The sequence below is a fragment of the Sphingobacterium sp. Ag1 genome, from assembly GCF_000988325.1.
GTDB lineage: Bacteria > Bacteroidota > Bacteroidia > Sphingobacteriales > Sphingobacteriaceae > Sphingobacterium.
The window spans coordinates 1-115,343 of record NZ_LBGU01000040.1 but is presented as its reverse complement, the minus strand read 5'-3'; the positions used below and the strand labels follow the sequence as shown (position 1 = coordinate 115,343).

Sequence of the window (115,343 nt, the reverse complement as noted above, 5' to 3'; positions counted from 1 at the left end):
ATTGTCGATGGAATAGAAAGCTCGATGAATAACATCAACCCCAACGATATTGAAAGTGTTTCAGTACTGAAGGATGGACCTAGTGCAGCGATCTATGGATCTAAGGCTGCAAACGGGGTTATCTTGATTACGACCAAAAAAGGGGGAAGTGGCAAACCGCAATTGAATTATACGGGCTATGCTGGTATTCAGGATCCAACACGTCTACCGGAATATATGAACTCTTATGACCACGCCGTCATCTTAAACGAGGCCCTTAAAAATGAAGGGAAGACACAGCGTTTCTCCCAACAGGATTTAGAACTTTTTAAAAATGGATCTGATCCGGATGGTCATCCCAATACGGATTGGTTAGGGTTGTTGTATAATGGGTCGGGTTTCCAACAATCGCATAATTTGCAGGTTACAGGTGGAACAGAAGATGTACAATATATGGCTTCCGGAGGCTATCTAGGGCAGAAAGGAGTTATTAAAGTAGCGAGTTCGGACCGGTATAATTTACGGACAAATGTCGGTGCAAAAGTGTCTTCAAGGCTTCGATTTGATTTAGGACTGGCGTATAACTATCAACGTATTACCGAACCCGTAAACCCTTATACAGGTGACATGGCACAGATCTTTAGACAGGTAAACCGTATTCCTAGTTTTATTCCTTATAAATACAGTAATGGTGTATATGGTCGTGGTAGCGATGGTAACCCAATTGCTTGGATGGATCTGGAGGCAAAGGACAATATGATCTATAAACATACACAGGTCAATTTCTCCGGTGAATTTAAGATTATGGATGGATTGAAGATCAAACAGGTTGTTGGTTTTCAACCGATCGACAATATGTCTTCCAAATTTGTCAAGGACATCCAATACTATGCACCGAACGGTGATTTGGGACCTAAGCAAGGGGTGAATAATCTGACTGTTTATAACTTCCAATCCGAACGATTGACTTTTCAAACCTTGTTGACCTATGATAAAAAGATTGGTAATCATCAGATCAATGTTTTAGGCGGTTTTATGGATGAAACATTCCGTGCAGATTACTCCAGTGCTTATGCGCAAGGGTTCTTGAATAATGATTTTTCTGAACTAAATTTGGGCAGCAAGGACGGAATGAAAGTCGATGGAGGAGCCAAAAAGCTAATTTTACGCTCTTTCTTTGGCCGTATCAATTATGCATTTGCAGATAAGTACCTATTGGAAGCTAATGTGAGACGTGACGGGACTTCGCGATTCTTGGGAAGCAATCGTTGGAGTACATTCCCATCGTTCTCAGCAGGATGGCGTATTTCTCAGGAAGATTTCTTTAAAGAATCTTCTTTGTCTGATGTAATCTCGGAATTGAAATTAAGAGGCGGTTGGGGTAAACTCGGAAACCAACAATTAGCTGCAACATCAGACAATTCATATCCTTCTTCAGACGCTTATTATCCAGGCTTATTTACCATCTCTCCTGGTTATAATTACTCCTTTGGCGGTGAGATTAGTTCCGGCGGAGCTATCGTTGAATCGGCAAACCCAATACTGAAATGGGAGTCAACGACAAGTACTAACATTGGTTTGGACCTGAACTTCAAAAATAATCTGGGCTTTGTATTTGAATACTTTGACCGTAAAACTGATGGGGTGTTGTTAAAACTGCCTGTATCGAATTTATATGGTCTTCCAGCACCTTACCAAAATGCAGGAAAAGTGCAAAATAATGGGGTAGAGCTCCAAGTCAACTATCAAAATAGTATCGGAGATTTCAAATATAGCATTGCCGCAAATGGTTCTTATATTAACAACCAGATCAAAAAATGGGCTAGTGACGAACCTCAGGTCAATGGAACGTTCTATATCTATGAGCAGGGCCGACCAATCCGTTCGTTTTATGGCTACGAAACTGCTGGAATCTATCGCTCGGACGAAGAATATAAAAACAGTGGTATTCAAGGCGTGAACGGAACTGTAGGTGCTGGCGATATTATCTATAAAGATCAAAACGGCGATAAAAAAATCGATGGAAATGACCGTGTATATCTAGGTTCGCCTGATCCAAAATTTATCTTTGGTCTGACCTCCAATATGAGTTATAAAAACTTTGATCTGAGCCTATTCTTCCAAGGGGCTGCTAAAGTACAAGGGTATCTTTGGGGTGAAGCCATTGGCGGGATCTCGGGATCGGATAAACCGACAACCATTTTTGCAGATCGTTTCAATGCAGAGACCAATCCAAATGGATCTATGCCGAGGGCATTGACCAGTTGGTCACAAAATAGTCCTTCAGGCACTCCTTCCGATTTTTGGATACAGAACGCAAGTTATGTCCGCTTGAAGAACATTACCTTCGGTTATACCTTACCAAAAACGTTTACGGATAGAATCGGTATTAAAGGGGCCAAGGTATACTATAGTGGGCAAAACCTCTTGACTTTTACTGGTTTTGCTAAAGGATTTGATCCGGAGGCTCCAGCGGATTCTCGAGGTAATTACTACCCACAGGTGAAAACAAATGTGTTTGGTCTTAACGTAAACTTTTAATTGAAAATCATGAAACTTAGAAATATAACGATCGCATTGAGCGTAGCCACCTTACTGTTCTCTTGTCAAAAACTCGATCAGGAACCGTTGGATGCATATAATGCTGATAATTTTTGGAAAACGGAAGCAGAAACCGATTTTGCTGTAACAGGTTTGTACAGCGGTACAAGGGGAAGCGACGGTAAGCTGGCCGAAGGATCTGCTTGGGAAGACGGTACACAGATCTTTTACATGGACTGTACTTCGGATAACTCCAATAGTGATTTCCCTTGGGAAGGATTCCAGGCTTTGGGAAATGGCACGGCAACACCGACAAACTCTGGAAATGCAGAGGCGCGCTATACGTATGAGCATATCCGTCGTGCTAATTATATCCTTGAAAATATTGAAAAATCGCCGGTTAATGCTGAAAAAAAGAAACGGCTGACCGCTGAGGTACGCGTCATACGCGCATATAAGTATTTTGATATGGCGACCTTATTTGGGGGAGTACCTATCATTACGAAAACTTTGACCACAGAAAATTCGTTCGTGCCTGCAAATACGCAAAAAGAAGTATTGGAATTTGTGGAAAAAGAATTGAAAGAAGCTGCAGCAGATTTGTCGTTCGCTAAAGGGGGCGGGCGGATGTCAAAAGGTGCTGCCCTTGGTCTATTGGCGCGCTGTTATGCTTTTGAAAAGAAACACCAGGATGTCATCAATACGACACAGGAGATCATTTCTTCGGCTAATTATAAATTATTCGATGATTATGGGACCCTATTTGAAGAGGCAAATGAAAACAACAGTGAAGTTATGATGAATATCGAATATTTGGTAAATATTCAAGGATATACTTCACTTGGTATTATGTTGCCCAATTCCATGGGAGGCTGGGGGTCTATTGTACCAACACAGAGTCTGGTAGATGCTTACGAAACTGCCGATGGACAAACGATTGACGAGTCAAAATCGTACGATCCTGCCAATCCATATGAAAAAAGAGATCCACGCCTGGGCGCAACAATTGTTTACCCGGGAGCGCTGTATAATGGTAAATATTTCGATCCGCTGGATCCGAAATCGGAAGATTATCCATCTGGTCCAGATAATGCTTCTAGCACAGCTTACAACTATAAAAAATATATCCAAAATCCGAGCAGTTATGCGAACATTTGGAACGTGGGCACTAACATTATTGTGATGCGTTATGCTGAAATGCTTTTGTTAAATGCAGAAGCAAAGATCGAATTGGGTATCATTGACAATAGCGTGTATGACAATATCGATCTGGTTCGTCTACGTGCAAAGATGCCAAAAGTAGATAAAGCCGTTTACAGTGGTCAGAGCAAACTGCGTGAGTTGGTTCGTCGTGAGCTGCGTGTAGAATTCGCAGGAGAAGGACGTCGTCGCTTTGATATTATTCGTTGGGGAATAGCCAAAGATGTGATGAACGGTCCTGTCAATGGCGCGCTGTCAAAAGGTACGGTCGATCCTAAAACAGGCAAGGTTACTTACACGTCGTTAACGGACCGTTTTTTCTCTGAAAATAGAACGTTCAAAGCTGGAAAAAATGAATTGTGGCCAATTCCGCAAGCTGTAATCGATAACAGTAAAGGAACGTTGAAACAAAATGTAGGGTATTAATTTTCTCCTGCTATATTTTTTACGAAGCAAGCAAGCAAGCAAGCAAGCAAGCAAGCAAGCAAGCAAGCAAGCAAGGCGGTTATGTGATACACTCACTTAACCGCCTTTTTGTAGTTATAGGGTATTTCTAATTTTTTTTGTATAATTTTTTTGTGGAAAAAGAAAAAATGATCATCTTATGTTAAAATGTATTCTACTTTAGCGTGATACGCAGTAGATAGATCAATTATGAATCATATAAGCTGAAATGCATGAGAGGTGTTTTATGTGCACTTGCGATAACTACAGTTCTAATTTTATCGTTTAATAAGCTTGTCTATAATGATACGCCCATGGCTAATCATGCAACATTATTAACCGAAGTGAATCGCCATAAAAAAGAAATCAAAAGTATCTTGATGACCGATAGTAATTTTTCGGATCTACGCTTTTTTGATGCTACGCTAAAAAATAATAGAATTTTGATGTTGGGTGAAATGTTGCACAATGATGGCGAGACTTTCAAAGCGAAAGCCAGGCTCATCCGTTATCTGCATGAGCATCTCGATTATGACGTAGTTTTATATGAGGCGGGGCAATATGATATGTGGATGATGAATGCACAGATGGATACCCTCACGAGTCGGTCTCAAGTAAAATCGGTGGGCGGAATCGGTCTATTTGACTTTTGGTGGCAAAATGAGGAAAATCAACTGCTCTTAACTTATTATAAAAATACGAAGACATCCCAGCATCCTATTTCTCTCGGTGGGTTTGATATTCAGTTTTCGGGTAGGGAATTGTCTGATAAGCGGGCGAAATTATTAGAAGATTTCTTAGTCAAAAATGGGATTGATTCAACCAAGTATCCGTTATTGAAAAAAAATAGAAACAAACTGGAATACCTGACATATGAACGTCTTGCCAGCAAGCAGCTCGATGCGGACCAAAAGAAAAAGTTTTTAGCAGAATTGGATGCATTGAGCCGTGTGATCAGCAGGGGTGTAAAAGACAATGAGCACCTAATCTATAGCCGATACCTGTCCGATATGAGAAATAACTTTGACAAATCTTGGCGCTATAAATCGGGATCAATGCAGAGCATGCATTTTAGGGATTCCCTGATGGCAGAAAATCTATGCTATCAGATCGATTCCCTGTATGCTGGCAAAAAAGTAATCGTCTGGTGTGCCAATATCCATAGCTTTGCTGCTCCGTATAATTTTGCTGCTCCGTATAATAAGGAATATCTTCCACTCAGTGCTTATATAAAAAGGAGGTACGGTAATCAGGTTTATAGCTTGGATTTTACTTCCTATGGAAGATATAATCAAACTGGACGCATTGTTGATCGCGTAGGCAAACTTGCGGTAGAAAATGTATTTCATGCTACCAAATCGCCCTATTTCTTTTTGGATCTTCGGGAGTTGTCCAACAATAGTATTTTAAAACAGAATTTCAGTTCAGTCATCAATCAAGGGATGGATGAAGATAGAAGGTGGCACGAATTCATCGACGGCATTTTCTATATCGATATCAATAAAGATCCAATTTACCGCTAACATCAATGGAAAGTATCCTCACAAAACAACTTAGCTTTAAAATAGGCACGAAAACAATCTTGGATAACATCAGTCTGCAGGTGCCAGAAAAGGGTATTTATGGCTATCTCGGGCGAAATGGGGCTGGAAAGTCGACAACAATCAAGCTACTTTTAGGACTTTTGGAGGACCGGGCAGATGCGATTTTTATTCAGGGAAATAGTCTTAGGACAAATCGAACACGTATCTATACGAATGTTGGAAACCTGATCGAATCGCCTTGTTATTATACTAAGCTAACCGTTTTTGAAAATTTAAAGTATTTGGATATCATTCATAAAAAAGGGAATAAACGCATTGATGAAGTATTGGAAATGGTTGATCTTCATCGGGAGAAAAAGAAAAAAACGAGTGCTTTGTCTATGGGTATGAAACAGCGGTTAGGGATTGCAATGGCGATATTTCATGATCCCCAATTACTCATTCTGGATGAACCATTAAATGGTCTCGACCCACAGGGTATTGTGGAAATGCGCAACTTGTTTTGTCACCTCAATGAACAAGGTAAAACGATCTTTCTTTCAAGCCATATTTTGAGTGAGCTTGAAAAAATAGCAACGCACATTGGTATCATAGAAGGTGGGAAAATGATTTTCCAAGGAACTAAGCATGAGCTGCTGGGACAGGTTGACCGGGAAGTGTTCTTACGGACATCCAATCCTGCTGTAACAGTTTCTATTTTGCAGAATGGAGGTTTTTCTACCGTTAAGATCGATGGTCAAAATGTTATCGTCAATATAGGGGGTGATCAGCAATTTGATTTTGTGATCAAATCATTGGTTGAACAGCAGATTGCTATTTATGGGCTGGAATCCCGTGGTGCTGATCTTGAACAAATTTTTATAAACCTAATCGCTCGTGCAAATGACTAATACATTTTATACTGCTTTTTTGTCTGAAAAGTACAAACTTCTTCGTAACAGGGAAATTTTTGGGGTCTTGATCGCACCTATGCTGCTCATTTTTGCGATTAGCGCTTATATTATCTATGATATTGTCAATTCGGGTGGTGCCAGCGCCATTCCCAATCCCTGGAAAGTCTTATTGGGTCGATATGTATTTCAATTTTTTTATTTACTCTACCCCATTCTTGTCGCTTTGTTTGTATATGCTTGCTGTGATGTGGAGTATAAGAATAACAATTATAAAATACTCTTTACTGTGCCCATCAGTAAATCGAATATTTTCTTTTCCAAAGCGACCTTTATTCTACTAACATTACTTTTTTCAATTCTTTTTGCGTACGCTGCATTTTTGATCAGCGGCTATCTGCTCAGTCTGATTTACCCCGTCCTTGGTTTCCAGAATTACGACTATAGGCAGGTGATTTTTTATACATTTCTGAAGCTTTTCATTACCTTATCAGCTATTGGGATGATCCAGCTGGCTTTAAGTCTATTGTTCCGAAGCTTTATTTACCCGATTGGGGTAGGGATGTTTATGTTGGTGTTTTCAGTGCTGGTGGCGCAAAAAAGATTTTCGGATTTTATACCTTATACGGGTGCTTATAATGCGGTCATGAACATCCTATCCGAAAATGACTCATTTGCACGGCTCGATTACTGCAACATGGTGATGGTTGTTGTATTTCTATTGATCAGCTTTTATCTATTTAAACGAAAGGGGCAGTTTTAACGTTTCGTTTGTACATGCCCCACTGATCGGCTATTTTTTGTCAAGTTCTTTTTTATAGGCGCTTGGTGACTGTCCATATTTCCTTTTAAAGGCCGACGCGAAGTAAGATGCTGATGAAAAGCCGACACTACTAAATATTTCGTTGATGGTTAGACCCTCAGCCATCAGGCTTTTGGCTTTCTTTAATCTTCGTTCCACAATATACTCATTGACACTGCAGTCGAGCAGCTGTTTCACCTTACGATAGAGCTGAACGCGTGAGAGATGGAGGTCGTTGGCAATCCCGTCGACGCTTAACCGCTGATCCGATAACTTGGATTCGACAATGGCGGAGAGATTGTTTAGGAATCTTCTGTCGCTATCGTTGACCTGCTCGGCTTGAGTACGCTCAAACTGTTCGACGTTGCTGCTGTATTTTTCTTTAAGCTGATGACGCGATTGAAGGATATTTGAAATACGTATCCGCAGCAGTTCGGCATTGAATGGCTTAGTAATATAGTCATCGGCCATTAATTTGCTCCCCTCAAGCATGGTTTCTTCATTGGCGAGTGCACTCAGTAAGATGACGGGAATATGTGCAGTCTGATAAAAGGCTTTGATATCTTTCAAAATATCTAGTCCGCTTCCATCAGGAAGCATAATATCGGTGATCACCAGGTCTGGAAAATGTGTCTTCATCATACTAGTGGCTTGCTGGGCATCCTTCGCCAGAAACAGGTTGTAATCCTGTTCCAATAACGAGCGGAGATAGTCTCTGATTTCATCATTATCTTCGACGATCATAATGCTCTTCGATTTGTTGGATCGAAAAGACAGATTGTTGTCTACCACCTTTGCTGTCGTGTCCAGTAGATCTTGTTGCTGAAACGATTGTTTTTCTCCACTGTCGAAACCGGTCAGTTCAGCAGGTTCATAGTGACCATTCCCAATTGGCATGCGGAGGGTGAAGATCGATCCATGGCCGGGCTTGCTGCTCACGGTGATCTGGCCATGATGCAGTTCGACGATCTGTTTGCTGTATGCGAGTCCGATTCCGGATCCGTTACGGCTGCCGGCTCCTTGGTAAAAAGGATCAAAAATATGCTCAATATCAACCGGCGCAATTCCCAGACCATTATCCAATACGCGTAGATAAAAATAGTCCTTGAAATTGTTTTCTTCTAGTATAATTTCAATTCTGCCGCTTGCTGAAGTATGTTTGATCGCATTGGATAATAAGTTGGATAGGACCTGTTCCATGAGGTATTCGTCCATCCAAACCTCTTTCAAACTTGTTTTGTTGACATAACTGACGGAGATTCTGTTTTTCTTAAATAGCGGTTTGAAACTACCTATTACCTGCTGGATGAATGGATCGATATAAACGATAGACGCATGTAGCCTAATTTTTGATTTACTGATTCGGTGGATATCAATGAGGTCGGTAACCAAACGCTGTAGTTTTTTTGCATTCCGCTTGACGCGCGACAACTGTTCTTTGACTTCTTCTGGCAGGTCTTTTCGTAATTCAAGGTCCTCGATAGGCGCTATAATAAGGGTCAGTGGTGTTTTAAATTCATGTGAGATGTTGGTGAAGAAATTATTCTTGATTTCTGCCGCTTGCTGGATCTGACTGTTCATCTCAACGATCTGTTTTTGTTGCGCAAGGATCTCACTATTTTGGATTTCCAGATGTTTGTTCTTTTCCCAGTTGCTCCTGATCACGATAATAGAAATGCCACCAAAGACAACAGCTAGCACCAAGCTAACGACCAATACATTAAGAACCGACTTTTGGCTTTGGTAAATCTTATTCTGTTCCGTAATGAATTCCTGTCTTTTGTCTATATCGAGCTGCTGTTGCTTTATTTTATCCGACTGCAGGGCAAGCAACTCCGCGTTGGTTTTATCGATGACAGAGGTTGCGAGTATATTCTCGCGGCGGTAGTTTTGGTGGTTGATGATAGCCAAGGCCGTTCGAATGGCTTCGGCTCCGCCAGTGGGGTAGAGTATGGAAGCGAACATTTTGCCCTGTATGATCTGTTCAAGGCCATTTCCGGGACCAGGAAGAGCATCAACACCGATTATCTTAATGTCCTTTTTGATCTGGGCTTCGTCCAATGCTTTTTTTACCCCCATGGCCATCTGATCATTGAAGGTGAAGATGATATCACTCTGGATCATTTGGTCTATATGCCTACGCGTTTCCAAATAAGCTTTGTTTTTTTCCCATCCGCCGTGAATGATTGCGCTCGTTCGAATTCCTTTAGCATCTCCAATTTGCTGCATAAAGCCTTTTTCACGTTCTATGGAGGCGGATGTACCCGATAATCCAGTAACCAGGCCGATCGAACCATTGTTTTGTAAAATGGTGCGGCTATACTGGCCCGCCAGTTTTCCGATAGCAAGATTGTCTGCCCCCACATAGGCATTATATTGGCCTGAGGATGTCTTACGATCAGTTACGATGACGGGTATATTGCGTTGAAATACCGAATCTACTATAGGGGTAAGGGGCTCGGCCTCATTTGGCGATACAATCAGAAGATCGATATCCTGTTTGACTAATTCCCGAATTTGATTAATCTGGACATTATTGTCGCCATGGGCATCTCGATAAAGAAAGTCAATATCAGGATTGAAGGAAAGTTCCCTTTTCATTTCTTCGAGCATGGTTTGTCGCCAGGCATCATTTCCGATACACTGTGAAAAAGCAATAATCCGCTTTTTCTTCTGGACCATTGGTTGACATCCACAAAAAAGAAGCAGGATCAATATGCCACCATAAATGAAATATTTTCCCATGATTTTTTTCCCTTCAATATCCGAATATACATTATTTAGTTTTTTTAGGGTAACCTCGTCTTTGTTAGTGTATTCTTTACACTGATATGGAAACTTTCAAAAATGTATCATTTTCTAAATTTTCTGTTTAAAAAGTGAAAGTTTTAAAAAGTAATGCTAGCGTAAGTTTCAGATTTTTAGTGTTTTAACGTTTTTTAAAAAATGTTACATAAATAAATGTTTTTGCGAAGCTCAAATTTAAGTTAAGATGAAACTAGGGTTAAATTTGGATTAATCAATTATAGATCATAACATGAACAAAAACACGGTACTAGCTTGGTCCTTTGTAGTGGCTTTAGGCGGATTTTTATTTGGATTTGATACAGCGGTTATTTCAGGAGCAGAAAAGGCCGTGCAGGAACACTGGCATTTAAGTGAGTTTCAGCATGGATTGACCATGGCCATTGCATTGATCGGAACAGTTGTTGGAGCAGCGCTGGGTGCACTGCCTTCAGATAAGTTGGGGCGTAAGAATACCTTATTTGCAGTTGCAGCTCTTTACTTTATCTCAGCAATAGGCAGCGCATTGGCGAATGACTGGACGATATTTATTTTATTCCGCTTTTTGGGTGGTATAGGCGTTGGGGTCTCTTCGGTAACTGCACCGATCTATATATCGGAAATATCTCCGGCGGCATCGCGTGGAAAATTGGTCGGACTTTTCCAGTTCAACGTCGTATTGGGGATTCTGATTGCCTATCTGTCCAATTACTTTATCGGTCAGGTAGGGGAGGAGTCCTGGCGTTGGATGTTAGGCGTACAGTGTTTTCCGTCGTTATTATTCTTCGGTCTGATCTTCCTTATTCCGGAAAGTCCAAGATGGTTACTGCTGCACAGGGGTAATTTAGCTGAAGCAAAACGAATTATGAAAAAAATCAACTCTGATGGTTACGAGCTGGAGATTTCAAAAATTCAGGAGTCCAAAAACAATACAGCAGGAGAAGGCAAACTCTTCGTTCGCGAAAATGTCAAACCTATTTTATTGGCCTTTTGTTTTGCGCTGTTCAATCAGGTTTCAGGCATTAACGCAATTATCTACTATGCCCCCCGTGTATTTGAAATGGCCGGCTTGGGCTCACAGAGTTCATTGCTTTCAACAGTTGGGATCGGGGTTGTCAATTTTATTTTTACGTTGCTAGCGATCAATTTCATCGATAAGGTCGGTCGAAAAAAATTAATGTTGGTGGGCTCCATTGGACTGATTGTATCTTTGGCACTCGTTTCCCATGCTTTTTATACCAATCAAACGACGGGTTTCGCGATCACCATCTATCTGATGAGTTTTATTGCCTTTTTCGCATTCTCGCAAGGCGCTGTGATTTGGGTGTTTATTTCGGAAATTTTTCCGAATGATGTCCGTGCTAAAGGACAGACATTCGGCAGCTTGACACATTGGGTGATGGCGGCAATTATTACCTTTTGTTTTCCTGCATTGACGGAAATGCTCGGCGGGGGCGGTACCTTCTTGATTTTTGCCCTATTTATGGTTTTACAGCTTATCTATGTGCTTAAGTTTATGCCGGAGACAAAGGGGAAGTCGCTGGAAGACCTTGGGCATACCATCAATCTACATTAGTCTTTAGCTGGACTATACGAATAGGCGTCGGAGTAGCAATGAAAGCGACTGGCGCCTATCGAAAGCTATTTAATCAATGACATTATGATAGCAAGTCGTGTATATCCATTGTCAACATTGAACTTAAAGGGAAATATAATAATCAATTCGTTACATGGCTTTTGGCGCTCGGCCGAAGCTTTGTGAAAAAAGAACAAATATGAAAAACGGAGAAAAATCAATACAGGGTATTTGTTTTGGAGAGGTACTTTGGGACAATCTTCCTACCGGTAAAAAATTGGGCGGTGCACCGTTGAATGTGGCTTATCACCTCAATAAATTGGGCGTTACGACGCGTATGCTAACACGCATAGGGCGTGATGAAAATGGTTATGAACTACGTAAGGTATGTGAGGATCTAGGCATTCCGACCGATTTCTTCCAGTATGATGCGTTGTTGCCGACCTCAACCGTAGAGGTTTCGATCGATGCCAAACGCGATGTGCATTACGATATCGTTTATCCCGTCGCCTGGGATAGAATAGCAGTGGATAGTGTGGTTCTGGATGCAGTTGCAACAGTGGATTTTTTGGTATATGGAAGTCTGGCCTGTCGGGATGAAGTAAGCTTTCAAAGTTTGCTGTTATTGCTTGAAAAGGCCCGCTTTCGGGTGATGGATGTCAACCTGCGTACACCTTATTTTGGTCCTGAAAAAATACATAAGTTGTTGGCATACGCTGATTTTGTGAAAATGAATGCCGAGGAACTGCATGTTATTTCCGACTGGAATGGCGCCACGGAAGCCTATACCGATCAACAACGCGTAGACTTGATCATGGCCCGTTTTGCAATTCAGGAGGCAATTGTAACCTATGGTGCAGATGGAGCGGTGTATCATTATAAAAAAGATAATATCAGTTATCATTTCCCGGCCTTGAAAGTTCAGGTAGAAGACACAATCGGAAGTGGTGATTCGTTTTTGGCGGCTTTCCTCACCAAAAGGTTTCAGATGCAGGAGGGTGTTCAGCTGGAGGAAGTACTGGAATTTGCGGCGACCTTAAGTGGGTTTGTGACACAGAGCCGGGGGGCTTGTCCTGAATATAACGATGAGGTCATCAATCGATTCCAATGGTTGCATCCGATCTTCAATGGAGGCCAGAAGCAACAGTAAGTATACTGCTTCTTAAAGAAGCAGTATACACGCTATCATCATAAAATAATCAATCTAAATAATTAACCATTTACGCATAACCAATTATGTTTACAAGACAGAAAGCAATGCTGCTCCCGTCTTTGGCACTTTTTTCTGTTGTCGCATTTGCGCAGCAGACTGAAATCCGGGGAAGAATTACGGATAGTGGAACAGCAGCACCTATAGTGGGGGCATCTTTAGTGGTGAAGGGAACCACAATAGCTACCAAGACAAATGAAAAGGGAGAATTTGTCCTCCAGACATCGGGCAATCAGGGCACATTAGAAATAAGTTATGTCGGCTATGCCACGCAGACAATTGCTGTTGCCGGAAGAAAGTTCCTCGATATTCAGCTTACGAGCACCGAAAAAGGGCTGGATGAAGTGGTCGTTACGGGATATCAAACCGAACGGAAGAAGGATTTGACTGGTGCAGTGAGTGTTGTTAATGTTGCTGAGATGATGAAGGCTCCAGAAAATAACCCGATGAAAGCCCTGCAAGGAAGGGTAGCCGGTATGACTGTAACTTCGGATGGTAGTCCAAGTGGAGCGGCAACAGTGCGTATGCGCGGAATCAGTTCGATCAACAGTAGTCAGGATCCCTTATATGTCATTGATGGAACCCCCACACAGGGAGGAATGCACGAACTCAATTCGAATGATATCGAAAGCATTCAGGTTTTAAAGGACGCTTCTTCGGCGAGTATCTATGGCTCGCGTGCAGCCAATGGTGTTATTGTCATCACAACGAAAAAAGGAAAGCTAGGTGCCCCTAAACTTACAGTAGACGCCTACGCCACCAGTACGCATTTTAATAATCGCATGAAAGTGCTCGACGCACAACAATATGGTCGTGCCCTATGGCAGGCAACGATCAACAACGGTGGCAATCCAAATGGAAACAATATTGGTTATCAGTTTGAATGGAATAACGATGCGAATGGCGTGCCTCAGCTCAATACTGTTTTTGTTTCCAAGTATATTGATCGTGAACACACCATGTATGCTTCAGATACCGATTGGTTTAAGGAAGTTTCGAAACCAGGACTGCAGCAGTCATACAATGCGACATTGAGCTCCGGAACAGAAAAATCCAGCTCCTTTTTCTCCTTAGGTTATTTGCACAACAATGGCACACTCCGTTACACGGATTTCCAGCGAATATCCGCCCGGATGAATGCTGACTATAAACTGTTTGATGGAAAACTGGTTGTTGGAGAGAATTTTACGGTAAACAACACGGGTGAAGTGCAGGTCCCCGGCGATGTACTTGACCTTTCGTTGAAAGCTTTACCGATTATCCCCGTGCATACGGTAGATGGAATGGGCTGGGGGGGACCAGCATTGGGAATGAACGACCGTCATAATCCCATGCGTGTACTTTACGACAATAGAAATAATAAATACAATTATTGGCGTTTGTTTGGGAATGCCTATGCCGATCTACAGCTGATAAAAGATCTGCATGTTCGAACCAGTTATGGCCTGGATTACAGTAATTTTTACAAACGTAACCTGGAAGTATCCTATCGTTCGGGATTTATGAACAGCAGCCGCAGTGGCGTTAATATGGAGCAGTCTCATGGGATGAAGTGGACTTGGTCCAATACAGCGACTTATCGGAAGGCAATCGACAAACATACAATAGATGTGCTGGCTGGTATCGAAATGAACCGTCAGAATGATATTAATTTTAATGCCTATACCGCTGGTGATGGTGCATTTGCCATAGAAACACCAGAGTATATGTGGCCAGGTGTAAGTACGGGTACAGCGGCAGTAGGAGGTGGCTCTACAGGCTTCTCGCTGCTATCCTATTTTGGAAAGGCCAATTATTCCTATGATGACCGTTATCTGGCTTCTTTCACCGTACGCCACGATGGCTCTTCCCGCTTCGGTAAAAATAACCGCTTTGCCACTTTTCCAGCGGTAACGGCAGGCTGGCGGATCTCTTCTGAACGCTTTATGGCAAGTACAAAAAATTATATTTCTGACCTCAAGTTACGTGTGGGATGGGGGCAGACAGGCAACCAGGGTATTGGTAATCTGGCTACCTATGCCCTGTTTGTCCCTGAATATGGTGTTGCTGATCCAACATGGAATATCGTGGACGGTACAGCATACGATCTATCGGGTGCAGGAACGGGAAAGTTACCATCGGGATACCGCAAAATCCAAACGGAAAATAATGATCTGAAATGGGAAACTACCACGCAGACGAATATAGGCTTGGACTTTTCATTGTTTAATCAAAGTCTCTATGGTTCGATTGACTGGTATGTTAAAGCAACCAAAGATATGTTGATCAATCCAGCCTATATCGGTGTGGTCGGAGAGGGCGGTTACCGTTGGGCGAATGGTGCCTCCATGGAAAATAAAGGTTTGGACGTATCGGCGGGATATCGTAATAAAACAACCTTTGGATTGGACTATGATGTGATGGCTGTGTTCTCGACCTATAAAAACAAGGTGACACATTTACCTGAAGCAGTAGAAAACTCTTATGGTGGTCGTCAAGGGGACAATATTATCGGCCGGCCGCTAGGGTCATTTTATGGCTATGTCACCGACGGCATTTTTCAGAATCAGGACGAGGTGGATGCGCACGTCAATCAGACCGGTAAGGGGATTGGACGTTTACGTTATGTGAATGTGTACGATGCGGACAATCAGATCACCGATATGGACCGTACTTGGATTGGTAGTCCTCATCCTGATTTTTCTTATAGTTTGAACATTGTGCTAAAATATAAAAGCTTTGACCTATCTGCGTACTTTCAGGGGGTACAGGGAATAGATGTTGAAAACTGGCTGAAAAAGCAAACGGACTTCTGGAGTGTGGACGACGTCAATTCCAATAAAGGTGTACGTCTGCTCAATGCCTGGACACCACAAAATCCAACGTCAACGATCCCGGCCTTACAAACAACAAATAACAACGACGAGGGCCGTCTGTCAAATTACTTTATCGAGAATGGATCTTACATGAAGCTCCGGAATTTGTCCCTGGGCTACACTTTGCCAACAGCAACCGCCGCACACCTGCGTATGAGCCGATTAAGGGTTTATGTAACTGGTCAGAATCTATTTACCGTTAAATCAAAAAATTTCACCGGTGTGGATCCTGAAAATGTAGGTTGGGGTTATCCAATTCCAACCACGTGGACAGCTGGGGTAAATATTGGATTTTAAAATGGGAGCGAAATAAGGCGATACACTTCTAAATAATTTATACGGATGAAAAAAATAACCACTAAAATAGCGATATTCATGGTTCTTGCTGGACTACTTCCAGGATGCACCAAATTTTTAGATCAAACACCCAATGGTGTACTGAGCTCCGATCAGGTTAAGGAGCCTGAACGATTATTGACAGCTACCTATGCGGCATTGGGTAACGATCATTATGACGTCCCTTTTAGCTTATGGCCCTATGGTACGGTTCGCTCGGACGATGCTTATAAAGGCGGATCGGGACCACAGGATATCCAGACCTTTCATTTCCTGGAGGTCTCCAATAACATTACAACCAATTTTGCAGAGTTGGATAAATTGTGGTTTCAGTTGTACGTTGCGATTTCACGTGCCAATACCACGATCAAGACCATACAGGAGATGGATAATTTCGATGGGAAGGAAGAAAAACTGGGTGAAGCACGCTTTCTACGCGGTCATTTTTACTTTATGCTCAAGATCCTTTTCAAATATGTGCCTTATATTGATGAAAATGTCGCGGTAGACAGCTATGAAACCGTATCGAATAGGGCCTTGAGCAACGATGCGCTCTGGCAAAAGATTGTGGATGATTTTCAGTATGCTGTAGATCATCTCCCGGCTGTACAAACGGAGGTCGGGCGTGCCAACCGTGTTGCTGCTGCGGCATATCTTGCCAAAACCTATCTCTATAAGGGATACCGTCAGGACAATGCCGAACGTAATGTGGTGACGGGCATCGATGCCGGAGATTTGGAAAAAGTTGTACAAAATACGGATGTTGTACTTTCATCCAATCATACGCTGGAAACCGACTTTGCTTTTAACTTCTTGCCGGGCAAATATGAAAATGGGACTGAAGCCCTGTTTTCAGTTCAGTTTTCAAAAGATGACGGGACAAAATTTGGGCGTGTTAATTTTTCTGATGTGCTATCAGTACCTATGGGCGTAGGTTGTTGTGATTTCAATAAACCGAGTCAAAGCCTTGTCAACGCGTTTCGCACAACGGGTAAAGGTCTACCACTGGATAACTACAATGCGTTGAATAGCTTTAATACCTCAGAAAAGTACGATCCACGGTTATTCCATACAGTTGCAATTCCGGGCTTACCTTACAAGTATAGTAGCAAAAGAACGTATGAAGAAAGCTGGAACCGTAACCCGGCAGAATATTCGGTTTACGCCTCATTGAAAGAGAATGTAGATCCCGATTGCGATTGTTTTGTCCCGATGGTACCGTTCTATGCCAATACAAAAAATCGAATTGTATTGCGCTTTGCCGATGTGCTGTTGATGCGGGCAGAGGCGCTTATCGAGCTGCATCGTTCGGCTGAAGCACTGCCATTGATAAACCAAGTACGTACGCGGGCAAAAAATAGCACCGCACTTACGGGCTATGCAAATGATAAAACCCTGATCGAAACGTACAAAAATGGAGATAATATTGTATGGAACGAAGAAAATGCCCGGAAGGCGTTACGTTGGGAAAGACGATTGGAGCTTGCGATGGAAAACGGAAGATTCTTTGATCTGGTACGCTGGGGAATTGCAGACCAGGTCATGAATGCCTATTATGATGCGGAAAAGTCACGTCGATCTTATTATTCTTCGGCACATTTTACTGCAGATAGGAACGAATATCTGCCGATTCCCGAAGCACAGATCAGATTAAGTAAATATCTGTACAAACAAAATCCAGGCTATTAAACAGCCATTTATTGTTGAACGATTAGCATAACCAATTATTCCAATGAACACATTAAACAATTATATAAAAGTGGGGATTACTATCCTGCTTATCTGGCTTATTGCTGCCTGCAAACGTGATGCCGGTAGCACACTCAATTTGAACGCAGATGTAGATGTACTTTCATTCAAGGTCGGTAATACCGTTGGAAAAATAGATCCGGCAAAAGGTACCATTCTTGTCATGGTTCCTGAAGGCACAGATCTTTCAGCGGTGGCTCCGACGATTGAATTGCCTAATAATGCCAAGGTTTCTCCAGCTTCAGGTATCGCCCAGAACTTTTCATTTTCTGGTACAACACCAATTACTTATCGCGTGTTTAATGGCAATCTATTTAACACCTATCAAGTAACCGTCAAAGAAATCAAAGCGGAAATAACGGCATTCCATATCGGAGAAAAAGCTGGAATCATCGATCAGAAAAATAAAAGCATTAAAATTTACCTACCCCTGGGGACAGATCTGAAGAACTTATCACCTGCGATAGAATTTACAGCTGGCGCGAGCATAACGCCCAATCAGAGTGGCCCCGTGGATTTAAGTTCTCCGATAAAATACAGCCTTGCGTATATGGGGCAGACGTTCCAGTACACGGTAACAGCGATTTTGGGCACGGAACCCAAACAGATCCTGATGATTTATAATGGCGAAACAAGCGTTCCACATTTCGACGGGTTAGGGGTGAGCGCCGTAGATTCACCTTATCCCAACCCGAAAACTACGGGAATTAATGCAACACCGTTCTGTGCGTCTTTTGTCCGGGATAATAAAACGGGCGAAGGCTGGCATGGTGGTGCATTGTGGAATGCAAATAAAGTGACGATCAATCCGGCAGAATATGGCCGTTTTTCCATTATGATATTGAAGGATGTAGCGGGAGATGTACAATTGGAGATTCAATCGGATGGTGAACAGCAAAAAGATTGGTTGCGGGCTAATTATGCAAAGGAGCACGTTGGGGAGTGGCAAGAGTTGGTTTTTCAGATTCCTGCTGGAAGAAAGGCTATCATCAACAATATACTTGTGATGCCGCATGAGCATCCTAATGGACAGCCCGTGGCATTTCCTACCCAACGGATGTACTGGGACGAATTGAAAGCATTACCTAAAGAATGATCGAATACAAATAAAACAAGCGATGATAGATAATAAGGGATTAATAGAAAGATTTAAATCATGAGACCAAAATTGTATTTGCTTCCGACAGTATTCTTGTTCAGCTTGTTGACAAGTTGCAAGAATAGCGACGAGCGTTCGACGGTGGTAGATAAGCCCATAGCAATACAACCTGTGGACAGTTCTACGGCCTGTATTTCGGGGCAGGAGGCTGGCCCATATCAACGATTCTACAGGCCCCAGCAGGGGTTTGTGGGCGATCCCATGCCTTACTACAATGCCAGCGATAAAAAGTTCTACTTGTTTTATCTCTATGAGAATGCCAACAGGCACCCGATTTATAGCACGCGAACAAGTGACTTTGGAACATTTGAGGGCTATACCGAAGTGTTGTCGTCGGGCGCTGTGGGGAGTCAGGATGAATGGATCGGAACAGGAAGTTTTATCAAAAAAGGAACAGTGTATTACTGTTTCTATACAGGTCATAACAGTGTTTTTACTCCAGCAGAAAAGATCATGTTGGCTACGTCCACTGATTTAATGAATTGGACCAAGCAACCAGCTATGGCACTGCAGGCTGCGGTGGGCTATGATCGAAATAATTTTCGGGATCCGCACGTTTATTGGGATGAAGGCCGTAATGCCTACGTGATGCTAGTCACGACGCGAAAAGATGGAAAAGGAATCCTTGCACGTTATCAGTCAACCGATTTAAGCAGTTGGTCGATGATTGAACCGCTCGTTGCGACGACAGGGACAGTGGAAAAATATGGCATCGAAACAGATGCTGAACTATTGGAATGCCCGGATCTATTTAAAATGGGCAATAAGTGGTATCTGTTGTTTTCGCGGATCAACCGGGATGAACACCGCAAGACATTTTATCGTATTGCGGATTCTCCGGACGGTCCCTGGATGATCTGTCGGGATGCCGAAGGACATCATGAAACCTTTGATGGACTTTATCTCTATGCTGGCAAGACCGCTAGCGATGGTACAACACGTTATCTTTCGGGTTGGTGTTCAACGGGACAAACCGTCAATAATAACAACGAACTGCCCTGGGCTGGAAATCTAATTTCCCATCAGTTGGTTCAGGGAACGTCAGGACAGTTGTATCCTAAAATTCCGGAGGCCCTAAACAGCAAATTCAATAAAGAAGTCGCCTTTGAAAAACTGAGCAGTGTTGGTCAAGTTTCTGAGTCGAATAAAACCTATCGTTTTTCGGCCCAATCGGGGGGAAGAAGCTATGCGCTGTTTAACCGAAATACGTCGACCGTAAAAATGACAATGACTATTGATGCTTCGCAATCCAATCAATTTGGTTTTTCATTTGGAGCATGTGATGATCCGACCGAAGTGTATAGCATTGCTTTTGACCTGACTTCATCCAATCGTTGGAATATGCCGGCCCTGTTTATGAATAAGGAGGCTCGAAATGGTGGCGGAAGTAAAACAGCACTCAATTTTACACCACTCACCGTACCGACCAATCGGATTTTTAATCTGAAAATTAGTATTGAAAAGTCTATTTGTGTCGTGTATGTGAATGATCGCGTTGCTTTTACCAACCGGATCTATAAAATGGATCAAAATCCATGGACTATTTTTGTGGATCAGGGAACTGTTACAGTGAATGGGTTGAAAGTTGAAAAATCTTCCTGATAATTTATAAGATATTTGCTTATTGAAGCGAACAATAATCGGATTATAAACGTAAACAAAAGAAAAATGATAAGATTAAAAAAATACGGACTTACGATGTTCTTGCTAAGTATTGTCGGTACAAGTCTGGCCCAGATGGGGCAGCAAAAACAACGGGATCCCCGAGAGAAGTATCGCCCACTTTACCATTTTACCCCACAGCAGGGCTGGATGAACGACCCCAATGGGCTGGTCTATTTGAACGGTAATTATCATCTTTTTTTTCAGCATAATCCCGAAAAACCCGTTTGGGGACCAATGCATTGGGGCCATGCGATCAGTAAAGATTTGATTCATTGGGACGAGCAGAAGATCGCATTGTACCCCGACAGTTTGGGAACTATTTTCTCAGGTAGCGCTGTGATCGATAAAGACAACACCGCAGGTTTTGGAAAAGATGCTATGGTCGCCATTTTTACCCATCACAATCATCAGGAAGAGGATCGGAAAACGGGATTGCATCAAAATCAAAGTTTAGCTTATAGTTTAGATAAGGGTCTTTCCTGGACAAAATATAAAGGCAATCCAGTATTACCAAACCCTGGCATATGGGATTTCAGGGATCCAAAGGTGATGTGGCATGCGCATAGCCAACGTTGGATTATGACCTTAGCTACAAAAGATTGTATTACTTTCTATTCTTCCAAAGATTTGAAAACATGGCAGAAGGAAAGTGAGTTTGGTAAAGAGGTGGGAGCCCATGGAGGTGTCTGGGAATGTCCCGATCTTATTCCCATGGACTACAAAGGAGTTACAAAGTGGGTCTTGTTGGTCAGTATCAATCCAGGTGGACCCAACGGTGGTTCCGTAACACAATATTTTGTGGGTGACTTTGATGGACATCAGTTCCGCACAGAAGATAACCAAATAAAGTGGCTGGATTGGGGACCCGATAATTATGCCGGTGTAACTTGGAGTAACCTGGGGGATAGGCACCTGATGATTGGCTGGATGAGCAACTGGCAATATGCCAATGTGGTTCCTACCACAAAATGGCGCTCCTCCTCAACCATACCACGTATTTTATCGTTGGATAAAATTGGACAGTCTTTCTACGTTGCAAGTACTGCGCCCAAAGAAATTGAAACTGCATTTCGACCACTTAAAAAGTACCATGGCGGCGGAACGAAGGAAGTTTCGTTCGAGCAACATCTCCCGCAAGCGTACCGTTTGGACCTCAAAGATTTGAAGCAACAGTCTTTCAAAGTGATCTTATCAAATGACTCTGGTGACGAATTGGTTATTGGTTATCGTGAAGATCAAAATGCATATTACATCGACCGCTCTAAGTCCGGGGAAGTTTCGTTTAACGAGGAATTCCCAAAGATAGCTTCAGCACAACGCCTGCTGAATAACGGAACACTCTCTTTCAGCTTGTATGTTGATGTGAGCTCTGTGGAGCTTTTTGCAGATGGGGGACTAACGGTAATGACCAGTTTATTTTTTCCGAACAGACCGATAACCAAGGCGCGTATCGTCGGGAATAAAAAGCTGGAGTTTCAAGAGCTCGGTATTGCTGGATTTAAGAGATAGAACCCCAATTTACACGATTAAAGCGATCCTCGTTTTCACGAAGGATCGCTTTATGGTTTATCCTAATCTATATTATTGGCCTGATTCAAGTATACTGGCATTAGTGTCGGGAAAGTCCAGGCAAAATGATTTTTTTTGTAGATAATTGGACGGTAAATCGAGAGATACGAATCATATTCAGCCGTCTGATAAATATCCTTCATGGCTTCAAATAGGTTGGACGGCCAGACACCTACTGCCATGTCGGGAATGTCTACGTCAGGACTTTTAAACCAGGGCCATGCTGTAGGATGTTGGTTGTAATAATATAAGTAATCTAGAGCCTTTTTGATCGATTTCCCATCCTTCGTGGCTGCAAACAGGTTCTCGCCCGTCACCTGACGTATACACCACATAGAGGCTGTTAATGGGGCCAACGAGAAATAGGTGTACCATAAACCTTTTTCTCCTCGTTTTACTTCCTCAATGAGGTGACCATCCGCTGCGATTTTTTCAAAAAGATCGCCTTTAATCAATGATATGGTGAAGGCGAGCTCTTTTGGGGCATCAAGAAAATTGGCCGAAAGCAAATTTGCAAACCTTGCCCAATCAGCAATATTATTTGGCCTTTCACGTAAGAAATGTGTCGCTTTTTGATAGACGCTGATCGTCCAGTTTTTAAAGTGATTAAGATCGTTCTCTGCCCAGAGCGGATCGTTTTTGAGCAGCTCTGCTGCAATCATTAATCCGGCACCAGCATAAGAAAGTACAACTGGTCCGTCAAACTGGGAATATTTTTTATTGATGGTGGCCCAAGCATTCATGAAGTAAAGAGCTTTTTGGGCATATTTCTTCTCCCCATTCAACGTGTAGGCGAGGGCCGTACAATAGGCGGCAAAAGCGTCTGTGTGGAGTTTTTTTGCCATGGCACGTTGGCCTTCTTTATCGCTATAAAAGCCGGGGACGCTAAAATCTTCGACAGCATGATGATTGGTCAATAAAAGAGAATCGGCCAGCGTGATCAATTGCTTGTACGCCGTATATACCGGTTCGGATTTTTTGCTGATCTGCGATTTTACAAACTTAATCTGTGCAGTCGGGTGCATAAGTGATTGGGCATGGCAGGGAGAAGAAGCCGTAAAAAAATAGATCAGAATCAAGGTTGACCCTATTTTAATACATTGAGCTGTCGAACGGCTGAGCGTCCGAAAATAATATCTAAAATTTTGCATGTTTTAAATGGATACGTTTATCAATTGATTGCGCAGCTATGGGGGGATTAGCTCCTGCAAATTAAGAAAAAAATATAATAAGTTTACTGGGCTTCAGAAATTTGATTTGAATTATTGCAGCGAAGTAATTAACTTCATGCCTAGAATAATCAATTATGGACATCGATCAAAATCTGCCTGAGAAGGAACTCTTGTGCCAACTTCACTATGGAGATATCCAGGCTTTCGATATTTTGTACCATCGTTATAGCCAGATTATTTACGCCAATATTCTTAGGTTTTTGAAAGATGAAACTATCGCTGAAGATTTACTTCAGGATGTTTTTCTACGTATTTGGGAAAATAGAACAAAAATAAATCCTGAACAATCTTTCGCCGCATTTCTGTTTACCTGTTCACGTAATATCACCTTTAATTTCAAACGAAGGTTGAAATTGGAAATGGAATCCGAGATCCAGCTCGCTTATGGGGTAGTGGAATCCGAGAATACCATTGACAAAGTGCTGGATTCAAAGGAAGCCTTGGTCCTGGTCGAGGAATTACTGAGCAAATTGCCCAAACAACGCCAAAAAATATTCAGGCTGTCCAAACTGGAGGGTAAAAGTTATCAAGAGATCGCCGAAGAAATGGGGATTTCCATTGCGACAGTTCGCGACCATATTGTCAAAGCAAATAAGTTTATCCGAAGTGGCGCATTGCAGGATAGTGGATTTTCATCATTGTTATTGGCATTGCTTCTCTATTCGGCTAAATAAAAAAAAATTCTAGAGCAGACCTTTATTTCATGCTGTGTGTATTTACTTTAAAATACAGCTCAGTGGAGACCAATAAATCTAAAATAGACCAATTACTTCAAAAATATCAAGAAGGGAACTGTTCGCTTGAGGAGATCGAATGGCTACAGCATGCGCTTTCTACTACTGACACCAGTGAGCAGGATGCGATCGATCAGGCTTTAGTCACTAGTTTACTACGGCCTTCGTCTGTTGGTAAAATGGAGGAATCGAGATTGAAAATAATACTCGAAACCATCAAAAAACAAATCCAGCAAGGAAAAGAAGATAACGATAACTTATTGGAAAAAGGAGGGGAAGATCGTATGCCGATCCAGAAGAAAACCATTATCTCCATACGATGGCCCTATTGGGCTGCAGCGGCCTGTCTATTGCTCTTTGTTTTTTCAGTAATATTTTGGCAACAGCAGACGAGTCATACCATGGCGGACAGGAATCTCGCTGGACTGGAAGATACAAAGGATGATGCTGTACAGCCTGGCGGAAACAGTGCCACTCTTCGCTTGGCAGATGGTACACTTTTGGAACTCGATAAGCAGGCTTCGGGGATTGTCATGGGGGAAAATATCACCTACGAAAATGGGCAATCTATCGCTGATGCCTTAAGTAAACAAGGCCAGCAAATGGATCCAAGCAAGGCGATGTTGGAGTTGACCACACCGCTGGGGGGGATGTATCAAATTACTTTACCTGATGGAACAAAAGTATGGCTTAATGCGGCCTCTTCGCTAAAATATCCGATGGCCTTTGCCAAAAATGAACGAAAAGTTATCCTGTTGGGAGAGGCCTTTTTCGAGGTGACCAAAGATAGCTCGAGACCTTTCAAAATACACAGTAAAGGGCAGGAAATTGAGGTGCTTGGGACAACATTCAATGTGAATGCTTATCCGGAAAATACGGCTATTAAGACAACCTTAATCACAGGGAAGGTCAAATTATCAAACGATAATCCCGCTTCACAGGCAATATACCTTCAACCCGGTCAGCAATCGACTAATACTGATAATGGAAATATACAAGTTGCAAATGTAGATACGGCGCCGTTCACTGCCTGGAAAGATGGCTTGTTTTATTTTGACGAAACACCGGTGTCGGATGCATTGCAGCAGATTGGTCGCTGGTATAATGTAGAAGTGAGGTACAAGGGCGAAGCGCCACAAACGCATTTCTATGGTCGTATCAAACGAAACAAGTCACTCCGTGACGTACTCGATGTACTGGAAGAAGGTGGGTTGCATTTTGAGTTGAGTAAAGGTCAGGAAAAAAATATCTTATTGGTGACACCATTGCAATAAAACCTTAAATATTGATGAAAAAAGAAATGACTATAGACTCTTCTTGAGCTGGAGAAAGGTATAAGCAACACAAAAAGGGCAGTGCTGGGGGGCACTGCCTTAAATTGGATGCATATACTTACAAGTGTTGCCCAAAGGCAAATTTTTGATAACCATTTATAAATAACATACAAACCGTACAAACATATGATTTTTTATCCATTTGTTAGGCTACACCCGTGGAGTTTAACTTTACGAAGTATACTGATTATGAAATTAATCGTACTCATTTCTTTACTGACTGCAATGCAGCTGTTTGCAGAAGGAAATGCGCAGACCATAAACTTAACCGCTAAGCATGTCACCTTAAATCAGGTGATGCGCGATCTCCAAAAGCAGAGTGGCGTCAATTTTTTCTTAAATGGCAAGTTGCTGGCACAGACTCGCTTGTCAGTCAATATACAGCATGCCAAATTGGAAGATGCATTAAATGCTATCGTAGCACCTCTGGATCTGGAGTGGATCAAAAAAGATGAGGTGATCGTGATAAAACCCAAAAGAAATCCATTAATTCCCGAACACAAAGAAGTCCTGCAGCGGGGCATTGCCGGTAAAGTCGTTAATGGCAAAGGACAGGCCCTGGTAGGAACGACCGTTACCGTGAAAGGAACCAATATCTCCACGGTGACAGATCAAGATGGGAAATTTACCATCCAGTTACCAACTACCAATGCAACCTTGGTATTTTCAAACGTCGGTTACCAAGGTCTAGAAAAGAGTGTCACCGGCAATGAAGAACTGAGTATTGTGCTTCAAGAGCTTGTCAGTGGTCTAGACGAGGTGGTTGTTGTCGGGTACGGAAGTCAGAAACGCGCAAATGTGATTGGTGCTGTATCGACCGTGAACGGAAGTTCGGTGGAAAACAGATCAACGGCTACACTTAGCTCTTCTCTGGCCGGACTCGCGGCGGGGGTTAACGTACAGACCACAACCGGAAAACCGGGGGCAGATGGCGCTAATATCCTGATCCGAGGAAAGGGAACTTTAAACAATACCTCACCCTTGGTGGTGATCGATGGTATTGTCGGATCCATAGATGCTGTCAATCCCAATGATGTAGAATCGATTTCCATTTTGAAAGATGCGGCAACAGCGGCAATTTATGGATCATTGGGTTCAAATGGTGTTATTTTAATTACGACAAAAAAAGGATCAAAGGGAAAAAATAATGTATCCTATTCGGGAATGGTTTCGATGCTACGGCCCAATAATGTCCCCGAATTTATTACCGACTACGCGCAGCATATGCGCCTTGTGAATGAAGGGTTCAAGAATCTGGGGCAGGCGGCTGTATATACGGATGCAACAATCAATCTCTGGGAAGAAGCGAAGAAAAATCCGAATGGATTGACCGAATTTGGGATTCCCAATGAAGTTGCGTATCCCAATACCAATTGGGGAGATGTGCTTTTCGGACAACGCAAACTCTTACAAAATCACAATCTATCCTTAAATGGTGGGAGTGAGAACACGCAATACCTCTTTTCAGTAGGTTATTTCAACAACCCGGGGACCATGCCCGAAACTGGAGCCGACAAAATACGCATGCGTATTAATCTACAGTCGAAAGTTGGCAAGTTTTTAACGGTGGGTACCCAGACCTTTGGCGATATGCAGAATTTGAGTGTGGCCGATGTAGTAACTGCATATTCTTACCTGACACAGACTGTGCCCGGAGTTTATCCTTATTACAATGGCGTTTATGGTTTTCCGGCTGCCGCCGAAGAATCGGCAACCGCAAACAATGCCCTAGCTTTTCTAAATGGAATGGGAGGGAAGAACCAGGTCAACCGATTCAACACCACAATATTTGCAAAGTTAAATTTAATGAAGGGGTTGGAGTTTGAATCTAAGGTAAATTACAATTATGCGTATACCGAAACCAACTCCCATCAGGTGCCTTATGAAAAATGGAATTTTGCAACCAACAAAATGAGTACAGCTGCGCTTTCGTCGGGACAAATTACAACCCAATATGGCCTTACCAAGAGCTACAATGTGATTATTGATAATGTATTACGTTATTCAGGATCTTTTGGTAAACATGACGTTGGCGGTATCTTGGGCTATAACGAACAGTATTTTAACCAATATAATATAGGGGCGGCTAAACTGGGACTTGTACACCCCGACTTGACGACATTTAATTCGGCAACAACAATGAGTTCTATCACAGGTGATGAGCTCGACTACGGTTTACGTTCCTTTTTTGGTCGCGCCAATTATGCTTACGATAATAAATACCTGGCCGAAGCGGTGTTACGGTACGATGGATCATCACGCTTTGGAACCGCCAAGCGCTGGGGCTTCTTTCCGGCCTTCTCCGCAGGATGGCGTATTTCGGAGGAATCGTTTATGCGTCCACTTAAGTCTTTTCTGAATGATTTGCGGATAAGGGCCTCCTGGGGGAAAACCGGAAATAATGCATCCCCGGGTAATTATGATCATCTGCCCTCGTACGGTACTGTAAACTATTCATTCAATAACCAGGCTGTTCGTGGTTTGGCGCAGACTAAGCTAGGAAATGACCTGTTGCATTGGGAAACCACCACCACGACAAATGTAGGCTTTACAGCGACAGCATGGAGAAATAAATTGACCGTCGAATTTGATGCCTATCGCGCTTACACCGATGGAATACTATACGTCCCGACCATTCCGGCGACCACAGGTACCGCTACAGCAGCGACGATGAACATTGCCGAAGTGAGCAAACGAGGGATTGAATTGACGCTGGGATACCAAGATAAAATCAACGATTTTAAATATGGCGTATCAGCCAACTTCGCCTATAATACCAATCGTGTCGAAAAATATAAAGGCGCATTGTCGGAGGGTTATGTCACTGATGCCGCCGGTAATCGGGTTTACCAGTCCAATATCGGTATGGTTTCTAATGGGGTAAACCAACGAATTCTGGAAGGCCACGAAATCAATGAATTCTATTTATACAACGTATATCGTGGTTCAGGAAGCCACTTCTTAGCGGATGGTTCCGTTGATAAAAATGGTGGACCTCGCGACGGAATGATCCGGACAGAACAGGATATGGAATGGTTGAAGGCTATGGTCGCTGCAGGCTATTCATTTCAGCCCGCCGACGGGATAGATCCTACCAAGATCTGGTATGGCGACTTGATTTATTCGGATATGAACGGTGACGGTGTTTATGGAAATGTCTATGACCAAAAGTTTATGCGCAAAAGGGCAACACCAGCATTCAATTATGGTCTTAGTATCAACATGGCCTATAAAGGATTTGATGCGTCCATGATCTGGTCCGCTTCTTCAGGTATGTCGTATTATTGGAATGAACTTTATCTCAATTCCTCTATCGTCGCACAGGGGAAATCAGTCCCGGCATTGGTCGCTAACAACCATTATTATTATAATGCCGCGAATTCTTCGGATCCCAACAATCGGATAGATGGCTATTATCCACGCTTAAAAGGGGTGACCGATGCACAGAATGGACGTACCAGCGATTATTACTTGTATAATGCGTCTTTTGTGAAGCTGAGAAATCTTCAGTTAGGCTACACCCTTCCTGAAAGCATAGCAAAACGTTTCTCAATCGCTAAACTTCGGATTTATTTAGCCGGTGAAAACCTGTTGACATGGACCAAGTTCCCTGGACTGGATCCGGAAATTGGACCTGCGAGCAATGATCCTTCGCTGATCAACTCGTCTGTCGTCAATTACCCAACGATGCGTCAATATTCATTGGGTTTGAATCTAACCTTTTAATCTAAATGAACACCATGAAAAAGATGAAAAAATTTCTAGCGATTGTATTGCTAACAGGTATAGTAGGGTGCAAAAAAGAACTTTTGGATACCTCTCCATATTCATCGGTTTCCACGGCAACGATGTGGACAACCGACAATTTAACAGATTTGGGCGTTGCGGGAATCTATAGTTCGTTTAGGCTCCTGATGGGGCATAGTGGACTGATCTCACCCTATGAACTGTATCAGTTTGATCGTTTTTCCTATACGGGGCAGGCACGTTTTGATGAACCCTTATTGACGGGAACCATTACCGCGGGTGACCCCTTATTTTTGAACGTTTGGAAAATTCAATATGAAGGTATTCAGCGTGCAAATGACGCCTTAAAGAATATTCCCATAAAATCACCTTCTACAGCAGAAAAGAAAGCAAAATATATTGCGGAAGCTAAATTTCTGCGCGCTTATTTTTACTTTCGACTTAACCAACTCTACAAAGGAGTACCCATTTATCTCGAGCCCTTTACAGCGGCGGAGGCCATTAAAGGACGTAGTTCGGAAGAGGAGGTTTGGAATCAAATATTGGCTGACCTGAACGATTGTATTGCTGAAAGCAATTTCCCCGATCGTTATCCCGCGGGTAATGCAAATTATGGACATGCAACTAAAGCCGCAGCTTATGCCTTACGGGGTAAAGTTTATCTTTATCGAAAGGATTGGGCAAAAGCAGCGGCTGATTTTCAAAAAGTAAAAGATGCTGGCCACACCCTGTTCGGCGATTATAAAGCTTTGTTTAAGGAGGCCAATGAGCAGTGTCCTGAGATGATTTTTTCCATTCAGCATCGCAGTGAACAGGGATATGGGAATAATATGCAGCTATTTTGCGGTTGGCCCTCGGTCTATTCGCGAGGCTGGAATTACTATATGCCTTCACCACACTTGGTTGATCTATACGAAAATAACGATGGCTCTAAGTTTGAATGGGATAAAATTATTCCAGGATACAGCAGTTTAACCGAAAATGAAAGGGAGGTCTTTTTTCTACGTAACAACTTGACAGATGCGGAGAAGGCAGCGGCGGTATTAAGAGGTGCAAAAATGAGCCTTTATCTGCCCCAAGGCAATGAGGAGCGCATCAAAAAGGCCTATGAAAATCGCGATCCCCGTTTGCAGGCCAATGTCGTGACGCCTTATTCGACTTTTAGGGGTGCCTATAATTTTACGAATGTTGAAAGTCTTCAATTTATGCGCTGGCCATTTCGTGGGCAGGCACAGGTAGGCGGCGATATTCAGAGTGATACGCAGATCAATTTCTTCTATTTCTATCGAAAATTTGTTGCTGAAGGAGTCAATGAGCTTGTGGATCGTAATTATGGACCTATCGATTTTCCGATTTTTCGCTATGCTGATGTTTTATTGATGTGGGCCGAGGCCTTGAATGAAGATGGTAAACTGAATGAAGCTATAGCAAAAGTTAACGAAGTTCGCCAGCGTGCGGGGCTGGCACTTTTAAATTCCAATGCTGTAACAGCTGTTGGCGGAAAAGATGATTTACGTACACGTATTCGCAACGAACGCCGTGTGGAGTTTCCGAATGAGGGGATCAATTACTTTGACGAATTGCGTTGGGGGACCTGGAAAGAGACGGTGTTTCAAGCAGGCAATGGACGTAAGCAGGTCTGGGGGACAAATGTTGGGAATTATAGCTACAAAGGCGATTTCTTGACCGTATGGCCTATTCCGACCTCAGAAATACAGATGAACGTGAACCTGGTGCAAAACCCGGGTTGGATCGATTAGTTTTTTATGAGTATAAAATGAACCTAAACATGATTTTTTTTAGATATAGCTTATACTTTATTTATTTTTTGACCTTTTTTTATCCTTTTCTCCTACGTGCGGATACAAGCGATATCGTAAAAAAGGGATTTGATTTGGCCGAACGACAGTATGCATTGCTGTATCAAGATCATAAAGACCTGAGTAAGTATCCACGATCGGCAGATCATAATGGAAAAACAACGTTTACTGATATCCGGGATTGGACTGGTGGCTTTTGGCCGGGCTGTCTTTGGTATGTTTTTGAGTATACAGGCGATGATCAATGGCGGGACGCTGCATTAAAATGGACGAATTCATTACGTCAAAATCAATTTAATACGCATCACCACGATATTGGTTTCGTAATGAACTGCAGTTATGGCAATGCCTATCGGTTGACGGGTGACACCACCTTCAAATCGATCTTGATCCAGAGTGCCAAATCTTTATTGACACGTTTCAATCCAAAGGTTGGAGCGATCAAGTCTTGGAATACATTTTCTTCTTGGGACAGTAAGCATAAATATGAATTTCCAGTCATTATCGACAATATGATGAATTTGGAACTTCTTTTTTTGGCTTCCAAATTATCTGGGGATTCTGTTTATCGGCATGCCGCTATTCGACATGCAGAAACGACGTTGAAAAATCAATACCGACCGGATTACAGTTCTTACCATGTGGTTACCTATGATCCCAATACGGGTGCTGTATTGAGCAGGGAGACTGCTCAGGGCTTTTCGGACAATTCCGCCTGGGCTAGAGGGCAAGCTTGGGGATTGTATGGATTTGTTGTGATGTATCGTGAAACGAAGGATCCTAAGTTTTTACAGGCTGCTCTAAAAATGGCAGACTTTTATGCACAGCACCCGCGCTTGCCTGATGATGGAGTTCCCTTTTGGGACTTTGATGTCGATCAAGCGGGGTTTATTCCAAACTGGGACTATCGAAAAGAAGATTTTGGCACTACCCCGCGGGATGCATCCGCTGCTGCTGTCACTGCATCGGCACTTTTGGAATTGGTTGAATATATGGAGCCGGGACAACAGCAGGATTATTTGGATCTGGCTGAAAAGATTTTGCGATCATTGGGCTCGCCAAAGTACGCTAGTGAAGTTGGAGGGAATGGTCTGTTTATCTTAAAACATAGTGTGGGCAGTATTCCACATAAAGGAGAAATTGATGTGCCTTTGGTGTATGCAGACTATTATTATTTAGAAGCCTTGACGCGATGGAACAAGCGAAGACATCGACTTGCACAGCTAATGAAGGAATGGCAGGAGATGAATAAACAGAAAGCACGGGCACTCCAAGATTTTCAGCAACAAAAGTTTGGTCTATTTATCCATTGGGGACTGTATGCGATCCCAGCAGGTATATGGAATGGTCAGAGAATAGAAGATTTAGGGAGTCCTAGTGTCGCCGAATGGATTCAATTGGTCGCAAAAATTCCACGGTCAACCTATGCCAAATTAGCAAACCAATTTTCGCCACAATCTTTTGATGCCGATAACATTGTTAAAATGGCCAAGGATGCCGGGATGAAATATCTTGTTGTGACAAGTAAACATCAAGATGGATTTGCGCTATATGGTTCAAAGGTCAGTTCATTCAATAGCATACAGGCTACGCCCTTTAAACGCGATATCATTCAGGAACTGTATGATGCCTGTCTTCGGCATAAACTCGATTTTGGTGTCTATTATTCACAGAATATCGATTGGAGGGATGGTAGCGACGCGCAATATAAGGTAACGAAGGCACAGCATGATCTTGCCCATACCAAAACCGATGCTTTTGGTGCCAATCTTTGGGATCCCAGTAAAAATTCCTTTGCTTCGTATCTCAACGAAAAAGCAATTCCTCAGGTAAAGGAAATTTTGACGCGGTTCAAACAGCTGAAATATATCTGGTTTGATATGCCGGGACTGATGACTGCAGAACAAAGCTTTCGGTTCTATAAAACCGTTTATGATTGCAATCCACATGTTATTGTCTCCGAACGGATTGGCAATGGCATGGGCGATTATGCCATTCCAGGAGATAATCGGATTCCAGATCCTTCGGAACATTTTAACCAACCTTGGGAAGCTATCGGGACATTCAATCATTCCTGGGGCTATAAATCCTACGATCATGATTGGAAAAATGTAGACGAATTGCGCTATTGGCTTTTGGAAATTGTCAGTAAAGGTGGTAACTATATGCTCAATATTGGGCCCGATGCGCAGGGGAATGTCCCTGCGCCGGTAAAGAAAAATCTTGCTATATTAGGGAAATGGTTGCGACTCAATGGTGAAGCGATTTATGGAACATCCCCATGGACCACTGCACATGAGGGGCCTACAGCAATTCGGATAACGGATACCGAACAACGGGAGAGAGAAGGATTTAAGGCATCTTTTACCGCTTCGGATTTTTGGTTTACCCAAAAGAATGATTTTGTATATGCGATGGCTCTTGTAGTACCCAAGGGTGGAATCGTCAATGTAAAGTCCCTGAACCAAAATAAGGCTAAAGTGAAATCAGTGGAAATCTTAGGGTTTGGTCAGATCGATTTCCAGCAGGATAACCATGGATTGCAATTGAAATTACCCAAGAAGATAGAAAACAACAGCTTGGGCTATGCGCTAAAAATAAAACTAGGCTAATTCGAATATTGACTGTATCAATTATAACGATGTTGAATCAATTATTAACTATAAAAAAAATACGTGTTTTGTCGCTGCTCTTCTGCTTAAGTTTATGGTATGTACAAGCTGTTGGGCAAAAACAGGTTAATCAGTTTGCCTGGAACGAAGCACAGAAAATTCTTTTTCTGGGAAATAGCATTACCTATGCCGGTCAATATGTCGCCATGACCGAAAGTTTGTTCCTGAGCAGTCATCCGAAAAAGAAACCCCAGTTTATTAACTCGGGGCTACCCAGTGAGACCGTATCTGGACTTAGTGAGCCGAATCATGCCGATGGAAAGTTTCCGCGACCTTGTCTATTTGACCGTTTGGATAATGTACTCGATAAAATCAATCCTGAGGTTGTCTTCGTCTGTTATGGCATGAATGACGGTATTTACCTACCATTTGATTCGGCTCGGTTTGAAGCCTATAAAAACGGAATTATACACCTGCAAAAACGACTTGCAGATCAAGGTGTCAAACGTATCATATGGATGACTCCACCGGTGCATGATGATCCGCAGCTTCGGCTCAATGGGTACAATAAAGTATTGGATCGTTATGCCGAATGGTTGATCGATTATGGCCGAAAACAATCATGGGAAATCATTGACCTCCATTTTCCTATGCGGCGATATTTGGAGACTGGCATCAAGAAAGATCCTCAGTTTAGGCTAGCGGCAGATGGTGTTCATCCTGGCGAGTTGGGCCATTGGCTCATGGCAAGGGAAATTGTTAAACACCTGATGCCTAATTTCCCGATCGAAAGCACATGGGATGATAATTTGCGCGATAAACCAAAACTTCGCCAGTTATATACCCTTGTTTTGAAAAGACAGACGATCATGAAAGACACATGGTTGACTTTTACAGGCCATAAACGACCCGGACTATCAAAAGGAATTCCTTTGGAGGATGGGCGAAAGACTTATGATACCATGCAGGAGGAAATAAACCACTTGGGTTTCTGATGACCCCTGTTTAATGATTATAATCCATGAACTTTTATGTATAAAACTATATTACGATGAAAATCAATTTTTTAAAGTGGAAGTGTGCAGCAGCAGTGGGAATGTTGCTATGCATGACCGATGTTGCTAATTCACAGACCAAATCATTACCCTATGAAGGCGTAGCTGGCTGGCAAGAGACGCAAGATAAACGCATGGAATGGTTTAAAGAAGCTCGTTTTGGGTTATTTATCCATTGGGGATTGTATAGTGCATCGGGAGGTTCTTTTGAAGGAAAAAAATACCCACAGCATTATGCTGAATGGATACAAACTTGGGGGAAAATTCCCAGTAAGCAGTATGCTGAAGTGCTGAAACCAAAATTTACGTTGCGTTCCTTCGATCCAAAATCCTGGGCTCAGCTTGCAAAAAAAACGGGAATGAAGTATATGGTGCTGACCTCCCGACACCACGAAGGCTTTAGCCTATTCAATAGCCAACAGCCTTACACGGTTAAAAACGATGTCACAGGTACGGCAAATTTATCGCCAAAAGGGAGAGATCTTTACCGCGAAATTATGGAAGCTTTCCGCCAGGAGGGAATGAAAGTAGGCGCCTATTATTCGCTGCTGGATTGGCAGCATCCCGATTCCTATGAGGCTTTTCAGTTAAACCCGAATGTAGGTAATCATCAACCTGATCATGAACGGTATAAAGCCTATCTCTATGGCCAAATTAAGGAACTTGCCCAAAATTACGGGCGATTGGATATGCTGTGGCCCGATTTCAGTAGCAAACAGCACGAAGGTGACGCCTGGGGAACCAAACATATTTTGACAGACCTGATCAAATGGCAACCCAACATTATTATCAATAATCGATTTTGGAATGGACTCGAAAATAAAAACGGTGATATTGGAACGCCTGAAAAATATATTCCACCAACAGGCTTGCCTGGTATGTATTGGGAGGTAAGTCATACCATGAATGAAAGTTACGGTTATAGCGCCCATGATCAAAATTGGAAAAGCTTCCCCAAGATCATGCAATTATTTGTGGAAACAGTAAGTAAGGGCGGCAATTTCCTGTTAAATGTTGGACCCGATGGTGATGGCGGCATTCCTGAACCTGCGGTGCGTATTATGGAGCAGATCGGGGACTGGATGAAGATCAATAGCGAATCTATTTACGGGACTACGGCGAGCCCTTTCCAAGCGTTGGATTGGGGTTATTGTACGCAAAAAAATGGGAAGCTCTATCTGCATGTTTTTGACCGTCCAGCCGATGGGAAAATAAATCTACCAATCAAAAATAAAGTGACGGCTGTCTATGCCCTGGCTTCACCGAAAATGAAGTTAAAATCTACGCTGGAAAATGGTAGACCAGCAATTCCTGTTGATGTCTTTGACAACAACAAAGGACCTAAGGTTATCGTGGTGGAGATCCAAGGAAAACCAATTGTTGAGGAAAGCCTGACACAAACACAGGCGGATGGTCGCATCGTGATGAACGCAAATAATGCGAAACTGCAGGAAGGAAAGGGACTGAAAATTATTGGCGCACATACCCATGATCCAAATCGCCCGAATGCCATAGGTCAATGGAAGGATGTTGCCGATCAAGTAATTTGGGATATTAAAATTCAAAAACCGGGTAAATACCGAGTACTCATCAATTATCTACCTAATCCTAAACATCAGGGCAAAATTTTGCTAACCGCTCTTGGACAAAAGATTCCTTTCGCCTTTATAAATGAAAATGGAACTGCATTTAAGGAAGCGGTCATGGGAACAATAGAAGTACCACAGCAAGTGATCGGAGAGCCAAGTACAAAAGTGCTGCTGCAGGCTACGGCAATTGATGGCGATGCATTACCTGAGATTGCGTCAATTACACTGGTTCCGGTTCAAGAATAAACTATTTTTGAGAAAGCCTAGACAAATCATCCATACATAAACCATTTTGCCGCCAAGGACCGAATAAGTGTCTATAAAGACGAGCAGAAAAATAAACTATCAGTAAAAATGAAAAGAAGAGAATTTATAGCCAAGGGGATTGTATCCTCTTTGGCTTTCACAATTGTCCCGCGCGTTGTGTTAGGCGGAAATGGATTTCTTGCACCAAGTGATCGTATCAATCTTGGATTTATCGGTGTCGGAAAACAATCCTATACTTTGATGAACGGTCTCAATCACTGCAAGGAAATCGCAAGTCTGGCGGCCTGCGATGTGGACCGTAACAAGTTGGCCGCATTTATTGCTGCGACAGCGAAAAAGCAAACGGAATTGTCAAAAGCACAGACTGAGATTAAGGCCTACCACCATTATCGCGAACTATTGGATCGGAAAGATATTGATGCTGTTGTTATTGCAACACCAGATCACTGGCATGCGCAGGTTGCTGTTGATGCAGCTAAAGCCGGCAAAGATATTTATTGTGAGAAACCCCTGGCGCTTACCATTGCCGAGGGGAGAGCAATGGTTGATGCAACCCGCAAATATAAACGTGTCTTTCAGACAGGTAGCATGCAGCGTTCTTCCTATAATTTTAGACAGGCAGCAGAACTGGTTCTCAATGGCTATATCGGCAAAATAAAAGAAATTAATGTGTCTGTGGGCGAACCGGTCAAACAATGCGACCTACCAGCTATGCCAGCACCGGATTATTTGGATTGGGATATGTGGGTAGGACCTTCACCTTACCGCGGTTATAACCCGATTTTAAGCCCACCGCTTGAGGATGATAAATGGGCTTGGTGGCGTGGTTACCGTGATTTCGGCGGTGGTTATATTACCGATTGGGGAGCACATATGTTTGATATTGTGCAATGGGCATTGGGCATGGACGAATCTGGCCCGGTGCAATTCAATCCACCTAAAGCAGCAAATAGCAATAGCGGGCTTTCCTTTAACTATGCCAATGGAGTTCGGGTAAACCATGTGCAATGGGGCGTACATAACGCGATTCAATTTATTGGTGAAAAAGGTAAGATTGAAGTAAGCCGCGAATTTATCCGTTCGAATCCCGAGAATTTGGCCAATCTTAAATTGAGCTCTACAGATCGTCGCCTGTATTACAGTGATAACCACTATCAGGATTGGGTAGACGCGATCAAAAAAAGAAGTAAGCCGATCTGTGATGTTGAAATAGGCCATCGGACGAGCTCTGTTTGCAATGCCATCAACATAGCGTATGAACTTCAAAAGGATTTAAAATGGAATCCACAAAAGGAACAGTTCGACAATGATTATGCTAACCTCATGCGTAGCCGCCCTTATCGCGGGGAATGGGATTTTAGAAAGTTCTAATCAAGAAAATGGTCGACTAATGATAAAAACAGGCTTAGCATATTTGCTAAGCCTGTTTTGTTTATAGATCAATATTTCTACAACAATGTAGGCTTGTATTACCCTGTCTTTGGCGGTAACATCTGCTAAGCACCTTTTCACAATTTTTTAATAAATAGGGAGGAAAGATTCGTACCTGCTTCGTACCTTATTCGGATGGGATACAGATATTGTACAGGTGCTGAACAGATATTGACCAGACCCTGAACAGGAATTACTTGGTCAACTTTCGATCAATAGCCGTAGCAAGATTCTCCACAGCCGAAGGTGATACGAACACAATACGAAGACAACCCGAATACAGTATTTAATGCTATAGACACAAAACGCCATGTAAAACACGTTTTTCTGCTAACGGAAAGCTGACGGAAGCGAGCATATTGGAGAGGTCGTTTACACGATTTGATCACTAGATCGCTTTTCTTATCTGGAGATAAAAAAACATGGCCCGCTGATTTAAAACAAAGGGAACAAAAAGAAAATTTGCTATTCTGGATAGATAATTGCTTTATTTGTATCCAACAATTATTACATTCGAACAGCAAAGGGAATCTTGATATGTCGCAATTAACAATAGTAGATCTGGCCAAAAAACTCGGCTTGTCAAAATCGACCGTTTCCCGTGCATTTCGGGATAACGAGGATATTAATCCGGCGACAAAAGCCCGTATTTTGGCCATGGCCGAAGAAATCGGTTTTTCGCCGAATGTCTATGCGAGTAGTCTGAAAGCGAATAAAAGTCTGACCATTGCGATTATTATTCCCGAATTTGGTAATAAATTTTTCTCGCAGGCCATCAAAGGAATCGAGGCAGTGGCACGCTCTAAGGGCTATCATACCTTGATTTACGTGACGGATCATCAGGTACAAAATGAAGCTTCCATCGTGCGCTCGCTGGCTAATGGACGAGTGGATGGCGTGATCATTTCGGCTTCGGGTGAGGGAAAAGACCATTCGCATTTGCAACTGTTGGCGGAAAGGGGAATACCGGTCATGTTCTTTGACCGTGCATATGACGATTGGAAGGGGGGATATATTACGGGGAATGACTTTGATTCGTCTTATCTGGCAACGAAGCACTTGATTGATAATGCCTGTCAACGGATTGCTTACCTCGCCATCAATCCTCATGTTTCGATTGGTAAGGTGCGTAAAGACGGGTATGAAAAAGCTTTGCAGGAGGCGGGAATACCGATTAGGCCCGAGCTTATTTTGGATACCGTCAATGATGCCGATCAGAATATGAAAGATATCACCAGCTTGATCGAAAAGGAAAAACCCGATGCCATTTTTGCCTCAGTAGAACGTCTCGCCATTTCGAGTATACGGGTCGCCAAGCAGCTCGCAATTCGTATTCCTGAAGACCTCAAGATCATTTGTTTTTCTTGTTTGGATATCGCCGATCTGATCGACCCAGCACTGAGCGTAGTGAAACAACCTGCCTACGAAATGGGCCAATTGGTAACAAAATACCTGTTAGATAAGATGGATGATCCAACAAATGATAAGTTTGCTAATTCGGTTTATCTTGATTCCCAGCTTATTTTTCAAAAATCTAGCCTCAAATAAGAAAAAAAATATTTGTTTTTTGTAATCCCATTATTTAGCTTTGATTACTTTCGGGAACATTCCCGAAAGTGTTTAAATAATCAATTTGTATAAAATATTGGATAGGGAAATCCAGCAAATCGCAACAGGCGATTTCTTTTTACCTTGATTTCGGGAACGTTCCCAATATCAGATTCCAAGTAAAGCTAATTATCGATGGGGAAGCATATCTCTCGTTTAATAGGGTATCTCTGGGTGATTGTCCTATTATCATCATGTGCAAATAAGAAAGATATCGTGGATGTCGAGCAACCACCTGTTATTGAACAGCAGGGGACTGGTTTGGTGAATCTTTCTGCTCCATTTATCTTTTGGGATAAGGAAATCACGTTGCAATTTGATCTTTCGAAAGGAAATGCAGCGTTAAAAGGTAGCACCACCGACCTGTATCTACACGCGGGGTTGATTCCTGTCCATGGGGGGAGCTGGCAGCATGTAGCGACAGACTGGTCAAAGAATGACAACGCTTATAAACTTAAATTTGTTTCTGCTGGTTTATATACATTTACGTTTACGCCTTCCACATTCTTTAATCTGTCAAATGCTTTGGAATTTGGTCAGTTGGCACTTTTAGTGCGCAATGGTGATGGATCGCTGGTCCAACGAAATAAAAATAATTCAGATTTATTTCTGCCCTTCGTGGCGAGTAACATGCAAGCGATTCGTTTTGTGTCGCCTATGCTGCAACCTACAGATCCAATGACCACTGAGCAAATGTACACCGTTGGCGATAACCTGAAGCTACAATTACAGGCAACGCAGTCCGGAAAAATCAGTGTCTGGGACAATGGTATATTGCTGGCTGAATCTTCTGTTGCACTGTCTTTGGAAAAATCTGTTAGTCTACAAAGCAACGGCCTGCATGAGCTCGAAGCCCGCTTGGAAGCTGATGGCAAGGTATATTCCAGTAAAGTGGAGCTATTTGTAGAATCAAAACCTACCATTGCTGCCCTCCCGATAGGTATCAATCCAAACGGAACAACCATAAACAGGGAAAAAGGGGAGGTCAGTTTTGCGCTCACAGCACCACTGAAAAAAAGTGTATATCTGTTAGGTGGTTTTAACAACTATAAAGCATTACCAGCCTATGCGATGAGCCAGACTCCAGATGGCAAAACCTGGTGGGTAACGGTATCGAATCTGGATTTCTCCAAAAAACAGACTTATCAGTTTTTGGTGGATGGCCAATTGGCTATCGCTGACCCCTATGCTGAACTGATTCTTGATCCGCAGAATGATGCTGCACTTGGGCTTACAGCAACGGCTGTACCCGCTTATCCCGCAGCTGCGCATGGTATTGTCGGCGTATTGGATCTTCCCGCAAAGGCTTATACCTGGAAAACAACTGCTTTTAATAGACCTGCTCAAGGTGATTTGGTGATCTATGAACTGTTGGTCCGCGATTTTGTCAGACAGCATCAATATACTACACTCAAGGATTCTTTGTCTTATTTAAAAAGGCTAGGTGTAAATGCCGTTGAGCTAATGCCTGTACAGGAATCGGAAGGGAATTCGACTTGGGGATATAATCCTTCATTCCACCGGGCATTGGATAAATATTACGGCTTGAAAAATGACCTGAAAGCCTATGTCGATGCCTGTCACGAAAATGGTATTGCCGTGATTTTGGACGTTGTTTTTAATCACGCATTTGGTCAGTCGCCGCTTGTACAGCTTTATATGGAGCAGGGCAACGTCGCTGTCAATAGTCCTTGGTTCAATACGGTTGCCAAGCATCCGTTTAATGTTGGATTTGACTTTAACCACGAAAGTAGTTATACACAGGCTTTTGTTAAAGATGTCTTGACCTATTGGATGCAGGAATACAAGATCGATGGCTTCCGCTTTGACTTGTCTAAAGGCTTTACGCAGAAAAATTCAGGCACTTCAGAAAGTGATTTAAACGCATGGAATGCTTATGATGCTTCCCGTGTGGCGATCTTAAAGCAATATCAGCAGCATATTCGGAGTATAGATCCTTCTTGTTATATCATTCTCGAGCATCTTGGCGGTGATCAGGAAGAAATGGAGCTGGCGCAATCGGGTATGTTGCTCTGGAATAATATGAATCATGTCTTCAACGAAGCAGCGATGGGATGGAATGCCAATAATGGCTCGGATCTAGGAAGATTATTTGCGTCGAGTCACGGCATGGCACAACCTTCTTTTGTGTCCTATATGGAAAGCCACGACGAACAGAGACTCTTGTTCAAGTGCCTCAATTATGGAAATTCATCCGGTAATTATAACATCAAGAATCTTGGCATTGCATTAAAACGTATGGAACAGGCTGCAGTATTCTTATTGGCTTCACCTGGACCTAAGATGATCTGGCAGTTTGGTGAATATGGCTATGATGTGTCTATCGATGAAAATGGACGGACAGGTGAAAAACCATTATTGTGGAGTTATCTGCAGCAAGATGATCGCAAAAAACTCTTTGAGACCTATGCGAAACTCACCCGTTTCAAAACCAAAAATAGCATTTTCCAAAACGGGACGATTGTTACATCGGCTATGAAAGATGCTGTTAAATATTTCGTGCTGGAAAAGGATGGACAACAAGTAGGGGTACTTGGCAATTTTGGGGTAGAAAGTGTGGAATTTACATTGCCACAAGCACTGCAGGGACAGTGGGTGGACAATTTTACAGGAAAAGAGCTCAACTGGGCCAGTCAGTCAAAATTGAGCCTTTTGCCTGGACAATACCAATTGATAAGCAAAACAAAACTAAATAAATAAACAGTTATTTTATGAACAAACAGCTATCACGTCCATTTTGGGCTCTGAGCATGCTACTCGGCGTAAGTGCTTCGGCATTTGCCCAACAGGCAACGCTAAAGGGGCGAGTAATGGACCAGAAGGGGAGTTCCTTGGTCGGTGCTACACTGCGCTTCGAGGATATTCAAAAATCACTGTCTACCAATGCGAATGGGGATTTTAGCTTGGATAGACTACAAACGGGGAAATTACGCCTGCGAGTCAGCATGGTCGGATACGCGAGCCTGGACACCTTAATCCAAATCAGCGATGGGCAGAATCCGTTAAACCTCTACCTTAAATCCAATACCAGCGCACTGGAAGAAGTTGTTGTGATCGGTTATGGTACACAAAAGAAAAGTGACCTGACGGGGTCAATCAGCACGGTGAGTTCTAAGGATTTTCAAAAAGGACAGATCTCTTCTCCCGAGCAACTCATTATGGGGAAAGTTCCGGGCGTACAGATTACAACAAGTGGGGGGCAGCCAGGCGCAGGAAGTACAATCCGGATCCGTTCCGGCGCTTCACTGAATGCCAGTAACGATCCATTGATCGTCGTGGATGGGATTCCTTTGGCTGGTGGCTCGGTATCTGGGGTAGCGAATCCATTAAGTTTGATTAACCCAAATGATATCGAGACATTTACCATCTTGAAAGATGCCAATGCAACGGCAATTTATGGATCGCGTGCATCGAATGGTGTCATCTTAATCACCACCAAAAAAGGCAGCCGCTCAGGAACACAAATCAACTTCTCTACACAGAACTCCTTGGCGACTGTGGCCAATAAAGTAAAACTGCTTAACGCGGATCAAATCCGCGATTATGTCAATACCAATGGCAGTGATGCCATGAAAAAATTGTTGGGAACAGCAAATACCGATTGGCAGGATGTGATTTATGGCAATGCCTTTACTACAGACAATAATGTTAACATTGCTTCCAGAGCTGGCAATATGCCTTACCGTATTTCTGCTGGTTATATGAATCAGGACGGTGTGCTGAAAAATGATAACTTAAAACGGACCACTGCGGCATTGGCCTTGACACCGAAATTTCTGGACAATCACCTTTCGCTGGATGTGAATGTACGTGGTACCTGGTCGAAATCGAAATTTGCTACGCAAGATGCGATCGGGTCAGCGATTCAGTTCGATCCCACCCAACCTGTTTATGTCGATGATAAGGATAGTTTTGGCGGATATTATGAGTGGGTTCAGGGCGGGAAACCCAATCCAAATGCACCTCGAAATCCTTTGGCCTTATTGGATCTGCGCAAAGATAATGGCGATGTTTTCAGAAGCATTGGAAATGCAAAAGTGGATTATAGTTTTCATTTCCTTCCCGAGTTACATGCCAACTTAAACGTCGGCTACGATCTGGCGCGTTCAAAAGGGAATACATTTACGCCGGCTATTGCTGCACGTAATTTCAATGAAGGTGGTGAAAGAACGCAATATAAAACCGATATCAACAATAAAACACTCGAGTTTTATCTAAAGTATGATAAAGAATTACCTACGATCAAAAGTACGATAGACGCGACACTAGGCTATGGTTACTATAAAAATAGTAGTAAAGTATACAATTTTAACCGTACAAATGCCGAAGGTGATAAGATCTTAAATGAACCAACGCGACCTTTTGATAAACCCGAAAACCTGTTGATTTCCTATTACGGACGTTTGATCTATACCTACGACAACCGTTATGTCCTTTCTGGAACCTTGCGGACAGATGGTTCTTCCCGTTTTAGCCCGGACAACCGCTGGGGATATTTCCCTTCTGTCGGTTTTACCTGGCGCGCGAAAAATGAAGGCTTTTTAAAAGAAATAGCTGCGGTTTCGGAGTTGAAACTTCGTTTAAGTTATGGAAAGACAGGTCAGCAAGACGGTATTGCCAACTATTCTTATTTGCCTAATTACACCATCAGTGGTAATGAATCCATGTATCGATTTGGTAATGAGTATTATTACCTGAATTCGCCGGTCGCCTACGATCAAGATATCCGCTGGGAGAGTACAACGACCTACAATGCTGGAGTTGATTTTGGTTTCGCTAACAATCTATTTTATGGTAGCATAGACTACTATTCGAAGAAGACCAAGGACTTGCTCAGTACCATTCCAGTTCCTGTAGGATCAAACTTTAGCAACTTTTTGTTGACGAATGTCGGTAATATGGAGAATCAGGGTCTGGAGTTTAACCTGCATTACGTTCCGGTAAAAACAGAAAATTCGTCGTTGGATCTTGGTTTCAATGTGACTTATAATAGAAGCAAAGTGACCAACCTGACGCAGAGCGATGATCCAAACTTTATCGTGGAGACCGGTAGTATTCGTGGTGGAACAGGGGGGAATATCCAGGCACATAAGGTGAATTTCATGCCCAATAGTTTCAATGTGTTCCAGCAGGTATATGATGAACAGGGGCATCCTGTAGAAGGGGTCTATGTTGACCGCAATGGCGACGGCGTGATCAGCGATAACGACCGTTACCTATACAAATCACCTTTACCGAAATACCTTTTGGGTTTTACGGCGGCATACAGTTACAAAAAATGGTCGGCAAGCACCGTATTGCGCGCAAGTTTGGATAATTATGTGTACGACAATGTTTCATCCAACCTAGGCAGTGGCGCGAATATCAACGATCAGGCGGTTTTGGTGATCAACAATGCCCCGGTGGATTTTTTGAATACCAATTTTCTACTCAAGCAGTTACGAAGCGACTATTACATCAAAAATGCATCATTCGTGAAAATGGATAATGTCAATCTGAGTTATAACCTCGGAAAATTTATTCGGAACAGCAAAGCTTCGATGTCTATTTCTGCCACTGTACAAAATGTATTTACCATCACCAAGTACAAAGGAGTTGATCCAGAAATATCCAATGGTATAGACGACCGTTTCTATCCAAGACCAAGAACTTATGTATTGGGTGTAAATGTGAGTTTTTAAATGATATAACAATGAAAAAATTAAATAAATATATAGGCGCTTGCCTGCTCGCCATCGCATTGAGCAGCTGCCACAAGGATTTGGATTTAAAGCCGACTAATGATGTCACCGCAGATATTGCTTATAAAGATTTTAAAGGTTATACCTCATCATTTGCAAGGTTGTATGGATCATTGACTTTAACGAGCACATCGGGGCCGAATAATACAGACTTAGGTGGTTTAGATGCCGGAACATCGGATTTTTTACGTCTTTTTTGGAATGCGCAAGAACTTACTACCGATGAAGCTGCTTGCGCCTGGCTTAATGACCCGGGAATTAGTGGTTTGGATTACCTCAATTTTGACGATAGCAATCCCATGCTCCGCGGTCTTTACACGCGTTGTGTCTACAGTGCTACCCTTGTCAATGAATTTTTAAGAGAGAGCACGGATGCTAAATTGGCCGAACGCGGTATTTCAGATGCCGACAAAAAAGAGATCGCTTATTATCGTGCCGAAGCAAGATTCTTACGTGCTTACAACTATTGGGTTCTACTTGATCTATTCGGAAATCCACCTTTTGTAACCGAAGAAACTTCAGTAGGCAAAGTATCACCGCCACAGATCAAACGACCTGAGCTTTTCGCGTATGTGGAGAAAGAACTGCTGGAGGTTGCTGGTCAGCTCAAAGGTGCCAAACAGAATGTTTATGGTCGTGTGGACCAAGTAGCGGCATGGGGGCTATTGGCTCGTTTATACCTCAACGCTGAAGTCTACCTGGGGGCCGGTAATAAGAAATATACCGAAGCCATCACGTATTCAGAAAAGGTATTGAACTCGGGCTATAGCTTGGGGACAAATTACCGGGAGCTCTTCTATGCAGATAATGATGTGAACAACCCAGAATTTATTTTTTATCTGCCTTACGATGGAACCAAAACACAGAGCAAGGGGGGAACGACTTATCTGATCAATGCAGCTATAGACGCGACCATGAATCCCACTTCTTTTGGTGTGCCTGGCGGCGGTTGGGCGGGAAATCGGACGCGTGACAATATCGCAACCATTTTCGGTGACTACTCCGGAGCAACGGACAAAAGGGCAATGTTTCACTTAAATACAAGCGTAAAAATAGAAGATATCGCTGTCTATAAGCAGGGGTTGGCCGTTACTAAATTCCGGAATGTGAACAAAGACGGAAAAACTGCTCCTCCAGCAGCTGAAGGTTTTGTAGCATCGGTGGACTTTCCATTAATTCGATTGGCAGAGATGAACCTGATTTACGCCGAAGCAACTTTACGGGGTGGCTCCGGTGGTAACGTGGCTAAAGCATTGGATTACGTCAACAAGTTGCGTGTGCGTGCCTATGGCAACAACAGTGGGAATTTGGCAAACCTCTCGCTAGACGATGTACTCAACGAGCGTGTGAAAGAGCTGTATTGGGAAGGGTTTAGACGTTCGGATTTAATTCGTTACGGCAAATTTACGGGCGATAATTACCTCTGGCCTTTTAAAGGAGGTGTGTTAGCCGGTCAAGCTGTGCCAGCTTATAGAACACTGTTCCCGCTTCCGGCTTCAGATATAATCGCGAACTCCAATCTTGTACAGAATCCCGGCTATAATTAATTTCTGGTCGATGTGGCCATACCTGTACTAAGAAAATTGTTGACAGATGAAACCGAGCAATGCATATTGATCGGCGCACAGGACGGTAAATATTTGCCCTGAGCTTTCATCAGCTATTGAAAACAAAATAAAACAGATGAAAACTAGACACTATATCGGAATCATGCTGCTGTTTATAGCGCTATTCCAAAGTTGTAAAAAAGACGAAACGCGGGCCATATTGGCTAGTGATGAAGGTATAAAGCCAGCGACTTTAAGCCTTGATAAAAATAATGTAACCCTGTCTAAAGATAATGCAAAGGACACGGTACTGCACTTAACTATGATTCAGCCTGACTTTGGTTTTCAGGCGGCAGTAACCAACGTACTCCAGTTTGGGCTCAAAGGAGACAATTTTAAAACAGTAAAAGAAGTTGTTATTCCGAGTGGTCGGACAACAGTTGGTTTTACAGGTTATGAATTGAATAGCTACTTACTTTCTCTTGGTGTTCCGACAGGAACGGCTTCTGACTTTGATGTACGTCTGAAGTCAAGTATCAATGCTAAAATTACGGTCGTGTTTTCGGCTTTGGCAAGCCTGAAAGCAGTTCCCTTTGCTTCAACCAGCTATCTGTATGTTCCAGGCGCTTATCAGGGATGGGATCCAGCTACAGCTGAGTCGTTAGTTTCCCCAACAAGTAACGGTATCTATACAGGCATTATCTTATTTCCGGAAGTGAATTCAGAATTTAAGATTACAACTGAACGCAATTGGGCGAATTCTTATGGACAAACTGCAGATGGTAAAATCGCATTTAATGGCGGTGGAAATATAAAAGCGCCGCGTGCAGGTAATCTGGAAATCGAGGTCAACACAACTGCCAATACCATTTCATTTAAAGATCACAACTGGGGCATTATTGGCAGCGCGACACCGAAAGGTTGGGATGCCGATACAGATATGAAGTTTGACAATGCCAACCAGGTATGGAAGCTCACAGTGAGCTTGACGGCAGGAGAGATCAAATTCCGTAAAAATCACGATTGGGGAACCAATTTTGGCGGGGCAAATGGAACTTTAGCGGCTGGTGGTGCCAATATCGCGGTCGCCAGTGCCGGTACCTACGCTATTGTCGTGGATTTCAATGCAAATACCTATACGCTGACAAAGAAATAGCAAATGATGTTTAAAATAAATAAAAATATTACCACAGTAATCGTGGCGCTAACAGTGCTTGGATGGAGCCCCTTATTGGGGCAATCCATTCAACGTGTAGAACCTTTAAACTGGTGGGTAGGAATGGAAAATCCAACCCTGCAGCTTGTTGTCTATGGACCCCAGATCGGGAAAAGTGAGGTGCAAGTGGAGGATAAAGGAATAGAATTGGTAAAAATCAATCGGGTGGAAAATCCCAATTACCTGTTTTTGGATGTCAAGGTGGCTGCTTCGGCCCAACCGGGATGGTCAACTTTTACCTTTCGTCAAGGAAAGAAAAAACTGACTTATCGTTATGAGTTGAAGCAAAGAGATCAAAAAGTAAAAGCGCAAGGAGTAAACAGTGCCGATTTGATCTATCTGATTATGCCTGATCGTTTTGCCAATGGAAATAAGGCAAATGATCAAGTGAAAGGTATGTTGGATATGAGCTTGAACCGGGATTCAATGTACTTGCGTCATGGTGGCGATTTGGAAGGTATTATCGGGAAACTGGATTACCTGCAAGATCTTGGTGTTACATCCTTGTGGCTGACTCCCGTGTTGACCAATGACATGCCACAGGCCTCGTACCATGGTTATGCCAATACCGAAACATATCATATAGACCCTCGCTTTGGCAGCAATGACACTTATGTGCAATTAGGCGAACAGCTCCACCGGCGTCAGATGAAATTGATTTTTGATGTGGTGCCCAATCATATTGGAAGTTATCATTGGACGGTGAAAGACAAACCGATGGCAGACTGGCTCAATGAATGGCCTTCCTATACGCAGACATCCTACAAAGATCAGGCTGTTTTTGATCCTTATGCCTCGGCAGATGACAAAAAGAAAATGGTCAAAGGTTGGTTTGTTCCCACCATGCCTGATATGAACGAACAGAATCCATACGTTCAAAATTACCTGACCCAAAGCCATATCTGGTGGATAGAGACCGCAGCAATAGACGGATTCCGAATAGATACCTATCCGTACAATGATCTGGATTTTATGGCTAAATGGACCGATCGCATTCTGCAGGAGTATCCAAAGTTTACCTTTTTTGGGGAGACATGGGTACACGGGGTTGCCAATCAGGCTTATTTTCTGGGCGGAAAACGAGTTGGTCAGGACGTGGATTCCAAGTTGATGGGCGTAACCGATTTTCAGCTTAATTATGCCATAGGTGATGCGCTCAACCAAAAGACAGAATGGACTGCCGGAGCCAATAAATTATATTCGACCCTGGCCTCAGATTTTCTATATCCACATCCAGCGCAAAATGTGCTTTTTTTGGATAACCACGATAAGGATCGTTTTTTCTCCGTTGTAGGCGAAAACGTGCAGAAATATAAATCAGCAATGGCTTGGCTTATGACAACAAGGGGTATCCCACAGTTGTACTATGGAGCTGAAATTCTGATGAAGAATTTCTCTAATCCCGACGGCTTGCTAAGGGAAGACTTTCAGGGTGGTTTTATAGGTGACAAATCGAATAAATTTACAGCTGACGGAAGAACGAAAGCCGAACAGGATATGTGGAGTTATGTGCAGACCTTAGCCAATTACCGAAAACAACATACCGTTCTGCAAACCGGTAAAACGATGCAATATGTGCCCGAAGATGGCGTATATGTTTATTTCCGTTACAACGAAAAGCAAACTGTTATGGTCGTGATGAATTGCAATGATGTCGCGAAGGAACTTAAACTCGATCGCTTTAGGGAACGAAATAACCAGGTGAAGTCCTATTTCGATATTATTCAAAAGCAAGAGACCAATCCAGTTGACCATAGCTTGAAGTTGGACGCTTACGAGACTAAAGTGTTTGAGCTTAAGTTTTAACACAATTTAAAATTCTATAGAATTCATTTTTCGATGATTAATTATAATACTGTAAAAGCCGTAATATTTGATTTGGACGGTGTGTTGGTGGATACGGCGGTCTACCATTTTCAAGCCTGGCACAGATTGGCAGAAGGCTTGGGTTATTCGTTTTCTCTTGTTGACAATGAACAGTTGAAAGGGGTCAGTCGCATTGAATCCCTCGAGCTTATTTTAAAATGGGCGGGGGCGAAAATATCCGATGCTGAAAAAGCGGATTTGCTGTCACTTAAAAACAAATGGTACTTGGAGCTGATTGAACAACTCAGCCCTGACCACTTGCTTTCAGGTAGTTTGGATCTATTAGAAAAACTCCGGAAAAAGGGGATTAAGATTGCATTGGGGTCAGCCAGCAAGAACGCGATGGGCATCCTTGAAAAAACGGGGATTATCAGCTATTTCGACGCATTGCTTGATGGAAATGTGGTGCAACTGTCTAAACCTAATCCAGCAGTTTTCCTGAAGGGAGCTGAGGCTTTGGGAATTGAGCCGGCATGCTGTCTCGTGCTGGAAGATGCCCAGGCGGGGATCGATGCGGCAAGGGCAGCCGGCATGCAGGTCATAGGGATTGGGCAGGCTGAACATCTTAACGGAGCAGATTTAGTGGTAGCCGATTTAGGAGCCTTAGTCGATAAATTTTAAATTTTAGGAGCAATTCAAGTGATGGAAGCAAGGCGTAGATCATATTGGCAAAGAAGACCAGAATGATTGAGGCAGAGTATCCGTCGCGCATTGAAAAAAATATAAAGATGAAAACATATATCAAACATAACCCTTGGCAAATTATCGAAGACACCTTTCGTCCCGAACATAATGAATTTTCGGAAAGTATCTTCGCTATTGGTAATGGTCGGATGGGGCAGAGGGCTAACTTTGAAGAAGAATTCAGCGGGAAATCGTTACAGGGATCGTACCTAGCGGGTATTTATTATCCTGACAAAACACGCGTGGGCTGGTGGAAAAATGGGTATCCCGAATATTTTGCAAAGGTCATCAATTCCATCGATTGGATAGGCCTACATATTCTAGTGAATGGGCAGGTTCTCGACCTAAACAAAGTTGCGGTCAAATCTTTTGAACGTCGCCTGGATATGCAAAATGGGGTTTTATACCGCAGTTTTATCGTGGAAATGTCCGATGGGGCACAGTTGAAGGTTGAAGCAAGCCGGATGTATCATCTGTTTGCTTCGGAAACAGCTTCATTACAGTACAACATACAGGCACTTTCCGGTCCGATTGCTTTGGAGGTCCGCTCGCATTTAAATGCTGAAGTTGTCAATCGAGACAGTAACTACGACGAGCAATTTTGGGAAAGCACAGCGCAGGGAAGAGATGGTGAAAATACCTTTGTGGCGGCGCGTACCAAGAAAACTGGCTTTGAGGTATACGCCCTGCTTACAACTACCGTGACAGGATCTACAGCCGTTGTCGAAGTGCAAGATACGGTGACAAGTCGAGGCTGTATAGCAGAAATTTATAAGACCGAGCTAACCGAATCTCAAATTTGTTGTGTTGAAAAGCGAGTTTCCATTGTTACATCACAGAACCATGTGTCGGCAGAGCTAGAAGTGGCTGCTTCGGTCAATTTACATAGGCTAGATGCACTGAGCTATGAGCAACTAAAGGAGAAACAAGCAGCAGCTTGGCAAGCGATCTGGGCAGAAAGTGACATTGAAATCAGTGGTGATGTTGCTGCGCAGCAGGCTATACGCTATAATATATTTCAGCTCAACCAAACCTATACCGGCGAAGATGAGCGACTCAATATTGGTCCGAAAGGTTTTACCGGAGAAAAATATGGCGGTGTCACCTATTGGGATACTGAAGCTTATTGTATTCCTTTTTACCTCGCAACACAATCTCCAAATATTGCGCGTAACTTGTTGATTTATCGTCATCAGCAATTGGATAAAGCCATTGAAAATGCCGCTAAACTTGGCTTTACCAATGGAGCTGCACTTTATCCCATGGTGACGATTAATGGTGAGGAATGCCATAATGAATGGGAAATTACGTTTGAGGAAATTCATCGCAATGGAGCCATTGCATTTGCGATCTATAACTATGTCCGTTACACCGGTGATCAGGATTACATCTGGTCGCACGGCTTGGAAGTCTTGGTTGCAATAAGCCGATTCTGGGCACAGCGCGTTAATTGGAGCGCTGAGCGCCAGCAATATGTCATGTTGGGGGTGACGGGACCAAACGAGTATGAAAACAACGTGAACAACAACTGGTATACCAATCGGATTGCTTCCTGGTGCCTGGAATATACACTGGACTGTTTAAACAAGCTGGCGCAGCTGAGCTCCGACAATGCTGAGGCATTGAAAACGAAGCTAGCCATAGGAACGGAGGAACAGGAAAAATGGCAGCATATTATCGATAACATGTATTATCCTTTTGATGCGCAGCGCGGGGTATTTCTCCAACAGGATGGTTTCCTCGACAAAGAGTTAATTCCTGTGGCCGAACTTGATCCGGCTCAACGACCGATCAACCAGCGTTGGAGCTGGGACAGGATTCTACGTTCCTGTTACATCAAGCAGGCCGATGTGCTGCAGGGCTTTTACTTTCTTGAAGACCAGTTTGATCTTGAGGCCTTAAGGCGACATTATGAATTTTATGAACCGTTTACGGTGCATGAAAGCTCGCTTTCTCCTTGCGTCCATGCGATATTGGCTGCTAAATTGAATAAACCAGAAAAAGCCTATGAATTCTATCTGCGGACCTCGCGTTTGGATCTGGATGATTATAATAACGATACCGAAGACGGTTTACATATCACTTCCATGGCGGGTACCTGGATGACAATCGTAGAGGGCTTTGCAGGAATGCGGATTAAGGGAGGAAAACTGTATTTAAATCCGATGTTACCAAAAGAGTGGGAAGGGTATAAATTCCGTATCTTATTTCGCGGTGCGACCTTGTTGATTGCGGTACGGTCGGATGGATTTACGATCGAAAATGACAGTGACACTGCGGCCCATATCCAGACGGAGGCAGAAGCTTTCGTTCTGGCTGCACAAAGCAAAAAGCAGGTGTTTCAGGTTCGGTAAGCCCCTGTTTTCAGCAGCGAAAGGACCGATCTTATGCTGCTGAAAATAGGGATTAAGTGATAATTAAATTGTATTTTGTCTTAAATTTTGATAGCCTATTATGGGAAATAAACCTGAATTAAGTATTAGCCAGGTCATCAATATGAGTTTTGGGTTTTTGGGCATACAAATGGGGTTTGCCTTACAAAACGGCAATGCTTCCCGTATTCTACAGACATTTGGTGCTGATGTAGAACACCTGTCGCTGTTTTGGCTTGCTGCTCCGATTACGGGGATGATTGTGCAGCCAATTATCGGGCATTATAGCGATCGAACCTGGAATAAATTGGGGCGTCGTCGGCCTTATATTTTGGTGGGTGCACTGCTGACCACCATAACCCTGTTTTTGATGCCGAATGCAGCGGTATTTACCACATTGCTAGCACCACTTTGGATAGGAGCAGGACTATTAATGTTTATGGATGCTTCCATCAATGTGACAATGGAGCCCTTTAGAGCCTTAATTGGCGATAATCTACCGAGCAACCAACGTAGTCTTGGATTCTCCGTACAAACCTTTCTGATCGGTATTGGAGCCGTATTGGGATCGTTACTTCCCTTTATACTGACAAAATATTTTCATGTACAGGGAACTTCCGAAGCCGGTCAGGTGCCAAACAATGTGATATATTCTTTTTACTTTGGTGGTTTTGTACTGCTTCTAACGGTGTTGTGGTCGGTGTTTAAAACGAAGGAATATACGCCACAGGAATTACGGTCATTTTCCGATACCCTGGTGGTTGAACAGGAGACAGCGCCAAAATTTGGTTTGCGCACTATTGCCAGCGATATTGGTAAGATGCCATTGATCATGCGCAAACTCGGTTGGGTTCAATTCTTTTCCTGGTTTGCCCTTTTTATGATGTGGGTATATACAACTCCTGCGATTGCAGATTCGGTTTTTTACCTGCGGGAAGGAAATCGGCAGGATCTTTATATGGAGGCGGCCAATTGGGTGGGCGTGCTTTTTGGTATTTACAATGGGGTATCGGCTCTATATGCTTTGTTTATTCCGCGGATAGCCAAACAGCTCGGGCGTGGAAAAACGCATGCGCTTGGCTTGTCTATTGGCGGACTTTCGTTGATTTCATTGTTTCTGATCAAAGATGCTAATCTGCTGATTCTTCCCATGATCGGTATTGGTATCGCTTGGGGAAGTATTTTAGCGATGCCTTATGCCATTTTGAGCGATCACCTGCCTGCAGGGAAAATGGGGGTTTATATGGGGCTTTTCAATTTCTTCATTACCTTACCACAGATTGTATGTGGATTTTTTGGAGGAATGATCATCAAATATTTTTTTCATAGCCAATCCATTTATGGCTTGTTGTTGGCCGGTGTATTTATGCTGCTGGCTGCATTCTTTGTTCCCAAGAGTAAACGCTAAGATCATTATCGTAGACGTAGTAAATAGAGCTTACGTCTACGATTTTCTGCTCACTTCGCCCAGCTCCTGCAATTGGATTTTCATCACCCCCTTAAGTATACTAATTTTCTTTAGTTAGCACGGCTCGCTTTTACACAGCGGGATAATTTCGTTCGATTTACTAAAACTTGTGCGTATCATTTGCTGAAAAATGCACCATCATTTGCTGAACACGTAAGCATTATTTACTGTTTTCAAGAATATAGTTGCTCGGCGACATACCATAATGCTTATGGAAGTCCCTGGAAAAATTGGATTGAACGGTGTAACCGACCATCGTTGATACTTGGGTAATGTTGTATTCTTTCTGGGTAAGCAGTTCTGCCGCTTTTTTTAATCGTGAAATATTGATCAATTCATTGGGTGTTAGGTCGGAGAGTCCTTTGATTTTACGGTAAAGGGTCGGACGACTCATATGCATCAGTTTGGCCAGTTCATCCACATTAAGGTCTATCGCTGAAATATTCTCATAAATAACCGTATTGAGCTGACTGATGAAATCTTTGTCAGGACCCGAAACGTTGATATCTATTAAGTTGGAGCTGGGTGCGTTAGTAAAGTAATTCTTGATAATTTTTCGGTTCTTGAGAATATTGCGTATTTGTACCATGAGGAATTCAAGCGAAAAAGGTTTTTCGATATAAGCATCGGCACCATTTTTTAATCCCTGAATTTTGGAATCCAATGCATTTTTTGCGGTCAGAAAGATCACTGGAATATGACTATAGAGAATATCTGTTTTGATACGTCTGCATAAAGCCAGGCCATCCATAATAGGCATCATGATGTCTGTCAGTACCAGTTGTACATTTTCTTGGTCTAATATTTCGAGCGCTTCGGCACCATTGCCGGCTCGTAGGATTATATAGCTGGTTTTTAATTCTTTATTGAGGTAGGCAAGGATTTCTTTATTGTCTTCGACGAGTAGAATCACCGGTTTTTCTTCCTCCTGCTCGTCTGGTTTATCATTTAATACATGATCGTCATTATCTTCCTGAAAAGATTTGATGTCCAGTGATTGTTCTTGAAAAATCGGTACGGACAGCAGGAATATATTGCGGTTTTCTTCCAGATAGACAAGTGACAAGGTTCCTTGGTGCAATTCGACCAAGGAGCGGGATAGGGGAAGCCCAATGCCTGTCCCCGTATCTTTATCGGATTCGTTCAATCGATAAAATGGTTCAAATATTTTTTCTCTTTTTTCATAAGGAATAAGCTCACCATCATTCTTAAATTCGATATTGAACATAATATCATCGCTATTAAAAGGGAGGAGCCTGACATAGACTTCTTCATCTGCATATTTGATGGCGTTGTGAATAAGATTAGTAAAGATTTTTCGGAGGGCTTCCTCATCCACATAAGCAGCGAGACTGATACGTGGCAGGCTAAGCTCATAATGCAACTGTTTATCTTTTGCAAGATAATTTAGGTCGTGGAATACTTCGGATAGGAGTGTGTTGATGTCCGTTTTAGTAAAAATAAGGCTCATATTGTTGGTTTCTGCTTTTCTAAAATCCAGTAGTTGGTTGGTCAGGCGAATTAAACGCGCTGTATTCTTTTCAATTAGTGCGAGATCCTTGGCTGTGTCGCTATCGGTAAATTTCTGTTGGTTTATTATTTTCTCAAGGGGCATTTTGATCAGGGTGAGTGGCGTACGAATTTCGTGGGCCAGATTGGTAAAAAACTCCAGTTTGAGATTATAAATTTCCTGTTCTTTTTTTCGTTCATAGCTATCCATCTTTTGAGCATTATTGGCCTTTATAAGTAGAAAATAATACCGTAATACGAGCAGTATAATCGTACCAAAGCTCACAAAATAAAGTAAGTACGCCCAGCTTGATTGCCACCATGGGGGCGAAACAATGATGAGCAGTTTTTTTTCTGTTGGATTCCAGACGCTGTTGTTATTTGCACCCCTGAACTTAAACGTATACGTACCTGGTGGAAGTTTATTGTAATAGATTTTTTGATTTCCCGTAATATCGGTCCAGCCTTTATCATAACCTTCCATGATATAACGATAGGGATTGCTCTTTGGGGAAACAAAGCTCAAGGCTGCTATATGGAAGCTGATATTGGAATTGTCGTAGGTTAAGTGTATCTCTTTTGATAGGGAGATGGATTCTTTGAGTATGCCATTTTCACGAACCGGCACACTGACATTGTTGATCTGAATGCCGCTGATGAATATGGGTGGAATAAAACTGTTCTTAATGGATTTTGTGGGGTTGAAGCTTACCATTCCTTTGATAGTCCCGAAATATAAAGTTCCGTCGCTATCTTTAAAAGCCGAATTATAATTAAACTGATCTGCGGGAAGCCCATCTCTGGAGGTATAGATGACCCTTCGAGGGACACCCTCGTCCAGCCGGACCAGTCCACCGCCGGTCGATATCCAGATGCTGTTGTTGTCGTCTTCCAAGACCTTGAATACTTGATTAGAAGGTAAACCAGATTCGGTCAGGTAGTTGGTGAAACGTCCATCACGGCGGTATTTCGAAAGGCCGCTTTCGGTGCAAAACCATAAATTTTTTTTGCTGTCTTCAAATAGGCCGTTGACGTAGTTATTGACGAGTGTATTTTGTTTACCTTGTTCGCACAGCAAATGCTGTATTTCTCCCGAGCTGCGGTTATACTGGAAGATCCCACTGCCATAGGTGTTGATCCAGAGTATACCATATTCATCTTCATAAATGCCTTGTATCCATGCTTGAATAGGAAGGAGATCAAAACTGTCCTTATTTTTGTTGTAGGCGTATAAAGCGCGGTCTGTGCCAACAAACATCGTATTGTCTTTGGACTTATAAATGCATACGGCGAAGCTACTTTGTAAGGGACCTTGACCGATGCGGTCATAGTGCTTTTTTAATTTTCCGGTCTTTACGTCGAGAATGTCCAGTCCATGTGTGGTGGAGCCTACCCAAAGATCGTCGCCGATTGTTGCCAAGCCATGGACATTGTTATGCGCAATACTGCCTTTTTTTCCGTTGGCAAGGAAATGCTGGATTTGTTGTGTTTGGGCATCTATTTTGTTCAATCCGCCATCTTCTGTTCCGATCCAGAAATTTCCATAGCGATCTTTTTTGATATCGTGTACAATATTGCCTGATAGGGCTGATTTTCCAAATCCGGACAAATACTTCTTGAAATTGTCGAATTGGTTGCTGTATTGGTTAAAGCCACCGAAAAATGTTCCAAACCAGATATTGTCTTCACGGTCCCGATAGAAATTCAGGACAGCATTGTCAGAAATGGCAAATGGATTGAGCAGGTCTTTTTTGATGTGTTGGCTCTGGCCTGTGTGAATATCATAGGTGTATATTCCGGTTTCAGTTCCAATCCAGTATGTCGACTCTGTTTGTTGAATAATACAGTTTGCCTGAATGACTTTGTTGGGGTAATGACTTGCAAATAGATTTTTTAATGTGCCATTTTTGAAATCAAACAAATAAGCCGAATTGATTGTCCCGACCATTAGCAATGAATCGTTGATCGCATACACGGTTTTGGTATTCGCTAGTGTTTGTCGATCGATTTTTTTAAGATCAACAGGGAAAAATTTACCCGTATTAACCTGATACCGTAGTATTGTACTGTTATTGTCTGTTACCCACAACCCACCTTTCTTACTGCTGGTGATCGCTACTAGGGTATTTTTGTTGAGATCAAATGGGAATATTTCTCCTGTATAAGAATTGTAACGGTACAGTTTTCCATTGGAAAGCAACCATATAAAGCCTGCGTATTCGTGTATGGCATTTACTTCACCGATGGGTATGAGCTTGAATGGTTTGAAATCTTCTTTTATAGGATCGTAACGATAGGCACCCCGTGTGGTACCCACCCATAGGACACCTTTGCTATCTGTGAGGAGGCTTAAAATAGATGAACTTCCGATACTTGTCGAATCTGAAGCATTGTGTCGAAATATTTTAAATTGATTACCGTCAAAACGATTAAGGCCATTCCTCGTTCCTAGCCACAGAAAACCCTGAATATCTTGTGTAATACATTTGACCGTACTATTGGAAAGGCCATCGTGGGTCTGATAGTTTTTAAAATAGATCGATTGTGCCTGCAGGTTGATAACTGCCAGCAAGATATACAAAAGGAGTATGGTGGTTATTCTTTTCAAAACTGATTACGTTGAACTAAAAATAGTCAATTAAAAGATAAAAAAGAGTTTTACTGATACGCTTTGATATAAAATTGAGACGCTCTGATTGGGCGAGATACAAGGATTTGCGCATTTTTATAAAACAATAATAACCAAATATAAACGTATGTTTCGCCCTAGAATTATGACAGGTATATCCTGTATCCTTGTTTTTCAGTTTGTTAGGTTTTTGTTTTTACAGGTGCGGCAATATCTTCACGATGATTTGGTATTCCATTTGGGCGTTAACGATTTTGATACTGATCGTTACGTATTTGCAATAATTGGGAAAGACCATACTCATTTCAAATGAGTTTTAGGACTAAAAATAAACCATTAAAAATCACTTATTATCAGCTGTGTATCTATTGCACACGATAAAAAATCAATTAAACCACCAATCAAAAAGCGTATGAAAAATAAACTACTTGCACAATGCGTAATGACGCTCACATTTCTGCTTGTATCTTTTATTGTAGTTGCCCAGACGAAAGTCTTGAAGGGGAAGGTTGTAGATGAGACTCAAAGTCCATTGGCAGGAGCTACGATCAAAGTAAAAGGGGGTACCGCGGCTACCACAACAGACACGGAAGGTTCCTTTACATTGACTATTCCCAGTGAAGCTAAAACGCTGGAAGTATCCTTTATCGGATATACTTTAAAAGAAGTACCCATTGTGGGGAGCGATATCACGGTAGCGCTTGAACCTAGTGCCGGTCAGGGCTTAGATGAAGTCGTTGTGATCGGTTATGGTACGGCCCGTAAAAAAGATCTAACGGGGTCTATGGTTACTATTGGAGCAAAAAACTTCAATAAGGGGATCATGACCAGTCCCGACCAACTCATACAAGGAAAGACACCAGGGGTGATGGTGATTAACAATACGGGGCAACCTGGGGGATCAACCACAGTACGTATTCGTGGGAATTCATCGATCCGCGCCAGTAACAACCCGTTATTTGTGCTCGATGGTGTGCCGATGTCGGGCAACTCCCCTCTGCCCGAAGGAAGAGGAGGTTTTTCTTCCGACAGAGGAAATCCTTTAACTTACTTAAATCCGGGTGACATTGCTAGTATGGACATCCTTAAAGATGCTTCGGCTACGGCAATTTATGGATCACGTGGGGCAAATGGTGTAGTCATTATTTCCACGAAAAGAGGTAAAGTAGGACAGCCCGAGGTTTCTGTAGGAGCCTCTGCAGGTGTTTCGACCATGCGGGAATATCCTGATGTATTGGATGCAGCGCGATTCAGAGAGGCGTTGAAATATTATACACCATCTGAAGTGGCAAATGCTGATTTTGGTGGTAATGAGGATGCTTTTAAAGCAATCACAAGAAAAGCCATCACGCAAAATTACTATGCTGACGTGGCGGGTGGAACCGAACATGGTAAATACCGTCTTTCGGGTGGGTATTTAAACCAAAATGGTATTATTCGTGGCTCACAACTGAAGAAATATACAGCCAATTTTAACGGGAATTTCCGTTTTTTGGAAAACAAACGATTGGGATTGGATTTTGCAGTCTTTTTGACGCAAATGGATAATAAATATGCGCCGATCAATGCGATGGTAGGTTCTGAAGGAAATGTGATTTCCCAAGCACTGCAGTGGAATCCAACGCGACCATTACGCGATGAGCAAGGTAATTTGACCTTTGTGAGTTCAACCACACGAAATCCATTGACAAGCATTGAAGCCTTTAAGGACTTGGCGACAACCAATACAATGGTGGTCAATTTGGCGCCATATTATAAAATTACAGATGATTTAGAGTATCGCTTTATTTATAGTGCGATGCGACAAACAGGAAACCGCGAGGGTATGTACCGCGCCGGGCTTATTGATCCTTCTGCTGTGAACAATGAGCAGGCTTTTATCTCCAATAACGGGGAAACCAACTTGCAAATGACGCATATGCTCTCCTACAATAAACAAATCAATTCAGATTGGAGTGTCAATGCAGTAGCAGGCTATGAATATTTGGATTATAATTATAATAATAACATTTCCTTTGGCGGTGGATTTCGCTATCTGGGGTTAGATTATTTTGACTATCTACAATATACGCCTGTTTCCACGCGTGAAATATCGTCGTATAGAAGTCCAACCAACCAATTGCAATCGCTTTTTTTACGGGGCGGCTTCAATTACTTAGACCGTTATTTATTCACTGCAACAGTGCGAAGGGATGGTTCAACGAAATTTGGTTCAAACAACAAATACGCCATGTTCCCTTCGTTGGCCGTAGCCTGGAATGTTAATCAGGAAGAGTTTTTAAAGTCTTCCGGTATCTTTGACCAATTGAAAGTGCGATTGGGTTGGGGAAAAACAGGTAACCAAGAATTCCCTTCTGGTGCCTCATTGAATAGATTGGTCTTCGGTAATCAGAGTGTAAGCCAGGCTAACTATGGAAATCCTGACTTGAAATGGGAAACTTCGACGACGATCAATGCGGGTATAGATTTCGGAATCTGGGGCAACCGTTTATATGGATCCATTGATTATTTTAATAAAAAGACCACAGATGCGCTATTTGAGCAAACGCTTGCACAGCCAGCTCCTGCGGGACGTATTTGGGTAAATTTGGACGGTGAGATTGTCAATAAAGGGGTAGAGGTCGCGTTAACAGGTACAATTATTAAAAATGACAATTGGACTTGGGATTTGACAGGTAATGCAACATTTCTTAAGAATAGTGTAAGTGGCCTTGTTGGTTATTATGAGACAGGAGCACTCCGCGGACAAGGTTTTTCTGGTGTATTGGGACAACGAATGGTCAATGGCCAGCCATTGAATGTATGGTATTTGGCCGATTACCAAGGTATCGACCCGCAAACCGGAATGAGCATGTACCGTGGACAGGATGGTAGTATCAGTACGGCCAACGATCCTGCAATTAATAAGTTTTATATGAACAGTCCAAATCCAACCACATTATTGGGTATTTCCACCAATGTAAATTACAAACAGTTTTCTTTGGCTGCCAATATGAATGGCGCTTTTGGACATTATCTATTCAATAATACGGCAGCGACGACTTTGGGATTGAGCAATTTGTCATCACGGAATATCGGTTCAGCATTCTTTAATACAGCTGTAAAAGAGTCTACTTCCAATTCGGCTGCGCCTTCGACGCGATTCCTTGAAAAAGGTGATTATCTAAAAATGGCTAATCTTACCTTAAGCTATCGTGTTGGAAATGTAGGCAGAACACTGAAGAATTTAAATGTATCCCTTACTGGACAGAATCTTTTCATCATCACGAAGTATACAGGGTTTGATCCTGAGGTGAATACAGATGGTGCAACAAATGGTATTCCTTCGTTGGGTATCGAATATTTACCATATCCACCGGCAAGAAATATCCTATTGGGGGTTAACTTCTCACTTTAAGCGTATACTGTAGATCATTAGATAATAAAAAGAGGAGAGTATCAAGATTGATTTAAACATATTCATATTCGTGAATGAATAAATCTGATCGCCTCATTACGAATGAAACACTAAAGGCAGTATGAATGCCTTACAGTCAAAATGGATGAATAAATAATCAAATTTAGACGGATGAAAAAGATGAAATTAAGAACTTTATTATATATCGGAATAATTGGCTCCATTGTAACAAGTACATTTTCTTGTACTAAACTAAAGGAGGAATTTAAAGGAGAATTGGAAGAGGGGACATCCAATGTGGATCCTGGAAGCTTGTTGATCACAGCTTATAATTCATTGAATACCCCTTATCAGCAGGAACAGCGCTGGGTGATGCAGGAAATATCCACAGATGCTGCTATGGCTCCTACACGGGGAGGTGACTGGGATGATAATGGGATGCATCGTGCGATCCATTTACATACCTGGAATGCTGATAATGGTTATATGAACAATACATTTGTAAGTCTTGGTACAGCCATCTATAATGCGGGTAATGTGTTGCGGTATAATCCGAGTGCGCAGCAAGGTGCTGAGGCGAAGTTTATTCGTGCGTTGGTCATGTTTGATATGTTGGATCTCTATGGCGTAGTACCCGTCCGGGAAGGAGCCTCTTTTGAAGATTTTAGAATCGCACCAGAGGTGTTACAGCCACAGGCGGCTATTGATTATATGGTGAAGGATCTCAACGAAATTATAGCGAGTTTGCCTGCAAACGGTCCGAAAGCAGCCTATGTAGCCAATAAAAACGCGGCAAAAGCATTGCTGATGAAGATTTATTTGAATAAAGGAACATTTTTAAACAGACAAGCTCCTTCTTTTGCTGCCGAAGATATGAATAAGGTGGTGACCTTAGCCAAGGAAATTACGGCTTCGGGATCCTATACTGTTTCTGCAAAGGGCAAGTACTTTGATAATTTTGCGCCCGATAACGACGAAAAGTCTACCGAAAATATTTTCACTTTATATAATAAAAATGGCGATAGAGGTGGAAATGTGGATCGCACCTGGAATACTATTGCGCACTATAATATGAGACCTGGGGGCTGGAACGGTTGGTGTACTTTATCAGATTATTACGATAAATTTTCGGATGCCGATGAAAGAAGAGGAATTTACTATAATTATCCGGCTGATACGACTTCTAACAGAACAAAAGAATTCAAACGTCAAAATGTAGGTTTTTTTGCAGGACAGCAATACAATTGGAGTACAAACAAACCATTGATGGCGCGAAATCCAGCGAATGCACCTTTGGTCTTCACGCGTGAAGTGACCATCCGGACCTCTGGAGCTACATTGGAAACAGCGGGTATCCGTCCAATGAAGTATGCCTTTGATTATGCTGTCACTGGTCAACGAAATAACGACTGGGTAGTCTTCCGTTATGCCGATGTATTGTTGATGCAAGCAGAGGCCATATTAAGAGGCGGAACTGGAACTGCAACAGAGGCACTCGGTTTGGTCAACACTATTCGGACCAATCGCGGTGTGAATAACTTGACAGCGTTGACGCTTGATAATATATTAGACGAGCGTGCGCGTGAGTTGTATTGGGAAGGTTGGAGAAGACAGGATTTGATCCGTTTTGGTAAGTTTTTATTAGCCTGGCAGGAAAAAGCTGCGGATTCCAGCCCGAAAACATTGGTTTATCCAATTCCGAGTCAACAGCTTGCTGTCAATCCAAATTTAAAACAAAATCCAGGATACTAGATTTTATTGATATCCATAAAACAAGCAGTTTCACGGTGTTTGTTTTAGTGCGAAGGTATTTAGATGACAAGTGATTTTTCTTATCATCTAAATACCTTCTTTTTTCTATATAGTGATTAAAACTGATCTATCTTAATACCAACTTATACCTCTTCACAATTTTTAATCAATTTTTAGACAGTAATCAGTCATTGTTTATTCAGTTTACACTGAGCAATCACTGAACAATCACTGAACGAGCACTGAACAAGCACTGTTAAAAGGGCTAATTTGGTCACGAGTTGAAACGAACTTGCTGCGTCTAAAAAAATACAAGAGAAGAAAACAGGACCGATAAGTTGCCTATCGGCAAAGTAGCTTTTATGAAAGAAAGCGCTTAAAATGAAGATTGAGGCGATGGCCTTATCGAAAATATTATCTTGTTTTTTTGATAAAAAATAATCACTTTAGAGGTGGATAACTAGCCAAAAAGCATGGGTCATTTTGATGGATCAAATTGAAATTCTGTCAGATACCAATTTCGATATTCTTTGTAAAGAGGATAACAGCATTGAAACAAGACTATCTAAATGTAGATTATGATGGATAAAATCCTACAGCGGGCACCGACTAACGAAAAGGAGTTTTTTTTAGCTTATCGTTATTGGTACAGGAAATTGTACTATTTTCTGTATCAGAAGACCCAATGTTCGAATCTGGCCGAAGATGTCGTCCAGCAGACTTTTCTAATTGTTTGGGAACGCAAGAATCATGCGAATCAGCAAATCCAATTCAGTACTCAGCTCTTTCAGATTGCACGAACAAAATTAATTGATGAGTTGCGGCGGCGTGCTTTGAATAGAAAATATGTGGAATTTGAGAAACCTTTTGTACTGACCCAATATGAAGACCTTGAACGACAAATTGCCTATAAAGCTGAGTTAGAATATGTAAAAGAGCTGATTACACAAATGCCTTTTATGCGGCAACAGGTGTTTTATCTTCATAAAATTGAAGAATTGAGTTATAAAGAAATTGCCGTCAAATTGTCTATCTCCCCGAAGACGGTAGAAAACCACGTTAGCATTGGCCTGAAATTTATTAAAAAATTTTTTAAGTTGTCTTAGGGGACAAGCCCATCACTATTCGTATAACAGTTATATACCTATCCCGCTAAAAGGATAGAAACTGTTATGAATCGCAAATCCTTATTCAATAAATTCCTGGCGAATGAATGTTCTGCTGAGGAAGCGAAACTTGTCTTCAAATGGCTGAATGATGATCCGACCTTATTGGATGATCTCATTTCAGAAGATGATTGGGTTTCCTACATCAATCAGGAAAATAAGTCAAAACGTGGTGGTGATAGCCTGTTGCGAATCATTACTGTATTTGTGCTATTTGGTTTCCTATTTATCTTATCCAATCTTTTGGGCACATCAACTGATAAACCTATACAAACAGCAAGTTTCATTCATGAAATTTATTACAACCCTTCTGCTCAGCCTAAAGAAATTGTTGCAGCGGACCATTCGATTTTAACCTTAGAACCCGGTGCACTGATTCAGCTGGGCATAAAACCGGATCTTGATTTTAGGCGGGTTAAATTATTCAGTGGAAGGGTCAGTTTTAAAGTAGCGAAAGATCCTTCAAAACCCTTCATCGTCGAAAGTGGCACGTTGATGACCACAGCGTTGGGAACAGAATTCATCGTGGATTATAATGCGGTGGTTGAACATGTTCTGATCCGATTATTTGAGGGGAAAGTTCGCGTTGAATCTATAGAACCGTCCGTAGCCGAGACAAAGATTCTTAAACCTGGCCAACAGATTTATTTTGGCGGGGTGAACACGATGTTTGTTTCAAATTTCAAAGGTACACCAAAAATGAGCGCGGGGGAAAATCTACCGGCCCAGCATATGCTGTCATCAACGGAAAAACCATATCGTAATCCGGCAACAATTCACCAGAGCGCCAATTGGCTCCAATTGGAAGAAACCGCTGTATCCGATATTATTCAATATATCAATCATGAGCTTGATGTTCCTATATCCTATGATTCATTAATCGTTAAAAACTATCGGATAAAGGGGCGGTTTAGCAAGAATCCGACCATGGACCTGAAGGACAAAACGGATCTTGCGGCGTCTATTCTGCAGTTGATTGTTGAGGTGAATCCGTTTATTCTTGAAAAACAACATAATACATATATACTCAAAACTAAAAAATAGAATCATGGTAAATTTCAACTTAACCAAGAAACCATTTTTTGTTTTTATTGCCTTGACACTGTTATCTTTTCAATGTCTAGCGGGAACAATAAATGGCGTAATCAAAAACTCGTCGGGGCAACGGCTGGCAGGGGTAAGTATAATTTTGAAAAATCCCGGCAGCAGTTTTTCGACAGCAGCTTCCAGTGCGAGTGATGGTAGCTTTCGTTTTGCTGATGTACCGAATGGCAAAGGTTATGAACTGACTTTTTCATACATCGGGTATCAAAGCTATGTAGAACGAAATGTGCAGGTTTCAGCTGATGGAGCCACCACTCTTTCCATTATTTTGGAGGACCAGGTAAATCAGCTGGAAGATGTTGTCGTGATCGGATACGGTAAACAAAAGAAAAGCGATTTGACAGGCGCCATTGCATCGCTTTCCAGCAACGAACTAACGAAAGGAGGGGCTGTGAGCAATGTCGGTCAGGCCCTACAAGGTAAAGCTTCCGGTGTCGTTGTAACCCAGAATTCAAAGGCGCCGGGTGGAAGTACATCGATTCGGATTCGCGGAACCAATTCCATTAGTGGAAGTAATGATCCACTCTACGTGATCGATGGATTTCCAACAAATAATGGCATTAACATCAATCCCGATGATATTGCTTCCATGGATATCTTAAAGGATGCTTCGGCAACTGCGATCTACGGCTCCAGAGGTGCGAATGGTGTCATCATCATCACCACAAAACGTGGGCTTACGGATAAGAACAATATTACCTATAGTGGCTATGTGGGAACACAGAAGCCGATTGTACCATTTACCTTTCTCGATGGTAAACAGTATATGAATCTCGCTAATGCGCTTTATAAAGAAATTCAAGGTCAAGAAAATCAGGAGTATGCCGTTTACACCAAGTCACAGCTTGAATCTGATGTCAATACGGATTGGGTGAAGGAAACCATGCGGAACGGTATTTTGCAGAACCATAATTTACAATTTTCTGGTGGTGGTGAGAAAACAAAAGTGTTGACGAGCATAGGCTATTTTGATCAAAAAGGTGTTTTAAAAACAACAGACTTTAATCGAATTTCGGGACGGATCAACGTGGATCAAAAGGTAAATGATTATATCCGCACTGGAGCGAGTCTATCCGCGCAACGGGAAAAATCGAATATGCAGGTGTATGATGGAAATATCCTCAATTCAAATGTATTATACAGCATATTGACCTATGACCCAACAGTACCTGTCTATAATGCAGATGGTAGTTTTGGAAGACCTCCGGGAGGGCAGGGGGATAACCCTTTGGCCAACCTGATGTCGCGGATCAATGATGTGCAAAGGGACAAGTTGAATGGAAATATTTTTCTTGAGGTCAATCCGATCAAGGAACTGACGTTGCGCATGGATGCTGGAACTGAAATTACACATGATCAATTGGGCAGTTATCTGACCAGAGATTCTTATCAGGGTGGGATAGATGATGGTGTCGCAAGTCAGGCCGATTACAATGAAACACATAACCTGATTGATTTTTATGCTACTTACGCGAAAGTCTTTAATGAGAAACACAATTTGAGTGTGATGGGGGGCTATTCGTATGAGAAATATGTGCGCAATAATAAGGGAATCAATGTGAAAGGTTTTTCAACAGATCTGCTGGAATATAATAACCTGGGCATGGCCTCAAGCATTACAGGAGTAAACTCTGCTAAAGCTGAAAATCTGGTTATTTCGTTTTTCGGACGGGTAAATTATTCCTACGCTGATAAATATCTGTTGACGGCGACTTTACGTCGTGATGGATCATCGCGTTTTAGTCCGAACCATCGTTGGGGAACTTTTCCTTCAGCAGCTTTTGCATGGAAAGTCAACAATGAAGATTTCATGAAAGAGCAGCAGCTATTTTCGGACCTAAAATTTAGGTTGGGTTATGGCCAGACCGGTAATGATCGTGTAGCGGATTATGCCTCTTATGGATTGATGGACAATGGACATTATACGTTTGATGGCGTGACCAATTCGGGTGGGGTTAAACAAAACCCAACTTATCCCGAGAACGATAAACTTAAATGGGAATCCACAACGCAATATAACGTCGGTCTTGATTTTTCATTTTTTAAAAACCGGTTAGCCTTTACTTTGGATGCCTATTATAAGAAAACAAATGATCTTCTGATCAAGAGTATACTGCCTTATTACACGGGATATACCTCCGGACAGCGAAACCTAGGTACGATGAATAATAAGGGACTGGAGTTTTCTGTAACAAGTAAGAATATGACCGGAGCGTTTACCTGGGAAACAAAATTGAATTTAACGATGAACCGAAATAAGGTCTCAAGTCTCGGTGGAGAGCCCGAGCAATTGTTGACTTCGTCTAAACCAATGGGGAATGTTTCTGAAGAAGCTTATTCGGTCATTCGGGTTGGGGAGTCGCTGGGCTCGTTATTCGGTTATAGATACCTGGGTGTTATCCAACAAGGAGAAAACTATGCGCCACAGCCAAATTCTAAACCCGGCGATCCTAAATTTGCCGATGTAAATGGCGACGGAACGATAAATTCGGCAGATCGTACGATAATCGGCCGTGGTTATCCGAAGTTTAACTTTGGTATGACCAATACATTTGCCTATAAAAACTTTGATTTGACTGCATTCATCTATGGCAATGTCGGAAACGATCTACTCAATATGACACGTATGAATCTGGAGTGGAAACGTACCACAGAAGCTTTAAATCGATGGACACCGACCAATACCAATACGGAAATTCCGAGAAATGGATTTTATTACATGAACTATGGTGGTTATATCAATGACCATTTCATTGAGAATGCTTCCTTTTTGCGTTTGCGTAATTTGACGCTGGGATATACCATCCCGTTGAAAACCAAAGCTGTTCAGTCGATAAGAGTATACGGTATGGCGGAAAACTTATTTACGATCAGCAATTATTCTGGATGGGATCCTGAGGTGGATACCAAGGGATATGAAAATGATGCGCTGGTAAAAAATAGAGCCGGAAATAATCAGAGCGCTAATGCGGGGGTAGGTCTCGATTTTAATTCATATCCTTCGATGCGCTCCTTTACCTTTGGTGTAAGTGCAACATTCTAATCGCTAATACTAAATCAGAAATGACATGAAGACGTTTAAAAATAACATTAAATATATTTTAGGGATAGCGGGTTTATCGGCCGTGTTGAGCTTAAGCTTAAATAGCTGTACCAAGCTGGATCCAAAATTATACAGCGATCTGACAACCAAAAATGCTTATTCAACAGAAAGCGACATCAACGCCGCTTTAACGGGAGTCTATACAAGTTTATCGCCTTATCCCGGAGATGCATATCTGTATTACGCGGGATATCTGGTAATGATAACGGACTATGCCACGGATATGGGCTTTTCTACCGCCGCAGGTGATCCTACACGAATGAGCAACTTTACATACGATGATAATAATCGATATTTTAAATTCAATTATCAGAATATGTATCAGGTCATCAGCAATGCCAATATGCTGATTGACCGTATCGAGCGTGTCACTATTCCCGACGATCGCAAGAAGAAAATTATCGCACAGGCCAGGTTCTTACGGTCACTATCGTATATGGATCTTACCGATGCCTGGGGACCGGTGCCTTTGATAACAACGGTCAAGAATCCAACGGAAAGCTACAACGAGCCCTTGGCTGCTGTCGACAAGATCGATGCACAAATTGCTGAAGATTGTCAGTATGCAATCGATAATTTACCGGAGAAATGGTCGGACGAGCTGGGTATTGGCCGGGCCACGAAAGGTGCCGCGCTGACCCTAATGGGAAAGATGTATATGCGTTCGCACAATTATGAAAAGGCAAAAACTTACATTGATCAGGTTCTCGCCCTACGTGATAAAGGTGTATATACGTTGAATCCGGATTTTAAGAAAGAATGGTCCGACAATAATAAAATGGATATGGGACTAATCTTTGGTATCTTGCATGAACCTACATTAAATGGGGGTGAGATCACCAATCACTTTGGACCGACGGACAATCCGGAAGTACCGGATAGATGGCAGTACTATGGTGTTTCCCTTGATTTCTGGCGAAAATATAGTGATCTGGATCCGCGTAAGAAGTTTTTCTATTATAATTACACCGGAAAGGCGGTACGGGATAAAAACACAAAGTATGGGTTCTTTTATATGTTACCAGCCAAAGGACAGACTACTCCGCCAAGTGATACGGTAAAATTCCTGCAAAATGTAGCGACGAAAAAGTATTCGTATGATATGGTCAATAATTCCTATCTGGATGGCCGGACGATTCAGGTCTTTCGATTGGCGGATGTTATCTTGTGCAAGGCCGAAATTGAAAATGCATTGAACGGGCCTGCAGCAGCATTGCCTTTCATCAATGAAGTCCGGAAAAGAGCTGGAGCACCAGAATATGGTAAGCATCCAGATTTTCCAAGTCCCGCAAGTAAGGAAAGTATGATCGATGCGCTTGTTGATGAACGTGGTTTTGAACTTGTATTTGAATACAAAAGGCGTCAGGACCTGATCCGCTTGGGACGTTATGAAAAAGTAAGTAATGCTTATTTGAAGGGCCGGGGACTGAAAGAAAATGTGACCGAAGCAATGCGCTATTTCCCTTATCCATTGGAAGAAGCTCGCTTGCATCAAGAAATGACAACGGCCAATCCAGCACGATTGCCTAAATAAACGTGATAAAGCAAATCCTATGAAGCGCATTATTTCGTGTAGTGCGCTTCATTTTAAAGATCAATGGCATTGAAATTATTTACAGATGAAACCAATTAAAGTAATTATTGCACTGATTGTGGTGGCAATAGTGGCGTTTGCCGCTTACTATTTTTATGCGCATCAAGTTGATATTGAGAATATTGAAGTGAGTTCGCCTAATAATCTGCCGCTCAATGCTGCTATTCAGGTGAAACTAAATAAAGCAGAAGCCCTGTATGTAGAGTATTGGAAGGAGGGAGAACGCCAGTCTTATAAGACGACAGTTTCAAGTGCGGCTGCTCAGCATAACATACAGTTAATGACGCTTGAACCAAATACAAGTTATAAGTTTCGGGTTATTATAGATCGGATTATTCCCATAAAATCGAATGAACAATCCTTTAAAACAAGACCACAATCACCATGGATGCTGCACGACTGGATCAAGGCGGATCATCCACACGATGAAAAAGCCCTAGGTAATGGCATGGTGTTATTATGCTATCGTGGATTCCCGGGTTATATGGCCATGGTTGACGGTAAAGGAACCATCCGATGGTATTGGCAGGACGAAAAGTTAGGGGTACGCCTTGCTTCACTGACTCCAAGGGGTACGATCCTAGCCTTATTGGCTCCGGCTAGTAAAGATGAATTCAACAAGCCCAATCAGCCCAGCAAGAAATCAACCAATGCAAGTTATTATTTGAGAAGCGGCCGTATCGGATTTGTCGGTGGAACAGTACTTGTTGAAATTGATCTAACAGGAAAGGAAATTGCTCGTATAGATCTCGATAAAAAAGGGATTATCATGCACCATGATGTGCAGATGGATGGCAACAATAATATTGTAGGCATTGTGCGGGATTTCAGAATTGACGATCGTCCCAACCATCCAAAAGATACGCTTTGGGGGGATGCTATCCTGACGATGGATACAAAAGGCAATATCTTAAAGAAATGGTCACCTTGGGAAAAATGGGATATTCAAAAAGATAAAAAATTGGATAGCCTTAAGCATGACCGATTCCATTTGAATACCATTTCCTTCGATCGTGACAATAATTATCTAACTTCTTCGCCCATTGAAAATCAGGTTTGGACGATTGATGCCAAAACCGGTGATATTCTTTGGAAATTGGGTAAAGGTGGCGATTACAAATTAAAAGATGAGGAACTGTTTTATTTCCAGCATGCGCCGCATATTACAAAAACAGGTGAGCTGTTACTTTTTGACAACGGCGATTTTTCTCCGCGCGATAGTACGACAGCCAATAAACAATCACGGGCAATTGCTTTTAATCTTGATCAAAAGAATAAAACGGCAACGCTTGCGTATGCGGCTCCAATTCCGAAAAAGCAGTTTACAGCAAGAATGGGGAGTGCCTATGAATTGGATAATGGTAATTTGCTGCAGACAAGCTCGAAAACAGGTAGTGTACTGGTGACGGATAAAACAGGGAAGGTGCTTTGGGAATTAAACGCTTATTTTATTCCTTATCGCGCTATTTACGTACCGGAGGAAACCTGGCGCAAATACAGACAAAACTAGGTGAAGATGTTAGGAATAAAACTTAATTTTAAACCTCTTATTGACCAATAAAAGTAAGCTGCACTACGGAGCCGTTTTGGGGAAGCGGTGCCGCTTATAAATCGTATCAGGCTTATCGGAAAACCTGGTAAAAGACAAAATATATTGAATAAATACTATTCACATGAAAAAAAGAACAGCCTCTTATAAGCTGGCAATTATCCTTGCCGTAACCTTATGTGCAAATTCGGCCCGAGCGCAATTGACCTATCCTCCGGAAACACAAAAGTGGGATGCAGACCAGCTGGGTAACCATCGTGCGGTGCTTCAGGTAAACACCGATCAGAAAGAGGTGCAAGTGACTATTCCCTGGCGAAATCGCTGGGTTGAAGCGAACCAGCAAGTTATTATCGTCGACAGCGCCAGTAATAAGCAGATTGCGCCCAGTTCTTATCTTTGGATGAACACGGAATCTGGTGGATTACGGTTTAAGCCAGTTTCAGGAAAGGGCGTTTACTATGTCTATTATTTACCCTATCAGATGGGGGGCCGCAGCCGCAATTATCCGGATGCAATTTATCTTAAAAATGCCGTTTCGGCTCCAGCGAAAGTTGTGCAGCAGGTGGCTGGAAACTCCAAAGGAGTTACTGTTGCACGTTTTGATGCCGTCGATAAATACAATAGCAATGATCCGATGGAAATGATCGGTACAGTGGCAGAAGTCAATAGCTTTGTGCGCAGAAATGGAAATACGGCTTATTATCTTTTTCCAGAATTAAGAGAATTTCCGATTAAAATGGAAAGCAACCTTCCACAACGCTGGCTTATGAAAGGTAAATCCACGAGTAAGTTGGAAGGAAAGGGCCAGAAAGGTGAATTTTATGCCTTTCAACTTGGCTTATGGTCTCCAAAACAGGAACTCCATGACATCCAAATTTCTTTCTCGGATTTTAAAACAAATGATGGGGCGATGATTTCGGCGAATAACCTGAATTGTATCAATACCCAAGGTACTGACTATACTGGAAAGTCAATGACATTACAGGTTGACGTACCGAAGGATAAGGTTCAGGCATTATGGTGTGGTATTCAGATACCGGAGAACATAGCAGCGGGAACTTACCATGGTGTAGTCACGGTGAAACCTAAAAATGCAGCAGCGAAACAGGTTAACGTGGAGATACAGGTTTCAAATGCTTCAGGAGAGGTATCCAGTGTTGATCAACCTTGGAAAATGACGCGGCTACCCTGGCTCAACTCAACATTAGCGCAAAAAAATACGGTAGTTGCACCTTATACAGCGATTGAATTAAAAGCGGATTCCACCTTACATATTTTAGGGCGCGAAGTGAAACTTCATGCGAGTGGTTTTCCAAAACAGATCAGCACGTTCTTTACGCCCGAATTGACCGAAATATCGTCCAAGGCGAATAAGCTTTTATTTGAACCACTCCATTTTCATTTCTATAACGCTTCAGATGGCAAGGAAATTCAACTTAAAGCAAGTGGGATCCAATTTCAGACGAAAAGCGAAGGTGAATATCGCTGGACGGCCAAAAACGAATCTTCCGATCTAACGATGGAAGTCGAGGGTACATTGGAATTTGATGGTTACATGCATTATGTTGTCAAGCTGACGGCGCTGAAGGATCTGTCTTTAAAAGATGCCACGATGCATATTCCCATGATGCCCGATAAGACGGATTATTTTATGGGACTAGGGCAAAAAGGAGGAAAGAGACCTGATCAGCTTTCCTGGAAATGGGATGTAGCACATAAAAATCAAGATGGAGGTTGGATAGGTGCCGTGGATGCTGGGCTACAGTTTTCACTGCGCGATGAGCACTATTCGCGGCCGCTCAATACGAATTTTTATCTTCAAAAGCCTCTTGTGCTGCCGCAGTCCTGGGGTAATGAAAATAAAGGGGGGATCGATATCGGTCTGAAAGGAAAATCCGTTTTGGTCAATAGTTACAGCGGAGCCCGTGAACTGAAAAAAGGCGATGTGCTCTATTACAATTTTAATTTATTGATTACGCCTTTTCATCCGATCAATACGGAAGCACAGTGGAATGAACGGTATTATCATGCCTACAAGCCCGTCGATTCTGTTGTTGCAAGTGGTTCCAATGTGATCAATATTCACCATGGAAATGAAATAAATCCTTACATCAATTATCCATTTATTGCGACAAAAGAAATGAAGCAATATATCGATCAGGCGCATGATAAGGGGTTAAAAGTGAAGATCTATAATACAGTGCGTGAGGTATCAAATCGGGTTTATGAGCTCTATCCATTGCGTAGTCTGGGCACTGAAGTGTTTTCACCTGGAAAAGGAGGCGGATATTCCTGGTTACAGGAGCATGTGGGTAAAAATTACATCGCAGCATGGTATGTTCCCCAATTTAAAGACGCGGCGATTATCAATAGTGGAATGAATAGGTGGCACAACTATTACGTCGAAGGCATGAATTGGTTGGTAGACCATATTGGTATTGACGGGATTTATCTGGATGATGTTGCCTTCGATCGAGTCACCATGAAAAGAATAAAGCGTGTGCTGACAAAAAATGGAAAACCAGGGCTGATCGATTTGCATTCGGCAAATCAATATAATAAAAGCGATGGGTTCAATAATAGTGCAAATTTGTATCTGGAGCATTTTCCGTATATCAATAGGTTGTGGTTTGGTGAATACTTTGACTACGAGAATAACAAACCTGATTTTTTCCTTACCGAAGTGAGTGGCATTCCGTTTGGTTTAATGGGCGAAATGTTACAGGATGGAGGAAATCCGTGGCGGGGTATGCTTTATGGAATGACCAATAGGATGCCTTATCAGAAATTGACGCCCGCTGACTTATGGAAGGCCTGGGACCAATTTGGCATCAAAGGAAGTAAAATGATCGGGTATTGGTCGCCAAATATTCCGGTTAAAACCGACAATGATAAGGTTCTGACAACCGTCTATAGCCGTGCCGGTAAAGCTATGGTAGCTATTGCCAGCTGGGCAGAGCGTGATGTTGCGGTAAAATTGGCTATAGATTGGGAAAAATTGGGCATTGACCCCGGAAAAGCGAAACTGTCTGCACCACTCATTCCTAATTTTCAAAATGGAGCACAGTTTAAACCAGGGGATACAATTCCGGTAGAAAAAAATAAGGGTATTTTGTTAATTATTGAATAGCAGCAATGTACTCGCGACAGTGAAAATTCTATCATAGAGTCTTTGTCAATGCAAACAAATTGCCTATGGTAGACTCATTCACGTTGATTTGAAAGGACCTGACGCAATGTCCTTATTGCGGATTGCATTCGTTGGCAGATGGATATTGTATCAGGGATACTTTTGAAATTATGAACTTTTTTAATTAAAACACGAATGAAAAAGTGGATTATGCTCTGGGCCATGGGCAATTGCGTGCTTGGTGTTTTTGCGCAGCATCCGGCAATGGTGTCAGAAGTTAAGAAGCGTTATACAACCTATCCATTTACGGATCCGGATCCAATAGCCTCAGCCCAAAAATTGTACCCTTATTTCCGTTTCGACGGTTTTACGAATACAGCGGTTGAAAAGGATTGGAATACCGTGATTTTGGAAAACGATTACATTCGGGTACAGGTGATGCCCGAGATCGGTGGGAAAATTTGGTCGGCCTATGATAAAGTCAATAAACGGGACTATATTTACAACAATGGCGTTGTAAAATTTCGGGATATTGCGATGCGGGGGCCGTGGACAAGCGGTGGTATCGAAGCTAATTATGGGATTATAGGACATACGCCCAACACCTCTACACCGGTCGATTATCTTACACGGGAGAACGGGGATGGAAGCGTAAGTTGCTTTATCCACGCTTATGATATGTTGAGCCGCAGTAACTGGACTTTAGAGATTAGACTGGAAAAGGACAAAGGTTATTTTTCAACACGTTCTTTCTGGTCTAACGCCAATGCAGTCGAACAACCTTATTATACCTGGATGAATCTGGGCGTCGCGGCAGGACAAGATCTGAAGTTTTTGTATCCTGGAAACCACTATATAGGGCATGACGGTGATGCACATGCCTGGCCTATTGATAACCAGGGCAGAGACCTATCTAATTATAAGGAAAATGCTTTCGGCAGTTCTAAATCATACCATGTATTGGGTGCACATAGTAATGCTTTTGGGGTTTACTATAACGATCATAACTATGGCATGGCCCGTTATGCGCTCCGTGAAGATAAATTAGGGAAGAAGATATTTCTTTGGTCTCAGGCTGGAGATGGGAAGATTTGGGAGAATTTATTGACCGATGAGAGTGGGCAATATGTGGAAATCCAAAGTGGGCGCCTGTTCAATCAAAATGTTCCTTCGAGTAGCTCGACTCCGTTCAAGCAACTTGGTTTTGCTCCCTACCAAAGTGACAGCTGGACGGAATACTGGATGCCATTTGCAGGAATAGGCAAACCGAACGATATTCAACTATCGGCAGCGATCCGGATGAAACAGGAAAATGATGAGATCCTATTGGATATTGATCCGAAGCGACCTTTGAACGATAGTATCTATGTGCTTGATAGCGTAGGTGTCGTATTAAATAGAAGTTTTATTGTGGCTAAATTGGGTGAACCTACAAAATTCTCTTTGCAGGTAGCTGCTGTATCAAAACCGAGTTATCTTAAATTGGGACAGGATTATTTTAATCTCAGAACGGATGAATCTTGGTCAAAATTGAATAGACCCACTGTCATTTCAGCGGAAGTAAGCTCAGATACCAGTCAGACCAAGTTATTGGAGATACGTGACCTTATTCGCTTTAGGCAATATACACTCGCGGAAGTCAAATTACAAGAATTGGCTCAACAAGCGCCTAGTTCGCAGGCCTATCTTGAAATGGCCAAGCTGGCCTGGTTTAAAATGAATTATCAGCAATGTTATACCTATGCCCGGCAGGCATTGGCTATGGATGCTTATGATGCTCAGGCAAATTATTACTATGGTCTAGCTGCGATCAAACTAAAAAAAGAGAATGATGCCTTAGATGGTTTTGAAGTCGCTTCACTAACCCCGGCTTGGCGAAGTGCTTCGTATGTACAAATGGCCAAATACTATTATCGGATCAAGCAATATGATCGTTCGGAGAATTATAGCGCAAAAGCTTTGATTGCCAATCCGCTCAACATCGACGCTTTGCAGATGAGCTTGTTGGTACAACACAAAAAAGGGGACGTCATAGATACCCTTTCCCGTCAGACCATTCTCCAATATGATGCGTTTAATGCCTTTCTCCAATTTGAAGAAAAGAAGGCCGTTTCATCCAGGCAGGAGTTTGCTTCCGAAAAACGGATGGAACTGGCAATATGGTATGCGGACCTTGGCGAGTTTGAGTCTGCGGCCGATCTGCTCAGTTCGGGGCAGAAGAATACGGAAGCCTTACTTTGGCTAGCTTGGCTGACACGATCGAACAAGTCGGTCAGTCAAGGCTGGTTAATGCAGGCAGAACAAAGTAAACCCAGTTTTGTCTTTCCATTTAGGGAGGAAAGTAAGAGTGTATTCGAATGGGCAAAGGATAACAGCAAGAGCTGGACTGTCGATTATTTGTCCGCATTATTGTATCGCTTTAGGAATCAATCCCAAAAAGCAAGAGAACTCCTGTCAAGCGTGGAGCAGGAGCCAACAGATTTCGCAGCCTATTATGCATTGAAATCAAGCTTGCAAGATACAAGCCGTAATGACCTGGCTGTACAAATGATGCAGCAGGCAACACGAGTAGATCCACAAGAATGGCGATATGGACTACATTTGGTGGAGCTCCTAAATAATAGTAAGTCTTATGAAGAGGCTCTTCGGGTAAGTGCGGCCTATCATCGCAAATTTCCAAAAAATTATATACTAACACTGGCACATGTACGCACTTTATTGTTAGCTAAAGCTTATGTGCGCGCTGAGCAAGAATTAAGGGATGTGAACATACTTCCCTTTGAAGGAGCGACGGAAGGCCATCGGTATTATGTGCAGACCAAATTAATGTTGGCTTACCAATTTATCTTGGAGAAGAACTATAAAAAGGCAAAGTTGAAGATTGCAGAATCGAGGTTATGGCCGATAAATTTGGGCGTTGGTGAACCTTATGCCGAGGAAAAAAATGAACTGTTGGCTGACTGGCTGGAGCAGCAGGTGCAGCAAAAAGGTAAGCAAGGGAATAGTGATCTTCTGAAAAAAATTGTCCATAGTAAACCATCAAAAAACAGGTATGAGCTGATGCTTCGTCAACGTGCAGAAGAGCAGTTAAAGCTGTCGAATGGGGAGGAAGCTGCTGTGAAGCGGGATGATTTAAAAGGAATGAGTCCGTCGGATCATGACCTTATAAGTCAGATTAAGGAGGGGGACCTTGCAGGCTATTGGCCTATATTGATCCGAAAAATCTATTTTGAACAAGATCAACGGTTGTTCTGATAATTGTAAGAGGAATGAGATGGACGAGTTGTCATAAAAGTAAAAAGTCGGGATGGCCGGATTTGAACCGACGACCTCCAGCACCCCATGCTGGCGCGATACCGGGCTACGCTACATCCCGTTTATTCTGATGGAACGGTCGCTATGAATAGGACCATGATTAAGAATAATTTTTGGTAGCGCTAAAATAATAATTATTGACAAAAAATAAAATATAATTACGAAAAAGCGCCATTCGATTTTTAGAATGGCGCTTTGTGTACTACGAGATGCTGCTTAGAACTTATAACCGACCATAATGCCGATTGTTTTATTTTTTGCATCTAAGGTTTTGTCTACACTCGTAAAACCGTGGCTATAATAAGCATCTAAGGTGAGGTGACTGATGTCTACACCAATACCCACACGACCATCAAATGAAAATTTCTTATAATCGGTATTTGCACTCGACTTGACTGTTTTAACATCATAGTTTAACTGAGGGCCCAATAGTCCCCGGAGGTTGAAGTCGCCATTTTCCAAAAATTTATACCCTACTTGAAGGGGAAGATTGATCTGATAAAATTTAGGCGTTTTCTGTCCGTTTTCGAAGTTATATGCTTTGCGTAAAAGACTGGCACCGATTCCAGGCTGAAAGAATACACGATCTCCAATACGTGCAAATCCTGCAACTGATACGCCAACTTTGCCGTTATTATCTTTGACAGACTTATTGCCAAAGGAACTCATATGATAATTGCTTCCGACTTGCAGCCCATAAGTGATGTCCTGTGCCTGTGTAGTACCTGTTAATCCCAATAATGTCAATCCCAGCAGGGCTACTTTGAATGTTGTTTTCATTGTCAAATTATTTTTGTTATCAATTGTATATTGTTCTTTCCTTTATGACAACGGAAAAACTGTATACCCTTAGAAAAAAAATATTTTATAAAATAGATGACTTACCTTTAGTGATAACAATAGCTTTTCTATACTTCTTCTCGGGTGAATCCCATTTTTCAGATGGGAAATGGACTGTGCTTGTTGTCGTATTGATATGAAAAGATTTCAGAATAGGTTCGACTTAGGGATTTGCGATCACCTGAGTCAGGTCATTGAAGCTGATAAAAAAATGAAAAATATGTAAGGGTAACAGTCTATTAGGATGTCTTACTAATAGAGCGGATTATTTAAACAATAGAATTGATCAATGTCGGAAAATAAAGAAAAGAATTTTGAGCAGCTTTTTCGCACACATTACAAGGAGTTACATCGTTATGCCTATCGATATCTAGGTGATAGTGATGTGGCGGAAGAGGTTGTGCAACAGGTGTTTTTGCGGCTTTGGGAACGCGATTGGGAGGAGCAGATACATACTTCATTAAAAGCTTATTTATATCGGGCTATTTATAATGAAAGTATGAATGTGCTAAAAAAGGAGCAACGAAAGCTAAAATATCAATCACATGAGCAGCATAGACAGGATTTTGCGCCTGCAGTTGATGAAAGTACACAGGATTTGGACGAAAGGCTGCAGATTGCCTTGGCGGAACTACCCGAAAAAAGTCGGACGGTTTTTGAGTTAAGCCGTTTTCAGGAAATGAAGTATAAGGATATCGCAGTAACCTTGGATCTGTCGATAAAGACTGTTGAGGGACATATGAGTAAGGCGCTGCGACATTTGCGCATTGAACTTGTGGATTATTTAACATTGATTATTTGCTTTCTTATCTATAGGCTATGAATAAGGAACTGTTAGAAAAATATATCGTTGGTGAGACCAACGAGGTAGAGAATACCATGATAAAAAATTGGTTGGAAGAAGATGCCAACAATAAGGAGGAATACATAAAAATGAAAAAAATGTGGGATAGTTTGCCGAAACCCCTAGATGTTCCTGATGTGGATGTGGATAAGGCTTGGGCTGACTTCAAAGTGGTACGAGATAAAAGAGCGTCAGAAGCTGCGGCGTTACCCCAAAAAATGACTCCTGTGAAGCAATGGAGCTGGTGGCTCGCCGCGAGTATCTTGATACTCTGTGCAGTAGGATTCTATGTATTTGATCAGTCGCATCGTGAAGAAATGTTTCTTTCGAGCAGGGATCAAGTGCGCCAAGATTCCCTTCCTGATGGCTCGGTTGTTACACTAAATAAAAATACATCGCTGGCTTATTCAAGTCGTTGGACCAATAAAAATAGAAACGTGACCCTGGAAAGAGGGGAAGTGTTTTTCCAGGTTCACAAGGATAAAAAGCACCCCTTTGTCATTGAAACAGGTAAAACCAAAATCACGGTATTGGGCACAAGTTTTAATGTGCGACGGATACCCGATGCGACGGAAGTTATTGTTGCTACAGGATTGGTCAAAGTAGGCTATGCAAATAAGGAAGTCTTTTTGCGGCCACAACAAATGATTACGATCCGGGACAGGGATACGATAAAAGTAGGAAAGGAACCTGTCAAAGATCAGTTTTATAAATACTATGTGGATCGTGTGTTTGATTTTCAGAATACCCCATTGAAACGTGTTGTAGAGGTGCTCAATCAAGCTTATGATTATACGATTATTATAGATCATTCTCCTGATCAGAAATTGTTATTGACAGCAAAATTCGAACAAAATAGTTTAACTGAAATTTTGAAAGTCATTTCTAGCACATTTGGATTAAAAGTTCATGTGAAAGATAGGGAGATTCATCTGACGAGATGAGCCAACAAATAGATATATTTTCGGAACAAAATTGTATATAAAAACAACATGATACTATTTTTTATAAAAAGGATAGAGCTTTACCTCTTCATTTTAATGCTGTGTTCGTTCCATTCGGGACGAGCACAGCAAAAGCTTGCGGTGGAGATTCAGATGCCTGCTTTTGCGGAGACCACAGTAGGTGAAATCTTTCAGCTGTTGAAAGAGAAGGAAGATGTATTGTTCTCTTTCAATGGAAATATTTTACAGACAGACAGTGTTATTCATACCAAGCCTTTTAAAGGAAATTTGTACGATTATCTAGATGGGATTTTGGGAAAGGAATATTCTTTTAAAGAACTGGGCAGACATATTATCATTCAATATACACCACAACGGATGTCGGTAGATTTTGAAGTACAAACACCCACTAAGAATAAAGTGGTTATAACAGGTTATATCAAGAATATTCGAACCAACCGCCCGATTTCGAATGCGAGCATCTTTGATCGAAATGCTTTACTGTCTACATTGACGGATCAAAATGGCTACTTTGAACTAGATGTAAAGAAAAGGAGTAATCTCATTGCTGTGAATGTGAGTAAGGAGGCTTTTCGGGATACCAGTGTTATGGTGATTTTTCCGATAGAAGCGAAAATTGGAGATAAGAAGACGCGTGATTATGGCTATTTCGAAGGGTATGAAGAAGATCATGGTCTTTATCGATCGTTTTGGGGGCGGGTGTTTCTCTCGCCTGCCCAGAAGATCCAAAGTATGAATTTAGGTGGTATGTTTTTGTATAGTCCATACCAAATTTCGATGACACCGGGATTAAGTACGCATGGTTTTATCCGATCGCAAATTGTGAATAAATTTTCCATCAATATCATTGGTGGATCTACTGCTGGCGTGAAGGGCATTGAGCTTGGTGGCGTATTTAATATCAATCAATACGATATGCAGGGCATGCAGATGGCGGGGGTGTTCAATGCAGTGGGCGGAAATGTGCGAGGGGTGCAGCTCGCTGGGGTAGGGAACCGTGATTTCGGAGGAATGACGGGGCTACAAATGGCAGGCGTTTTCAATGGCGTAGGTGGAAATGCAAGTGGGGTACAGATCGCTGGTGTGGGAAACCATGTTGTCGGGCAAGTAAAAGGTCTACAAATAGCAGGTGTTTTCAACAAAGCAGATACAGTTCGTGGTCTACAAATAGCAGGCGTTTTAAATTTGGCGAAAGAAGCGTCGGGAACGACACAGCTTGCCAGTATACTTAACCATAGCGAATCGACTGTTGGAAATCAAATTGCAGGCCTCGCCAATAAAGCAAAAAAAGTAAAAGGAATTCAGTTGGCCGGTATCGTTAATATCGCGGATAGTAGCGATTATCCCATTGGTCTGCTCAATTTTATTAAAAATGGCGAGAAAAGTCTTTCAGTAGCAATTAATGAAGATAGCTACCTCGGATTACAATTTCGTTCAGGTGGTCGTGTACTTTATAGCCTATTAGCGATCAATGTGGCGCTTGAAGGTAATCGACCTGATAAATATGCCTTTGAAGCTGGGTTAGGAGCTGCAGTGCTCAATGGGTCTAAATTTAGTCTCCGTACCGAAATAACGACACGTAATCTTCTGACCGAGAAATTTAAAATGCTGGATAACCATCAATTCTCGCTGCGGGTAATTCCGGCCTTTAAACTAAGTGAGCGCATGTCTATATTTGTCGCTCCCAGCCTTAACTATGCAGAAAGAGATGAGAATTCAATTTATGGTGGCAGTACGGTGTGGAAAGCTTGGCGAAGAGACCGAACACGAAATACATTTTATGGCGGTGGAATGGCAGGTCTGATGTTAAAATTATAAAACTGAAAACTATTTGTTAATCACGTTGTTTTATAGATAGCTTTTAAACATTTAACATTTTACGTAAACGCCCACTATCGATCCGATGGCGGGCGTTTATCTTTGTATAGCTGATGGAAGAACAGTGCTTAAGCGACTGTTGCAGTCTTTAATACATTACGGTAAGGGTAAGAATGGAAGATGTGTCTGCGGGCAAATCGACCTAAAGAATCTGCGTTGACAAATTTAATATAGTCATTGCGTTGAACACCGAAATATTCATATTGACTGCCGTCGTGAAAAGTGACTGTCAATATTTGTCCTTTCCAGTCAATATCCTGAATACCCGAATTGGTAATTGTCTCCATGTAGATCGGCAACTGTTGTTCTAATGTTTCTGGACAGATGCTTACCAGGAAATGGTAGGCTTCAATCATTTCCACACTTTTTTGCTCTGCAGCCAAACGACCTTCTTCATCATTGACAAATTTATCGGGATGACATTCTTTCATGATTGTCCGGTAAGTAGATTTTAGGGTTTTAAGGTCCACAGATTTCTCTACGTTAAGTAACTTCCGGTAGTCGGCAATTTTTTTCATGGCGGCAAAGATATGCTTAATAATCAGATTATTCGCTATGAAATATGAAAAAACTTATTTCTTCAACAAGGTTTTTACATAGAGTTGCTCGACCTTCTCTCTTGCCCAAGGTGTTTTCCTTAAGAAAGTTAGGGATGATTTGACGCTTGGATTTTCATTGAAGCACCGGATGGATATGCGTTGTCCCAACTCTTCCCAGCCATAATACTCCACTAAATATTCAATAATGGTGTCGAGTCTTTTTCCGTGTAATGGATTATTAATTTGTTCTTGCATGTCGTAAAGATAATAATCTTCAAATTATGGATTATGCTAATTTCTATGATTTGAATGAAAATTGGACAGAACTTAGTGTGTATTAATATTCATTAAGTTGTGTGGCCAGCTTTTCTAGATCTAAGTTGAGCTGTTCGTCCCAAATTGCTCCCGTAGCATCCAGCTTTCCTTTGACTCCTTGTATGAGTAGATTTCTTTTTTCGTCAATTTGAGCTCCTAATCCCTGCAGGATACGCTGTAGTTCGACATGCGCTGTTTCGCCTTGCGCAGCAGCAGTAATGATACTAACGGGCTTATCGGTGAAAACCGTCGTTGCGGCGCACCATTCAAGTAGATTTTTTAATCCACTGGGTACACTGAAAATATATTCAGGGCTGCTGATCAATACTAAATCGGCGTCATTGATTACCTGGCGAAGTGCAATAATTTCAATAGGTGGATGAGATTGGCTCTCCTCTGGATCAAAATGAGGCAGTTCTTTAAGACGGTCAAATAGGGTGAAATGGATATCGACATTAATCTCCCGTTGGAGGTGATTTACAATATGATGATTGGATGAATGTGCACTGGCGCTACCAACAATGGCAAAAATAGTTTTCATGTGAGTTTAAATCTAATCAACGGCTGTATACTGCTGCTGAGTTTTTACTTTTTATATTCTTAATTTAGGAACTAAATTACACTATTCAATTCAAACGATTGACTTTGTTCTTCGCTTCAATGTAATTTTTCGTTTCTTTCTCCTTTTACCGATTAAGTTTATACTTTTGGAACGGAGGACTTATATTAGCCTTTTTTCGGATTATATGCTTTATTATGAGAAATAAAATGGGGTACCGCTTATTGTGGGAACGTATTCGTACTGGAGACGAAACGGCTTTCTTTGACCTATATGCGGCACTCTATCAAGAGCTTGTCAATTTTGGAATACGTACATGTGGCGACAGTGACTTGGCAAGTGAAGCAACCGATCAGGTATTTGTGAAAATTTGGGAAAAACGAGAACAGCTTGACCGGGTCGAAAATGTACAGTCCTATCTCATTACTTTTTTAAAAAGACGTATTCTGCGTTTGCTGGAGAAACAACATAAAATAAATACAGCCCTTCAACATGTAAAAGCTGAAGATGATTGGGTGGAGATGCCCTATGAGGAGTTTGTCATCAAAGTACAGACGAATGAAATCATACAGATCCGTTTGAAGGAGGCACTGGAGAAGTTATCTTTTCGTCAAAAACAGCTGGTGAATCTCAAGTTCTTTGAGGGATATTCGTATGAAAAAATCTCAGAAATTACACAAATGTCTGTAAAGACAGCCTATAATACGCTTTACGATGCTTTGAAAATCCTACGGGAAGAGTTAAAAGATATTTAAGTTTAATCTGTTGTGGTTCCTTTGAAGATCCAATAGTCGTTTAGCATGCGCTGAAAACTATTACAGAATGCTATTCCTGTATTCTTTATTGAAAATAAAAAACTGAATTTCAGCTTTTTGTAAAATATTTTAAATTTTCTTTAGGCAAAAGAACGCCTTTTGGGCACTATAGAGTAAATACCCAAAAGAATGAGCCAAAAAGATTATAAACAGTTAGAAGATTTTTTGATTGACGATACTTTTCAAAAGTATTGTTCGGGAGAAGATAAGAACTGTATTCTGTACTGGCAACAATATAGCCTGAACCATCCAGAACAAGCGGAGACGATTCTGAAAGCCAAACGCCTCTATCAACTCTTGGTTGGCAATCGTAGACCTGTGAATGAGCAATTGGAAAAATTGAAGACAGATCTGCAGAATGTTCCAGTGGAGCATCAGGCATCCTATCGGTTTAACTGGCCCAAATGGGCAGCCATTGCCGCTGTACTTGTTGCATTGGTATCGGGCGGAGTTTGGTATTATGCTCAACCCGGTAAAGTTGATTCCTCATTGCCAATAAGTGCAATCGGCCAAGTGTATCAAACAAAAAATGGGGAGAAAAAGACCTTCGAATTAAGTGATGGAAGTACAGTAACGCTAAATTCTGCGAGTAAATTAGAGTTGTCCGCAGATTTCAATCAGGAATTGCGTGTGGTGCGGCTTGCTGGTGAAGGCTATTTTCAGGTGGCGAAGAATAAGGAGAAACCTTTTGTGGTACAGGCAGCTGATTTTGATATCAAGGTACTGGGGACAACATTCAATGTAAAGAGTTATTCTGATGAACCTACAGCAGAAGCATTGCTAGTGGAAGGTTCTATTGAGATGACGAGCAAAGGGCAGCGTGAAAATTCTGTTGTCATCAAACCGAATCAAAAAATCACGATCTTTAAGAATCAAACTGAAGTAGCAATCGCTCGTAAAACCAATAAACCAAACGCGAGCAAATTACCGATTAAGGAAATTGCCATAGAGAATATCCCTACAATAGAATCCAATACAGCAGAAATACCAGACATTGCGTGGCGTGAAAATAGATTAGAAATCGTGGACCAAGATTTTGAATCACTTCGTAGAACACTGGAACGTTGGTATGATGTGGATATACAAATCCAAAATGATCAATTAAAACAATATCGCTTTACGGCAACCTTTAGCAAGGAGAATATTACTCAGGTACTGAGTGCTTTACAGAGCGTTGAACCTTTTAAATTTAATGTATATGGGAAAAAAATAACTATATCAGAAAAGTAAAAAGGATGGTGGACCAACACCATCCTTCATTGAAAAAATGATTAACCAAAAGCAGCAACATTGGGGCGTGCTGCTTAATATTAATTTTAACCAACACTAAAATATGATTAAAAATTGCTTATTGCAAATGCGCAATGGATATATTGTGCATTTTAGATTCATTATCCGGATGAAACTAGCCTTAATTATGACTACGTGTGCTGTTATGAATGTTTCGGCAAATGTATTTTCCCAACAAAAAGTCTCCTTGGATGTCCAAAAAACAAAACTGAGCAAGGTACTTAAAATGATCGAAGAGCAAAGTGATTATTACTTTGTCTATAATTCGACGAACGAAAATTTAAATAAAGAGGTGTCAGTCAATGCGAATAATACGAAGGTATTGGATGTATTGGCTAAGCTTTTCAATAAAAGTGGATTGGTTTACTCCGTTTCTAAGGAAGGTCTTGTGGTTGTCAGTCAACAACAGCAGGTAGCTGTCGCAGGTGTCGTCACGGACGATAAGGGTAATCCCTTAGCTGGTGCCACGGTACGTGTTAAGGGAACCGCGGTGGGGCGGGCAACGGATATCAATGGACGTTTTACGATCGATGCGGCAACTGGAAACACCTTGATTATTTCTTTCGCAGGTTATACTTCGCAAGAAGTCGCTGTCACCAAAGAGGGGGATCTGAAAATTGTTTTATTGGAAGATAATCGGATGCTCAATGAGGTTGTTGTGACGGCATTGGGTATGAAGAAAGAGAAACGCTCGTTGGGGTACTCTGTTACGCAGGTTGCCGGTGAATCACTAACCACAGCCCGTGAAAATAATGTGATGAATTCACTTGTCGGAAAGGTGGCCGGATTGGATATCAGTTCTACCTCCGGCGGTGCTGGAGCGGCGTCCAATGTGACCATCCGTGGGGTATCGAGTTTGAACCAGACAAATCAGCCATTATACGTAATCAATGGTATCCCCATGGAAAGTAAACCAGTTGGAATTGGAAATGCTAATTCCAAGGGAAACTCAGGAAGCCAATGGGATAATGCACCCGATCTTGGTGATGCGATCGGCAATATCAACCCAGACGATATTGAAAGTATTTCGGTTCTAAAAGGTGCGGCAGCATCAGCATTATATGGCTCAAGAGCGAAAGCTGGTGTTATCCTTATTACGACAAAATCAGGTAAAGGTAATTCGATCGATTTCAATAGTAACCTTGTTGCAGAGCAGATCATTGACAACACCAATTGGCAAACAGTGTATGGTCAGGGGGCGAACGGTGAGAAGCCAACAACCCAAGCAGGAGCGGCCCAAGTGGGCGGATCGAGCTGGGGAGCTAAATTGGACGGTTCTCCGGTAGTCCAATTTGACGGTGTATCAAGACCATATTCATTACAAAAAGGGAATTTAGATAGGTTTTATCGTACGGGTTCAACATGGACAAATACGCTGGCATTAAATAAATCATTTGATGGCGGATCTATCCGTCTGTCGGGAACAGATGTCAATAACAGATCTGTTGTTCCAAATTCGGGACTGAAAAGACAGTCGTTTAATTTGGTCGGACTTTTTGAACCACTCAAAGGTTTGACGATTGATGCGCGTTACAACATGATTTTGGAGCAGGTCAAAAATCGTCCAATGGTTTCTGACGGTGCAGGAAATGCCAATTACAACGTTATGTTTTTGCCAACGAGCATTAATGTCAATGATTTGAAGCCATGGAAGGATGGCAATGGAAAAGAGATACTCTATAATTCAGGCAATGTGTATGCGACCAACCCTTGGTTTGCTGCAAATGAGTTTATCAATAACACCAATCGTGACCGCTCCATAGCCTCTGTTACGGCTAAATATACGATGGGCAACGGTTTGTTTGTTCAAGGAAGAGCGGGACGGGATGGCTATACTGATCATTATAAAAATGTATTGCCTTCTGGTACGGGTTATTATGAAAATGGTAAAATCGCTGAACAAGAAACCAAATTTGCGGATATTAATGCGGATGTTTTGGTTGGTAAGTCATTCACTTTCGGAGATTATACCCTGACGCCTAATCTCGGAGCGAGTTACAGAAATACTAAAATCAGACAAACGACAAATTTGGGTACCGACTTCGCGATATTCGGTGTTTACAATATTTTGAATGCAAAAAATAAATCGGTAGCGTATCTCGAAAGCGAATCGGAGACACAGTCTACTTACGGTACCTTAGAATTTGCTTATAAAGATGTCGCCTATCTGACAGGTAGTTTGCGCTCTGACTGGTTTTCTACGCTAGCAACTCCGGGAGTGGATAATAAATTGAACTCGGTTTATCCAGCAGTTTCGGGATCATTTATCTTTTCAGAATATCTAAAGCCATCGTGGTTGAGTTTTGGAAAGTTGAGGGCAGGTTTTGCTCAGGTAGGGCAGGCAACAGATCCTTATCAAACCTTGCTAACCTATAATTTTAGAAGCGAGGTACTCAACGGTCAACCGTTAGGGGTTATTAACAATGTGAATATCCCGAACTCTTCCTTGAAAGCTTCTACAGCAACAGAGTTGGAAATTGGAACGGAGTTGCGTCTTTTTAATGATCGTGTAAACTTGGATCTAACCTGGTATAACAAGAAGTCGAAAGATGAGATTTCTTTTATCACAACCCCTTCAGCAAGCGGGTACGCCGGTGCCGTACTCAATGCCGGAAAGATGCAAAATAAGGGATTTGAAGCGTTGATTTCTGCTACTGTTGTTAAAACCGAAGATTTTAAATGGGTGTCTTCATTGAATGGTTCTTACAACGACAATAAAGTGATTTCATTGGCTGAAGGAATGGACGAACAGACGGTAGCAACGTCACGTTCGGGTGTAGGTTACTTAATGAATAAAGTTGGTATGCCTGCTTTTCAGATCATGGCTTTCGATTATAAGTATGATAGCAATGGCGAGATCGTAAAATTGGCTGACGGTTCTCCTGACCGGGGTGAGTTAAAGTCTTATGGTTCAGCTATGAATAAATGGTTTGCAGGTTGGAACAATGAATTTAACTACAAAAGGTTCAATTTCTCTTTCTTGATTGATGGAAAATGGGGTGGAAAGCTTTTCTCAGGAACAGACTACTACGGTTACATTTTCGGATTGCATCAGGAAACTGTGGCAGATCGTGAAAGCTTGGGTAGAACGGCCTCTACTTATTATACCAATACAGCGAATAATGTATCCAAGATATTTGTAAACAGCGCTGATTTTGTAAAGTTGAGACAGGTCGTTATGGGGTATACTTTCCCTTCCAACTTATTCAATAACAAAGTTAAGTCAATTACGGTAAGTGCTGTAGCGCGCAATCTCTGGACGATCATGAAGAAAACAAATAACATTGATCCAGAATCGAGCTATAATGCAACTTTCCCGGGTCTAGAACTCGGCGGTGTTCCAGCAGTGCGTACTTACGGTGTTAATTTAAGTGTTAAATTCTAATTGCAAACAATCATGAAAAGATATATTAAACCGGTATTTGTTAGTTTAATGGCGGCTACATTATTTATGGGAAGTAGCTGTACCAAAGATTTTGATAAGATAAATACAGATCCAGTTGCTTATGGAAAAGAAAATTGGGATCCAAATTATACTTTGAGCTCAGCACAGTTGTTTTACACCGGAAGTTTTGATTTTGCATACGATACATGGCGTGGAAATCTGATTTATTCTTCCACAATGATGCAAGGTTTATCGACCGTAGTGAGTTATTGGGCAGGGGATAAATATATGCTGAATGAAAGCTATACCGCGGCTTATTGGGGGACGGGTACAGTTGGGGCCTATATTGAGCAGGTTCGTAATATTGTGGATGTGGTTGAGTTTACAAAAGACAAACCAAAATATGCAAATCTCCACAATGTCGCCCGTATTTGGAAAGCGTTAATTTTCGCACGCTTAACTGATTTGTATGGCGATGTTCCCTATTCGGAGGCGGGACTGGGTTTTTATACCAAAGTTTATAAACCGAAGTATGACAAGCAGCAGGATATCTATACTGATTTGCTGAAAGAACTTGAAACGGCTACTGCAGCGTTAAAGGATGATGGTGATAAAGTCACTGGTGATGTTATTTATAAAGGTGATATTGCCAAATGGCGTAAATTTGGTAATTCTCTACTGCTTCGCACAGCAATGCGTTTGGTTAAAGTAGACGAAGCTAAAGCGAAAGAGTATGTGCAGAAGGCTGCGGGCAAGACAATGGACAGTAATGCTGACAATGCATTTATTTTACATGATGAGTCTGGATCTCGGGTAACGCAAAATAGAAATAGCCAAGTTTTATTGGGTGATGGTGGTCAAGAGAATTATTATGTCAAATGGTCTAAAACATTTATTGACTATCTAAAAAGCAATAATGATCCGAGGTTACAAAAGGTAGCTGTCACAAAACTGTATTTATCGGAAAAGGATAAAGGACAGAACGGGAGTTTTATTACAGACCCAACCAAACAAAAAGGGATGCCTAACGGAAAGGATTTGGGCTCAAATGCGCAGTATAACATCAGTAGCGATCCAAGTTACACGACCTTTGCGGAATATTCTTCGCCCAATCCTAATATGATCAAGCGGACTGGCGCGACATTTATTTTGACCTACGGTGAATCCGAGCTACTTTTAGCAGAGGCTGCCCAACGTTGGGGCATCGGTGGTAGTGCGAGCGACCATTATAAAAAAGGGGTGAAGGCAAGTATTACCTATCTGAATCAATATGATGGTTCCTTGGCAATAAGTGATGCAGATGCCGAGACTTATTTGGCAGCAAATCCATTTAATGCTGCTGATGCCTTAAAACAGATTAATACTCAATATTGGGCACATACCATCACGATGATGGATTTTTATGAAACTTGGAGCAACTGGCGTAGAAGTGGCTATCCAGTTTTAATTCCAGTGAATTACCCAGGCAATGCGACGTCGGGCACTATTCCAAGAAGATTCCCTTATCCTTCTACGGAAGCGGCTATCAATGGCGAAAACTACAGAGCAGCTTCGGCCGCAGTACCTGGCGGAGACAAGTTGTCTGGTCGAGTTTGGTGGGATAAATAATTACAATGGTTTGTTTTTGATTGAGGCTGAACTTTCGTAGTTTGGCCTCTTAAAACCTTTTATAAAATATGATAAACCTAAAAAATCAATTGCTGTTTGCGATCGCGACTTCCTGTCTTGTTTTTTCATGTAAAAATAATGCTGAAAAAAAAGAAGTTGATGCGGTAAAATCAACTTCTTTGTCCGGTACCTATAAGCTTATTGAAAGCAAGACAATTAAAGGTAAGGATACGGTGACCGCTTTTACCGATACCAGTAAAACAGAGATGTTTAAAATGTTCAATGAGGACCATTTTTCTTTCTTTAACCATGATAAGGAAAAAGGTAAAGGGAAAGAACCGCTATTTGTTGCCGGTGGTGGTACCTATTCTTTTGATGGTGTCAACTATCAAGAAAGACTACAATATTGTTCAATGCGGGATTGGGAAAGCAATAAGTTTGATTTTAAACTTACTTTAAAAGGAGATACCTTGATTCAAACCGGTGAGGAAAATTTACCTGAATTGGGGGTTAAACATACCATTGTGGAAACCTATTTAAAAGTCAAATAATCAATATTCTTATACCTGGAATTTTAACATCCCTCTTAAGTTTATTTTATTAATGCAGGCACTCAAGGTCATTCTTGAGTGTTTTTTTTGTTTGCTGGGAGGCCCTTTAAAAGGCTTTTATGCGATAATAGCATTATTTTAGAAAAAAAATAAAATTATATTGCAACATTTTCAACAGGGGCCCGACTTCATAGTAGAAACATAAGAATTAACAGTATTAATTTTAGAACGTGCAAAATCAGCTTAGCGATAAGGAATTATTAGCGATGTGCCAAACGGGCAACGAGTCTGGCTTTGCGCAGCTCTATCATCGGTATGCAAAAAAGATTTTTAATTCTATTTATCGGGTTTTGTCGAATCAGGAAGAAAGTGAAGATATTTTACAGGAAACCTTTGTTGATTTTTTTGCAAGATCAGATAAATGGCATTTAGTGCTCAGTGTGGAGGCCTGGTTGAGAAGAATGGGGGTGAATAAGGCAATCTCATTATTACGGAAGAATAAGCAATATTTTACGCCGGTGGATGATCTGGAAATTCAGGATGATGGCGAAGACGAATTGCTGGAAAAAGAGTGGCGTGAATGTCGTTTGACAGATTTGGAAAATGTGATCGATCAACTGACCGGTGTACCTAAGATGGTGGTCAATCTTTATCTGTTTGAAAATATGAGCCATGATGAAGTTGCGGAAACATTGGGGATGACAGCAGTTGCTGTACGTAGCCAATACCACCGTGCTAAAAAGAAAATTTACGAACAATTGAAGGAAAGGTATAATTATGCGGGATAATTTAAAAGATTTTGTGAACGCTAATCGGGAGGCATTTGATCAGAGAGAACCTTCGGCTGACTTATGGAATAAAATAAGGCCACAAGTAGTCCCCCCTGTTCAGGAAAGAAAGATTAAGCCTTTATGGAAATGGGCAAGTATTGCGGCAGCAGCGTTGTTAGTTGGGACAGCAACTTTTATTGCTTTTGACCAACAGCATGAATTAGCAGTAGAAAAACCTGTGGCTGTGGTGCATCCTGTTTCTGTTCAGAAAAGTACTGGAGATACAAATGTGGATCATGCTGGCCTGATGGATATTGTTTCTGATAGCCAAAAGAATTCAGCTCGGGTTAACGCAATAGCTGTTGTCGAAAGCAAAGGAAAAAAACTAGTAAAAGTAAGTGTATCGGAAACTGCTTATCGCGAAGCGGAAGAGAAGATGGATTATGTTCAGATGCTTCAGGATTCGAGTTCTGCAAGTACACGGTTAAGTGCTGTCTTGGCGATGAAAGATGTAGGGAGTTTAGATCGGAATAGTATGGGTGCTTTGGAAAAGACTGCTGTATCGGATCAAAGCAGTAATGTACGCATGGCTGCAATTGAAACGATATTAAATGGACTTAGTCCGGAAGAACGTCAACAAAAGGTTCAGGACTTTTTTGTGGAGCAAAATGATCCCACTTTACAAATGGAATTGATGCAAATGATGGCTCAACAGGAGGATCCGACGATGAAGGCGACGACAAAGGAAAAGTTAAATGAAATTGTCGAAGATCCCTTTACCCTGAAATTTGTGAAGGAGCAGGCCTATGCGGTATTATTAAATCAATAATGGGATATATATTAAGGTGGAAGTCGGATTGTGTATGTTAATCAATGAAAAAGCTTAAAATGCATTATTTGACAAATAATGAAAAAAAACTAAAACGAAATGAAAAAGATAAGGATAATGATGATTGGGGTCGCACTGATCTTTGCAAGCGCATTGCAGGCCCAGGTAAATGAAACTGTTGAAGGAGTTGCTGCACCAAAACCTCCTAATCCTCCTAAAAAGGCGAGAGCGGTTTCGGGGGTTGTTGTAAATAATAGTAATAATTTCACATACAGTGCTACTGGATTTGGCCGTTCTAATGGACCGAAAAGCTGGAAAGAAATTAAAGTGCCCAACTTGGGGAATAAGCTACTATTAAAATTGGATAATGTTTATATCGAAGGGTATAAGGGGAAGGATGTGCTGATTACCGCCAAGGTGGAGGAAAGTGAAGAAAATGACCGTGCAAAAGGCCTACGTGTGATCAATGGTTCAGGATTATCGGATAATTCAGGGCTTGGTATGAATATCAAAACAGAGGGCGGGGTGACCGAAATAAGCATGGTGGGAATGCCCTTAGAAGATTCTATTCGCATCAGGATACCGATGGATCTACCGGTAACGATCAAAGGCGGACGTGGAGCGATGTTTAATGCTGGAGCAATCGAATTGAAAGATATCCGGGCTGAGGTCGAAGTTGCTAGTACAATGGGGAATGTAAATTTATTGAACGTGACGGGCCCAATCAATGTTAAGGTTGCACAGGGAGATGTAACGGCCAAATTTGTTCAACCTGTTAAAGGACCGATTTCTTTGGTCGCAGCAATGGGGGCCGTAGATGTGGCCTTTCCAAAGAATTTTGGTGCTAATGTGGATGTGAAATCAGCCATGGGGAACATCTATGCAGCAGACGAGTTTCAGTTTGAGAAACAGTCTGAAGAGCCGAAGTCAACGCCAATGGGAAATGCGGTGAAAGGCAAAATGAATGGTGGTGGACAGGATGTTATCTTAAAAACATCCATGGGAGATATTTACATAAGAACACAGAAATAAAAAAAATAGCCTGTTAGAATAACAGGCTATTTTTTTAGTTCCATGCGGACGAGGTATTGATCATTCTCATCTTCATACAAAATTTGGACAACCCAGCCCATTTCGTGCGAAATTTTAATCAACAAATCCTGATCTAAGTAGAGCCATTTGAACAGGTTCCCTTTTTTGCCTTTGTATTCGTATTGATATTGAATTTCCCCAAAATAATGCGCTGGCTTTTTGATGTTATAATCTTTGTACAGATAACTGATGTCTGAAGAGTCAAAAATCAGTTGGCCATTTTCAGTCAATAATTCTTTACTATGCTGCAATAGTTTTCGAAAGCCATCTACGTCGCCAGCAAGGCCTATTCCGTTCATCAAAAGCAAAAGTGTATCGTATTTTTGGCCTTCGAATTTATAGAAATCTTCGCAGATAATATGTTGTACCCCGCGTTGTTGCATAATATGGCAGGCGGTCTGCGAGAGTTCCAGTGCATCTACTTCAAAACCTTTTTCTTGTAGATAAAGGCTATGGCTGCCAACTCCAGCTCCAACATCCAGTACACGTCCATCGCATAAGGATAGACCAATAAATTCCAGTTCAGGGAAATCATCAGGTTCACGAAAGAAAATCTCGACCGGCATTTCGTCTCGGTCGCCATAACTCGTGTGGAGTACTAAAGGAAATTTTTCTTCTTGATGTACGAAATAATCATCTAAAGCTTCACCGTATACGTCTCTATGCATTGTCATCATCAATCATTAGTACTTTTTTTGCTATATATATGGAGTCTTCATCTCCCGTATGTTTCATGGGTTCGTCAGATAGCTTGATGACCGGGGTCCATTGATCATCTTCTGGCAAAGCGTCGGTCATCTTAATGACGATATTCATGGGTTTGAGACCGACATCATTGGTGAAATTGGTACCGACGCCAAAGGAATGTAAAATTTTTCCCTCACAGTAGCTCGCGATTCTTTCGACTTTCTCATAGTCTAGGCCATCTGAGAATATAATTGTTTTGGAGAGGGGATCGATTCCATTTTTCTTATAGTGTGCGATGACCTTGTCTGTAAATTCAAGAGGATCTCCGCTGTCATGGCGGACTCCATCAAATAATTTGGTTAATTTTTTGTCAAACTGCTGAAAGAAGACTTCCGTCGTATAGGTGTCCGATAGTGCTATTCCGAGGTCACCCCGGTAGACATCAGACCAATGTTCGAGGCCAAGGAGATTCGCCATTTTATATCCGTATTTGGCAGCGTGGAACATAAACCATTCATGGGCATGTGTGCCGATTGGTTTCGTTTCATATTTCATTGCTAAATGTACATTGCTGGTGCCTATAAATGTTTTTTCGCCGTATTGCTTCAGTGTGCGAACGACCAAATCGTGGACTTCATAAGAATGACGTCTGCGCGTGCCAAAATCAGCAATTGTGATATTGAGTTTTTTATATTTTTCAATTTTATCTTTGGCGGTGGCGATCACAGCTGCATCCGAGGCACGTTGTAGGCCATGGGATTCATAAAAAAGTTCACAGATGAGCGACATCAATGGGACTTCCCAAAGAATAGTACGGTACCAGTACCCTTCGATAATGACTTCAAGGTCGGGGCCATCCTGAAATATTTTGATTTCCTCGGGATCGTAGCGATAACCTTGAAGAAAGTCAAAATAGGTTGGGTCTATGTAAGGACATGTTCTGGCAAAAAAAGCCTTTTCTGCTTTTGTTAACTTCAAATTAGCCATTTCATTGACGGCCTCCTTCAGGAGTACATCAAAACCATCGGGAAATTTATGATGTCCCCGATTAATAAAATGATAACGTGCTTTGGCCTTTGGAAACAACTTGACCACGGCATGCTGCATGGTGAATTTGTAAAAGTCATTATCTAATATAGAGGTAAATGAAGCCATCTTTATCGATCTGTTTTTTTGTTTGAAGCGGTAAATTTACTAATTAACGTGAAAATGTATGGATTGTTCATGATAAATATAAAAAGACATGCATATAAAAGGCGGGTAAAATTTTTCATTTTACCCGCCAGATGTGAATTATTATTTTATTCGCCTGTCGTTATCTTGTTCTAGATCTTTCTGATCCTTGTGAAGAACGTCCAGAGCTGCGTTCGCCTGAGCTTTCTGAAGACCTTGATCGAGATACAGACGATGAATTGTCTGTATTTGATCTACTTCTTGTATTTTCGTAGCTCCGATTTTGAGTTGGTTGTGCTACAGGTTGCGACACGGGTTGGCTCGAACGTGTCCTGGTGCCATCATAATTTCCATTTCGTTGCGGCGTTGTCGTAGGTTGCGCAACTCTTGGCGGTACAGCCTGATCGGAACCGTTTGCACTAGACCGCGAGCGTGAATTATAGTCTGTGTTTCTATTGTAGTCTGTACTTCTGCCGTTGGCTACACCATTATTGTCAACGGAGCGATTTTGCCTGTCCCTAGTGGTAGATGTAGGGTTGTTATTGTTTGAAGCATCCGACTGGCGACTTGATCGCGTTCTAAAATCATAGTTATTCGAATTAGGTTGTGTACCATTCGTATTTCTATTTATAGTACCATTGTCTCCGGTTCGAGTATTATTAATTGAACTACGGCTTGAGCCACCGCTGTTGGCATCATTACGAGACCTTACAGAAGCATTTCCACTATTGTCAATATATAACTCACGATTTCCTGATCTCGAGTCGATGTTATCTCTGTTGGTTATGACACGATTGGTTCGATCTGAAATCTCACTATTGTTATTTCGTGTTCGGGTAGAAGCATCCACGACATTAGTCGGGCGGGCAGAGGATCTTGTATTACGGTCTACATTCGGACGGTACATACTGATTTCATTGCTGCGGTTGCTGCTACTGCGTGCAGACCCAGGTCTATCGGCGTTTGCGATTCTATTGACTGTTACGCTTCTTCCTGTCGAACGTTCAATATCGGATCTTCGCGGACCGCCAACATAATAGTTGTTGTTAATTATCGTGGTATTATTGATGATGGTGGTTCTGTTGTAGATATTATTGTAATTTCTTCGATTAACATAATATCTATCCATGTCCCGCCGCATAAAGTGATTGACTCCCACAAATGTCCAAAAGTTCATTGGAATATTAACGGATACATTAATATTCATGCCTGGCCCCAGAGGAGCCCAACCGTAGTAGTCATTACTTTGGCGCCAATTTACCCATGCTGGTCCCCATTCATAGTCAGGGACCCATCCCCAGCCATAACGGTCATTGTAGTTCCAGCGACCATAGTGGAAGGGAGCCCAGCCCCAGTCATAGTTGGATACCCAAGTATTACCATAATCAGTCATTGTCCAATAACCATTGGTTGCATAAGGCTGGAAGTTCGGGCCAACGTCCGGAATCCAAACATAACCATAATTGGGGTCATTAACCCACTCTCCATAAGGTGAGAGCTGATCATAGAATAGCTGGAACGAAACTCCATCATTGTTATAATTGTTATAACCATTATTGTTATAACCATTATTATATCCACCCCGTTGGGCCATTGAAGTAGCACAACTTGAAAAAGAAGCGATACCGATAAAACCAAGTACCCAATATTTTATGTTGCCTAAATTTTTCATTTCTGTAATATTTAAAAGTGTGACAAACTCTATGCTATTGTCTTTGTTATTATGACAGCATAACGTATAAAATGGTTTAATCGGTACATTAGAAATCTGATTTTTTATATATAAAAGTCAAATTGATGATCTTTTTACATAAACGACAATTTTAGATACATATTTTTATTTACCTTTACCGCTCGAATTGCTACGTGTTTGTTCAGCATAAGACGTGTTTTAAAACACATTAATTTGAAATAGACATCATTTAAATGGCTAAAAAACTTCAGACTTTTTTTCTAGAATTTGCAAACATTCACCGTTTTTTGCTACGGTTTTGGCGTGAATTGGTAACTCCACCCTATGAATTTAAAGAGATTGTCCGCCAGTGCTATGAAATAGGCTATAAATCGTTGCCTTTGATCAGTTTAACGGGATTTATTGTTGGATTTGTTTTTACAAAACAGTCACGTCCTTCTTTGGAGGAATTTGGAGCGACTTCGATGTTGCCTTCGCTTATTTCGATCGCTATTGTTCGTGCATTAGCACCATTGGTGACGGCTTTAATAGCTTCGGGTAAAGTGGGCTCGCAAATTGGGGCAGAACTAAGTTCGATGAATGTCACGGAGCAAATTGATGCGATGGAAGTTTCGGGGACTAATCCATATAAGTTTCTTATTGTAAGTAGAATATTAGCTACAACTATTGGAATTCCAGTACTGTGTTTTTATGTGGCAGGTATAGGCCTTTTAGGTGGTTACCTAAGTATGATGAGTAAAGATGACTTAAGCTTTTTGAGTTTTTTTACGCAAGTATTTGAAACGATAGCATTTAAGGATTTAGGCGCTATGGTTTTGCGGGCAGTTATATTTGGTTTTACCATTGGAGCTGTAAGTTGTTATTGCGGTTATTTTTCTTCAAAGGGAACTGAAGGTGTTGGTAAGGCAGCGAACGCGGCCGTTGTAGCTTCGATGTTCCTTGTCTTTATTGAGGAAATAATTATTGTTCAAGTTTTATCGTTCTTTGGATAGTGAGCTATGGAAAAGATTAAATCAACCATCGACCATTCGAAGCCGGTCATTGAAATTAGGGATGTTAGTAAATCTTTCGGTGATAATCACGTTCTACGTGGTGTAAATCTGGATTTATATAAAGAAGAAAACCTCGTTGTGCTTGGGCGTTCTGGGACAGGAAAATCAGTGTTGATCAAATTAATTTCGGGCTTATTAAGACCGGATGAAGGGACCATCAATGTTTTGGGAGAGTCAGTTCTTGAGTTAAATGATCGCGAACTGCGTGAGTTACGCTTGAAAATAGGGTTTTCTTTTCAGAATAGTGCGCTCTACGACAGCATGACTGTGCGCGAAAATCTGGAATTTCCATTGGTTCGAAATAAACGTAATCTAACACGTTCGGAGATCAATCAGGCCGTGGAAGAGGTGTTGGATGGTGTAGGACTTTCGCAAGCTATTAATCAGATGCCTTCAGAGTTGTCGGGTGGACAGCGGAAGCGAATTGGTATTGCGCGTACCCTGATTCTTAGACCTGAAATCATGATGTACGATGAGCCAACAGCAGGGCTCGATCCGATCACTTGTTTGGAGATTAATGGATTGATTAACGAGGTTCAGGAGAGGTATAAAACAGCATCAATTATTATCACGCACGATTTGGCTTGTGCGAAAGAAGTGGGAGACCGGATTGTGATGTTGTTGGATGGCAAGTTTGAAAGACAGGGGTCTTTTGAAGAAATTTTTGATACAGATGACGCACGAGTAAGAGCGTTTTATAATTATAATTTTATTCTATAATATACATGAGTAAGGCAGAAAATAAAAGAGCAATCATTGTCGGTATTTTTGTTTTTTTAGGCGTATTGATTCTTTTAGCGGGTATTTTTATTTTGGGTAGCCAGCAAAAGAAATTTACTAGAAATATCGAAATTACGACTTCATTTCCCGATGTCGCCGGATTAAAGGTAGGGAGTAATGTGTGGTTTTCTGGGGTTAAGGTAGGGATCATTAAGAATATACATTTTAAAAGCGTGCAGGATGTTGAGGTGGTATTGACCATTGAGGAGAAATCTGCTGAATATATTCGTAAAGATGCCGTAACAAAATTGGGTTCGGATGGTTTGATCGGTAATAAGATCGTAGTGATTTCTGGGGGGTCGCAGAATGCGCCAACAGTTGAGACAGGCGATTTCTTGCGTTCGGCGAAGACTGCAGACATGGAAGCGATGATGGAAACATTGCAGGTAAATAATGAAAACTTAGCAAAGATTACCACTGACTTTGTAGAAATATCACGTGGATTGGCGGATGGAAAAGGAATGGTTGGCGCGATGTTGACCGATACGTCCATGGTAAATACACTGCGTGCGACTTTATTATCGATCAGTGCTGCAATGAATAATGCAAACAAAGCTTCTGCTAATTTGGTCACCTTGACGAACTCTTTAAATAGCAATAAGGGCTTGATTCATGATTTAACGACCGATACCGCTATATTCTCTAATCTGCGTCAGTCTGCAGCGCAGTTGCAAGGAGTTTCCCAGACAGCAAATGCATTGATAAACAATTTGAATAATGCATCTGGCCGGTTGAATGATAAAGATAATGCGGTGGGCGTTTTGTTGAATGATCCAGCATCAGCAAATCAGATTAAATCGGCAATCAATAACCTGAATTCGAGTACCGCGAAATTGGATGAAAATATGGAAGCGTTGCAACATAATTTCTTATTACGTGGTTTCTTTAAAAAGAAGATGAAAGAGGATGCTAAAAAAGCTGAGTTGCTTAAAGCGGACACGACGAAATAAGTGGATTAAAAAGAACATAATGAAAGGCTGTACGCTTGCGTAGAGCCTTTTTTAATAAATAATAGCGTCAATATGGGCTCCAATTCAACAGACATTTAGCTCTGTATAGCATTTGGATACCCCCTTTTAATTTGAAAAAATGAATCATACTGAAATTACAGATAAAGACGTCATCTACGAAGACAATCATCTCATCGCTATAAATAAGAAAGCCGGGGATATTGTGCAGGTGGATGAAACAGGAGACCTATCTTTAGAGGATATGGTGAAAGTATATTTGAAAAAGAAATATGATAAGCCAAATGATGCCTTTGTTGGTGTTATTCATCGATTAGATAGACCTGTTAGTGGTATGATTTTGTTCGCCAAAACAAGCAAGGCGCTAGAGCGAATGAATAAATTTTTTCAGGATAGACATGTGAAAAAGACCTATTTGGCAATAGTCAGACAACGTCCGCGAAAAACGGAAGGGAAACTGATCAATTGGTTGGTTAGAAATAGACAAACGCGCGTAACAAAGGCTTTTCCACGGGAGGTGAAAGGTGGAAGTTATGCTGAGTTGGATTATATGGTGGTGGGTGAGTTGAATGGATTCTATTTGCTGCGAATAGAACCTTTAACAGGTCGTACACATCAAATTCGTGCGCAACTTGCAGCGATGGGCTGTCCTATTGTTGGCGATAATAAGTATGGATACCCAAGAGGTAGTTCTTTGGGCAGTATCTGTTTACATTCGCGTTCATTGGCCTTTACACATCCAATTAAAAAGGAGAAGATGGAATTGATTGCTTCATTGCCGAAAGACGGCTTTTGGGATAAATTTGAATCTTTGGCACGCTAATCGTTAAAATTTCAGTACCTTTGTGTTATGAAATGGTTTAAATATTTACTCCTAATATTTACCTTAAGCTGCTCGGCTGTATCTGTTTCTTACGGACAGTGTGCGATGTGTACATTGAACGCGGAGAATTCTACGAAGGAAGGGAATATGCAAGGAAGAGGTCTGAATGACGGTATCTTGTTTCTGTTGGTAATACCTTATCTTGCCGCAGCAGGCCTTGGTTATTTATGGTATAAGAAGTACCGTAAGAAGAGCCCTGTAACAAAGAAATTTATAAACGAAATAAAATAGATTCTTAATGCCCACATCCAAATTCCATGCAATGATACACTCCAAATGCCCGAAGTGTCATATTGGTAATGTATTTGTAGGAAAGGTCTACAGTTTACACAAGCAGCATATGAATGATACTTGCCCATATTGTGGCGTCAAGTACGAGGTTGAGCCAGGTTACTTCTACGCCGCGATGTATGTGAGTTATGCTTTGTCAGTCGCTGAGATTGTTACTGTGTCAGTTGCTATCGCAATTTTGACAGGAAGTGAATCGCCCTGGTCTTATCTGATTGGTCTAGCTGTAACCATTTTGGTCTTCGCACCTTTTAATTTTAGGTATGCCCGTTTGATTTTACTTCATTTTTTAACGCCAAAAATCAGTTATGATCCGCGTTATGAATTGGCAGCAGAGATAGGTGAAAAGTATAATAGGAACCTTACCGAAGATAGTAACGGTATTAATGAAGTGAAAAAATAAAAGAGCTCTTTAGAGCTCTTTTATTTTTTTAGATACTTCATGGTACTGTCGAAAAGGAAAACCTTGTCTTTATATACTTCTGAAATGAGTTGTTGTAATGGAATGAGATGCACTTGTTGAAAATCTGCTACAAGCTCTTCTGTAGGAAGTATGACTTGGATGCAATAGGTCATACCTTCATGCGGCGACTGGAGCATTTCAAGAAAATGCACTTGAAATTTTTGGGATTGCACGATATTATCCTGAATCCATGAAACGATTTCTTGATGGATCGTTTCTTCTGCAATAACGGAGACATTGTATAAAAACATACACAAAAATACGCTATTTTTCTGCGATAAAAAAGAATCTCAGGGCCAGAAGGGAGATAAGTTTGAATATTACATTTAATTACTATATCTTGTAAAAATAAGGTTGCATTTCATGCAATTTCGTATTTAATTGCAATATTTGGAATAAATGATAAGGATGTAACTGGGATTATGAGGATGAAATTTTGGATAGGTTTGTTTTTTTCTGCCATGATCATGTTGGGGTGTCAACGACATAGCGTTGATCTTATTCCAATAAATCAATTTTTTTCTACACCTGAAAAATCAAATTTTAAGATTTCTCCAAATGGTCGATTTATAGCTTACATTGGCCTGGACAACCATTGCAAAAATATCTATTTGATAGATTTGATCCATCAGGATAGTTCCAAACAACTTACGTATCAAAATGATATTAATGTAAAATCCTTCGCTTGGAACAATAATTCAAAAATATCTTTTTTGACAGAGCAATCCACACAGGACAGTTTACGTTTATATGCTGTGGATATCAATACAGAGAAGATCTGGCCATTAATTAAACCGGTTCGGGGACGATTTCGCTGGGTTCATGCCCTAGTGACAGGAAGCGATAGTTTTATTGCGGGAATCAACGATCGAGACTCTTCTTTTTTTGACCTTTATCGTATCTATTTAGATGGAAGGCCACGGGAATTGGTTTTACAGAATCCCGGAAATATGAGCTCCTGGGTGGTGTCCAATGATGGGCAGGTAAGATTAGCGGTAGCCAATGATTCCGTACAGCAGTCTGTGCTCTATCGAAGTTCCGAGACAGAACCATTTAAAGAGATTATACGCTGTGATGTAGAAAGTAGTTTTACACCTTTGGGTTATAAAGATAGTTCTAATGCGATCATTTATGCCTTATCCAATATAGACCGGGATAAACTGGCATTGGTTAGCTATGATTTGGAAAACCAGAAGGAATTAGGGGAACTTTATAGCCATAAAGATGTTGACGTGAGTCCAGGAGGATATTTTACGGAACAAAACAAGCTACTGTTTGTAAATTACAGTACGTCCCGACAAAATAGGTACTTTTTTGACGAAGCCACCAAAAAGAAATATGATCAGTTGTCCAGACAGATCGATGGTTTTGAATTTCAGGTGCTAAATACCGACATTTCTGGCGATAAGGTAATTATCAAAACGTATACGGATGTAAATCCCGGAGGTATTTATTTTTATGACTTTTCGACGCAAAAATTAACGAAGCTAACAGATAATAATTCCGATCTAAAAGACAAAGAGCTCTCACCTAACGAGTATATTACCTATACGGCGAGAGATGGAGTTCAGATTTCGGGTTATTTGACTTATCCTATACATTCCAATCGCAAAGATCTACCCATGGTGGTATTGCCTCATGACGGGCCCAATGGGCGGGAAGTATGGGGGTTTGACAATGAAGCTCAATTTTTAGCCAATCGGGGGTATTTGGTCTTTCAGATGAACTATAGAGGATCAACAGGTTTCGGCAAGAAATTCTGGACGGCGGGATTTAAAGAATGGGGAGGAAAGATTCAGGATGATATTACCGATGGCGTGAAATGGTTGATCAAAGAGGGGATTGCTGATCGGGAGCGTGTTGCCATTGTAGGGAAAGGTTTTGGTGGCTATTCGGCGCTACATGCAGCCTGTTTTAACTCTGATCTATATAAATGTGCCGTGTCTTATTCAGGTTATACCAATTTATTCACTTACTTTAGAGATATTCCACCATACTTTAAATCTTATGTGCAGAAGATGTATCAAATCGTTGGAAATCCGATTCGGGAGGCAGAACTATTCAAAAATATTTCACCTGTATTTCATTCGGATAAAGTAAAGATACCGGTATTATTGGTCCAAGGGGGGAAAGATCGCTTTAGTTCGGTTACGGATGCAAATCAATTTGTGCAGAAATTAAAGAATAACAATGTTCCTGTGCAATACATCCTGAAAGAGGATGAAGATCGAACTTTTAAACGGGATGAGAATGTCTTTGGTTACTATAATGAGCTGGAGCGATTTTTAGCGAAATATCTTGTTGACTAAAGGCGGGAGATTATGAAAGCAGAGAAATATAGCTATCGAAAAAACTACGGCCTATTATTGATGTTTTTCATCGTGATAAGCGGGTTGTATATATTTGCGCTTTTTCTATCCCGCAATTATACAGAATCGCATATTAAAAATGAATTCACGAATCGGAAATCAGAAATATTTGATCAGACTTTAATCCCTTTCAATGATTTTTTTCAGAATAGAATTCCTGAAGTTTCTTTCTATCAGGGCTTTTTGGATTCAGTTCAGGCTGGGAAATATGCGTATAGTATATTAAGCTCGTACCCATTTGTTCGAGAAATTGGTTTTTTTGATTTGCAATTTAATAATGATCACAATCTGAACTATGGTTTTATTGTTAATAATCTTAGAATTCAGCCGAAAACCATAACCTTTTTTACCGTTTCCCGCTCCGGGCTGAATAAGAATACGATTCGAGACCGTGGGCAGATGGGCTTGCATTCTGAGGAAATTAATAATATAGGTGTCAAGTTGGCAACTTATATTGATAAATTGCAACCGAATGCCAAGCTTTCTGATAAGGATATTCTGAAGGTTTTTTATACCATAAGACCCGGACAGATTACCTATCTGAATATCCCAAGGGTTAATGACTTAATTGTCTATAAGTCCATTATGGAAGGTAATTTGGATCATACTGTGGGCTATGAACAGGACATGTTTAATTTTCAGATCGATCCAATGTATCTGGAAGTAAAAAATAGCTATTCAAATCTTTATGAGAAAGTTGAAATAGTTCCGTTGGTTGGCGCTCCGATCACGCCGGAAAATGACGAGATTTCAACGGAGATGCCTTTACCTGGAGCCTTAGCTGACTATAAACTCCTTTTTAGATCGAGTAAAAGTTTTCTGTCAAAAGAGATAAACCGCAGTTTTTGGCCCGTATTGGGCGGTATATCCCTGATTTATATTATTTTAATTGCAATCTTATATTTAATTTATAGAAATTTAGAAATTAACGGAAGACTTTTTAAATTGCAGTACGATTTCATCAATAATCTTACGCATGAGTTTAAGACGCCTGTGAGCGTTATTAAGATTGCTGGAAATAATATTAAGAGTGCTCAGGTGCTCTCTGATGAAGAGCGGAAAATGTATGGAAATATATTAGATCAGGAGGCAGACCGATTAAATAACCTGATGAATAAGCTATTGTCGTTTAGTCAGATCGAAAATAAAACCATAAAATTAAATAAAGAAGAAGTTGATTTGGAGGAGTTTACCGAAAATCTAGTAGCTTCATCAAGAATAAAATATTCGGATTTCAAGATTAGCACAAAAATTGATGTAAGGACATCGATGCTTGCGGATCCGGTGCTATTGAGCAGTGTGTTTCAAAATATGATCGATAATGCCTATAAATATTCGAAAGCGGGGCATAAAATCTTGGATATTGCGATACAACAAAACAAGAAGAATTTTGTTATCACTTTTAAAGATGAAGGAATAGGTATTGAGAAGGCTGAGTTTAACAATATCTTCAAAAAGTTTTATAGAATAAAAAGTCAATATAATCAGCAAGGAAGTATCGGTTTGGGGTTGGCTTTCTGTAAGGAGATTACTGAATTTATAGGCGGTGATATTACAGTAAAAAGCCAATTGGGACAAGGGACCACCTTTACCTTGGTATTTCCGGTTTAAAAATAAATTTAAATATGAATAAAGACATCACAGTTGCTGTTATTGAAGATGATGAGAACTTACGTTTCTTGGTAAAACATCGATTGGAATCTGAAGGCTATCAGGTCATTCAAAGTGGAAATGGGAATGAAGCGGAGAGTTTGATTTTGGAGAAGAGACCAGATGTGGTTTTGTTGGATTGGATGCTTCCAGGAAAAGAGGGCAACGAGATCTGTGAAGATGTCCGTAAAGCCGGCTTTGAGAATATCATTATCATGATGACAGCTAAATCTCAGGATGTGGACAAAATTGAAGCCTATAGCTTTGGTGTGACTGATTACATTAGCAAGCCCTTCAATATGGATGTGCTTATTGCTATGATTGATAATAAGGTGAAATTTTTCTTACCTAAAAACAGTCCCGAAGTATATAAATTTGGTCAGACGGAGCATCACCCTAACATCCATTCCTTGATACGTGACGGAAGGAAAGTGGAGTTGACCATCTTGGAGAACCGTATTTTACTTCATTTTCTGCAAAACTTAGGTCGGGAAATTACGCGTGAAGAGTTAATGGAAGTTGTCTGGGGATATAGTTCAAACGTCAACACACGTACCTTGGATATGCATGTGGTTCGTTTAAGAAAAAAGATCGAAACCAATCCAGATAAGCCACATTATCTACAGACCGTACGGGGGCTGGGATATAAATTTGTTGATGAGGAAGAGATTTGATTATATTTAACAGGTAAGAATTTGTTTTGTTGAAAACAATTATTATCTTCGTATAGATTCGAAGCAAGACCATGTTTCCCGACGAGGGTAATATGGTCTTGTTTCTTTTTTAAAATGTAGAAAATAAGAAAAAAGATAAAATTATGGCAGAAGTAACTTATTTTACGGAAGAAGGATTGCGTAAGCTTAAAGAGGAATTGGCTTATCTGAAGACGGAAGGAAGATCTAAAATTGCCAATGCTATTGCAGAGGCAAGAGACAAGGGGGATTTGTCAGAAAATGCAGAATATGATGCTGCTAAAGAGGCTCAGGGGCTTCATGAGGCTAAAATTGCCAATTTGGAGAATACCTTGGCTACAGCTCGTTTAATTGATGAGTCCAAATTGGATACATCCAAAGTTTTGGCTTTATCTATTGTTAAGATTAAGAACAAGAAGAATGGTGCTGAAATGACTTATCAATTGGTTGCGGAGTCAGAAGCGGATTTGAAGTCTGGTAAGATTTCTGTTAAGTCTCCTATCGCTCAAGGTTTGTTGGGTAAATCAAAAGGTGATACAGCTGTTATTGAAGTGCCAGCAGGTAAAATTGAATTCGAAATCGTAGAGATTTCAAGATAATATATGTCGGTTATGTGCGGTATGCCATAACCGTACATCCACAAATTAACTTTATATTAAGAAGGTCGTGATGTAGTAATCGCGACCTTTTTTGTTTATATTTGTTGGCAGTAGAAGAACAGGGTGTGATAAATCTGCAGTTAAATGTTTAATTGCTAACATACCAAAGGCTTTGCATTTTAAAGTCTGTTGTTTGCTAATTATTGTTTAAAAGATTTATTCCAAGATTAGAATAATATGTCGACAATTTTTTCAAAAATCGTTGCTGGGGAGATTCCAGCTTACAAAGTTGCAGAAAGTAATGATTTTCTGGCTTTTTTGGATATCAGCCCATTAGCGAAGGGGCACGTTTTGGTGATCCCTAAGAAAGAAACAGATTACATTTTTGATATAGCGGATGATGAATATATGGCACTTTGGGTCTTTGCCAAGATTGTTGCTCAAGGTATTAAAAAGGTAATTCCTTGTGTAAAGGTCGGTGTAGCAGTAGTTGGCTTGGAGGTGGCTCATGCACATATACATCTGGTACCAATTAATAAAATTAGCGATTTAAATTTTGCTGGACCTAAGCTGAGCTTGTCTAATGACGAACTTCACGAAATTGCGACCACTATTCGTGAGTCTATCGTCGGTATAACTGCTCAAAATCAATAATTAGAAAAGATTATATTACACTTGATTTACGTTCGTTTTTTAGAAGAATGCTATATTTGTACTTTGTTGTTTCAAATTTGTACAAGGATAAGCGTAGGATTTGTTCTAAAAAAGGAACGCAATATTGATTTTTACTAAAGGTTATGCATGAACTTTTGTTGTCATTTCAACAATTATTAAATCCCGAGGAGTTATTGAGCTCTGGTGGATTTTATCTGGTTATCTTAATTGTATTTGCTGAGACGGGTCTATTTTTTGGATTTTTTCTACCTGGTGATTATTTATTATTTCTTGCAGGATTGTTTTGTGCGCTAAATAAAATTGATGTTAACATTTATACGCTTTGTTTGGGCTTGTTTGTTGCGGGAGTTTTAGGGAATTTTACAGGGTATTGGTTTGGTTATCGAGCGGGGCCAATGTTATTTAAGCGAAAAGATAGTTTCATCTTTAAGCGAAAATATGTGGTTATGGCCGAAGAGTTTTACCATAAATATGGTGGAACAGCTTTAATTATAGGGAGATTTGTTCCAATAGTTCGTACTTTTGCACCTATCTTTGCCGGTGTCGTAAAATTAGATTTTAAAAAATTTGTTCTATATAATGTTGCAGGGGCTGCCATTTGGGTACTAGTGTTGACCCTTTCGGGATATTTCCTCGGTATTGAGTTCCCTTGGATTATACATTATGTAGAATATGTTGTCGTTGGAATGATTGTAATTGCCTTTTTGCCAATTGCAATAACGTTGTTAAAAAAGCGTATAAAAGATAAAAGAAACAAACAAAATATACAGTAAATTAAAAAATGAGTAAACAAAACCCTTGGCACATGGTTTCTCCAGGTGAGAACGTTCCACATGCCGTAAATGCTATCATTGAGATTACAAACGGATCCAAAGGAAAGTATGAATTAGACAAAGAAACTGGTTTGTTGCTTTTGGACAGAGTAATGAGTTCATCTGTCGTTTATCCTGCTAACTATGGTTTTATCCCACAGACTTATTGCGACGACAAAGATCCGTTGGATATTTTAGTCATTTGTTCAGTGGATATTTTACCATTGACATTGGTTGAAGCACAGGTTATTGGTGTGATGAATATGGTTGATGGTGGAGAACAAGATGATAAAATTATTGCGGTAGCTAAAAATGATCCCGTTTTTAATTACATTAAAGATATTGATCAGTTACCTCCGCATACGATGAAGGAAATTGTACAATTCTTTGAGAGTTACAAAGCGCTTGAAAAGAAACATGTTATTGTTGAGGGTGTAAAAGGACGTGAAGAAGCACAAAGAATCTTGATCGAGGCTATCGAATTGTACAAAAAAGAATTTGTTAACAAATAACCCCAAGCATGGCGCTCGATATATTTTGGACATTGTTTTTAGTATTGGCGAACGGCTTTTTTGTCGCGGCAGAGTTTGCTATTGTCAAGGTCCGAGTCTCCCAAATTGAAGTTCAGGCAAAAACAGGTAGCAAAGTTGCTACAATAGCCAAAAGTATAACGGAGCATTTGGATGGTTATTTGGCCGCTACACAATTGGGTATTACACTTTCTTCGCTCGCCTTGGGTTGGGTAGGAGAGGCTGTAATGACCCAAATTGTGCAGGGGGTTCTAGGTTTTTTCGGTGTTGAATTGACAGGTACAATCGCGACAAATGCAGGGCATGTGTTGGCTTTTACAATTATTACTGTGTTACACATTGTATTTGGAGAGCTTGCTCCTAAATCAATTGCGATTCAAAAACCCGTTGCGACAACGATGAAAATTGCAGTTCCACTGCAATTTTTCTACTTTATTTTTAGACCATTTATTTGGATTCTAAATGGTTTCGCTAATTTCCTATTGAAGATTTTGGGATTTGAAGTCACTAAAGGTGAATCTGCGCACTCTTCTGAAGAGTTGCAATACCTTTTGGATAAAGGTAAAGAATCTGGTGCTTTGGATATCTCCGAGCACGAGTTGATTAAAAATGTATTTGATTTTAACGAACGTATCGTTAAGAATATTATGGTACCCCGTACCAAAATTGTGGCTGTTGAAGTTACCGCTGATGCCTCAGAGCTAATTGAAACTATGACTGAAGAGGGGTATTCTCGTCTTCCAATTTATGAAGATAACATTGATCAAATCGTTGGTATTGTACATACAAAGGATATTCTTCCCCTCTTAGCCAAGGGAAAGGAAGTTGTCATGAAAAATATCATGCGCAAGCCCTATTTCATTCCTGAAACGAAGAAGATTAATGATTTAATGGCTGAATTTCAGCAAAAGCGTCTACAGTTGGCGATTGTACTGGATGAATTTGGGGGGACAGCAGGTATGGTTACCTTGGAGGACATTGTTGAGGAGCTGGTAGGTGAGATTCAGGACGAATATGATGAGGAAACTCCAGTTGTTGAACGAATTTCTGAAACGGAATATATGGTCGATGCGGGAGCTAGTATTCATGATGTGAATGAGTTTCTCCCTATAGAATTGCCGGAGAGTCAAGATTACGATACGATGTCGGGTTTGGTGAGTGAGATTTTTGATAAAATTCCTGAAGTAGGCGAGCGGAAGGAAGAATATGGCTACGTATTCACTATTATCCGGAAAGCCCAACAGAATATTGAGTTTGTCAAATTGGAATTGGTCGAATCGGCCGATGATGATACAGAAGAATAACATAATAGCGCTAATAAATGCAGTTATTTTTTACACCGGATTTAAATCCTTCGTTAGAAAATTTTATCCTTAGTGAGGAAGAAAGTAAACATGCTATTCGCGTGCTTCGTATGAATACTGGCGATCATTTACATCTCATCGATGGTCGTGGTGGTTTATACGAAGCTCAAATTATTGACCCTCATCCCAAACGTACCGTTCTTACTATTTTAAATGTTAAGGAAGACTTTCAGCAGCCGAGGTATCATCTACATATCGCTGTTGCTCCAACGAAGAATATTGATCGTATAGAATGGTTTTTAGAGAAGGCAACTGAGGTTGGCATTCAGGAAATAACTCCAGTTATCTGTGAGCATTCTGAGCGAAAAGAGGTAAAATTAGATCGTCTGAACAAGGTGGTTGTTGCAGCCATGAAACAATCATTGAAAGCCTATCTTCCCAAACTTAATCCAGCTGTATCGTTTAAACAATTTTTGAGAGATATTCCAACAGAAGGTGTTCAAAAAGCAATTGCACACTGTGTTGATGCTGAAAAAAAGTATTTAAACCAGGTTTTGGAGCCTTCGCAACATTATATTATCCTCATTGGTCCAGAAGGAGATTTCTCTGAGGAGGAAATTGATTTGGCACTACAAATGGGATTTCATCCAATTTCTTTGGGAGAAGCCCGCTTAAGGACCGAAACGGCCGCTTTAGCCGCATGTATGGAAGTTTCGCTGTTGAATAGATAAAATAAGCCGCTGATTTGGTTTAGCAAATTGGCTTTGAGGAATGAGTTTGCAAAACCCATTTGATCGTTCAAATGGGCGTTAGTTTATTTTACTGGTTCCGCGTCTACAATTTGAATCTCGGCATTTCCCTTAAGTGGGTCTTTGGTAAAGATCATTTTCCCTCTTAGTTTAATCGGATCTTCGGAAAATTTTATCGCACTACCTTTTAACGTTACTTCAACCATGGGTGGTATTCCGTTGGATCCACAGAATTGGCATTGCATCACGGGTAACACAGACATCATAAAGTTTTTATGGTTACGACCACTGTGAAGAGGAACCATGTAACCCGGTAATTCAACTATTTTATTTTCCAGGGCTTTAAGTTCTTTGGGATAGAATGGAGTATATACTTTCTTTGCTCCATTGTAAGTTACTTTATAAGCCATCTTATCAATCGCTTCCCATGTTTTGTTCATCATGGGCGTATGGTCCGGAACATCTGGATTACTGCCTATTTGAGCCTGTGCTTGTATGGTACAAAATATTATAAATAAGAATACTGTCAGTGTTTTTTTCATGTGTTATGCTATTGTTTTGTATCAAGAAGCTGTTCGTCTATATTTTACGTTATCCTGCCTAGAGGTCAAACTGCTCTTCTTGTTGCGATCTTTTTTGTAGTGTATTGATCTTAGTTAAACTTATTTACTTGATAGCGTTCCAGAAATACTTGTCCTGTAAGCTTTGATTGCTGGAATGATTGCTGCGAAGATACCGATTATACAAGCAACAAACAAAAATACCAATTCTTTGGGATGGAGTTTAAAGGCCTCAATAAAATCAGCGCTTTGACTCGTCTGGTTACTGATATAGTAAAGTGCCAAATGCGCCATTATAAGCCCAATTAACCCACCAATAATGGTAATTGTAAGTCCTTCAAGGAGCACAATTGCAAAGAGTTTTCCTTTGGAGGCTCCAAGCGTACGCATGATGGCAAGATCGTATTTACGTTGCTTTAATGCATTATATAGGTTAATAAAGACACTTAAACCTGCAATAAACATAATTACATAAGCTAGTATGGATAAGGAATCTATCCCTACACCTAATAAAGAGAATAGACGTGTACTTTCCATCGCAGGGGATGCGGCCTGCATATCGGTTTGTTGATCGATCAATTTTGGTAAAATTCCGATCGCCGCAGGAGATTGATATTTGAGTAGGATGGCGGTTATTTCCAACCCATTTTGCTTGACCATATCAGCGCCAATAGACTTCACAAACATACCTTCTTCCTCCTGTTCATGATGGTCTTCCTGGTCGTGCTGTCCTTTTTCATCCATTTCGACAGGAGAAGATGGATTTTCTGCTATATCTTCGCCGTGGTGGTGGAGGTGCGCGTTGACGGTTTCTTCCCGGTCTTCCTGACGTTCGCGCTGCTCTTTCTCTGCTGCTGTTTCATGATGCTCATGCTGATGTGCAATACCATGTACATCCCAAACACTTTCCAAGTTCGTCAGTATTAAATTGTCGGTAACGTTATTATTGTGTTTTAAAATACCGACAATGGTAAAAGGATGTTCATCATGATGGTGACCATCTTTGCTCAAGCCATGTGAACTATGGATCTGATCGCCAATTTTTAGCTGTTGTTTTTTGGCAACTTGATCACCAATGACTACTTCAAAATTATTTTGCCAAATACGCCCCTCGGCTACAGCGGTTTCGTAAATAGCTAAGAATGATGAGTCTGTTCCAACAATGCGGTGACCTTTAAAATTGTCGCCTAAAGATAAGGGGACTGCAAGCCGAACAAGTGGATTTTGGCGTAGTGGCTCCAGTTCGTCTAGTGGGATATTACCGGTTGGATTGTCGATATGATAAACACTAGATAAGATTAACTGAAGTGGACTTCCCTTGGCCCCGACAACTAAATCTATATTTTTACTGTTATTGTCAAGTTGCTTTTCAAAAGTTTCTCCGGTAATTGAAAGCACGGCAAGGATGGAAATTCCAAAGGCCGTTAACAGCATGCTGAGAAAGACGGAGCCAAACTGCCTACTTAAATTTTTCCAAACCAATTGTATTGTGTTCATAACAAATTTTAAAAACTAAAGGTGACGCGTAAATAAAGTAAAACAATTATTTTAAAAGGTACATTTTGGAGAACTGATCTTTTATTCTCTTGTCGTGTGTTGTTATCAGTAAAGTTGATCCCGCAGTGTCAGCTATCGATAGGAGAAGTTCTAATACCCTGTAGGTATTATTGTCGTCCAAAGCGGCGGTAGGTTCGTCAGCGATTAACAGGGCTGGCTTATTGATAATACTACGTGCGATAGCGGCCCGTTGTAACTGGCCGCGGCTCAATTCGTTCGGATAGGCATTACTTTTTTGATCTAATTGTAGTTGCGTTAGTATGAAATGTATTGCACTAGGATCTATTGTTTTTCCTGCTAAAGACTGCGCCAACTTGATGTTTTCCAAAAGCGTTAGATTTCTCAGCAGGTGTGCTTCTTGGAATATAAACCCGATATATTGGGCACGAAACTGATCCAATTTGCTGTTTGATAACAATGCTAAATCTTGGCTATTTATATTGACCTGACCAGTTTCTGGTCGTGACAATCCGCCTAATATATTCAGCAGTGTTGTTTTTCCGGAACCTGAATCCCCCAATAACAGCGTATGCTGACCTTTCTCGATATGGATATCTGGAAATTCAATTGGCCTTGAATTGGGATACTGAAATGATAACTGTGTTGTCGATACGATTGGAGTGCTCATGCGGATCAGAAATTGAAAATATATTCAAACTTAGATAAATTGCTTTTTATATGCAA

Annotated in this window: 78 protein-coding genes and 1 tRNA gene (1 of these 79 running past the window's edge); 64 read left to right on the top strand and 15 right to left on the bottom strand. The window is 41.4% G+C overall.

All coding sequences use genetic code 11. The features are described 5' to 3' along the window. The 5 genes from AAW12_RS14030 to AAW12_RS14010 form a co-directional block, all read left to right on the top strand. Positions 1–2,520: the 3' portion of a SusC/RagA family TonB-linked outer membrane protein gene (locus tag AAW12_RS14030; protein WP_046674262.1), read on the top strand. The gene continues 594 nt to the left of window position 1, outside the view; the window shows 2,520 of its 3,114 coding nt (coding positions 595–3,114); its start codon lies beyond the left edge, outside the window; its stop codon occupies positions 2,518–2,520. 9 nt (positions 2,521–2,529) lie between these two features. Then, a complete protein-coding gene (locus AAW12_RS14025; protein ID WP_046674261.1) occupies positions 2,530–4,146 on the top strand; it encodes a RagB/SusD family nutrient uptake outer membrane protein in 1,617 nt (538 codons plus the stop codon). Between the two features lie 332 nt (positions 4,147–4,478). After that, a complete protein-coding gene (locus AAW12_RS14020; protein ID WP_046674260.1) occupies positions 4,479–5,687 on the top strand; it encodes an erythromycin esterase family protein in 1,209 nt (402 codons plus the stop codon). A gap of 5 nt (positions 5,688–5,692) precedes the next feature. Next, the gene (locus AAW12_RS14015; RefSeq protein ID WP_046674259.1) at positions 5,693–6,598 is read left to right on the top strand and encodes an ABC transporter ATP-binding protein; all 906 of its coding nucleotides are present in this window, start codon (positions 5,693–5,695) and stop codon (positions 6,596–6,598) included. Next, positions 6,591–7,361, top strand: coding sequence for an ABC transporter permease (locus AAW12_RS14010; protein WP_046674258.1), 771 nt, complete (start codon positions 6,591–6,593; stop codon positions 7,359–7,361). Before AAW12_RS14015 ends, AAW12_RS14010 begins: the two co-directional genes overlap by 8 nt. 30 nt (positions 7,362–7,391) lie before the next feature. On the opposite strand, the gene AAW12_RS14005 is transcribed toward AAW12_RS14010, so the two are convergent. Next, positions 7,392–10,145: a substrate-binding domain-containing protein gene (locus tag AAW12_RS14005; RefSeq protein WP_084823180.1), complete on the bottom strand. Its 2,754-nt coding sequence runs from the start codon at positions 10,143–10,145 to the stop codon at positions 7,392–7,394. 292 nt (positions 10,146–10,437) lie between these two features. Between AAW12_RS14005 and AAW12_RS14000 the strand changes: the two genes are divergently transcribed. The 7 genes from AAW12_RS14000 to AAW12_RS13970 all read left to right on the top strand — a co-directional run bounded on the left by AAW12_RS14000 (position 10,438) and on the right by AAW12_RS13970 (position 22,243). Beyond that, positions 10,438–11,760, top strand: a complete 1,323-nt coding sequence (locus tag AAW12_RS14000; RefSeq protein WP_046674257.1) for a sugar porter family MFS transporter — start codon at positions 10,438–10,440, stop codon at positions 11,758–11,760. A 199-nt stretch (positions 11,761–11,959) separates the two neighbouring features. Further along, the gene (locus AAW12_RS13995; RefSeq protein WP_046674385.1) at positions 11,960–12,910 is read left to right on the top strand and encodes a carbohydrate kinase family protein; all 951 of its coding nucleotides are present in this window, start codon (positions 11,960–11,962) and stop codon (positions 12,908–12,910) included. A gap of 86 nt (positions 12,911–12,996) precedes the next feature. Further along, positions 12,997–16,122 carry a SusC/RagA family TonB-linked outer membrane protein gene (locus AAW12_RS13990; protein ID WP_046674256.1) on the top strand — a complete coding sequence of 1,042 codons (3,126 nt, stop codon included), beginning with the start codon at positions 12,997–12,999 and terminating at the stop codon, positions 16,120–16,122. Between the two features lie 45 nt (positions 16,123–16,167). Further along, positions 16,168–17,850: a RagB/SusD family nutrient uptake outer membrane protein gene (locus AAW12_RS13985; RefSeq protein WP_046674255.1), complete on the top strand. Its 1,683-nt coding sequence runs from the start codon at positions 16,168–16,170 to the stop codon at positions 17,848–17,850. A 43-nt stretch (positions 17,851–17,893) separates the two neighbouring features. Next, positions 17,894–19,006 carry a hypothetical protein gene (locus tag AAW12_RS13980; protein WP_046674254.1) on the top strand — a complete coding sequence of 371 codons (1,113 nt, stop codon included), beginning with the start codon at positions 17,894–17,896 and terminating at the stop codon, positions 19,004–19,006. Positions 19,007–19,066: 60 nt separating this feature from the next. Further along, complete coding sequence (locus tag AAW12_RS13975; RefSeq protein ID WP_046674253.1) at positions 19,067–20,671, top strand: glycoside hydrolase family 32 protein; 1,605 nt, start codon at positions 19,067–19,069, stop codon at positions 20,669–20,671. A gap of 66 nt (positions 20,672–20,737) precedes the next feature. Then, on the top strand, positions 20,738–22,243 hold the full coding sequence (locus AAW12_RS13970; RefSeq protein WP_046674384.1) for a glycoside hydrolase family 32 protein: 1,506 nt from the start codon (positions 20,738–20,740) through the stop codon (positions 22,241–22,243). Between the two features lie 62 nt (positions 22,244–22,305). On the opposite strand, the gene AAW12_RS13965 is transcribed toward AAW12_RS13970, so the two are convergent. Next, positions 22,306–23,454, bottom strand: a complete 1,149-nt coding sequence (locus tag AAW12_RS13965; protein WP_046674252.1) for an alginate lyase family protein — start codon at positions 23,452–23,454, stop codon at positions 22,306–22,308. 155 nt (positions 23,455–23,609) lie between these two features. Here AAW12_RS13965 and AAW12_RS13960 point away from each other — a divergent pair, with 155 nt between their 5' ends. The 17 genes from AAW12_RS13960 to AAW12_RS13880 all read left to right on the top strand — a co-directional run bounded on the left by AAW12_RS13960 (position 23,610) and on the right by AAW12_RS13880 (position 54,587). Further along, the gene (locus AAW12_RS13960) at positions 23,610–24,209 is read left to right on the top strand and encodes an RNA polymerase sigma-70 factor (protein WP_053003692.1); all 600 of its coding nucleotides are present in this window, start codon (positions 23,610–23,612) and stop codon (positions 24,207–24,209) included. A gap of 62 nt (positions 24,210–24,271) precedes the next feature. Continuing rightward, a complete protein-coding gene (locus AAW12_RS13955; RefSeq protein ID WP_197084039.1) occupies positions 24,272–25,543 on the top strand; it encodes a FecR family protein in 1,272 nt (423 codons plus the stop codon). 249 nt (positions 25,544–25,792) lie between these two features. After that, positions 25,793–29,329, top strand: coding sequence for a SusC/RagA family TonB-linked outer membrane protein (locus AAW12_RS13950; RefSeq protein WP_053003690.1), 3,537 nt, complete (start codon positions 25,793–25,795; stop codon positions 29,327–29,329). Positions 29,330–29,352: 23 nt separating this feature from the next. Further along, entirely contained in the window at positions 29,353–31,110 is a 1,758-nt protein-coding gene (locus tag AAW12_RS13945) for a RagB/SusD family nutrient uptake outer membrane protein (RefSeq protein WP_053003728.1), read from the top strand. 29 nt (positions 31,111–31,139) lie between these two features. Further along, positions 31,140–33,782 (top strand): alpha-L-fucosidase, encoded by a 2,643-nt coding sequence (locus AAW12_RS26065; protein WP_156167651.1) that lies wholly within the window; start codon positions 31,140–31,142, stop codon positions 33,780–33,782. Positions 33,783–33,811: 29 nt separating this feature from the next. Continuing rightward, complete coding sequence (locus AAW12_RS13935) at positions 33,812–34,777, top strand: SGNH/GDSL hydrolase family protein (protein ID WP_046674250.1); 966 nt, start codon at positions 33,812–33,814, stop codon at positions 34,775–34,777. Between the two features lie 56 nt (positions 34,778–34,833). Further along, complete coding sequence (locus tag AAW12_RS13930) at positions 34,834–36,672, top strand: alpha-L-fucosidase (protein ID WP_053003689.1); 1,839 nt, start codon at positions 34,834–34,836, stop codon at positions 36,670–36,672. A 108-nt stretch (positions 36,673–36,780) separates the two neighbouring features. Next, positions 36,781–38,064, top strand: coding sequence for a Gfo/Idh/MocA family protein (locus AAW12_RS13925; protein ID WP_046674249.1), 1,284 nt, complete (start codon positions 36,781–36,783; stop codon positions 38,062–38,064). A gap of 597 nt (positions 38,065–38,661) precedes the next feature. Next, positions 38,662–39,672 carry a LacI family DNA-binding transcriptional regulator gene (locus tag AAW12_RS13920; protein ID WP_046674378.1) on the top strand — a complete coding sequence of 337 codons (1,011 nt, stop codon included), beginning with the start codon at positions 38,662–38,664 and terminating at the stop codon, positions 39,670–39,672. A 195-nt stretch (positions 39,673–39,867) separates the two neighbouring features. After that, entirely contained in the window at positions 39,868–42,453 is a 2,586-nt protein-coding gene (locus AAW12_RS13915; protein ID WP_046674248.1) for an alpha-amylase family glycosyl hydrolase, read from the top strand. Between the two features lie 11 nt (positions 42,454–42,464). Further along, positions 42,465–45,434: a SusC/RagA family TonB-linked outer membrane protein gene (locus tag AAW12_RS13910; protein ID WP_046674247.1), complete on the top strand. Its 2,970-nt coding sequence runs from the start codon at positions 42,465–42,467 to the stop codon at positions 45,432–45,434. 11 nt (positions 45,435–45,445) lie between these two features. Beyond that, positions 45,446–47,041 (top strand): RagB/SusD family nutrient uptake outer membrane protein, encoded by a 1,596-nt coding sequence (locus AAW12_RS13905; protein ID WP_046674246.1) that lies wholly within the window; start codon positions 45,446–45,448, stop codon positions 47,039–47,041. A gap of 136 nt (positions 47,042–47,177) precedes the next feature. Next, positions 47,178–48,197 carry a SusE domain-containing protein gene (locus AAW12_RS13900; protein ID WP_046674245.1) on the top strand — a complete coding sequence of 340 codons (1,020 nt, stop codon included), beginning with the start codon at positions 47,178–47,180 and terminating at the stop codon, positions 48,195–48,197. Positions 48,198–48,200: 3 nt separating this feature from the next. Next, positions 48,201–50,063 carry a glycoside hydrolase family 13 protein gene (locus AAW12_RS13895; RefSeq protein ID WP_156167650.1) on the top strand — a complete coding sequence of 621 codons (1,863 nt, stop codon included), beginning with the start codon at positions 48,201–48,203 and terminating at the stop codon, positions 50,061–50,063. Between the two features lie 33 nt (positions 50,064–50,096). Beyond that, positions 50,097–50,744 (top strand): beta-phosphoglucomutase, encoded by a 648-nt coding sequence (gene pgmB, locus AAW12_RS13890; RefSeq protein WP_046674244.1) that lies wholly within the window; start codon positions 50,097–50,099, stop codon positions 50,742–50,744. Between the two features lie 107 nt (positions 50,745–50,851). After that, positions 50,852–53,161, top strand: a complete 2,310-nt coding sequence (locus AAW12_RS13885; protein ID WP_046674376.1) for a family 65 glycosyl hydrolase domain-containing protein — start codon at positions 50,852–50,854, stop codon at positions 53,159–53,161. Between the two features lie 100 nt (positions 53,162–53,261). Next, complete coding sequence (locus AAW12_RS13880; protein WP_046674243.1) at positions 53,262–54,587, top strand: MFS transporter; 1,326 nt, start codon at positions 53,262–53,264, stop codon at positions 54,585–54,587. Positions 54,588–54,807: 220 nt separating this feature from the next. Here the strand turns inward: AAW12_RS13880 and AAW12_RS13875 are convergent, their stop codons facing one another. Next, positions 54,808–58,764 (bottom strand): two-component regulator propeller domain-containing protein, encoded by a 3,957-nt coding sequence (locus AAW12_RS13875; RefSeq protein ID WP_231585271.1) that lies wholly within the window; start codon positions 58,762–58,764, stop codon positions 54,808–54,810. Positions 58,765–59,197: 433 nt separating this feature from the next. Here AAW12_RS13875 and AAW12_RS13870 point away from each other — a divergent pair, with 433 nt between their 5' ends. The 9 genes from AAW12_RS13870 to AAW12_RS13830 all read left to right on the top strand — a co-directional run bounded on the left by AAW12_RS13870 (position 59,198) and on the right by AAW12_RS13830 (position 78,835). Beyond that, positions 59,198–62,182 carry a SusC/RagA family TonB-linked outer membrane protein gene (locus AAW12_RS13870; RefSeq protein WP_046674242.1) on the top strand — a complete coding sequence of 995 codons (2,985 nt, stop codon included), beginning with the start codon at positions 59,198–59,200 and terminating at the stop codon, positions 62,180–62,182. Positions 62,183–62,362: 180 nt separating this feature from the next. Next, the gene (locus AAW12_RS13865; RefSeq protein WP_046674374.1) at positions 62,363–63,934 is read left to right on the top strand and encodes a RagB/SusD family nutrient uptake outer membrane protein; all 1,572 of its coding nucleotides are present in this window, start codon (positions 62,363–62,365) and stop codon (positions 63,932–63,934) included. Positions 63,935–64,512: 578 nt separating this feature from the next. Then, the gene (locus tag AAW12_RS13860) at positions 64,513–65,040 is read left to right on the top strand and encodes an RNA polymerase sigma factor (RefSeq protein WP_046674241.1); all 528 of its coding nucleotides are present in this window, start codon (positions 64,513–64,515) and stop codon (positions 65,038–65,040) included. A 66-nt stretch (positions 65,041–65,106) separates the two neighbouring features. Then, on the top strand, positions 65,107–66,144 hold the full coding sequence (locus tag AAW12_RS13855; RefSeq protein WP_046674240.1) for a FecR family protein: 1,038 nt from the start codon (positions 65,107–65,109) through the stop codon (positions 66,142–66,144). Between the two features lie 4 nt (positions 66,145–66,148). Next, complete coding sequence (locus tag AAW12_RS13850; protein WP_053003687.1) at positions 66,149–69,247, top strand: SusC/RagA family TonB-linked outer membrane protein; 3,099 nt, start codon at positions 66,149–66,151, stop codon at positions 69,245–69,247. A gap of 25 nt (positions 69,248–69,272) precedes the next feature. Continuing rightward, positions 69,273–70,841: a RagB/SusD family nutrient uptake outer membrane protein gene (locus AAW12_RS13845; protein WP_084823177.1), complete on the top strand. Its 1,569-nt coding sequence runs from the start codon at positions 69,273–69,275 to the stop codon at positions 70,839–70,841. Positions 70,842–70,926: 85 nt separating this feature from the next. Next, the gene (locus AAW12_RS13840; RefSeq protein WP_046674239.1) at positions 70,927–72,411 is read left to right on the top strand and encodes an aryl-sulfate sulfotransferase; all 1,485 of its coding nucleotides are present in this window, start codon (positions 70,927–70,929) and stop codon (positions 72,409–72,411) included. Between the two features lie 163 nt (positions 72,412–72,574). Beyond that, positions 72,575–75,580 carry a glycoside hydrolase domain-containing protein gene (locus tag AAW12_RS13835; RefSeq protein WP_156167649.1) on the top strand — a complete coding sequence of 1,002 codons (3,006 nt, stop codon included), beginning with the start codon at positions 72,575–72,577 and terminating at the stop codon, positions 75,578–75,580. Between the two features lie 195 nt (positions 75,581–75,775). Then, the gene (locus AAW12_RS13830; protein ID WP_053003686.1) at positions 75,776–78,835 is read left to right on the top strand and encodes a DUF5107 domain-containing protein; all 3,060 of its coding nucleotides are present in this window, start codon (positions 75,776–75,778) and stop codon (positions 78,833–78,835) included. Between the two features lie 47 nt (positions 78,836–78,882). On the opposite strand, the gene AAW12_RS13825 is transcribed toward AAW12_RS13830, so the two are convergent. Together AAW12_RS13825 and AAW12_RS13820 are read right to left on the bottom strand one after the other, a co-directional pair. Then, positions 78,883–78,956 (bottom strand) — tRNA-Pro (locus AAW12_RS13825). A 155-nt stretch (positions 78,957–79,111) separates the two neighbouring features. Next, a complete protein-coding gene (locus tag AAW12_RS13820; RefSeq protein WP_046674238.1) occupies positions 79,112–79,675 on the bottom strand; it encodes a porin family protein in 564 nt (187 codons plus the stop codon). A gap of 349 nt (positions 79,676–80,024) precedes the next feature. Here AAW12_RS13820 and AAW12_RS13815 point away from each other — a divergent pair, with 349 nt between their 5' ends. From AAW12_RS13815 to AAW12_RS25515, 3 genes are read left to right on the top strand one after another with little or no spacing between them, the layout of a single operon-like run. Beyond that, the gene (locus AAW12_RS13815) at positions 80,025–80,558 is read left to right on the top strand and encodes an RNA polymerase sigma-70 factor (RefSeq protein WP_046674237.1); all 534 of its coding nucleotides are present in this window, start codon (positions 80,025–80,027) and stop codon (positions 80,556–80,558) included. Then, a complete protein-coding gene (locus tag AAW12_RS13810; protein ID WP_046674236.1) occupies positions 80,555–81,523 on the top strand; it encodes a FecR family protein in 969 nt (322 codons plus the stop codon). The genes AAW12_RS13815 and AAW12_RS13810 overlap by 4 nt, the downstream gene beginning before the upstream one ends. Before the next feature lie 48 nt (positions 81,524–81,571). After that, positions 81,572–83,362, top strand: coding sequence for a hypothetical protein (locus tag AAW12_RS25515; protein WP_156167648.1), 1,791 nt, complete (start codon positions 81,572–81,574; stop codon positions 83,360–83,362). A gap of 128 nt (positions 83,363–83,490) precedes the next feature. Here AAW12_RS25515 and AAW12_RS13795 read toward each other — a convergent pair whose 3' ends face one another. From AAW12_RS13795 to AAW12_RS13785, 3 genes are all read right to left on the bottom strand, one after another. After that, on the bottom strand, positions 83,491–83,940 hold the full coding sequence (locus AAW12_RS13795) for a KTSC domain-containing protein (protein ID WP_046674233.1): 450 nt from the start codon (positions 83,938–83,940) through the stop codon (positions 83,491–83,493). Positions 83,941–83,994: 54 nt separating this feature from the next. After that, complete coding sequence (locus AAW12_RS13790; RefSeq protein ID WP_046674232.1) at positions 83,995–84,216, bottom strand: VF530 family DNA-binding protein; 222 nt, start codon at positions 84,214–84,216, stop codon at positions 83,995–83,997. A gap of 82 nt (positions 84,217–84,298) precedes the next feature. Next, positions 84,299–84,817: an NADPH-dependent FMN reductase gene (locus AAW12_RS13785; protein ID WP_046674231.1), complete on the bottom strand. Its 519-nt coding sequence runs from the start codon at positions 84,815–84,817 to the stop codon at positions 84,299–84,301. A 215-nt stretch (positions 84,818–85,032) separates the two neighbouring features. On the opposite strand from AAW12_RS13785, the gene AAW12_RS13780 reads away from it, so the two are divergent. From AAW12_RS13780 to AAW12_RS13745, 8 genes are all read left to right on the top strand, one after another. Beyond that, positions 85,033–85,590 (top strand): RNA polymerase sigma factor, encoded by a 558-nt coding sequence (locus AAW12_RS13780; protein ID WP_046674230.1) that lies wholly within the window; start codon positions 85,033–85,035, stop codon positions 85,588–85,590. A gap of 189 nt (positions 85,591–85,779) precedes the next feature. After that, a complete protein-coding gene (locus AAW12_RS13775) occupies positions 85,780–86,880 on the top strand; it encodes a FecR family protein (RefSeq protein WP_046674229.1) in 1,101 nt (366 codons plus the stop codon). 187 nt (positions 86,881–87,067) lie between these two features. Then, on the top strand, positions 87,068–90,325 hold the full coding sequence (locus AAW12_RS13770) for a SusC/RagA family TonB-linked outer membrane protein (RefSeq protein WP_231585270.1): 3,258 nt from the start codon (positions 87,068–87,070) through the stop codon (positions 90,323–90,325). Between the two features lie 12 nt (positions 90,326–90,337). Continuing rightward, a complete protein-coding gene (locus AAW12_RS13765; RefSeq protein ID WP_046674228.1) occupies positions 90,338–91,933 on the top strand; it encodes a SusD/RagB family nutrient-binding outer membrane lipoprotein in 1,596 nt (531 codons plus the stop codon). 68 nt (positions 91,934–92,001) lie between these two features. Next, a complete protein-coding gene (locus AAW12_RS13760) occupies positions 92,002–92,484 on the top strand; it encodes a hypothetical protein (RefSeq protein ID WP_046674227.1) in 483 nt (160 codons plus the stop codon). Positions 92,485–92,714: 230 nt separating this feature from the next. Next, complete coding sequence (locus AAW12_RS13755) at positions 92,715–93,272, top strand: RNA polymerase sigma factor (RefSeq protein WP_046674226.1); 558 nt, start codon at positions 92,715–92,717, stop codon at positions 93,270–93,272. Beyond that, positions 93,262–94,083 carry a hypothetical protein gene (locus AAW12_RS13750; RefSeq protein ID WP_046674225.1) on the top strand — a complete coding sequence of 274 codons (822 nt, stop codon included), beginning with the start codon at positions 93,262–93,264 and terminating at the stop codon, positions 94,081–94,083. The genes AAW12_RS13755 and AAW12_RS13750 overlap by 11 nt, the downstream gene beginning before the upstream one ends. Positions 94,084–94,182: 99 nt before the next feature. After that, complete coding sequence (locus tag AAW12_RS13745; RefSeq protein ID WP_046674224.1) at positions 94,183–95,115, top strand: DUF4097 family beta strand repeat-containing protein; 933 nt, start codon at positions 94,183–94,185, stop codon at positions 95,113–95,115. 26 nt (positions 95,116–95,141) lie between these two features. On the opposite strand, the gene AAW12_RS13740 is transcribed toward AAW12_RS13745, so the two are convergent. From AAW12_RS13740 to AAW12_RS13730, 3 genes are all read right to left on the bottom strand, one after another. Next, positions 95,142–95,843 carry a class I SAM-dependent methyltransferase gene (locus tag AAW12_RS13740; RefSeq protein ID WP_046674368.1) on the bottom strand — a complete coding sequence of 234 codons (702 nt, stop codon included), beginning with the start codon at positions 95,841–95,843 and terminating at the stop codon, positions 95,142–95,144. Further along, positions 95,836–97,017: a nicotinate phosphoribosyltransferase gene (gene pncB / locus AAW12_RS13735; protein ID WP_046674223.1), complete on the bottom strand. Its 1,182-nt coding sequence runs from the start codon at positions 97,015–97,017 to the stop codon at positions 95,836–95,838. Before pncB ends, AAW12_RS13740 begins: the two co-directional genes overlap by 8 nt. Before the next feature lie 160 nt (positions 97,018–97,177). Continuing rightward, entirely contained in the window at positions 97,178–98,707 is a 1,530-nt protein-coding gene (locus AAW12_RS13730) for a DUF6600 domain-containing protein (RefSeq protein ID WP_053003684.1), read from the bottom strand. A gap of 254 nt (positions 98,708–98,961) precedes the next feature. On the opposite strand from AAW12_RS13730, the gene AAW12_RS13725 reads away from it, so the two are divergent. The 6 genes from AAW12_RS13725 to AAW12_RS13700 all read left to right on the top strand — a co-directional run bounded on the left by AAW12_RS13725 (position 98,962) and on the right by AAW12_RS13700 (position 103,102). Continuing rightward, positions 98,962–99,720, top strand: coding sequence for an MlaE family ABC transporter permease (locus AAW12_RS13725; protein ID WP_046674222.1), 759 nt, complete (start codon positions 98,962–98,964; stop codon positions 99,718–99,720). Between the two features lie 6 nt (positions 99,721–99,726). Further along, on the top strand, positions 99,727–100,500 hold the full coding sequence (locus tag AAW12_RS13720; RefSeq protein ID WP_046674221.1) for an ABC transporter ATP-binding protein: 774 nt from the start codon (positions 99,727–99,729) through the stop codon (positions 100,498–100,500). Between the two features lie 5 nt (positions 100,501–100,505). Beyond that, positions 100,506–101,510, top strand: coding sequence for an MlaD family protein (locus AAW12_RS13715; protein ID WP_046674220.1), 1,005 nt, complete (start codon positions 100,506–100,508; stop codon positions 101,508–101,510). A 139-nt stretch (positions 101,511–101,649) separates the two neighbouring features. After that, positions 101,650–102,351, top strand: coding sequence for an RluA family pseudouridine synthase (locus AAW12_RS13710; protein WP_046674219.1), 702 nt, complete (start codon positions 101,650–101,652; stop codon positions 102,349–102,351). A 27-nt stretch (positions 102,352–102,378) separates the two neighbouring features. Further along, the gene (locus AAW12_RS13705) at positions 102,379–102,642 is read left to right on the top strand and encodes a hypothetical protein (protein WP_046674218.1); all 264 of its coding nucleotides are present in this window, start codon (positions 102,379–102,381) and stop codon (positions 102,640–102,642) included. 109 nt (positions 102,643–102,751) lie between these two features. Next, positions 102,752–103,102: a DUF983 domain-containing protein gene (locus tag AAW12_RS13700; protein WP_231585269.1), complete on the top strand. Its 351-nt coding sequence runs from the start codon at positions 102,752–102,754 to the stop codon at positions 103,100–103,102. A 20-nt stretch (positions 103,103–103,122) separates the two neighbouring features. Here AAW12_RS13700 and AAW12_RS13695 read toward each other — a convergent pair whose 3' ends face one another. Continuing rightward, complete coding sequence (locus AAW12_RS13695) at positions 103,123–103,413, bottom strand: DUF4286 family protein (RefSeq protein ID WP_046674217.1); 291 nt, start codon at positions 103,411–103,413, stop codon at positions 103,123–103,125. A 177-nt stretch (positions 103,414–103,590) separates the two neighbouring features. Between AAW12_RS13695 and AAW12_RS13690 the strand changes: the two genes are divergently transcribed. The 9 genes from AAW12_RS13690 to AAW12_RS13650 all read left to right on the top strand — a co-directional run bounded on the left by AAW12_RS13690 (position 103,591) and on the right by AAW12_RS13650 (position 112,524). Then, the gene (locus AAW12_RS13690) at positions 103,591–105,471 is read left to right on the top strand and encodes an alpha/beta hydrolase family protein (protein ID WP_046674216.1); all 1,881 of its coding nucleotides are present in this window, start codon (positions 103,591–103,593) and stop codon (positions 105,469–105,471) included. Between the two features lie 12 nt (positions 105,472–105,483). Further along, a complete protein-coding gene (locus AAW12_RS13685) occupies positions 105,484–107,142 on the top strand; it encodes a sensor histidine kinase (protein ID WP_046674215.1) in 1,659 nt (552 codons plus the stop codon). Positions 107,143–107,156: 14 nt separating this feature from the next. Beyond that, positions 107,157–107,855, top strand: coding sequence for a response regulator transcription factor (locus AAW12_RS13680; RefSeq protein WP_046674214.1), 699 nt, complete (start codon positions 107,157–107,159; stop codon positions 107,853–107,855). A gap of 143 nt (positions 107,856–107,998) precedes the next feature. After that, a complete protein-coding gene (gene greA / locus AAW12_RS13675; RefSeq protein WP_046674213.1) occupies positions 107,999–108,472 on the top strand; it encodes a transcription elongation factor GreA in 474 nt (157 codons plus the stop codon). 237 nt (positions 108,473–108,709) lie between these two features. Beyond that, positions 108,710–109,126, top strand: a complete 417-nt coding sequence (locus AAW12_RS13670; RefSeq protein WP_046674212.1) for an HIT family protein — start codon at positions 108,710–108,712, stop codon at positions 109,124–109,126. A gap of 143 nt (positions 109,127–109,269) precedes the next feature. Next, positions 109,270–109,920: a DedA family protein gene (locus AAW12_RS13665; protein ID WP_046674211.1), complete on the top strand. Its 651-nt coding sequence runs from the start codon at positions 109,270–109,272 to the stop codon at positions 109,918–109,920. Positions 109,921–109,928: 8 nt separating this feature from the next. Then, positions 109,929–110,471, top strand: a complete 543-nt coding sequence (locus AAW12_RS13660; protein ID WP_046674210.1) for an inorganic diphosphatase — start codon at positions 109,929–109,931, stop codon at positions 110,469–110,471. Positions 110,472–110,479: 8 nt separating this feature from the next. Beyond that, a complete protein-coding gene (locus tag AAW12_RS13655; protein ID WP_046674209.1) occupies positions 110,480–111,793 on the top strand; it encodes a hemolysin family protein in 1,314 nt (437 codons plus the stop codon). Between the two features lie 17 nt (positions 111,794–111,810). Further along, positions 111,811–112,524 (top strand): 16S rRNA (uracil(1498)-N(3))-methyltransferase, encoded by a 714-nt coding sequence (locus AAW12_RS13650; RefSeq protein WP_046674208.1) that lies wholly within the window; start codon positions 111,811–111,813, stop codon positions 112,522–112,524. An 83-nt stretch (positions 112,525–112,607) separates the two neighbouring features. Here the strand turns inward: AAW12_RS13650 and AAW12_RS13645 are convergent, their stop codons facing one another. The 3 genes from AAW12_RS13645 to AAW12_RS13635 all read right to left on the bottom strand — a co-directional run bounded on the left by AAW12_RS13645 (position 112,608) and on the right by AAW12_RS13635 (position 115,287). Continuing rightward, on the bottom strand, positions 112,608–113,084 hold the full coding sequence (locus AAW12_RS13645; protein ID WP_046674207.1) for a hypothetical protein: 477 nt from the start codon (positions 113,082–113,084) through the stop codon (positions 112,608–112,610). 120 nt (positions 113,085–113,204) lie between these two features. Next, positions 113,205–114,599 carry an ABC transporter permease gene (locus AAW12_RS13640; protein ID WP_046674206.1) on the bottom strand — a complete coding sequence of 465 codons (1,395 nt, stop codon included), beginning with the start codon at positions 114,597–114,599 and terminating at the stop codon, positions 113,205–113,207. 46 nt (positions 114,600–114,645) lie between these two features. Further along, positions 114,646–115,287 carry an ABC transporter ATP-binding protein gene (locus AAW12_RS13635; protein ID WP_046674205.1) on the bottom strand — a complete coding sequence of 214 codons (642 nt, stop codon included), beginning with the start codon at positions 115,285–115,287 and terminating at the stop codon, positions 114,646–114,648. Positions 115,288–115,343: the final 56 nt, after the last annotated feature.

What these genes read in the sequence shown, in the direction of transcription:
- AAW12_RS13780 (WP_046674230.1), top strand. Translation starts at nt 85,033, where the DNA reads ATGAGAAATAAAATGGGGTACCGCTTATTGTGGGAACGTATTCGTACT.
- AAW12_RS13850 (WP_053003687.1), top strand. Translation starts at nt 66,149, where the DNA reads ATGGTAAATTTCAACTTAACCAAGAAACCATTTTTTGTTTTTATTGCC.
- AAW12_RS13760 (WP_046674227.1), top strand. Translation starts at nt 92,002, where the DNA reads ATGATAAACCTAAAAAATCAATTGCTGTTTGCGATCGCGACTTCCTGT.
- AAW12_RS13920 (WP_046674378.1), top strand. Translation starts at nt 38,662, where the DNA reads ATGTCGCAATTAACAATAGTAGATCTGGCCAAAAAACTCGGCTTGTCA.
- AAW12_RS13910 (WP_046674247.1), top strand. Translation starts at nt 42,465, where the DNA reads ATGAACAAACAGCTATCACGTCCATTTTGGGCTCTGAGCATGCTACTC.
- AAW12_RS13905 (WP_046674246.1), top strand. Translation starts at nt 45,446, where the DNA reads ATGAAAAAATTAAATAAATATATAGGCGCTTGCCTGCTCGCCATCGCA.
- AAW12_RS13750 (WP_046674225.1), top strand. Translation starts at nt 93,262, where the DNA reads ATGCGGGATAATTTAAAAGATTTTGTGAACGCTAATCGGGAGGCATTT.
- pgmB (WP_046674244.1), top strand. Translation starts at nt 50,097, where the DNA reads ATGATTAATTATAATACTGTAAAAGCCGTAATATTTGATTTGGACGGT.
- AAW12_RS13705 (WP_046674218.1), top strand. Translation starts at nt 102,379, where the DNA reads ATGAAATGGTTTAAATATTTACTCCTAATATTTACCTTAAGCTGCTCG.
- AAW12_RS14010 (WP_046674258.1), top strand. Translation starts at nt 6,591, where the DNA reads ATGACTAATACATTTTATACTGCTTTTTTGTCTGAAAAGTACAAACTT.
- AAW12_RS25515 (WP_156167648.1), top strand. Translation starts at nt 81,572, where the DNA reads ATGATACTATTTTTTATAAAAAGGATAGAGCTTTACCTCTTCATTTTA.
- AAW12_RS13645 (WP_046674207.1), bottom strand. Translation starts at nt 113,084, where the DNA reads ATGAAAAAAACACTGACAGTATTCTTATTTATAATATTTTGTACCATA.
- AAW12_RS13810 (WP_046674236.1), top strand. Translation starts at nt 80,555, where the DNA reads ATGAATAAGGAACTGTTAGAAAAATATATCGTTGGTGAGACCAACGAG.
- AAW12_RS14015 (WP_046674259.1), top strand. Translation starts at nt 5,693, where the DNA reads ATGGAAAGTATCCTCACAAAACAACTTAGCTTTAAAATAGGCACGAAA.
- AAW12_RS13765 (WP_046674228.1), top strand. Translation starts at nt 90,338, where the DNA reads ATGAAAAGATATATTAAACCGGTATTTGTTAGTTTAATGGCGGCTACA.
- AAW12_RS13925 (WP_046674249.1), top strand. Translation starts at nt 36,781, where the DNA reads ATGAAAAGAAGAGAATTTATAGCCAAGGGGATTGTATCCTCTTTGGCT.
- AAW12_RS13840 (WP_046674239.1), top strand. Translation starts at nt 70,927, where the DNA reads ATGAAACCAATTAAAGTAATTATTGCACTGATTGTGGTGGCAATAGTG.
- greA (WP_046674213.1), top strand. Translation starts at nt 107,999, where the DNA reads ATGGCAGAAGTAACTTATTTTACGGAAGAAGGATTGCGTAAGCTTAAA.
- AAW12_RS13895 (WP_156167650.1), top strand. Translation starts at nt 48,201, where the DNA reads ATGATGTTTAAAATAAATAAAAATATTACCACAGTAATCGTGGCGCTA.
- AAW12_RS13710 (WP_046674219.1), top strand. Translation starts at nt 101,650, where the DNA reads ATGAATCATACTGAAATTACAGATAAAGACGTCATCTACGAAGACAAT.
- AAW12_RS13965 (WP_046674252.1), bottom strand. Translation starts at nt 23,454, where the DNA reads ATGCAAAATTTTAGATATTATTTTCGGACGCTCAGCCGTTCGACAGCT.
- AAW12_RS13695 (WP_046674217.1), bottom strand. Translation starts at nt 103,413, where the DNA reads ATGTTTTTATACAATGTCTCCGTTATTGCAGAAGAAACGATCCATCAA.
- pncB (WP_046674223.1), bottom strand. Translation starts at nt 97,017, where the DNA reads ATGGCTTCATTTACCTCTATATTAGATAATGACTTTTACAAATTCACC.
- AAW12_RS13870 (WP_046674242.1), top strand. Translation starts at nt 59,198, where the DNA reads ATGAAAAATAAACTACTTGCACAATGCGTAATGACGCTCACATTTCTG.
- AAW12_RS13740 (WP_046674368.1), bottom strand. Translation starts at nt 95,843, where the DNA reads ATGCATAGAGACGTATACGGTGAAGCTTTAGATGATTATTTCGTACAT.
- AAW12_RS13665 (WP_046674211.1), top strand. Translation starts at nt 109,270, where the DNA reads ATGCATGAACTTTTGTTGTCATTTCAACAATTATTAAATCCCGAGGAG.
- AAW12_RS14005 (WP_084823180.1), bottom strand. Translation starts at nt 10,145, where the DNA reads ATGGGAAAATATTTCATTTATGGTGGCATATTGATCCTGCTTCTTTTT.
- AAW12_RS13930 (WP_053003689.1), top strand. Translation starts at nt 34,834, where the DNA reads ATGAAAATCAATTTTTTAAAGTGGAAGTGTGCAGCAGCAGTGGGAATG.
- AAW12_RS13655 (WP_046674209.1), top strand. Translation starts at nt 110,480, where the DNA reads ATGGCGCTCGATATATTTTGGACATTGTTTTTAGTATTGGCGAACGGC.
- AAW12_RS13685 (WP_046674215.1), top strand. Translation starts at nt 105,484, where the DNA reads ATGAAAGCAGAGAAATATAGCTATCGAAAAAACTACGGCCTATTATTG.
- AAW12_RS13950 (WP_053003690.1), top strand. Translation starts at nt 25,793, where the DNA reads ATGAAATTAATCGTACTCATTTCTTTACTGACTGCAATGCAGCTGTTT.
- AAW12_RS13680 (WP_046674214.1), top strand. Translation starts at nt 107,157, where the DNA reads ATGAATAAAGACATCACAGTTGCTGTTATTGAAGATGATGAGAACTTA.
- AAW12_RS13855 (WP_046674240.1), top strand. Translation starts at nt 65,107, where the DNA reads ATGAATCGCAAATCCTTATTCAATAAATTCCTGGCGAATGAATGTTCT.
- AAW12_RS13835 (WP_156167649.1), top strand. Translation starts at nt 72,575, where the DNA reads ATGAAAAAAAGAACAGCCTCTTATAAGCTGGCAATTATCCTTGCCGTA.
- AAW12_RS13960 (WP_053003692.1), top strand. Translation starts at nt 23,610, where the DNA reads ATGGACATCGATCAAAATCTGCCTGAGAAGGAACTCTTGTGCCAACTT.
- AAW12_RS13650 (WP_046674208.1), top strand. Translation starts at nt 111,811, where the DNA reads ATGCAGTTATTTTTTACACCGGATTTAAATCCTTCGTTAGAAAATTTT.
- AAW12_RS13720 (WP_046674221.1), top strand. Translation starts at nt 99,727, where the DNA reads ATGGAAAAGATTAAATCAACCATCGACCATTCGAAGCCGGTCATTGAA.
- AAW12_RS13885 (WP_046674376.1), top strand. Translation starts at nt 50,852, where the DNA reads ATGAAAACATATATCAAACATAACCCTTGGCAAATTATCGAAGACACC.
- AAW12_RS14000 (WP_046674257.1), top strand. Translation starts at nt 10,438, where the DNA reads ATGAACAAAAACACGGTACTAGCTTGGTCCTTTGTAGTGGCTTTAGGC.
- AAW12_RS13880 (WP_046674243.1), top strand. Translation starts at nt 53,262, where the DNA reads ATGGGAAATAAACCTGAATTAAGTATTAGCCAGGTCATCAATATGAGT.
- AAW12_RS13815 (WP_046674237.1), top strand. Translation starts at nt 80,025, where the DNA reads ATGTCGGAAAATAAAGAAAAGAATTTTGAGCAGCTTTTTCGCACACAT.
- AAW12_RS13860 (WP_046674241.1), top strand. Translation starts at nt 64,513, where the DNA reads ATGATGGATAAAATCCTACAGCGGGCACCGACTAACGAAAAGGAGTTT.
- AAW12_RS14020 (WP_046674260.1), top strand. Translation starts at nt 4,479, where the DNA reads ATGGCTAATCATGCAACATTATTAACCGAAGTGAATCGCCATAAAAAA.
- AAW12_RS13700 (WP_231585269.1), top strand. Translation starts at nt 102,752, where the DNA reads ATGAATGATACTTGCCCATATTGTGGCGTCAAGTACGAGGTTGAGCCA.
- AAW12_RS13635 (WP_046674205.1), bottom strand. Translation starts at nt 115,287, where the DNA reads ATGAGCACTCCAATCGTATCGACAACACAGTTATCATTTCAGTATCCC.
- AAW12_RS13770 (WP_231585270.1), top strand. Translation starts at nt 87,068, where the DNA reads ATGACTACGTGTGCTGTTATGAATGTTTCGGCAAATGTATTTTCCCAA.
- AAW12_RS13795 (WP_046674233.1), bottom strand. Translation starts at nt 83,940, where the DNA reads ATGAAAAAAATTGCCGACTACCGGAAGTTACTTAACGTAGAGAAATCT.
- AAW12_RS13670 (WP_046674212.1), top strand. Translation starts at nt 108,710, where the DNA reads ATGTCGACAATTTTTTCAAAAATCGTTGCTGGGGAGATTCCAGCTTAC.
- AAW12_RS13690 (WP_046674216.1), top strand. Translation starts at nt 103,591, where the DNA reads ATGAAATTTTGGATAGGTTTGTTTTTTTCTGCCATGATCATGTTGGGG.
- AAW12_RS14025 (WP_046674261.1), top strand. Translation starts at nt 2,530, where the DNA reads ATGAAACTTAGAAATATAACGATCGCATTGAGCGTAGCCACCTTACTG.
- AAW12_RS13995 (WP_046674385.1), top strand. Translation starts at nt 11,960, where the DNA reads ATGAAAAACGGAGAAAAATCAATACAGGGTATTTGTTTTGGAGAGGTA.
- AAW12_RS13775 (WP_046674229.1), top strand. Translation starts at nt 85,780, where the DNA reads ATGAGCCAAAAAGATTATAAACAGTTAGAAGATTTTTTGATTGACGAT.
- AAW12_RS13915 (WP_046674248.1), top strand. Translation starts at nt 39,868, where the DNA reads ATGGGGAAGCATATCTCTCGTTTAATAGGGTATCTCTGGGTGATTGTC.
- AAW12_RS13660 (WP_046674210.1), top strand. Translation starts at nt 109,929, where the DNA reads ATGAGTAAACAAAACCCTTGGCACATGGTTTCTCCAGGTGAGAACGTT.
- AAW12_RS13725 (WP_046674222.1), top strand. Translation starts at nt 98,962, where the DNA reads ATGGCTAAAAAACTTCAGACTTTTTTTCTAGAATTTGCAAACATTCAC.
- AAW12_RS13730 (WP_053003684.1), bottom strand. Translation starts at nt 98,707, where the DNA reads ATGAAAAATTTAGGCAACATAAAATATTGGGTACTTGGTTTTATCGGT.
- AAW12_RS13820 (WP_046674238.1), bottom strand. Translation starts at nt 79,675, where the DNA reads ATGAAAACAACATTCAAAGTAGCCCTGCTGGGATTGACATTATTGGGA.
- AAW12_RS13715 (WP_046674220.1), top strand. Translation starts at nt 100,506, where the DNA reads ATGAGTAAGGCAGAAAATAAAAGAGCAATCATTGTCGGTATTTTTGTT.
- AAW12_RS13970 (WP_046674384.1), top strand. Translation starts at nt 20,738, where the DNA reads ATGATAAGATTAAAAAAATACGGACTTACGATGTTCTTGCTAAGTATT.
- AAW12_RS13745 (WP_046674224.1), top strand. Translation starts at nt 94,183, where the DNA reads ATGAAAAAGATAAGGATAATGATGATTGGGGTCGCACTGATCTTTGCA.
- AAW12_RS13935 (WP_046674250.1), top strand. Translation starts at nt 33,812, where the DNA reads ATGTTGAATCAATTATTAACTATAAAAAAAATACGTGTTTTGTCGCTG.
- AAW12_RS13830 (WP_053003686.1), top strand. Translation starts at nt 75,776, where the DNA reads ATGAAAAAGTGGATTATGCTCTGGGCCATGGGCAATTGCGTGCTTGGT.
- AAW12_RS13845 (WP_084823177.1), top strand. Translation starts at nt 69,273, where the DNA reads ATGAAGACGTTTAAAAATAACATTAAATATATTTTAGGGATAGCGGGT.
- AAW12_RS13980 (WP_046674254.1), top strand. Translation starts at nt 17,894, where the DNA reads ATGAACACATTAAACAATTATATAAAAGTGGGGATTACTATCCTGCTT.
- AAW12_RS13945 (WP_053003728.1), top strand. Translation starts at nt 29,353, where the DNA reads ATGAAAAAATTTCTAGCGATTGTATTGCTAACAGGTATAGTAGGGTGC.
- AAW12_RS13990 (WP_046674256.1), top strand. Translation starts at nt 12,997, where the DNA reads ATGTTTACAAGACAGAAAGCAATGCTGCTCCCGTCTTTGGCACTTTTT.
- AAW12_RS13985 (WP_046674255.1), top strand. Translation starts at nt 16,168, where the DNA reads ATGAAAAAAATAACCACTAAAATAGCGATATTCATGGTTCTTGCTGGA.
- AAW12_RS13865 (WP_046674374.1), top strand. Translation starts at nt 62,363, where the DNA reads ATGAAATTAAGAACTTTATTATATATCGGAATAATTGGCTCCATTGTA.
- AAW12_RS13975 (WP_046674253.1), top strand. Translation starts at nt 19,067, where the DNA reads ATGAGACCAAAATTGTATTTGCTTCCGACAGTATTCTTGTTCAGCTTG.
- AAW12_RS13790 (WP_046674232.1), bottom strand. Translation starts at nt 84,216, where the DNA reads ATGCAAGAACAAATTAATAATCCATTACACGGAAAAAGACTCGACACC.
- AAW12_RS13785 (WP_046674231.1), bottom strand. Translation starts at nt 84,817, where the DNA reads ATGAAAACTATTTTTGCCATTGTTGGTAGCGCCAGTGCACATTCATCC.
- AAW12_RS13640 (WP_046674206.1), bottom strand. Translation starts at nt 114,599, where the DNA reads ATGAACACAATACAATTGGTTTGGAAAAATTTAAGTAGGCAGTTTGGC.
- AAW12_RS13900 (WP_046674245.1), top strand. Translation starts at nt 47,178, where the DNA reads ATGAAAACTAGACACTATATCGGAATCATGCTGCTGTTTATAGCGCTA.
- AAW12_RS26065 (WP_156167651.1), top strand. Translation starts at nt 31,140, where the DNA reads ATGATTTTTTTTAGATATAGCTTATACTTTATTTATTTTTTGACCTTT.